Source organism: Pseudomonas trivialis (assembly GCF_001439805.1).
Taxonomy (GTDB): Bacteria; Pseudomonadota; Gammaproteobacteria; order Pseudomonadales; family Pseudomonadaceae; genus Aquipseudomonas; species Aquipseudomonas trivialis.
On the sequence record NZ_JYLK01000006.1, the window covers coordinates 108,714 to 222,379 of the forward strand.

A 113,666-nucleotide genomic window follows, 5' to 3' on the forward strand; every position below is an offset into this window, starting at 1 on the left:
CGCCGCGCGGCCGATGGTCTGGATCAGCGAACGTTCGGAGCGCAGGAAGCCTTCCTTGTCCGCATCCAGAATCGCCACCAGCGACACTTCCGGCATGTCCAGGCCTTCGCGCAGCAGGTTGATGCCCACCAGCACATCAAAGGTGCCCAGGCGCAGGTCGCGGATGATCTCCACCCGCTCCACCGTGTCGATGTCCGAGTGCAGGTATCGCACGCGCACGCCGTGGTCGGCCAGGTAGTCGGTGAGGTCTTCGGACATGCGCTTGGTCAGCGTGGTCACCAGCACCCGCTCTTCCAGCGCCACGCGCTTGTTGATCTCCGACAGCAGGTCATCGACCTGGGTCAGCGCCGGGCGGATTTCGATCTGCGGGTCGACCAGGCCGGTCGGTCGCACCACCTGCTCGATCACCCGGCCCGCATGCTCGGCCTCATAATTGCCCGGCGTGGCGGAGACGAAAATGGTCTGCGGGCTGATCGCCTCCCACTCGTCAAACCGCATCGGCCGGTTATCCAGTGCCGACGGCAGGCGAAAACCGTACTCCACCAGGGTCTCCTTGCGCGAGCGGTCGCCCTTATACATCGCGCCCACCTGCGGCACGCTGACGTGGGACTCGTCGATCACCAGCAAGGCGTCCGGCGGCAGGTAGTCGTACAGCGTCGGCGGCGGCGCGCCGGAGTCACGGCCCGACAGGTAGCGCGAGTAGTTTTCGATGCCGTTGCAGTAGCCCAGCTCCAGGATCATCTCCAGATCAAAGCGGGTGCGCTGCTCCAGGCGCTGGGCCTCCACCAGTTTGTTGTTGGCGCGCAGGTATTCGAGGCGCTCGGCCAGTTCGACCTTGATGCCCTCAATGGCGCCCATCAGGGTTTCACGGGGCGTTACATAGTGGCTCTTGGGGTAAAAGGTGAAGCGCGGCAGCTTGCGGATTACTTCGCCGGTCAACGGATCGAAGGCCGACAGGCTTTCGACTTCATCGTCGAACAGCTCGATGCGGATCGCCTCCAGGTCCGATTCGGCCGGGTAGATGTCGATCACATCGCCGCGCACGCGGAAGGTGGCGCGGGCGAAATCCATGTCGTTGCGGGTGTATTGCAGGCTCGCCAGGCGCCGCAGCAGTTCGCGCTGGTCGAGTTTGTCGCCACGGTCGACGTGCAGCACCATCTTCAGATAGGTTTCCGGACTGCCCAGGCCGTAGATGCACGACACGGTGGTGACGATGATCGCGTCCTTGCGCTCCAGCAACGCCTTGGTCGCCGACAGGCGCATCTGCTCGATATGGTCGTTGATCGACGCATCCTTCTCGATGAAGGTGTCGGACGACGGCACATAGGCTTCGGGCTGGTAGTAGTCATAGTAGGAGACAAAATACTCCACCGCATTGTTCGGGAAGAACGCCTTGAACTCGCCGTACAGCTGCGCGGCCAGGGTCTTGTTCGGCGCCAGCACCAGGGTCGGGCGGTTGATCTGCGCGATTACGTTGGCAATGCTGAAGGTCTTGCCCGAACCGGTCACCCCGAGCAGCGTCTGGTGCGCCAGGCCGGCCTCGATGCCTTCGACCATCTGGCGAATGGCTTCGGGCTGGTCGCCGGCCGGTTCAAAGCGGGTGACGAGCTGGAAATCCGACATAACGTACCTCTTTCAAGTCACCCCGGGCCTGTGGCCGCCAAGGACGAATAGCTCAGCAACCCGCGAATATGCTTCGCAGGTTGCAGGAAAAAATCATGATAGCTGTAGAAGTGGTGGCGAAGGCGACGGGTTTCAAGGCACTTATCCTACATAGCCGCCGTATAGGCCCTGCCTGTTGAATGCCAATAAGACTAACGGTCGGCGCCTCAACCGAAAAACTTGGCCGAAAAGCCGTTTCAACGGTCGCCCTCGGCCGTGCGGGCCTCTATACTAGCTCCCCGTTTGTGCACCGCTCTAGTGCCTCCGGCCGGAGCGCGACACGTCCCTCCCTTCCCCCATAGAGCTGCCGCAAAATGAGCCTGTTCTCCGCTGTCGAAATGGCACCACGCGATCCAATCCTGGGCCTCAACGAAGCATTCAACGCCGACACACGAACCACCAAGGTCAACCTTGGCGTGGGCGTTTACTGCAACGAGGAGGGGAAGATTCCACTCTTGCGTGCCGTTGCCGAAGCGGAAGCCATTCGCGTGGCGCAACACGCGGCCCGTGGCTACTTGCCGATTGACGGGATCGCGGCCTATGACAAGGCCGTGCAAACCCTGTTGTTCGGTGACACGTCGCCCCTGCTGAGCGCCGGCCGTGTGGTCACAGTGCAGGCCGTCGGCGGTACCGGCGCGCTGAAAATCGGCGCAGACTTCCTCAAGCAGTTGCTGCCCGACGCCGTCGTTGCCATCAGCGACCCGAGCTGGGAAAACCACCGCGCGCTGTTCGAAACCGCCGGTTTCCCGGTCCACAACTATCGCTATTACGACGCCGCCACCCACGACGTCAACCGCGCCGGCCTGCTCGAAGACCTCAACGCCCTGCCGCCACACTCCATCGTGGTGCTGCACGCCTGCTGCCACAACCCCACCGGCGTCGACCTCAGCCCGGCCGACTGGCAAAACGTGCTGGACGTGATCAAGGCCAAGAACCTCGTGCCGTTCCTCGACATGGCGTACCAGGGTTTCGGCGACGGCATCCACGAAGACGCGGCTGCCGTGCGCCTGTTCGCCGAGTCGGGGCTGACCTTCTTTGTGTCCAGCTCGTTCTCCAAGTCGTTCTCCCTGTACGGCGAACGCGTGGGCGCGCTGTCGATCGTCAGCGAATCCGCGGAAGAAAGCGCGCGCATCCTGTCCCAGATCAAGCGCGTGATCCGCACCAACTACTCCAACCCGCCGACCCACGGCGCAGCCATCGTCGCCGCCGTGCTGAACAACCCTGAGCTGCGCGCCCAGTGGGAAGCGGAACTGGCTGAAATGCGCCTGCGCATCCGTGGCATGCGCGAGCAGATGGTCGCCGAACTGGCCAAGGCTGCACCGGGCCACGACTTCAGCTTCGTCGGCCGCCAGCGCGGGATGTTCTCCTACTCCGGCCTGAGCGTGGCGCAAGTCACGCGCCTGCGCAGCGAATTTGGCATCTACGCGCTGGACACCGGGCGCATCTGCGTGGCGGCGTTGAACCAATCGAACATTGGCGCCGTCACAAAAGCGATCGTTCAGGTGCTGTAAGCCGGCGTTCGTGATGAAGAAGGGGAAACCGATGGTTTCCCCTTTTTCGTGTGCAGCCCCTAGACTGAACCCCGACTGCCCCTTTGCTGTGAGAGCCCTATGAGAAACGACGACCTGGACCTTGACCTGCGCGCCGACCGCGACGAACTGCACGACTTCACCCCGCGCGCGCCGCACACCAAGCGCCAGAAAAGCCTGGTGCTGCAAGTGGCGCTCGGCGTGTTCCTCGGTGGCCTGGCGCTGTGGCTGGTGCAACTGGGCGCAACGGCGATCATGGCCAAACTGGCCATGGGCACCTTTCAATTCGGCGGCTGATCACCCGCCCAGGCGAACTGGAACCTGTGTGGCGAGCAGGCTTGTCCTGCGTTGGGCTGCGCAGCAGCCCTCAAACCAGGCGCTGAGCCGTATCAGGCACACCGCGTTTTGCTTGATTGGGGGCGCTTCGCACCCCAACGCGGGGCAAGCCCGCTCGCCACAGGGATCGGATTGCCTGATATAGCTCAGGCTGCGCGTTCCTCCAGTAACCGCACGAAGCTGTTCAGGCTTTGGGACACGGTGCCGCGCCGCCAGATCAGCCAAGTGTTGAGCACGCGAAATCCGTCCTCCAGCGGCCACACGCTCACCGCCGCAAACCCCGGCATGCTTTCGAGCATGCTGCGCGGCATCAGCGCCAGGCCCGCGCCGGCGCTGACGCAGGCCAGCATGCCGTGGTACGACTCCATCTCGAAAATTTTGCCTGGCACCGCGCCATCGTGTGAGAACCAGCGCTCAAAGTGGTGCCGGTAGGAACAGTTCGAACGAAACGTATAGATATTCTCGCCATTCACGTCCCGCCCCCGGCTGATCGGCGCGTGGTGCAGGGGCGCGATCACCACCATTTCCTCCTCGAACACCGCCACGCCTTCGAGGGTCGCGTGCAGCACCGGGCCATCGACGAACGCCGCCGCCAGCCGGCCCGACAGCACCCCTTCGATCATCGTGCCCGATGGCCCAGTGCTCAGGTCCAGCTCGACCTTGGCATGCCTCTGGTTGTAGGCCGCGAGCAACGCCGGGATGCGCACCGCCGCCGTGCTTTCCAGCGAGCCCAGCGCAAATGCACCCTGCGGCTCCTCCCCCGCCACCGTCGCTCGGGCTTCCTGCACCAGGTCGAGGATGCGCCGCGCGTAGCCGAGGAAATTCCAGCCAGCGGGCGACAGGCGCAGGCGGCTTTTCTCGCGGATAAACAACGCCACGCCCAGGTCCTGCTCCAGTTGCTTGATGCGCGTGGTCAGGTTCGACGGCACGCGATGAATCAGCTGCGCGGCCGCGCTGATACTGCCCTGCTCGGCTACCGCCTTGAAAATTTCCAGTTGCACCAGATCCACATCATTCTCCAATCGTGAATGTATTGCTCAATATTATTCACTTTCCAGAAAACATGCAGCCCCGTAGGCTGGCCTCATTCACTCATTCAGCCGGACGGTGCCATGAACGCGATTTCCTCCCACACTCACGCCCTGTCGATCAATCCCGCCACTGGCGAAACCATCGGCAGCTACCCGTACGAAACCCAGGCGCAACTGGATGCCGCGCTCGACCGTGCTAGCGCTGCCTTCCGCACCTGGCGCCGCCAGCCTGTGAGCCAGCGCGCCGAATTGCTGCTGGCCCTGGCCCGAGCCCTGCGCGAGCAAGCCGAAACCATGGCGCAGATGATCACCCGGGAAATGGGCAAACCCATCGCCCAGGCCCGCGCCGAAATCGAAAAATGTGCGCTGATGACCGAGTGGTACGCCGCCCACGGCCCGGCCATGCTCGCCTCGGAACCGACCCTGGTGGACAACGGCAGCGCGCGCATCGAATACCGCCCACTGGGCCCGATCCTTGCGGTGATGCCGTGGAACTTCCCGGTGTGGCAAGTGCTGCGCGGCGCCGTGCCGAGCCTGCTGGCCGGCAACACCTACGTGCTCAAACATGCGCCGAACGTGATGGGCAGCGCTTACCTGATCCAGCAGGCATTGCGCACAGCCGGTTTCGCCGACGGCTTGTTCGAAGTGATTAACGTGACCCAGGACGGCGTGTCCAACGCCATCGCCGACCCGCGCATCGCCGCTGTCACCCTCACCGGCAGCGTGCGCGCCGGCATGGCCATCGGCTCCCAGGCCGGTGCCGCACTGAAAAAGTGCGTGCTGGAACTGGGCGGCTCCGACCCTTTCATTGTGCTCAACGACGCCGACCTCGACGCCGCCGTGCAGGCCGCCCTCATCGGCCGCTTCCAGAACAGCGGCCAGGTCTGCGCCGCCGCCAAGCGCCTGATCATCGAAGAGGGCGTGGTCGAAACCTTCACCCAAAAATTCCTCGACGCCAGCCGCGCCCTGGTGATGGGCGACCCGACATCCGCCGCCACCTACATCGGCCCCATGGCGCGCTTCGACCTGCGCGACGAGCTGCACGGCCAGGTTCAGGCCACGCTGGCCGAGGGCGCGACCCTGCTGCTGGGCGGCGACAAAATCGACGGCGCCGGCAACTACTACGCGCCGACCGTCCTGGCCGACGTCACCGACCAGATGACCTCATTCAAACAGGAACTGTTCGGCCCGGTGGCCTCAATCATCACCGCCCGCGACGCCGAGCATGCCGTGGCGCTGGCCAACGACAGCGAGTTCGGCCTCACGGCAAGCATCTTCACCCGCGACGCGGCCAAGGCACGGGCGATCACCGATGAGCTGGAAACCGGCGGTGTGTTCGTCAACGCGTTCAGCGTCTCCGACCCCCGCGTGGCATTTGGCGGGGTGAAGAAAAGCGGGTTCGGCCGCGAGCTGTCGCACTTTGGCGTGCGCGAGTTCTGCAACGCACGGACCGTGTGGCTGGATCGCAAGTAACCGCACATCACCTCAAGACCGGCAATGGCGCCTCACACACTGCACCAGCCCATCCAGCGCCTGGGACTTGACCGGCGCGAGCACACACACCGTGTGCTCGCGGTCTTCCTCCGTGACGGTCAGGGTGTAATGCACCTGGCCCGGCTTACCGGACTCCGGAACCTTGCTTTGCGGCAACTTGAAGAAGTCCGCCGCCTGGATCAGTTGGCGCAGCTCCTGCTGATCCGGCTCGGGCAGCGTAGCCAGCTCGACGCTGCGAGGTTTGGCCAGGCCCGGAAAAAATGCCAGGCCGCCGTTTTCCTTGATCGAAATTCGCATGGCTGTTCCTCACCGCCCAGGCGGTTTGTCAGACGTTGATACCCACCGCGTTCCAGCCTGCCTTGACGGCCTTCTGCTCGTCCTTGTTGGCGCCGTACAGGCGGCCGGCCACATCATAGGTGATGCGCGCAAAACGCAGAAACCCCGAGTTCGGCCGCAGCCGTGCGTCGCGCAAGGCGTCGTACCAGATGCGGCCGGCACGCTCCCAGGCAAACCCGCCGATCTTCGTCGCGACCTGATAGAACGCATGGTTGGGAATACCCGAATTGATGTGCACGCCGCCATTGTCGTCGTAGGTATGCACAAAGTCATCCATATGCCCGGGCTGCGGGTCCTTGCCCAACAGGGCGTCATCAAACGCGGTGCCCGGTGCTTTCATCGAGCGCAGCGCCGTGCCCTTGATCTTTTTGGTGAACAGCCCCTTGCCGATCAACCAGTCGGCGTCCTCGGCCTTCTGCTTCAACGCATACTGCTTGATCAGCGAGCCGAACACGTCCGACAGCGACTCGTTCAACGCACCGGACTGGTTGAAGTACATCAGCTTGGCTTCGTCCTCGGTGACGCCGTGGGCCAACTCATGGCCGATCACGTCGAGCGCAATAGTGAAGCGGTTGAACAACTGCTGATCGCCATCGCCGAACACCATCTGGGTCGAGTTCCAGAACGCATTGTTATAGGCCTGGCCAAAGTGAACGGTGGCGTCCAGCGCCATGCCGGCATCGTCGATGGAGTTGCGGTCGAACACCTCGTCGAAAAAATCGAAGGTCGCGCCCAGACCGTCGTAGGCCTCGTCCACCGCTTCGTCGCCGCTGGCGGGCTGCCCTTCACTGCGGATCAGCTTGCCCGGCAGGGTGTCGGTGCCTGCGGCGCTGTAGATGGAGCGGCGTTTTTCAGCAGCCATGGCCAGGGCCATGTGTGCGGTGCCCTTGGCGGGCACGGCCAGCATGCGCAGCGAGCGGAACGTGCTGTCCTTGGCGCGCGTGCGCAGCGCGATTTCACGCTGGGTTTTATCACCGTGACGGGCGATCTGATCGAGCATGTACGGCGGGATCAGGCAAAAGATCGGATTGCGGGGATGGCGAATACACATAAGCGGGTCCCTTTTGACGTGTGGTGAACTCCAAATAACCGTTTCAGCATAGTCCTGCCGACGAAACCTGGCCTAAATTGTCATGAACCTGTGTTGCAGTCGTATTTATTCCCAGGCCCGCAAGGAGCAGTCCATGCCACCCCGCACCCGCAAAATCGACCTGTCACACCGTCCCCGCCTTGGCGATCTGCGCCCGCTGGTCACGGCCAGCCCTTCCCTGCTGCAGGCGCGGGCGGCAATCCCACGCATCACTGCCGCCAGGGACCTGAAAAACCGCACCGGCTATGCCGAGGATTTTCTTGGCGGCTTCGAAGTGCCCTGGCCCACGGTTGACCAGGCCCTGGCCGATGATGTGCAGCCAAAGCGGCTGGACTACACGCATTTTTCCATCACGATGTCGCGCTCCAGGCGCCTGGCGTTCTGCGTCGGGGTCAATATCGACGGCGCGCACCACGTGGACATCGTGCGCAGCAACGACACCTGGGCCTACGACGGCCGCTTGCCCGTCGAGGCCCAGGTCGGTGAGGAACTCTACGCCGGCAATGGCCTGGACCGTGGCCACCTGGTGCGACGCCAGGACCCCAACTGGGGCGCCGAGGCCGGCACCGCCAACGTCGACACCTTCCATTTCACCAACTGCTCGCCGCAGATGAGCGGTTTCAACCAGAAGACCTGGCTGGAACTCGAAGACTATATCCTCGACAACACCCAGCGCTGGAAAGCCCGGGCCACGGTGTTTACCGGCCCGGTGTTCGGCGAAGACGACCGCCTTTACCGGGGCATCCGGATTCCCAAGGCTTTCTGGAAAGTCGTCGCCTACCTCAGCGACGATGGCAAGCCCTCAGCCAGCGCATACATGATCGACCAGAGCCGCGAACTGGGCCAGCTCGACCTGGTGTTCGGCCAACTGCGGACCTACCAGCGCAGCGTGCTTCAGATAGAACATTTGACCGGCGTTCGCTTCGGCAACCTGGCCGATTACGACGGTTTCAGCAACGAAGAACGCGCCACAGGCACACGCATTGAAGCGCTGATTCGCGGCCCGGAAGATATTCGTCTGTGATGCACCGCCGATAGCGCACCTGCCCTGTGGCCAGCAGGCTTGCCACAGGGCAAACCCGCTCGCCACAATGGAAGCGGTCTGCTGTTGAGAGCAGCCGCCCATCTTCCCGCCCACCCCGCCATGCACTACCATACCGCGCCGTTTCCCGGACGGGACTCATTGGGGTTTCGCCAACGGTTCAAACGGAGATTGCCCCCATGCTGCCACGCGTTACCGCCTTGATGATCGGCCTCGGGCTGTCCGCCGCAGAGGCGCACGCCGCGCCGACCCACTATCCGTTGACCCTGGAAAACTGCGGCAGCCACATCAGCTTCGCCCAGGCTCCCGCACGCAGCGTGACCATCGGCCAGGCTGCCACCGAAATGCTCTATGCCCTGGGCGTGGGTAACAACGTGGTCGGCACCTCGCTGTGGTTCAACAACGTGCTGGCGCAGTACAAAACCCTCAACGATGGCATCGAGCGCCTGGCCAACAACGAGCCGAGCTTCGAATCCGTCATCGCCAAGCGCCCGCAGCTGGTGGCCGCCGAGCTGGAATGGGTGGTCGGCGCGCAAGGCGTGGTAGGCACCCGCGAGCAGTTTCATGAACTGAACATCCCCACCTACCTGCTGCCGTCGGACTGCGAAGGCAAAGATAATCGGGTGGGCGCCGACGGCACGCGGCTGGAGCCGTTTCGCATCGACACGATCTACAAGAGCATCAGCCAGTTGGCCGAGATCTTCGATGTGCAGGCGCGCGGTCAACAGCTCAACGACGAACTCAAGGCACGCCTGGCCAAATCCGTCGCCACCGCGCAAGGCAAAGGCTTGAAGCAGGCCAGCGCGCTGGTGTGGTTCTCCAGCGCCGAGATGGCCAGCGATCCCTACGTGGCCGGCCACAAGGGCATTCCCGAATTCATGCTGCACACCCTGGGCCTGTCCAACGTGGTGCAGTCCGATGAAGAGTGGCCCGCCGTCGGCTGGGAAACCATCGCCAAGGCCAACCCGACCTTTCTGGTGATCGCGCGCATGGACCGGCGCCGCTACCCCGCCGACGACCACCAACAGAAACTTGCCTTCCTGCGCAGCGACCCGGTGACCCGCAACATGGACGCCGTCAAACACAACCGCATCATCGTCCTCGACGCCCTGGCGCTGCAGGCCAGCATCCGCATGTTCGACGGCCTGGAACAACTGGCCGGCGCCATCGACGGCTACGACCTGCCCCAATGATGCGCACGCTGCTCGCCCTCACGTTGCTGCTGATCGCCCTGCTCGCCGGGGTGGCCATCGGCGAAACCGCCATCGCGCCGCAAGTGGTGCTCAAGGTGCTGGCCAATAAACTGTGGGCGGCTGGCTACGTGCTCGACCCCATCGACGAGGGCGTGGTGTGGAATTACCGCCTCACCCGCGCGCTGGTGGCCGCCGCCTGCGGGGCCGGGCTGGCGACCTGCGGGGTGATCCTGCAGTCGTTGCTGCGCAACCCGTTGGCCGACCCGTACCTGCTGGGCATCAGCGCCGGCGCCTCCACCGGCGCGGTGCTGGTCGCCCTGATCGGCGTGGGCGGCGGGCTGATCTCGTTGTCGGCGGGAGCATTCGTCGGCGCCATGGCCGCCTTCGCGCTGGTGACCTTGCTGGCGCGGGCCAGTGGCTCGGCGCGCGGCACCGGGCAGATCATCCTCGCGGGCATCGCCGGCTCCCAGCTGTTCAACGCGCTCACCGCGTTCCTGATCACCAAATCGGCCAGCTCCGAACAGGCGCGCGGCATCATGTTCTGGCTGCTCGGCAACCTCAGCGGCGTGCGCTGGCCATCGGTGTGGCTGGCCGTGCCGGTGGCGGTCGCTGGCCTGATCGTGTGCCTGTGGCACCGTCGCGCACTGGATGCGTTTACCTTCGGCAGCGACTCGGCGGCGTCCCTCGGCATTCCGGTGCGCCGCGTGCAATGCGTGCTGGTGGGCTGCGCCGCGCTGGTGACGGCGGTGATGGTGTCGATTGTCGGCGCCATCGGCTTTGTCGGCCTGGTGATTCCCCACGCCGTGCGCCTGCTGCTCGGCACCGCGCATTCGCGGCTGCTGCCGGCCAGCGCTCTGGGCGGCGCGCTGTTTCTGATCGCGGCGGACGTGCTCTCGCGCAGCCTGATCAAGGGTCAGGTGATTCCGGTCGGAGTCGTCACCGCGCTGGTTGGCGCACCGGTGTTCGCGTTGATCCTGATCGGCCGGAGAAACGCGCGATGAGCGTATTGAGCTGCAGCGGCCTGAGCTTCAAGGTGCGTGATGCGCAGTTGCTGCACGATATTCACCTGGAGGTGCAGGCGGGGGAAACCCTGGGCATCGTCGGGCCGAACGGCTCCGGCAAATCCACCCTGCTCAAGCTGCTGGCCGGCTTGCGCACGCCCGCCAGCGGCGACGTGCGCCTGGGCGGCAAGCGTCTGGGCAGCTTGTCGCGCCGCGTCATTGCGCAGCAACTGGCGGTGGTGGAACAACAGGCCGACACCGACGATGCCATCGGCGTGTTCGACGCCGTGGCCCTGGGCCGCACGCCCTGGCTGTCGGCGCTGAGCCCCTGGTCCCGCGAGGACGAGGCCATCGTGCACCAGGCTTTGCACGACGTGGACGCCACCCACCTCAGCCAGCGTGCCTGGCGCAGCCTCTCCGGCGGCGAGCGCCAGCGCGTGCATATCGCCCGTGCGCTGGCGCAACGGCCACAGATTCTGCTGCTGGATGAGCCGACCAATCACCTCGACATCCAGCACCAACTGACGATCCTCAAAGGCGTGCAGGCGTTACCGGTGACCACCCTGATTGCCTTGCACGACCTCAACCAGGCGCTGACCTGCGACCGCCTCGCCGTGCTGGATCGCGGACGGCTGGTGGCGCTGGGCAAACCGCTGGAGGTGCTCACGCCACAGCGGTTGCAGGACACCTTCGGCGTGCAGGGCCATTACCTGACCGACCCGTTCGACGGCGCGCAGATCCTGCGCCTGCGCTCAAGCTGAACCCTGCTTCACACAGGCCTTGCGCAAAATCTGCAGCAACTGGTGAATGGAATACGGCTTGTGCAGCAAGTCGAAGCCGTGGGTGCCTTGCTGCGCCAGCACATGGCTGTAGCCACTGGTGAGCACAATCGGCAACGCCGGCCACAACTGCTGGATCTCCTTGGCCAGTTCCAGGCCATTCATGCCCGGCATCATCACGTCCGAAAACACCACGTCGAAATCCTCCGCGGCGTCGGTCAGACACTTGAGCGCCTGCTCGGCATTCACCGCCCAGGTCGCCTGGTAGCCCAGCTCTTCCAGCGCCTGGGTGGCGAAGGTGCCGACCTCGATATTGTCTTCCACTACCAGCACGCGGCCGCCCTGGCCGTCGGTGAGGAGCGCCGGCTCCAGCGGAACCTCGGGCTCCAGTGGTTGCGCGGTGACACGGGGCAGGTACAGGGTAAAGGTCGAGCCCTGGCCCATCTCGGTACTCACCCGTACTTCGCCGCCCGATTGCTTGGCAAAGCCGAACACCTGGCTGAGGCCAAGCCCGGTGCCCTGCCCCACATTCTTGGTGGTAAAGAACGGCTCGAAAATCCGCTCCAGATGCTCAGGTCGGATGCCGCTGCCGGTGTCGCGCAGGGCGATGGCGACAAAGTCGCCTTGCACCTGCGCCTGGCCGCGCAGCGCAGGAAGGGTGTCGACCGCCGCCACGGCGATGGTCAAACGGCCAACGCCCTTCATCGCATCCCGCGCGTTGACCGCCACATTCACCAGTGCCGAGTCGAACTGGCTGGAGTCGGCGTACACACAGCAGTCCTGGGGCGCCAGGTCGGTGCTGATCTGGATATGGGCGCCGCACAGCGACTCCATCATTTCCACCAGCGAGGTCACGCTCTGGCTGACATCGAAGGCCTGCGGCTTCAACGCCTGGCGACGTGCGAACGCAAGCAGCTGCCCGGTAAGACGCGCCGCGCGATTGACCGTGTCGGAGATGGCCGCCAGGTAACGGCTGCGCCTCACCTCCGGCAGTTCCGGACGTTCCAGCAAGTCAAGGGATGAGCGAATCACCGTCAGCAGGTTGTTGAAGTCGTGCGCCACGCCGCCAGTGAGCTGGCCCAGGGCCTCGAGCTTCTGCGCCTGGCGCAGTTGTTCTTCGGCCTTGCTGCGCTCTTCCATGGCCTCGGTGATGCGCTGTTCCAGGGTTTCGTTGAGCGCCTGCATGCCCAGCTCGACGCGCTTTTGATCGGTGATGTCCTGCACCAGGCCGAACAGTTTCTGGGTGCGGCCCTGAGCGTCGAGTTGCGGCGTACTGCGCGCCAGAATCCAGCGCACCTGCTGGTCCTCGGCGCGGCGGATACGGCACTGGAAATCCCAGCCGGTGCCCTGCTCGGCCGCCCGTTTGAACGACGCTTCCACATCGGGCCGGTCTTCGGGCAACACGTGGGACATGAAGGTGTCGATGCCCCAGTGCTCGACCCGCTCGCTGTGGCCGAAAATCTGGTCATGGCGGGCAGCGCGCACCGAGCTGTCGGCGCCAATGTCCAGCTCCCATTCACCGATCTGCCCGGCGTCGATGGCCAGGCGCAGCCGCGCTTCACTTTCGCGCAACGCGGCCTCGCGCCGATTGCGCGCACGGGCCAACTGCGAGGTAACGCGCGAGATCAGGTCGCGCGCTGAAAACGGTTTGATCAGGTAGTCATCGGCGCCCGCCGCCAGGCCTTCGGCGCGAGCCTCTTCACCGGCACGGGCCGACAGCAGAATCACCGGGGTCGCCTGCAGGCGCGCGTCCTCACGCACCGCGCGCAACAGGCCAAAGCCATCGAGCACCGGCATCATCACGTCGGTAAGAATCAACTGCGGCAGGCACTCGCGCGCAACCTCCAGCGCCGCCTGCCCATCGGTCGCCGTCTCCACGCGCAGGCCTTCGGCTTGCAGCAGGCGCGCGACATAGGCACGCATGTCGGCGTTGTCATCGGCCAGCAGCACGCATTCTTCAAACGGTTCGGCGGCAGGCTCATCCTGCACCTGCGGCGCCGGCGCGTCGGGCAACCAGCCCATCGCTTCTTCGACAAAGGCGCTGACGTTGGTGGTGGAACCGTGCAGCAGCGCCGGGCTGTGCAGCGGTTTTGGCACATGGCGGCTGCCCAGCGGCAAGGTGATGGTGAAGGTGCTGCCCACTCCGACTTCACTGCTCACCGAAAGCCTGCCGCCCTGCAGGCGCACCAGCTCATCCACCAGCGCCAGGCCGATGCCCGAGCCTTCAAACGAGCGGCCGGCGGGGTTGTCGATCTGGTGGAAACGTTCGAACAGGCGCGGCAGTTCATCGGCCGCAATGCCGGTGCCGGTGTCAGTGACACTGACCTGCGCACTCGCGCCATCGGCGCCGGGTTCGACGCTGACGCGGATCTGCCCGGCCAGGGTGAACTTGAAGGCGTTGGAGATGAGGTTCAGCACCACCTTTTCCCACATGTCCCGGTCGACGTAGGCCGTGTCTGGCAATGGCGTGGTGTCGATGATCAGCGCCAGGCCCGCACGCTCGCAGGCCGAGCGAAAATTCGAGGCGAGGTCGGCGGTCAATTCGGGCAGGTCCACCGGTTCGTAGGACGCCTGGGCGCGACCGGCCTCGATGCGCGAAAACTCCAGCAGCGAATTGACCAGCTTGAGCAGGCGCTGGCCGTTGCGATAGGCCAGGGTCACGCGCTCGCGCTCATCGGCAGGCAGCGCGTCGCCCAGGGCCAGCGATTGCTCCAGCGGCCCGAGCATCAGGGTCAGCGGCGTGCGGAATTCATGACTGATATTGGTAAAGAAGGTGGTCTTGGCCTGGTCGATGGCAGCCAGAGCATCGGCGCGCTGACGCTCGTAGGCCCGCGCCCGTACGGTGGCCAGCGCCGCCGAGAGCGCGGCGCCCAACAGCTCGAAAAAGCCGCGGTAAATATCATTCATCGGCAGGCGCGGCGAGGCACCGGCCACCAGGATCAACGGTGTCTGCGTATCGTCGGGCACCACCAGCGGCAACACGAACGCCGTGAGCGGCGATTCCGGGTACGGCCCGCAGTCAATGCCGGCGAACAATGCCTCGATATCGTCCACCTGCAGCGTGCGCTTTTGCGCGCACGCCGTGCCCAACGGCCATGGCGCGGAGTCCTCCTGGCTGATCCAGGCCGGCGATGCGGCGGTATCTGCGCCAATGCCGTCGTGCTGCACCAGGCGATAGCCGTCGGCCTCCCGCGCATAAAACAGCAGGAAGGGAATATCGAAGTTGAACGTCGCCAGTGTGTCGACCGTCAGCGCGATCAAGCCGGGCAAGTCCTCGGCAACCGCCAGCCGGCCAGTCAGGTCACGCAGCGCGCGGGTGCGGCGCTCGGCGAGGATGGTCACGGTGGTTTCGGTCACCGGGTGAAACAGCCCGCCAATGCCGCCGGTTTCATCGCGGATGGGCGAGGTGGAAAAGGTGAAGAAGGTTTCTTCGAGGTATCCGTTGCGCGTGAGGAACATGCGCTGGTTTTCGAGAAAACGGGTCTCCCCTGCGAGCGCCCGCGTAAACGGCTCGCCGATGGCCGGCCAGGCGCTGGCCCAGGTCTCGTGGTAGCCCTCGCCCAACGCGCGCGGGTGCGACTCGCCACACAACACCTTGTAGCCGTCGTTGTAGATCTGCGTGTTCTGCGGCCCCCAGATGATATTGATCGGGAAGTTCGACGCCAGGCACAGGCTGACGGTGGTGCGCAGGCTCTGCGGCCAGTGCTCGATCGGACCCAGCGGCGTTGCTGACCAATCCCTGGACTGGATCAGGGAGGCCAGCTCGCCACCGCCCGACAAGAAGGAATGCGTAATCACGGGATTGAACCACCAGCAGATTTAAGGGCGCGTAGTAGTCAGTCTGACCGCCGCCGACAGAAATCCTCCCATGGGGGGTCAAGCATTTATTGGCCGCAGAATATGCGTGGTTTGCCACACGGGATCAAAGCCCTGGCGCAGCCAGAAATCACGTGACGGCGTGGATGCGCGGGCTCATGCCACCTGGATCCGGGTGATGCCGATGATTGCGGCTTGCTCAAGGATCTGTTCTGGCGTGGCATCGGCGGGCGGCATGATCAGACCGTTTTCGGCATCGCCCAGGTGCAGCGCCAGCAGGTGCAGCGCGGCGTCGTGATCGGGGAGTCCGGGTTGGTTGAGTTCGAAGGTGTGGGTGCGGGACTGGTTGTTGAAGAGGTAGGTGACAGTGTATTCGCGCATCGCAGTGTCCTCTGCCAGGTGGAAGGCGGGTGTTACACGGTATGAATGTGGGAGGGGGCTTGCTCCCGATGGCGGTCTTTGAGTGTGTGCGCTGTTCAACAGATCGGCCTCAATATCAGCGCAACGATACGAAGATTCTCGTTGAAATTAAATGTCATGCATCAGAGAAGGCCAGCCATTGGCGTTAATACTGTTTTTTTGTACAGTTCTCGCTCATGCACATGGATACCCGAGCGGCATGTGTACGTGAGAGCACGCCAATTCAAAACAACCGCAAAGGCGCTCTCGAAACAAAGCGGCCAAAGAGCAAGCGGCTCTAAAGCAGTATCCCGCTTCGCCTCCCGATGTTTCGCTCGACGAAAACCTGATGGAGGCCAAGCGGCGGTGACTTTGATTACAAGCAGCGTGGCCGTACTTTTGCGGGCCGCTGGAGTGGCCCAAACAGCGGCAGGCACGTCCAGGGAAGAGTTTGACACGTGGTGGTCAGAGGCACCGTACGGTGACGATCCCGTTGACCAGGTTTGGATCAAGGCAGGTATAGAGTATGCAAAATCGAAAGGGTATTAAGTGGTACGTCTGGCTGCTGCTTGCCATTTGTTCAGGGCAAGCGTTTTACATTTACGTAAGCGGGCCCAGCAGGCCGGACCCGGCGAAGGTGGTTACCGTTACTCCTGTGAGCGATGGCGGCGCAATCTACGAAGTTCTTTACGATTCAGGAGGTGCAACGGTGCCGTTTATTTATCGGTACTTCCTGATGGATCTGCAGCCCAGTGACGCCGAAGCGCTCAAGAAAAGCGGATCAGCAACCCCCTTCCTTGTGACCAAAGGCACACAGGCCGTTGGCGAGGTTTCGGGCAACCACGTCAAACTAAAAACAAGCGAGACCATCTACGACTTTCACAACACCGCCTACTTTAAAATCGATGGAGAACTCAACATCGTTAAGTTCAATCTGGAAGCGACCCTTCCCTAGCAGGGGATTTGAAAACACCGGCATTGCGCCGGTGCTTTCGTTTGGACTCAACGTGAAGCTTCAAGCGTTGTACTTAACGCAGCGATCCTTCCTGTTATCCAGCGCCGGCTATAAACCAACACACCCTCCGCCATCGCCACCGGAAAATGGATAAACCCATGGGCAGATTCCGGCAGAAGATGGGGCTCGGCCCCCGGCCAACGTTCCGCCATCTGTAGCGTGTCATCCTTCAGCGGATCCAGCTCCCCGACGAACATCAACACCGGCGGCATCCCCTCAAAGTCACCATACAGCGGCGACAATGGCGCCTGTCGGCGTTCTTCATCATTCAACCCCGGCGTCAGCAGGCGCAGCGCGTCGACCATTCCCGGGCCGTCCAGCAGCAAGGTGTCCGGCCCGGCGGTGCGCACGCTTGGCGTGCCGGTCAAATCGTAAACGCCGTAATACAACACCGCCCCGCTCACGCGCTTGAGCAGATCCGGCCATTGCTTGAGCGTCAGCAAGGTCGCGGCCGCCAGATGCCCACCGGCCGACTCACCCACGACAAACACCGGCAAGCCTGCAAACTCATCGGCCGTCAGCAGCCACCGCGCGGCGGCGAGGCAGTCGTCCATCAGCCCCTCAACCGGCGTGTCGACCGCCAACCGATAATCCACCGACACCACCGTCACCTCGCACGCCCGCACCATGCCCAGGTTCAGCGCGTCGTCCATCTGTGCATTGCCGATCACCCAGCCGCCGCCGTGGATATCCAGCACCACCCCCTTGGGCGTGCCGGCTGGCCGCAAAATGCGCACCGGCACGCCATTCACAACCCTGCTCTCAGCCGGCGTTGCGCGCTTGATCTTCTGACTGACGCGCAACAGCGCCTGAATCAGACGCGGGGTGACGCGGTTGCGGATCTTGAAGCGCGGCATCCACGCGAGCTTTTGGTTGAAGCGGCGCATCTGGGCGAGTTCGGCCTCGGAGGCGGGCCAGTGTTTATGGGCCATTAACGGTTATTCCGCAAAATCGAAAAATTCAGCGCCGCCGCCACACACAGCCACGCCAGGTAAGGGAACAGCATCAAGCCGGTGATCAGGTCCAGACGCACCGCGAACACCACCATCGCCGCCACGGTGAGCCACAGCAGCACGATAATCACCATGCCGGCAAACAGCCGATGGGCGCCGAAGAACACGGGCGTCCACAGCGTATTCAACGCAATCTGCGCCGCCCACAGCGCCAGCACCAGCTCACTGCCCGGGATCAGGCTGAGGCGATAACCGGCCCAGGCGAGCAATAGATAGATAATCGTCCAGGCGACCGGAAACAGCCAATTGGGCGGGGTAAAACTGGGTTTGACGAGGGATTCGTACCAGGCACCCGGCTTGAAAATCACACCGGTACTGGCCGCAGCGGCGCAGGCGAGCAGGAAAATAAAAAAGGTCATGGACGATCCTTGATCTGGAAGGGTTCCCACCTTGGACGGGCAATACGGGGTTAAAAGTTCATCGACGAGACAAGGATCATTCCTACGCGTCCGGGAATGAAGCGCGAAAACAAATCACCATAGAGGAGGGGTTCACTTGAGCCTACCTTATATCGTCAATTGCAGGATGGCTCACGTCTCCTGTCGAACGCCCAATGCCCGCGAGAAAATTCCTGGTGTCTCGATTAGAACGCAGATGAACCACGCGGCAAGCTGATGGCGCAGTTGCCACGAGTTGCTGCATCTTTGCTCGCGCTGATTTGTTCGTGCGCCACATGAATCTGAAAAACTCCGGCAGGTTCGCCAGCAGTTCGGGGCAGTTCTCCGGCAAGTCAGGCCGAGACTTACCGTGTTGGAGCAGCGTTCTGAGCAGTACGCGCAAGAAGCGAAGCGGCGCCGAACGATCAATCCATATTAAAAGATCTGCACGGGCCATCCGGTTATCCCAAGTGGCTGAATGGCCACCTTCGAATATCCAGCAATCACGGGCCTCGACGTCGAGACACAGCCGCGTCTTCTCGTCCCGACTTCGCTCGATCCACCCTGACTGCCAGTGGATAGTGTCGATATGAACAACCGGCAACCCCGTACGCTGGCCAAGCTTACGCGCCAAAGTGCTTTTTCCAGACCCAGGTTGACCAACAATCATCACCCTTTGCATCCGAGCTCCTTCTGACTATGCAAGCTGATTTTTGGGGTGGCGATTTTACGTCAATGCCTATCTCCGTCAACAAAAGCGATCAGCACGACAGGCAACTTTCGCCCGGAAGACTTCAGTCGATTGGAGGGCATGGGTTGGATGAACGGTGCCAGTGTGCGGCGGAGTCGAGATGAACGTGTTTCTGCTTTAGAGGTGAGAAAGCCTCAGAACTCATTTTGCGACTTTCCCATCTTCACTGATCGGCAGTTTTTGGCCGATTTCTGTCAGTCTTGGCTGACAAAAATCGAGTTGCGGTTTTATCTGGATAATCACATTATTACGGCGAATAAACGCTCCGCCCACCTTTGGCTACGCGGGGCTTATGGCGTGCTTAGACTTTTTCATGGCGCTGATAGTCATCATGGCAGCGCAGGCTGGATGGGCTCATCGGGCAAGCCAAAACATGGAAAGCAGGCAATCTCTTACAGGTCAGAAATTTAATGTCTCATTTGAGCTTGATTTTTTAATTTTAGTTATTTTTATTTTGGGCTAGCCTTTCAACGTCACTTAGAAAAGTGACACCCATTCATTGTTAACCGGTCGATCAAGACGCTCATTCATGAAGAGTTGGAAGTTGAGTTTCCACAAACGATGAAACTTACGGCCTTACAGCTTTACACTGACGAGGGTTATCACGCCCTTTTCTCCTTTAAACTCTCGGAACAGGTTGCGCATTTTTATGACATGCCAACCTGGGGAAGCCCCACCTAAACGTATCACTCTGCTACTCGAACTGATGGACGCAACTAGGAACGCACATCGTCCACTCACTTGGTTTTTTTCGGTTTTGTGTCTGAGACTATCACCGCCAAGGACTTATTGAGCATCACCGGCGACACGCTGATCTCTACGGTGTATCAAATCTTTCGAGAGCATCTGGAGGATGAAGCCCGACACAGTCGCTATTTTTCCGAAGTGTTCCGTTACCTATGGCCGAAGTTGTCACTTGCCCAGCAAGAACACTTCGCGAGTCTATTGATTAAAATTATTTTTATCTTTGCTGAAGTGGACGAGCCTTGGTTGAGCGCCAGCCTGGCAGGCGTCGACATCCCCTACTCGAAGTCACTAGGATAGTCCAAGCACTACAGGCGCTGGATGCACGCACACAGCGAGCACGCTCTAGTGCCATGGGAACGCTTCAGGCGATGACGCGCGCCGGTTTCTTTGAGTTGCACACTCACCGGAAATTATTCAGTCAATCAGGGCTCATTGATGCTTGAAATAAAGGACCATTCCGTTGTCAAGACCAGGAAAGTCGGTGCCACGGTACTACTTATGGCGATGGTCATGCTGGGCGTGTTTCCGGTGGACGTACTTCTGCCTTCGTTTCCTTCGCTATCGCAGCACTTCAGCACCACAACGTCCGAGATCGCTTTGTCGATCAGCTTCTTTGCCATCGGTATCTCCTTATCTCAGTTACTGATCGGCCCTTTGTCGGACATGCTCGGCCGAAAAACGTTGTTGCTGGCTGGCATGGCAGTATCCATAGGAGGCGCCTTGGGTTGCATCTGGGCCACGAACCATGAGTATTTTTTGCTATTCCGTGTGATCCAGGCAGTAGGCTGTGGCTGCTTCGTACTGTCTCAGGCATTGGTTCAGGACTTATTTGTCGGTAAAGAGCGGGATCGTTTAAGAATTCTGATGGTAACGGCCAGTGGCATCTTCATTTCGGTCTCCCCCCTGGCCGGAAGCGTGTTGCAGGATCTGATGGATTGGCAAGGTAGCTTCTATGTCTTCGCAGTGATTGCCGCTTTGGTATTCTTCAAGGCCTTGGTATCGCTGGAAAACCCACCTATCAATAATACAGGGCCGCGTATTGGTATCTTGCGAACCTACCGGCGAATCTGCAGTGACTTCAATTTCGTGGCCTACTGGCTAATCGCTGCAATTGTTTTTGCTTGCCACTTCTCATTCATCGTCATATCGCCCCTAATATTCATGGAGCAGTTGCAACTAAGCAGCTATGAGTTTTCTCAGACCCTGCTAGTGTACGGAGCAGCCTATGTAACTGGCGGTATTCTTGCAGGCGTAATGAATAAGCATATGGCGGCGGGCACACAAATTGTTATAGGGCTATCACTGATTTTCGTTGCGGGGTTAGTGATGCTTATATTACGGAACCAATTTGGCCTGTCCGTCTTCACCATGCTGGTCCCAATGATTATTTGTACCGCTGGCACTACCATAACGCGGCCAGCAGCCACGTCCAAAGCCATGGAGCTATTCCCGGATAATGCCGGTGCTTCAGCCTCGGCAGGCAACACTCTAATTTTTATCTCAGGCGGATTGATCAGTGCCCTGATCAACCTCAGCACCAACAACCTGCAAATTATCCTGGCACTGAGTTTCATCGTCTTAAGCAGCATAGGTCTGCTGTTAAACCAACACATAAATCGTCACGCTAAGCCGCCAAGTTTGGCGTAAAGCTCATTTGCGGCGACCCAGGGCTAACATACCTGTCAACGTGCGCCCAAGCTTCGCAGTGCCGCGAGAGTACAGAATTTTAACGATGATCTTCGCAGTTCCTTGCGCCACTGATTGCATAGGCACCAGGATAAATGCAGGTTGAAGCGCCATGCTGTTCTGCGTTTGTTCCCGAATCCACTTGTGGACGAGGCTCGCGTTGAGGCTATGGCTGAAAGCAACACTAGCAATGGAGGCTCCGGGCTGGGCGCACTTTTGAATGACCTGGGTTTTGAAGGGTTTGGAATACGAACGGCATGTCGGCGGCATGAAATATCGCTTAACTGGCGCCCACCTAAATTCAAGTGCACACCACGCCCTGAATTTTCGGGGTTGGGTTAGACGACTTGGCTGCCGTAGAGGGTATTGGGTCTCCAGCCTCTGTCAGCACTTCTGTGGATTTAGTATTCCCTGGTTGTACTCAAGGTGCATTTTCCGTGGGTGATTGTTACTTCGTTGAGTCAGCGCTGAGCGGAGACCCAGTGACTTCCATACACCTGACTCTCAGATATGGCAGCGCCGGGTCTGAATCAGCCAACAGTGAGTTCTTAGCGTTACTTTCCAGGCCATGCCAACGGCTCCAGTCACAAGCCTATCAGTGTCTGACAATTCACGGATCGCCTCCTTTCTATAAGAATGGTCGCTCATGCCGATTCCTGTCGTACTTTGTAAGCGTCCAGTCAAGTCATATACCGATCCAGCTATCAGCACGAGGATGACTGCTTGCCGCCCATGCCGTAAGGTTCGCTACCAAAATCACCACAGCCTTCCAGTGGTGGCAATACAGCAAGGAGAGCGAACAATGAACACCTTCAAATCATCAATCCAAAACGTAGCTGCGGCCATCGGCCTCATCGCAGCAGTGACAGTCGGGGGATGCGTGATGATCCCTTACGATACGCCGGAATCAAAAGCTCAAATCCAGCGCGATCTGAAAATTGAACCAGCGGATATTCAAGCCGTGTCGGAAACGAACTGGTGCTTGTTCCCATATGGAAGCGAAGGCAGCTGCAGAGCCACTCAAGGCCTGGGAGTGTTGACCAGCAAAGGCTTGATCCTCAGCCTCTACAAAAACCACACCTATACTGAAACCGCACGCATCCTCCCAGAACAAGTGCAGTGCGTGAAGACAGTAGGTGGTCGCACTGGAGTCGAACCTTTCGTTGTATTCACCAAAGACCGAGCGATCATGCTCGCCGTCATTACACCAGGTGGACAAATGAATGAGCCTGTGAAAGTCAGTTTCTTTGATTATTTGACGAAGCCAGGGCAGCACGTCTTCACTGGAACGGATGGTGGATATGTGCGCAAGTCGGGTCGAAAGCAAACCATAGGCGGAATGGTGTCAGGCACTGCCATCCCGTGGCATACAACAATCGACGTAACCGAGGTTTTTAACCCTTGCCCGCAGGTTACAGATTAACGAGTAGTGGTGCGTTCCCTCGCAAGCGGTGCGCGCAGCGCATCGACTAGGGGTTGGAGCTGCACACCGGTTTGCCCAACCCATTGCGCCAGTGGCGAGCGGGCTTGCCCCGCGTTGGGGTGCGAAGCGCCCCCAATTAAGCAGACTCCGGTATACCTGACCCTGCGCAGAACATGTTTTTGGGGCTGCTGCGCAGCCCAACGCGGGGCAAGCCCGCTCGCCACAACATAATAGAGACCTACATCAAACAATCTTCAGCCAGGGCCACCGCGCCTGATAACTCTGCGCCTTGACCTCAAACAATGCCCGCTCCGGATGCAGCGGGTTAATCCGCAAAATCCCCTGCTCCACATCCGCCAACCCATACGGCGCATACACCTCGCCCGTCGCCACCTCCAGCGCCACGCACGTGCCCGCCACCAGATACCGATCAACCCCCTGCCGCGCCGAGTGCAGTTGCGAATAGGGCCGGCCAAACCGCTGGCCATACCAGAGATGAACCCGCGCCTGATTGCGCACCTCGACACTTACCCCCAAGTCCGCGAACAGCGCGTTCGCCTTCTGGATGACCACATCCTCAGCCTCGTAGGACACGTCCGTATCAAAGTAAAAAACGTCGTAGTCCTTCACCCCGTGATCCGCCGGCAGATTCGCCTGATGATTCCACACTGCCTGAAACAGGCACCCCGCCGTCAGCAGGCACTGATCCACCCCAAGCGCCGGCAGGCGCGCGGTGATTTCAGCGTTGATCGGGTTGGCCATGGCCAGTGTGATAAATGCGTCAGCACTCAACGTCACGGTTAACGCTCCTGAAGGCAAAATCCGAATCCCCCGCGACGCCTTGCTCCCTTGCCTACACGTGCGTCAGAATCCGCCGGCTTGTGCGCTGGGATGGCCGTCTCTAAGGTGGCTCGGTCGCTGAATCTCTCGGTGATCGGGTTTAGTAGCCCACGGTTTTAACCTAACAAGTGCACAAGCTCAATCCATCAGACGTTCCCGTCTGTGCTCAATGGTGGCTGTGCGCAGGGCGTCTCCGGACGCGCCGGTTTTGTTAGGTTCCACCGGTCTACTAACCTGCGTACAGCCGCCGCCTTTTCGTTTAGTAGCGACGAGGTGGTAGCCCAAGCAAGGAACTTAACAATGCTTACTGATTCAAGCACTCTCTTCACCGTCGCCCCCGGCGATCCACCAACTGAGCGAACTGGGCGTACTCCTCACCGCCAAATGGCTCGACCGTGAAGCGCCCTGCCCTGGCTGAAGCCTAACCTTTCAACTCACCGGCCCGATTACTCGCCGCGTCGTCGTAAGCCACATACAACGACTCGGCGATCTGGCTTTTGATCGCTTTGGTCGATTCCAGCCCCAACACAAACCCCTCAGCCTTGCCGCCCGCGCGGTTGAGCTCTTCGTGAGTAGAGGCACCAGTGATGGCGTCGAGCAGCTTGGCCGCATGAGGGCCTACGCCTTTGGGGAGGGAGATTTGGTCGATGGTCATCGCGATGCCTTTATAGAAAATGAACGGAAGCGCTGTGAACCACTGCCGGGCCGCCATGGTAGACCGGTTTGCACCGTTGAGGGCTGCTTTCGCCCCCTATCGCCCGCAGCGCCACAGCGACTATTGATGAGTGTCCGCCTCCTCGGCCGGGTAAAACTCGCCCTCCTTGCCCATTTTCTCCAGCCGCTCGCGCACGATCACCTCAACGTGGGCCACTGCGGCCTGGTCGTCAGGATCGACCAACTGCAGGCACAGACGTCGAACATTCTGATCGTGAGTACCCTCGCTGAGCATTTCGTGGGTGAAAACCGCCTCGCCACGCCAGAGGCACAACTCGGTATGCGTGCCGCCAAGCCATATTTCGTTGATTGATCGGAGGTCAGTGGTCGCCAGTTGATCCACGGTGATTGTCTTGTCCATTGCGCAGTACCTTACCGATGATGGGGTGTCGGTAGACTTGCGGGGGTAGCGGGTCGTTCCCGGGGCTGGGGATTTGAGTGTGGTCGTGGTTCGGCTCAGCGGTGCCTCACCGACAGCGAACGTGGGCGCCTGCGCGAACTGCATCCACTTGTCTGGATTTGACCTCGGGTTGCTGTCGATCTTTGCCGTTGCACTGGGGGTGGGGTTGTTCCTAAAGCGGCGGCGGTGACTGCCAAAGAACTGGAGAAGCTCGCCTCGGATTAGCGGTAGAAATTGATAGGTTCTGCTGAGTCGTTGCCGCGATGGCATGGACTCGATTTTCCGACTTGCCCCCAATCTTCTTGGCGTTGGCTGGCCCTGCCCACCTTTTTTAGCTTGCTGAAACGTTTCATCGCGTTTATAAAAATGGCACAACTCCAAGAAAGGCCACCGCCATGACCCCGCTCAAACTCTTCGTTGCGCTCAGCGCACTGTCCGCTGCCTCCCACGCCATGGCCTGGGATTACGTTCTGCTCGACACCGACAAAGCCGCCCAGAACTGGCAGATCACCAGTCAGCAACTCGGCATAAAAACCGACAAACCCTTCAGCGTGACCCTGCGCACCTTGCACGGCGGTCGGCAGGAGGGCGTCAGTATCGTCGACATCGATAACGGCACGATGAAACTCTCGGTAGTGCCGACTCGCGGAATGAACGTCTTGCAGGCCTCGGTTGGCAATGTACGCATGGGCTGGGATTCGCCGGTCAAGGAAGTGGTCAATCCGTCCTTCATCGAACTCAATGGCCGCGGTGGCCTGGGCTGGCTGGAAGGTTTCAATGAACTGGTCACCCGCTGCGGATACGAATGGGTCGGCCATCCCGGCGTCGACAACGGCGAACTGCTGACCCTGCACGGTCGAGCCGCCAACATTCCTGCGAATAAAGTCACGCTGCATATCGATGAAAAACCACCGTACGCCATCACCCTGCGCGGCGAACTGAAAGAACAGGCGTTCAAGAAGGTCGACTTCTCAGTCGCGACCGAACTGGTCACCGAACCCGGCAGCGTCGTGTTTGCCCTCAACGACACCCTGACCAACAACGGCGACTATCCGAAGGAATACCAGGCGCTGTATCACAGCAACTTCAGCACCCCGTTCCTGGAGCAGGGCGCTCGTTTCGCCGCGCCGGTGAAACAGGTGTCGCCTTTCAACGACAAGGCCAAGGGCGAGCTGCCCGACTGGCAAACCTACCGCGCACCGACCAGGGACTACGACGAAACGGTTTACAACGTGGTGCCGTATGCCGACGCCAAGGGCGATACGTTGACCGTGTTGCACAACAAGGCCGGCAGCCTGGGCGTTTCGGTCGGCTTCAATACCCAGACACTGCCCGTGTTTTCCCTGTGGAAAAACACCGATACCCAAGGCCAGGGCTATGTCACGGGGCTGGAGCCGGGGACGAGTTTTTCCTACAACCGCCGTTATCAGCGGCCACTGAACCTGGTACCAACCATTGGGCCCAAGGAACACAAGCAGTTCCGCATCAGCTACAGCTTGCTGGCGGACAAGGCGGCGGTGGATAAGGCCTTGAAGCAGGTGAGCGAGATTCAGGATGGGCGGGAGACTGAGGTGCGGCAGACGCCGTTGGTTGATTTGACCAAGGAGTGAGCATTGTCGGCTGATATAGCAGCCCCTCGGCCGTCTGACACCGTCGGCTTGTTCAAGGCCCGCCAGCGCGCGCGACCTTGAGCAGCCGGTGGGCTGCTCGAAACGATTCGGTCACGGTCCGATCTTGACTCACGTCGGCCGTTAGCTGCCCATTCATGATCGGCAATATTCGGCCAGAAGCGGACGTATTGGCGTTTGTGTAGTATCTGCCTCTCTTCCCACCTGTATGAGGTGCCCGATGTCTAGCCGACACTCCCCATCCCCTACAAGAGCTGCCCTAGACCTGCAAAACGCACGTTCGCTTTTGGGAAAGCGGCTGAGTGTGCTGCTGCACGATCAGTACTATTTCAACGACGAGAAAGATCTGGGAGACATAGGTTCTCTAGAGTGGCGTTTTGGCGAGCGAGAAGTTGTATCCATGTATCTCTTGAGTGATGGCGAGAGAGTAGGCGCGGACTTGTTGCCTTCTTATACGCCGGCTGCCTTCGAGATAGAGCCGAACGTGACCTGCTCCTGGAAGAGGGAAAACCTACTTGCAGGTCTATCAGCAACCCACCTCGAGAACACAAAAATTTGCGCAGTTGAGGGGATTCTTGACTCTTTCAACGGGCAAGAGCCTTGGCTGGCCGGATTCAGAGTTACGTTCGAGACCGGTGACTCATTGATCTACCTTAACCAGGGCGACGACGCCGTCGTATTGATTAATGCGCTACCGCCAGTAAGTGTAGGTCTCGAAACCCGCTTCGTTACCTCAATTTAATGACAGCTATGGGTCGACTCCCGCCCATAATGAACGGCAGAGTTCGGTCAAGGTGGACCCGCGAGCTATGCCAGCATATGAAGCATGTCTATGAACATCGGACCTGAGAGATCACGTATCTCTCCGTCGTCAGCAACCAAGCAACCTACAGCGCCAGCGAATGACTCTTGGTCATACGCTGGGATGTCCAAGCTGCAAATGATCCTATAACGGAACAGCCAGCCGCAGGCGACCCGACCGCACAGTTCTACCGTTTGATGATAGCCATCAACGGACAGGGGACGGGCACCGTGGGTCTGCGCAAGGTTATATGCTGCACTGTCGGTAGATTCGCGTTGGGAAGATTCGTTGCTCATACGCACTCGAAATAGCTGGTATAGCAGTCGATTATCTACTCATTTGGTTTGAATGTCTGGGCTCCCGCTCTGGGTCGACTACGGTCCTCGCTACAGGCAGAGATCGGCCAAAAGCAGACGGTCGGTGACCTGCAAGTACGGCAACGATCCTGTGCCCTTTCACGGCAACTCATCACTCTAGCAACTCCGTCGCCGTTCACTGGTTCAGGAACCTGATGACAGCACTGGCGAACAGTTCTGGCTGATCAAGCATGATGAAGTGAAAACTGCCGTCAATGCGCCTGAAGCTGATGTTTGGGGTAGAGGCGTAGGCGTTACGGAACATTGCATCGACTTGGGCCGCTTCTACGCCGAAAAGCAGATCGTAAGCATAGACGACCTCAACGGGCACCTTGATGCGTCCAAGCTCAGGCCGGAGGTCTGAGACCAACAATTCATACATGGCATCGGCCATAGTCTTTCGGTCCGAGTTTATCCCCGCCGCGACCAGGCCTGGTCTGACCGCTTCAGTTTTGGCGAGACGGGCGATGGAGGCATGCTGCATGGCTTCCGCCTGCTCAGGCGTTGCCGCCAACATTGCATCACGCATCGCAGCAGCATGCGGGGCCGCCGTTTCACTGGTCGCGAAGGGATCAAACAGCAAAGTATAAAAGGGCATCGCATCGACAATCATCAGGCGTCCCACTTGATCTGGATGACGAGCACCTAGCATTAGTGCCACCTCGCCACCCAACGAATGACCGATGATGACCGGCGACTCGATGCGCTGGCTGCGGATGTATTCAGCGATCGCCTCGGCCGTCGGCGCGACCACTCTCCCGTCTGGATCGGATACAGCAGGCGAGCCTGCAAACCCAGCTACCTGTACGAGATGGAGACGATGGCTCTGCCGTAATCTGGAGGCCAAATCTGCCCATACTTCGTAGGACGACGCAAATCCTGGAATTAAGATGATATCTGTTCCCGAGCCTTGTACCAGCACCGATATACCACCCTGGTTCACAGTTCCTGACGGCAGAGGCGCAGGCTGGGCTGGCGATGCAGAAAACAGCGCCAACGTGGTGCCGATCCCGGCAAGAATCATTCTTGCACGCATGGAGTTACCCTTTTCGCGCAATGCGAAGTGACATTGATGATGTCACGGTCGCCAATTACACCGACGGGTAGGCCGCTTGACGGGTTCATAGCCATTCCTTTGACCGAAAAAGTACTGCCACTATACGGCGCACAAAGGCACCAGGAAACTACCCCCGCTGGCAATCCTTGGCGTCTGCTATGGGTCGATTCTGTTGAAAAAGTCGATCATGGTTTCCACGGCAGAGAAGTACGCGTCCGAGATTGAAATCTTTACTTTTGTTAGAGGTTTCCAGACGCAGATTTCACGCAGCATCGTGCAAAAATGGCGTTCTCACTAAGCAATGGCCAGGCAGTTTTGGATAACCGACTTTTTCAACAGAATCGGCCAAAAGCAGCCAGTCAGCATCCACGAATAGGCCGATTCACAGTGTGTAGTGCCAGGTTAAGGGACAGCTTTATTTACCCAATTACCACCACCAAACTTAATCTGTGGCAAGGGAGCTAATGCCCTGGCCACAGGGAAATCCGGCTATCACTCACGGGGGACGTTATGCCGTCGCGACTTCTTTTGGTGTAAATGTATCGCGCGCTACGTTACCGATGGTGTTGGTTGTGTAGGCATCGAAACTTCCACCAATCAAGCCACCCAGCAGGGGCACGGCTTTACCGAGATTGATCACGCCTTTTTCACCAAATTTGGTGAACAGCTTGAAGCCCACCTTTTTGTTTATCTCTATCAGCGTCTTACCGGAAATCGACTTCACGGCGTTCATCGCCAGCTTGCTGCCAACGGCAATGCCGATGTCTTTCAACACCTCCTTGGCGGAGTTGGCTGTGAGGCAGGCGAAAACCAGGGTCTTTACCTTGTCATCCTTGACGTCGTAGCCCCCCAAGTGGGCGATGGCGGCGATCATGCGAATTTGTACGAAAAGCACACTCGTGATGTTGGCGGGCAACGCGACGGGCAGTGTGATCAATCCACCTAGGCCGGTAATGAAGCCTGAGGTGGCCGATTTGGTGTTCTGCCAGCGAATCAGGGAATTAGCCTGATCGTAGGCAGGGCTTTCTTCCTTGGCGTAGCTGGCTGCGAGCTCCTCGGCGGAATCAAGACCGGAGAATCCATTCACAGATCTCTCGTAGGCCCAGTCGAGGACTTGCATTATCTTTTCTTGACTTATCAGTTCCATCTTTAGTCTCGGCGCGTGATTGATGGCTTTATGATGCCACACATGTTCCGTTATCCGCATTACCTTGCTTTGAACAATTTTCCTTCGTCACATCCATCCGCCACTGCACCGACGGCAACACCCCATTTACTAAATAATTGCCCGCAATCCGCGACTGTATACCTGCGGATGGTGGGTCGCCAATGTGCGGTGATACTTGAGGTTCTGACCCCAATTAAGCTGGATATTAACGCTGCTATGGATGGTAAGCAGGCTAATCCGCTTCTAGCCGTCGGCCTCCAGTCATGAACGGAAGCAATCGGCCAGAAGCGATCATTCCGGAAGAAAAATAAATCTGTCACCTTTTCACCGTTACGCTTGACCCTATTCCCTCCTTGCGGCCACATACGCGTACTGATCCAAAAACAAGGAAGACTCTCACATGCCCCGCCTGGTTTGGCTGCGTGACCATATGCAACACAGCGACACCCTGGCGCAGTGGCTGCATCAGCAGTTCGCATACGAGTTTGTTGAGCAGCCATTGGACGATTGGCAACGCGAATTCGCGGAAGGCCAGGGCAACGGTGATTGGCAATGTCTGATCGCCCTAGAGAATGACCAGCTACTTGGCGGCGCTGCACTTGCCGCCAGCGACTTGCCCGAACGCCCGGAGTTGGGGCCCTGGCTAGCCTGCGTCTTTATCGCCCCACAGGCAAGGAAGCGAGGGTTGGCGGAACAATTGATAGAAGGCATCTGCGACGCCGCAAAGGCCAACGGCACCACCCGGTTGTACTTGCACACCTATGATCGCAGCGACTACTACGCCAAGCGTGGATGGCAGGTGCAGGAGTTTTTTCGGGCGTGGGGTAAGGAGCAGCGATTGATGCTGCGGGATCTTTGAACTCGCTCAGGTTTGCAGCATAAGAGGGAGAGCAAACGCCTGGGAGCGCGAATGTTCGCAGTAGGGACGAAAGGCTAGAAGCTGCTAATTCAGGAATGTCCGCCGCCAAAAGCAGTCATTGATAGATCCTATATGGCGGTAATTTAAGATTTGCGCCTTTACGCGTTAGTGATCTGCGCGCTAGCGCACTAACAGGGCTTTAGCTTTTCGATCTGCGCAGTGAAGTGCCAGAAAGAAAGTCCAAATTTTATGTGGCCGGCGAAGTGTATGATTACGCCAGCTGTATACGTGAAGGTGATGATCTTTATGTTTGCCATGAGACGTCATGCGCGACTTAATTAATTGCTTTAGGGCAATAAGCTTAACAGCCTTCGACAGGAAGCTACTCATTAGCCTGCATCAGTTCCAGAGTGATATGATCTGGCCCGGTCACATATACAACTAGAGTTCCCTTGCGTGGGCCTGCGGGAATCGCTTGAGGCTTGCCTCTTGCTTTCCAGCCTGCTTGCTCAATGCGTTCGAGTACGGCGTATATGTCTTGCACTCTCAATGCCAAATGCGCTGAACCAATCGCTGATGCCGTAGGTGGAGTGATACCGTGGCGGTCACCCTGCGAATATTCCAGCAACTCTACTCGGCTGCCATCCGGGCCTTTGACTATCGCCGTTCGCACGCTCGGATCGGCGGTGCCGGTTACTTGCAAAATGAATGATCCGCCCATTTCCGACTGACGCTCAAGAGTGAACCCAAGTCCAATTGTCCAGAAGCGAATGGCTTCTTCCAATGAACTGACAGCGAAGCCAATATGATCGACGGCATGCACCATGTGGTTAGAATTCATCAAATGATCCTTTAAAGGTTCACGGCCCAAATAGGGAGGTGAGCTTGCGCATCCAGCTGTGACGGCCAAAACACAGAAAATAAATGTGTGAGGGGTACGCATAATCAGGCCAATCCAAGAGAAGCAACATTTGCGATTTTTAGACATTGAGTATTCCTCTGACCGGTCTTATTCTGCATTAGGCATTCAGGATATGGCTACCTCGGATATGACATTGGATAACGTAAACCAGCCATGAACCGCGCGCTTATGCCACTCTTGGCGATAGAGCAACGCGACCGGGCGATCCGCGAGACGGCGCCCCACACTCATACGACAGGCCAACTAATCGCAAGCCTTGCCGGCCTGCTTTCCGTCAGTACTGACGGCGGCTCATGGGTAGTGCCGGCTACCCATGCCATTTGGATACCTCCCCGTGTCGCACACGCGATGATGTCACATGGCGCTTTTGCAGGAGCGATGGTCTATATCGCGGAGCAAGAGTGCGGGATCCTGCATCAAATGCCATGCACATTTAGGGTCAGCAGTTTGCTGCGCGAAGCGGTAAGCCGCGCTGCGTCGTGGGGACAACCACCCCGCAACGAAATGGAGTCGCGGGTTGCAGCAGTCATCTTGGATGAAATTGCTACCTCACCCGCTGAACCCATCGGTCTGGCGCACCCCAATGACCCGCGCTTGAGGCGTATCACCGATGCGATACTTGCTCAGCTTGATGACAATAGATCACTTGAGGATTGGGCTGCTTGGTCAGGTATGGCACCTAGAACACTGGCCCGGCGTCTGGTCGCTGAAACCGGTTTTAGTTTTTCTGAATGGCGACAACGTGCACGCACGTTGCGCGCTATTCAACTATTGGTCGAGGGGATGTCAGTGACGACAACGGCGATTGAGCTTGGCTACGAAAATATTAGTGCTTTCATTGCCATGTTCCGTCGGATAATGGGTGTTACGCCAGGACAATATGTGCGAGCGCAGACACTGATTAGCAAAGAGGCAATTTCTAGATCAAGTTGATGGGTGTAAGAACCGCTGTACCATCCAACCCGATCCTGCACGCTACAGGCTAGACCTTCAACCATATGCCGGAACAGATGAAGAAAGAAATGCCAGCCACTTCAGGAGTCGCCAGAGCATCAGTTTTCTTTTAACTGGTGGGGCACTCACGCTGCACTCAGCTGGCGCTTGTAACTTCAACCGTGCTAGTCGCGTATTCCCTCCCCCCCCAATACCACCACACGCACTCTACGAGCTGTTCGTTAGTGCATTGGCTCAGGCATAAAGTTAGTGTACGCGAAGTCCATGCTTCGCCTAATTGTGCGGCGCCAAGTGCTAAGGTGCTTTTGTAGAGAGCGCTGCGCGCACCACGCGATAGACTTGCGTACGACGCAATGATGTCCATTGGGAAAAAAGAACAGATTTATTTCTCTGTTCTAAACGTCCGCTTCTGGCCGATTGTGTTGAAAAAGTCGGTTTGCCCAAAACGCTCGAATGCTGATGGGTGAAAAGCCCCCTTTTGCACGCTGCTACGTGAAATCCGAGTCCTGAACCTACTGCCAAAAATTCAGATTTCAATCTCAGGCGCGTACTTTTCTGCCGTGGAATTCGAAGTCGACTTTTTCAACAGAATCGGCCGAAAGCTGCCCTTCGCAGAGAACAGATAGCTGCCACCCAGCCCTTCGCTTGCTTAGGTATCAGCGAGAACCTCACATCGTCGCTGAAGGATCGAATAGCGCACACTGGCGCGCTTCCTCATGCGTATACGCGGTTGATGATTAATATATGTGTGCTTACGATAAGCTCACTTAAAAAATGGAGTTGACATGTCCAGTCCCATGCAAGCCACTGCTTCATACAGTCACGAAACCAGCGCACCTGCGGCGACAGTCTGGGCTTTTTTTGAAGCCGTTCAGCTATGGAAGGACTGGAACGCGGGCGTCTATTCATGCGTGCTTGATGGCCCGTTCATGGAAGGTGTATGGATGACCATGGTGTTGCCTGACCAGCAGGTTATCAAGTCGCAACTGGTCGAGGTCAATGCGCCGATTGGGTTTACGGATGAAACCGTGCTGGGCGATGTAACCGTTCGCGTCAGGCACGAAATCATCGCGCTCCCGAATGGAAATCACTCAATCGTCTATTCGATTGATGTCACGGGAGAGGACGCCGAGGATATCTGTGCGCAAGTGTCTTCCGACTTTCCTGACGTCCTGCATGCACTTGTGGTCCTCGCAGAAAGTACGCTGAGCGTGTGAGCCAAGCGTAGCTGATTTATGAATCGCCCCTAGTTTTATAGACACACCCGAGCGGCTGCTCCTGGCCGATTGCTGCCTTTACCAACGGTAACTCTCCCTCAGAACACGCTATTCTTCGGTCCCACAGGCTATGCTCCCTACCTCACCACCACCAGCACATCAACGGAACGCAACACTTTCAGGATTGAAGATGCAGACCGAACTCAGTTTCACCGATGTAGTACGCGAGATTCTTCGCCAGCATCCTGAAGGCCTCACACCCCAGCAAATCCGAGAGATCGTTAAGGTTGAGTACCCCCTGTACGTCGGCACCCCAAGCCATTTAAAAAACGTTGCTGCCGGCAATTACAAGGACGTTGACCACGCTGTTCTGGCCCGAATCTATCTAGCCTGCCGAGGCGCCTCAGACATCGCCGCAGATAAACGCCGAAAGCCTCACCTGATGACTCTCCTGCCGGATGTGGGATCAGTCGAGATCAAGGATGATGAGTTCATCGAGGGTGAGGATCTCGCCAAGCTGGAGGCTGATATCGGCACGTTGTACGTACTCTCCACCGGGCTCTATACCGCTGATCAAGTCGAAATAGTCAAGATTGGGATTACCACTGGCCCGGTCGAAAAGCGCATTACCCAGCTTTATACGACGGGTGTGCCATTTCGGTTCAAAATCGTAAGTCAGCTTGAAACCACAAACTATTCAAAGCTTGAGCAGGCCTTGCATTGCCTTTTCGATAAGTATCGGATCAATAAGTCCCGAGAGTTTTTCACAGCGCATTGCCTGAAGTTTTTGCCAGACCTAATCGCCGTCCACCGGAGTATTGAGACGAGCTAAGGAGGCAAGTTTTTCTGGCCAGGAGAGGCCGTTTATTTACCCGGTTCCAAACGTTCGCTTCTGGCCGCCGTTGAAGAAATTGTTCAGATTAACCCTGCGCCGCATACAACGCCCGCGCCTCCACCCACAGCCCATACAAATCATCCGCCATCCGCTCCACCGCCTGCGCCCTTTTCACCGGCTCATTCAACACCATCAAATCCTCATCACTCGGATTCTTCATATTAAGCTCAGTGGTATACCGCCAAAGCAAACCACCGCTGCCAACGCCGTTATTCACCACGTTCTGCGTCAACGTCGTCAGCCAGGCATGCGCAGTCGGGTGGGATTGCGCATCGCAGTAATAGCCGCAATAAAACCGGTGATCGAGTTCGATATACACCGAGCCCTGTACAAACCCCAAATCGTAATAAAGACCGTACCAGCGATTATCCCGAGTGGCGCTGTAATAGCGATCAACCACCTCCGCCGTCGGCGCTTCAGAGGGTTTGGGCAGCTCGGGGTATTTGTCCGTGATGCATTGGGCAAGTGCTTGCCAGAATTCCAGTTGCAGGTCTTTCAGGGTTTCGACGAACGCTTTTTGCAAGTCGCGTACCACCAGCAGGTTGTTGTTTTGGCGCAGTGTCTGTTTGAGCGCGTCCATGTAGGCGTATCCCTGGTTCTGGAAGGTCAGTGTTGCGACGAGGTCGATGTATTGCAGCAGGCTTTCGCGCACGCCGGCTTCGCGGATAACCCATTGCTGGCATTGCTCCAGCCACGGCAGGATGTCGTTGGCGTAGCTGATGCGCTGGTAGTCAATGCCCAGGCAACTGCGCCGGTCGGCGTCGCGGCCGTCCAGGGTGAGGTAGAGCGGTGGGTAGGCCTAGCAGCCTTCGCTTTGAAGGGTTTGCAGGTAACGGTGCAACTGCGCGTCCTGGTCTGCGGCGTAAAGCTTGTTTTCGATGATGACTGCCTGACGCTTGCTGTTGCGGATCAGGATGTCGACATTGCGGTACTCGACCTCGACCGTCACCTCGGTGCAGTCGAAACCTTCGATGTTCAACGCGGCCAACAACAATTGCAGCAGCTTGGTCCCAGCACCGTGGGCGCCTTGAGGATTGAGCAAAAAGGCCAGGTAGCGAGAGTGCAGGCGCACTTCATCGGAGCTGCTGCGCAGCAGGGTGAACAGGTTGAACGCCGGAGGACGGTGCAGTTCGGCGCGCAGTAATGCGGCGCGGTGGATCAAGGGTTGCAAGGTTCATTTCCTTATGGGGGCAAGTCAGGCAATGATTGTATTGCGCCAGTACTTACCGTGCACGCGTGCATTTTTCGTTGCCAAGAGAATCAACTCATAATCCTGCCCCGCCTTTGGGGTGAAACGAAAGGTTTACTGGCAGTTATAGGAATAGCCGGCAGAAACGTGGCTTTCACTCTGGAAGTTCATGGTTAAAGGCTTGTCGGCTCAGCACTTTCAGCTCGGTGTGCGCCAACTCCTGCGATTGCACCTGGCGGTTATGCCGTTCAGTTAAGGAACGTTTGCGGGCTTATTGTGGCGAGCGGGCTTGCCCCGCGTTGGGGTGCGAAGCGCCCCCAATCGAGCAAAACGCGGTGTACCTGATACGGCTCAGCGCCTGGTTTTGGGGCTGCTGCGCAGCCCAGCGCAGGACAAGCCTGCTCGCCACAGGGAATCTGCGATTAACTGAACGGCATCGGGTCAAGCGCGCTTGGGCAACTTCCAGCCCGCCCGCACAAAGTGACACGTGTACCCGTCAGGAATCCGCTCCAGGTAATCCTGATGTTCGGGCTCCGCCTCCCAAAACTCACCGGCCGGTTCAATCTCGGTCACCACCGGCCCCGGCCATAGCTTCGATGCATCAACATCAGCCACGGTGTCTTCGGCCACCTCACGCTGCGCTTCGCTCAGGTAATAAATCGCCGAACGGTAGCTTGGCCCCAGGTCGTTGCCCTGGCGGTTGGGCGTGCTGGGGTCGTGGATCTGGAAGAAGAACTCCAGAATCTGCCGATACGTGATCACCGCCGGGTCAAACACGATCTCGATCGCTTCCGCATGGTCGCCATGGTTGCGATAGGTGGCATTGGGCACGTCGCCGCCGGTGTAACCGACGCGTGTGTGCAGCACGCCGGGGTAGCGTCGCAGCAGGTCCTGCATGCCCCAGAAGCACCCGCCGGCGAGGATGGCGGTTTCGGTGTGGTTGGTCATGGTCTGCCCTCACGCTTGATGGATATGCAGGTAGTTATGGGGCTGTGCCCGCCAATAGCAAGTCAACGCGTCAAACACCGATACAAAACCAAAATAAATGTACAGTTTCCCAATAACCTGTCGACATAGATGGCAAGGTGCCATGGATGAGGCCCGCATCACTTATTGAGCCTTTACGCTATGTCCATCTTTGCCTTTCTACACCGTGACCGTCGCGCCCTGCACCAACTGACAGCGGCGATCAAAAACGGCCAGCCGCACTCTATCGATCGCCACAGAACCGCACCGGCCGTGCTTGATGCGCTGGCTGTACTCGAATCCTCCAACCGTGAAACACAATCGCGCATTTCCCAGCTCGAAGATGAACTCGAGTCTGCCCGTGAATTGCTGCGCGAGTCTGCCGCCTCCGCCCAGGCTTCGGAAATCCGCTTTGACCTGGTCAACCGCGCCTCCAGCGAGGGCCTCTGGGACATGGAGGTGGTGGCGGGCGACCCGATCAATCCGCAGAACCGTTTCTGGTGGTCGCCGCAATTTCGCAGCCTGCTCGGATTCTCCGACGAGCGTGATTTTCCGAACGTGCTGGCCAGTTGGGCTGATCGTCTGCATCCACAGGACAAGCAGGCGACGCTGGACGCTTTTGCACGGCATCTCAACGACAAGTCGGGAAACACGCCTTACAACGTGAACAATCGGCTGGCGATGAAAAACGGTTCCTACCGCTGGTTTCACGCCCAGGGTGAAACGCTGCGCGATGAACGCGGCACGCCGATTCGCGTGGCCGGTGCGTTGCGCGATATTCATGATCAGTTGCAACGCGATCAGGAACACGACGTGATCATCACCCGCTTCGAACTGGCCCGGGAGATGCTTTCCGACGGTTTGTGGGATATGGAGGTGATTGCCGGCGACCCCGTGAACCCGAAAAACCCCTTCTGGTGGTCGCCTCAGTTTCGACGCCTGCTGGGTTTTGAAACGGTGCAAGAGTTTCCCGATGTGCTGGACAGCTGGGCCTCCCGGCTGCACCCGAATGACAAGGAGCGCAGCCTGAACGCCTTTGGTGCGCACCTCAATGACAAGTCAGGGCAGACGCCGTTTGATATCGAATACCGGTTGAAGATGAAAAGTGGCGAATACCGCTGGTTCCGCGCCCGCGGTCAAACCCGCCGCGATCCGCAGGGTGCGCCACTGCGGGTGGTGGGCGCGCTGGTGGACGTGCACTTGCAGCATGAGCAGCAAGCGTTGCGCGCCGCGGAGGGCGAGCACCAGCGTACGCTGGAAACCAACATTGCGCAGTTGTCGCAGATTGTCGGGACGATCCAGAGCATCGCCAGCCAGACCAATCTGCTGGCGCTGAATGCCGCGATTGAAGCGGCGCGTGCCGGCGAGGCCGGACGTGGTTTCGCAGTGGTGGCCGACGAGGTGCGCAAGCTGGCAACGCGTACCACCGAAGCCACCGAACAGGCGGCCGGGATGATTGCTCGGTAAGTCGCCCGTTTCAGCCGCCTCTCCAATACGCAGAGAGGCGGTTTGTCAAGTCAATAAACACGACGTAAAAAGCAAAAAAGTAGTGAACTATCACTCCCTCTACAGGCCACTTCTAAAGTTAACAACAACACGGCCGATAGTTAATTACGGAGCCCTTAATCCCTGCCCGAAACACACAAAAAACCCAATATACATGCCACGGATAGGCACGTTTCAGGACCGAACATCATGTTCAGCAAACTAAGCATTTCGCAAAAACTCTATGCAAGTTTTACCGCAGTCGTTGTACTGATTGGTTTATTGGTGGGGAGCGCCTATAGAGGCTTCGAAACGGTAGAAGATGCTACAACTAGTAACGTGCATACTTATGAAGTATTAAGCGCCGCACAATTGGCGCTGGAACAGTTGATCAACATCGAAACCGGCATGCGCGGTTTCGTTATCGCGTCCAAAGACACCTTTCTGGAACCTCTGGTCGCCGGCGAAAAACGCTTTTTAGAGAAGTTGGAGTTGCTCAAACGCCTGACGGCGGATAACCCGGCGCAGCAGCAACGCCTGACCAGCCTGGGCGAGACGCAAAAGCGCTGGCTTGCCGAAGACATCGATCCAATCATCGCCCTGCGTAGAAGCCTGACGGCCAGCAAACTGCCCGATGACGAACTGGATACGCGCATCACCGCCGGCGCCGACAAGGCCAAGATGGACAGCATGCGCGCGACCCTGGCGGAAATCACCGCCACCGAAACCGCCCTGCTGGCGCAAAGAAACCAGGAGATGATCGATGCCAAACATATGGCGCTGACGATTCTGATCGTGGGCGGCATCTTGTCGGCTGTGTTGTCGTTGATCCTCGCCACCTCCCTGGGCCGCAGCACCACTCGGCGCCTGCAACTGGCGATTGATGCCGCTACCGCAATTGCCAACGGCAAACTGGATACGGTGATCGACACCAGCAGCCATGACGAGTTGCCTAAAGCCTTCGACCGCATGCAGAAACGCCTGCGGGAAATGATTCAACAGATCAGCGAAGCGGCCAACCAGTTGGTACTGTCGGTGCAGCAGATCTCCGGCGCGTCGGAGCAGTTGTCCGGTGCGATTCAGGAGCAGTCGACGTCGGCCTCGATGATGGCCGCCACCATTGAAGAACTGACCGTGAGCATCCATCACGTCTCGGAAAATGCCGACGAGGCACACCAGCTCGCCAGCCGCTCAGGCGAGCAATCCAAGGACGGCGCACGCGTCATCGAAAATACCCTGGCGAGCATGAACGGCATTGCCAAAACCGTGCAGCACTCCTCCACCCAGGTGGCGGGGTTGGGCCAGCACTCCGAACAGATTTCCTCGATCATCAGCGTGATTCAGGGCATCGCCGACCAGACCAACCTGCTGGCGCTTAACGCCGCCATTGAAGCAGCCCGGGCCGGCGAGCAAGGGCGCGGGTTTGCCGTGGTAGCCGATGAGGTGCGCCTGCTCGCGCAGAACACCGGCAAGTCGACCAAGGAAATCGCGATCATGATCGAGAAAATCCAGGCCGGCGTGCGCGAAACCGTTGAAAGCATGCGCGGTGGTGTGCTCGAAGTGAGCCAGGGCGTGGAAACGGCGGGAACCGCAGGCGCGGCCATCGTCGAAATTCGCGACAGCTCGGAGAAAGTGCTCCAGGTGGTCGATCAGATCTCCTTCGCCTTGCGTGAGCAGACCATGGCCAGCCAGGACGTTGCCCGCAACGTTGAGCGCTCGGCGCAGATGGCGGAAATGAACAACGTGTCGGTGCAGGAGTTGCTCAAGACCAGTGGCGGCCTGAAGAACCTCGCCACCAGCCTTCAGCACGAAGTGAGCAAGTTCCAGTTGTAATCCACAGGCTGCGGGGCTGAGCTCGGCGCACGCTGAACGAAGCCCGCCCGGTTGCAGTCGGAGAAATACCCTCTCCGGCAAAGAACCCGGCTCATGCCTCTGAAAACCGCAGCCCTCGCCTCCCTCCTCTCCCTGGCGGCCAGCACGGCCGCCGCCGCCCAGGAACCGTTGCGCCTGCAAAACCTGCAGCGCTGCGGCGACCTGCTGGAAAACCGTCAGCAAGCCTGGTGCCTGACCGCACGTGGCCTGGGTGACGCCACGCCAACACTCAAACTGGGCGTCACCGCCCTGCCGGCGAACGCGGTGCAGCGTGACGGCAATACCCTTCGTGTGCATCTGGACAGCAGCCACTATCAAAGCGGCCCCATGTGGCTGGAGGACGGCACCCGCGTCAGCAACGCTGCCTGGCTGAGCCTGCGCAATAGCCACGTGGTGGCGGCAAAGCCCAACGAAGTGGCGAAGAACATGGACGGCCTGACCACCTACATCGACCTGGTCAGCGTGCTGATCGAAGAAGACCACGATGGCCGTCAGGAAGCCGAGCGCCTGGCCCGCAAGTATGGGGCGACGGTGGTCGGCAGCATTGCGCCGCTGAACCTGTTCCAGCTGCGCCTGCCCGCCAGGGATTTGGTGCAGCGCGATGCGCTGGTGCTGCGTCTGGGCAGCGAGACCAGCGTCGATGCGGTGGTGGTCGAGGAGTCGGCCGCCGAAGAGGCCGAGGCCGCCGCGCCGCGCGAGAAACCCGACAAACCGGCGCCGGACTCCGACGAGTGGGCGGCCAATCGCTTTCTGGATGCGGTGACTTATTACCAGAGTCGCCTGCCGGGCCGGCATTCGCCGATCCTGCCGCAACCGGTGCGCGTGGGGGTGATCGAGCGCGGGGTGGATTTCGACACCGCCGACTTTGCCGATTATCTCGGCGCCTGTGCCGCCAGGCGCACGTGCGTGTATGCGCGCGACACGAACGCGCCGGACGGCCATGGCACCACGGTTGCGGGCATCCTCGCGGCGCGCTGGGATGACGGCGGCAACAGTGGTTTCCTGCGCGGGCTGGACAAGGCCAGCGGCGGCTTCGAGGTGATCGTCGACCGGGATTCCGATGCCGGCATCACAGCCAATATCGCCGCGTCGGTCAATCTGGTGGAGGACGGTGTACGCGTGCTCAACTGGAGCTGGGGCATTCATCGCGTCGGCGCCAAGGACGTCAACGGGGACGACGTCGATTCGCTGCTGCGCAGCGGCATCGCCATGAGCGGCTATGAAGAATTGCTCGAGGAGTTTTTTCTCTGGCTGCGCAAGGAGCATCCCGATGTGATCGTGGTGAACTCCGCTGGCAATGGCTCGGCGTTCTCCGGCACGGATGACTATCGCCTGCCCTCCTCGTTTATCACCGAACAATTGCTGGTGGTGGGCGGGCATCAGCGCGGCGAGCGCAGCGGGTTGGCGGTTGATGATCCAGCGTATGCGGTGACGCGCAGTTCCTCGAATGTGGACATGCGCGTGGACATCACCGCCGCCGCCTGCACCCACGCCTCCACCCGCGATGCCGGCCAGGAAGGCGCGGTGCACTGCGGCACCTCCTATGCCACGCCAATGGTTGCAGGGTTGCTGGCGGCCATGCTGTCGATCAACCCGCAGTTGCAACCCGAGCAGTTGCGCATGCTGCTGCGCCGCAGCTCAATGGCCATCGGCGAAAAAAACGACTTTGAACGCAGCGACGCCCAGGACCTCACCGCGCCCATCCTGCCGTCGGAGCGCAACTACCAGCGCACCGACAAGGACGTGGGACGCTCGGCGCGGCTGGACATGCAGAAAGCACTGGATCTGGCGGTGCAGAGCAGGACACGTGTACGGTGATGGCTTTTTCAGAAACCCGAGACATGTCATGTTCGTTGCCGAAACCAGTGATCCCATCGCAGCCTCGCCGGGGCTCGACAGCTCCCACCTTTGAGTGGGAGGGCGACGTGTTGTGGCGAGCGGGCTTGCCCCGCGTTGGGCTGCGCAGCAGCCCCAAAACCAGGCGCCTCGCAGTGTCAGGTGCACCGCGTTTTGATTGATTCAGGAGCAGCGCCGTTGAATGCGCACGCTGGCGAAGGTCGGTTCGTCTCGTGCCTGTTCCAGAGTGCTTCTGGGGGTTGCCGGCGCGGGGGCGTGCAGCGGGGGCGGTGAGGCGAGTGGCGGGTGCAGGCGCATGTCGGCGCGTTCGTCGCTGGGGGCGACACCGAAAAAATCGCGGTAGCACTTGGAAAAATGCGGCGTCGACACGAAGCCGCAGATCACGCCCAGTTCGACAATCGACAGCGACGTCTGCATCAGCAGTTGCCGCGCGCGGGTCAGGCGCAGTTTGAGGTAGTACCGCGACGGCGTGCAAAACAGGTAGCGCTGGAACATGCGCTCCAACTGACGCCGCGAGACCTGCACGTAGGCCGCCAGGTCATCCAGTTCGATGGGTTCTTCGAGGTTGGCCTCCATCAGCGCGACCACCTCCTGCAGCTTCGGCTGCTGCGTGCCGAGCAGGTGTTTGAGGGGCACGCGCTGCTGGTCGCGCTCATTACGAATACGCTCATATACAAACATCTGCGAGATCGCCGCCGAGAGTTCATGGCCATGATCGCGGCTGATCAGGTGCAGCATCATGTCCAGCGGCGCGGTGCCGCCGGAGCTGGTGAAACGATTGCCGTCGAGGGTAAACACGCTCGCGCTCACGGTGACACGGGCAAAGGCTTCCTGCATTGAGGCCATCAGCTCCCAATGCACGCTGCACTGGAAGCCGTCGAGCAAACCCGCCAGGGCCAGCGCCCAACTGCCGGTGCACACCGCCCCCAACCGCCGGCAATGCAGACGCGCCTGGTTGCGCAGCCAGGCAATATGCTCGGCGGTCACTGCCTGTTGAATGCCAATGCCACCGCACACCACCACGGCGTCGAGGTTGAGCGGGTCGAGGGTGGACGCATCCGGCGTGACCGCCACGCCATCGCTGGCCCACACCGGCTGGCCGTTGAGGCTCAGGGTCTGCCAGCGATACAGCTCCTCACCGGCCAGTTGATTGGCCATGCGCAACGGCTCGACCGCACACGACAGGGAAATCAAGGTGAACTGGTCCAGCAGCAAAAAGCCGATGGTCTGGCAGGCCGGCGCATCAGGTGCCATGGCAGTTACTCCCCAGCGGCTGATCAGGGCTGCTCCAGCGCTACGGGCTTGACCGCCGGCCCGTGCTGGCGCGCGGTGATCAGGCCGATAAACGAAATCACCAGCGCCAGGCCAATCGTCGACGACACTTCCAGGCGGTGGTCCGGCGTCACCATCATCACCCCCAGCGCCAGGCAGATGAACACAATCACCAGGTAGGTCAGCCAGGGAAACAGCCACATGCGAAAGGTCAGCTCAACGTTCTGCCGCAGCAGCAAACGGCGCATGCGCAATTGCGAAACCGCGATCACCAGGTACACCAGCAGCGCGATGGCGCCGGAGCTGGCCAGCAGAAACTGGAACAGCCCGGCCGGCATGAAATAGCTCAGCAGCGTGATGCCCGCACCGATGATGGTGCTCGCGATCACCGCCGCCCGGGGCACGCCCGCCGCCGAGGTGGCTTTGAGCGCACGCGGCGCATCGCCGCGTTTGCCCAGGGAAAACAGCATGCGAGAAGAGATGTAGATCGAGGAGTTCATGCAACTGGCCACGGCGATCAGCACCACCAGGTCGACCATGAATTTGGCGTTGGGGATATTCATCAGTTCCAGCGCACGCTGATAAGAGCCCACGGAGGCCAGCAGCGGATCGTTCCACGGCACCACCGAAATCACGATGGAGATCGACAGCAGATAGAACACGCCAATGCGCCAGATCACCGAGCGCGTCGCCTTGGCGATGTTCTGCGCGGGGTTGCTCGATTCGGCGGCGGCGATGGTCACCGCCTCCGTGCCGATAAAGCTGAACATGATGGTGATAAACGCACCCACCACCGCCGACAGGCCATTAGGTGCAAAACCGCCGTGTTCCTGCATCAGGCGGCTCAGGCCGCTGGCTTCGCGGTCCGGAATCCAGCCCATCAGCACACTGAAGCCCAAGCCGATAAAGCCGACGATGGCGATCACCTTGGCCATGGCGAACCAGAATTCGAACTCGCCGTACTTGGCCACACTGAACAGGTTGGTGATCACCAGCAGGATGATCGACAGCAGCGCGAACAGCCAGGCGTCCACCTGCGGGAACCACTGGTTGAGCACATGCCCGGCGGCCAGCGCTTCAATCGGGATCACCAGCACCCAGAACCACCAGTACAACCAGCCGATGGTGAACCCGGCCCAGGGGCCGATGGCCTGGTCGGCATAGGTGGAGAACGAGCCGGTGTCAGGCCGCGCCACCGCCATTTCGCCGAGCATGCGCATCACCAGCACCACCAGCAGCCCGGAGGCCAGGTACGCCAGCAACACCGCTGGCCCGGCGGCCGCGATGGCATGCCCGGAACCGACAAACAGCCCGGCGCCAATAATGCCGGCAATCGACAGCATGGTCACATGGCGTGGCTTGAAGCCCTGCGCCAACTGACCGCTGGAATCCTTGGAGTTGAGGTTAATCATTGTTTTTGTTGTGCTCTGCGACCCAATTGCGCACCACCATACGGGCGCAGAGCCCGGCGAAAAGGCCTGAGTACGTCACGATCGTGCCTGATGTCGACATGCACAAAAGCGCGGGCAGCCCGTGACGCCGGCGGCGTTACTCCTGAACGCTGTGGATCAACGCACCGAACAGGTCGCCACGGGGCATTTTGTCCAGGGGGATATCGGAGTTTTCGAACCACTCGCGCCCGGCTTCCGGGTGCGGGCCACTGAGGACCACCACGCCCTTTTTATAGGTGTAGCGCGCGGCCGCGACGTCGCCATTGTGGTAGGTCGCGAGGGTCTGATAAGGCGTGGCTGCGGTGGATGTGGGGAAGTACGGGCCGTCCTGATAGAACACATAGTCCGGCTTGCCGGCCCAGGTGACGCGCACCGCTGCGTCGTCGATGCCACTCACTTCAAAGCCCGGACGACCGGCTTCGGTGTCGATGGCGTGGGGGATCAGGCCGAGGTTGTTGTCGTCCGCCAGATAGGCGCCCATGCACAGGCCCAGGTAGCGGCCGCCCTTGGCCACATAGTTGCGGATAGCCTCGGCGCGCTCGTCGCCCAGACTGTCGAGCGCGCCGGGAATGTCCTGGCCGCCGCCTGGCTGCACGTAGAGGTCGTAATGCGCGAGGGTTTGCGTGGTGATGTCGATGTCCTCGTCCGCGCCGACGAAGTCGACCTGGTAGCCGGGGTTGAGGCGCAACAGGGCGGTTTTCACGTTTTCCGAGCAGTCATCGCACCCTGCCGGGCCCCGGTACACGGCGACATGGGTGATCGGCGCGGCGGCGCATGCCTGGAAGGCGGCGAAGGCAAGGACGGTGGCAGCGATGGCGTGCAATTTCATGGTGGAAGATTCTTCACAGGTCGGGGGCACGCACATAGCCTAAAGCGAATGGCCGCTTAAAAAAGTTAACAGTTGTAAACGCCCTGGGGGATCCCGGGGCACTCTGCGGCCCTGTGACAGTCCATTCCTGCACACCCCCCTACTCTGGAGCCGTCCATGATCACCGTCCATCACCTCAACAATTCACGTTCCCAGCGCATCCTCTGGCTGCTGGAAGAGCTTGGTCTGCCGTACGAGATCAAGCGTTACCAGCGTGACCCGAAAACCAACCTGGCGCCGCCGGAACTCAAGGCGATCAATGCGCTGGGCAAATCGCCGGTCATCGAGGACGGTGGCAAGGTGGTGATTGAGTCCGGCGCCATTGTCGACTACCTCATCCGCCACCACGGCGCCGGCCGCCTGCAACCGGATGCCGCCAGTGCCAGCTACGATGAGTACGTGCAATGGCTGCACTTTGCCGAAGGCTCGGCCATGCTCCCGCTGATGCTCAACCTCTACGTGGGCCGCCTGGGTGAAGCCGGTGCGCCGTTGCATCCGCGTATCGAGTCGGAAGTGGCCAATTACCTGGGGTATCTGGATAACGCCCTGGCAAACTCGCCTTACCTGATGGGCGAGGCGTTGAGCGGCGCGGATATCCAGATGAGTTTCATCGGCGAAATCGCCAAGGCCCAGGGCAAGTTGCAGGCCTACCCTAACCTGGCGGCGTGGGTGCAGCGTTTCCAGGCGCGGCCGGCGTATCGCAAGGCGGTGGAGCAAGGTGGCGAGTATGCGTTTGCCAAGTGAGGCGTAGAGCCAGTCCGTTGTAGCAAGCGGACTTGTTGTGACTAGCGGGCTTGTTGTGGCGAGCAGGCTTGTTGTGGCGAGCGGGCTTGCCCCGCGTTGGGGTGCGAAGCACCCCCATCAAGGAAACCGCGGTATACCTGACACCGCGCAAAGCCTGGTTTTGGGGCTGCTGCGCAGCCCAACGCAGGACAAGCCTGCTCGCCACAGGGAATCTGCGCTTAACTGAACGGCATTAGGGCAAGCCCGCTCGCCACAGGAATGGGATTGGCTGAAATATCTCACGCCCACATCGGATCTGCCGGTTTACCGAAACATCTGCCACAACGACGCCCCCACGCCGGTGATGCTCTCACCGGCAATCAAACCCGCCGCTGCCGTGATCGCAAAGCGCTGCGTCACGCTCGGCCAGCGCAGGCTGACCAGCCAGGTGAGCACCGCGCCCAACGCCATCATCAGCGACACCGAGGCCGGCAGCACAAACGCCAGGCCCAGGGCGGCCGCACTCGGCAGGTAGCGTGCGCGATGGGCCGGCAAGGTGCTCTCGAGCACGCCCAGCAGTACGCCAATCAGGCCCGCGATGCCGATGGCCCAGCGAATGCTCGGCGACAGTGACTCCAGGCCATGGGTGAGGGTTTGCGCCACAGCTTTCCAGGTGGCGACGGCCGGCGCCGGCCACTCCTCGGTGAGCAGCATGCCCTGCGGATCAGGGATCAGCGCCAGGTACGCAAACACGCCGACGATGCTGCCAACGAAGATCCCCAGGATCTGCGCAATCATTTGCTTGCGTGGCGTCGCCCCAATCGCCTTGCCCACCTTGAAGTCGTTCATCAGGTCGGTGCACTGCCCGGCCGAACCACCGGCGGTGTTGGCGCTCATCAGGTTGATCGGCACCTGCCCCGGCGCGACGATGCCGAAACTCAACTGGGACAATTGCCCGATCGCCCCGATCGGCGGAATGCCGGTGGCGCCCACCACACGCGCCGCCACGGCCGCCAGGCAAATCGCCAGGGGGATGGTCAGCAGGGCCATGCCCAGGTTGATGCCGAACAGCAGCGCCTGCAGGCTCACCACCAGAATGATCGACAGCACGAAACCTGCCGCCGGCCCGGGCTTGGGCAGGGCCCAGGGCGTACCGCCGCCGGCTTTGGTCGAGGCATGCAATGCCCACAGGCGGATCGCCAGCGAGGCCAGGGTCGAGCACACCATCAGGCTCACCCCCGGCCACAGCAGCCATTCCACCAGCGCGGCGAACTGCGGGCCACTGCTGCCTTCGGGCAGGTTCACCAGGTGCTGTGCCAGCAGCCACGGCCCCAGCCCGCCCCAGGCGAGCAGCGCACCGAGCAACAGGGTCAGGCCCACGCGCAGGCCGATGATGCCGCCAAATCCGAGCAGCAACAGCGAAGGGTCGGCGGTAAACGTGAGGCGTTCGAGCTGCACGCTCGGCGACCCGCGCGGGAACGCCCACATGAAGGTGTCCACCCACTTGACCAGCCCGGACAGCAACGCGGCGCCGAGCAGCACCTTCAAGCGCGTCGCGGCTTCGCGGCCGTGGTTGTAAATGTGCAGCAAGGTCTCCAGGGTGGCCATGCCTTCGGGAAACTTCAGCGCCTTGTCATTGAGCAACGAGGGCCGCAGATACCAGGCGATCCAGATGCCCAGAAAGCTCACCGAAAACACCCAGGCAATCATCGGGAGCGGGTCCAACTGGTGGCCGGTCAGCAAGGTGTAGGCCGGAATCGGCGCCACCAGCCCGCCGGAAATGATCGACGCCGCCGCCGAGGCGACCGTCTGGTTGATGTTGCTCTCGTGCAGTGTCCACGGCAGTTGTGTGCTGGAACGCCTGGCCAGGCCTTGCCAGATCGCGTAACCGACCAGCAAGGCGATGATCGACATGTTGAATGACCAGCCGATCTTCAGGCCGGCATAGACATTGGAGGGGGTCAACAGGATGCCGAGCACGACTCCGGTAATGACCGCGCGCGGGCTGAGTTCACGTTCGACGGGGCCGTGCAAAGGGGAGGTTGGCGGGGTTGAAGGCATGCGGATTCCTTTCGGCAAGGGCACAGGGCGACTTAACAAGTGAGCCCCGTAACCCCCGAAGGTTCATCCGCAGCCTCAGCCCAGGCGGAACCGCGCAGTGTTGTCGCTCAAGGCGCGGCTGCCTTTGCTCAGGGTGTCCGCCGCCTGGTTGACCGCCCGCGCGCCGTCGAGCAAGCGCCCGGCCGCCTGGTCCACCTGCTGGATATTGCCGCTCACTTCATCCGCTGTGGTCGCTTGTTCTTCCACCGCGGCCGCGATCTGCGCCAGGGTGTCGGTGACGTTCTGCACGGCGCCGGCGATCTCGCCCAGGCGCGTGCCCAGCCCGGTCACCGATTCCGCGTCGGTGAGGGCCTGCTCGCAGGCGGCACCCATCAGGCTGACGGCCTGGCTGACCGTGGCGCGCAGGCTGTCCACCGTGCTGGCGATCTGCGCCGTGGAGGCCTGGGTGCGTTGCGACAGGCTGCGCACTTCGTCGGCCACCACGGCAAAGCCCCTGCCCTGTTCCCCCGCGCGCGCGGCTTCGATGGCGGCGTTGAGCGCCAGCAGGTTGGTCTGTTCGGCGATGCCGCGAATGGTGTCGACCACCGACTGAATCTGCTGGCCCTGCTGGCTCACCTGCTCCAGCGCGTTGGCGGTGTCGGTAAGGCGGTGGTTGAGCTGCTGGATGCTGGCCGTGGTGCGCTGGCTGTCGCGGCTGCTGTCTTCGGCGATGCGCCGGGTCTGCTGGGCGCTGCCGGACGCCTGTTCGCAGCTTCTGGCCACGCCCATCGAGGTGGCCGCCAACTGAGTGGCGGCGGCAGCGATCTGGCTGATCTGGTGCTGCTGGTCTTCAACTTCGTTGAGGGTGCTGCCCGACTGGGCATTGAGGGTCAGCACCGCCGAACCGAGCTGTTCGGTCTCGTGGTTGACGCCGAGCAGGCTGGTGCGCAATTGCGCCACGGCAACGTTGAGCGCGGCGCTGATGGCGGCCAGCTCGTCACGGCCTTGCACCGCCACTTCCACGCAGAGGTTGCCGTCGCGCAACGACTCGGCCAGCGTGGTGATGCCGCTGGCACTGCGTTGTATCGCAGCCTGCAGGCACATGAACAGGTACAGGGCCGCCAGGGCCAACAAGCTGAATGTAGCCGCCACTGGCACGAATTGCTCCAGAGAGCGGGCGTGGTAATAGCTGAGGCGCGCATCCAGCGAGTTGAGCGACTGGTTGCGCAGCGCCGCCAGGCTGCCGAGCATGGCGTCGACGCTGCGGTCGAAGGCGGCGCTATCGAGCTTGATGGTACCGCCGAACACGCCGTCGTCGAGAACCTTGAGTTCGCCGTCGAGCAGTTGCAGGCTGCTGTCGTACTGCGTGCTCCAGGGCTCCAGGCCGGCGTAAGGCTTGGCCTTGAGCGAGGCGGCGGCCTTGATCAACTGATCCCGCGCGTCGCCGATGCGGCTACGCAGGTCGCGCATCTGCAAGCGGCTTTGCAGGGTGAACTGCCCGGACGCGATGGACGACTGCCCCACGCTGGCCATGCGCCCGACCCGCTCGATAAGGTCCGGCGTCTGCTGAGTGGAGATTTGCATCAGCAGGTAGGTTTCCAGCCACGGGTCGAGGATCAGGCCGGTGTCCAGCGCGATTTGCTCGCGCAGGCCTTGCATCGCGGTCAGCGCCGAAGTGAAACGGTCATAGCCGTCCGGCCACCAGCCGACGGTGCGCAGCGATTGCGTGTCCATGCCCTTGATCGTCGCTTGCAACGCCGTAAAACGGGCCAGGGTTTCGGCGCTGGCCTGCTGGGCGCCGAGCGTGTCGCCCAAGGCTTGCAGGCTTTGCTGGATCATGGGGTTCAAGGCATCGACCTGGTCCATCGCAGCTTTAGCCGCCGGCGTCGGTTCGCGCAGCAGGTCCACCGCCTTCCAGCGCGCGGCGAGGTTACGCTGGGCGGTGAGTTGGCTGTCGAGGGCGTCCATGGCCAACAGTTGTTGAACGCCGGATTTTTCGCTGGAGATGACCGCACTTTTTTCGCGATAGTCCGCCGCAATCATCCACAGGCTGCCGACCAGGGGCAGCATGAACAGGAGGAACAGAATCTGGAACTTGCGCGCAAAACCGAAGCGCCCGAGCAGGCGCATACCGGGTGATAACAGACTGTGCATTGCCGACAACTCCTGGAACAACCCACACCGTGCACGGCGAGGCGAAGCCTTGAAACGACTAACGGCAAAATGCCATGTCATTGATTAGTCTGGCACAAGCAAGATATGGGCCGTTGGCCACAGGCCCGGAAATGGCGGCGTGGCAAGGACTCGCCCGTGTGCGCTGCGCGAAAATGGGGCGAAACCACTCAGTGTGTGACAGGCACTGTAACCGGGCACCGGATTGGTGCATTGCCGTGTAGCGATTCGCGCATTATGGCCAGGTTTTATTTCAGTAAGGCGCTGATCCAGCCAACCTGCAATTCAAGTGCTCGCAGTCGATCTTCCGGCCCCCCTCGCAACGCTCGCTCGAAGCCTGCCAGGGTGCGCTGCTTCAGGCGCAACAGACGCTGCCACTTGGCCAAAAACACCGGGCTGCGCGCCTGCAGGTTCAGCGGTCCGAAGTACAGTTGTTCAGGCGTATAGGCGACCGGCGTGGAGCGTTCGGCAACGATGATTTCGTAGTAGAAACGGTTCTCGTGCAGCAGCTCCTCATGAAAAATTCGGTAGCCGTTGTCCATCAGCCACTGGCGCAGCGGTTGCTCGCCGCCATTGGGCTGCAGGATCAGGCGTTCCAGGCCGGTGAGACGCGCCTTGCCAGCGTCGAGAATGTCGCGAATCGTCTCCCCGCCCATGCCGCACAGACTGATGGCGGTGATCCCGTCATTCGGCTCGATAGCCGCCAGCCCACTGGCCAGGCGCACCTTGATCAGGCGCTCGAGACCATTCTCACGGACACTGCGCTCGGCCGCCCGAAAGGGCGTCTCGGCCACCTCCCCCGCCACCGCCGCCGTGAGGACTCCGCGACGCACCAACGCGACCGGCAGGTAACCGTGATCGGAACCGATATCCGCCAGGCGCGCCCCCGCTGGAACCTGCGCCGCCACGCGCTCAAGGCGCCGGGATAATGTGTGTTCGTTCAACTGTGGATCCTTTGGATCATGGCTCGCCGGCGACGGCACGTTTGGCCCGTACCGTTTTTTGACTGGCAGGCGCAGCCATTGGCCGCTCCGTCAGCTCGACGCCCAGCGCCGCCATCAATTTCTGGACAGTCTCATAGCGCGTTTTGCTACCGCCCTTCAGGGTTTTATACAGACTCTCCCGGTTCACCCCGGCTGCCTCTGCCACTTGAGCCCGAACAGCCAGCGGTCACGCCAACTCAAACTGCTATCATCCGCGCCTGCACACATCCGGGCTGGAAACCATGAACCGTCAAAAGAAACTGCAGCAACTCTTCAAAGCCAAGGCGAAGAAGGCCAACGCCAAATTGGCGCCTAAAAGCAAAGACAAATACATCAGCAAGGCCGAGCGGGAAAGGCTGGCGAACGAAGCGGATCAAACCCCGGAACTTTCCCCGCAGAGCTGATTCAGCAACCGTTCAACGCCACCTGCGGCCTTTCACCGGCAAAGAAAAACGGCCGCAGGCGCACACCCACGCCGTTGCCGATAAACGCCGCCACCAGCCACACCCAGCCATGCAGGCTGCCCGAGGCGATGCCGCTGAAGTACGCGCCGATGTTGCAGCCGTAGGCCAGGCGCGAGCCGTAGCCGAGCAGCAGCCCGCCGATGACCGCCGCCACCAGTGAACGCATGGGGATTTTCAGGCTGGGGGCGAAGCGTCCGGCCAGGCCTGCGGCCAGCAGCGCGCCGAGGACGATGCCGATGTCCATCACGCTGGTGATGTCTTCCCACACCGGCGCGGCCAGGGCCTTGGCATTGCCGGGCATCTGCCAGAACGCCCAGCTGGACATGTCCACCCCCAACCCGCTCGCCACCTTGGCGCCCCACAGCGCGAACGCCGAGGTGATGCCCCACGGCCGACCGGCCAGGGCCAGGGTGGCGTAGTTGAGCAGCGCCAGGCCAATCGCGCCCCACACCAGCGGCCACGGCCCGCGCAGAAAGCGACGCAACCCCTGGTGCTCGCTTGTCACGCCTTCTTCAAGCTGGCCGTGCCGGGCTTTTTCCAGGCGCACGGTCAGCAGCGCAATCGCCGCAAACACCACCAGGCTCAGGACCAATGCCGGCACCACGCCGAAAAGCTTGACGATGGACATCGCCGGCAACGCCGGCAGCGCAAACCACCAATCCACATGGTGCGTGGCAATCAGCGAACCGCAGATAAAGAACAACAGCGTCACCAGCATGCGCGCATTGCCGCCGCCCACGGTGAACAAGGTGCCCGACGCACAGCCGCCCCCCAGTTGCATGCCGATGCCGAAGATAAAGGCACCAAACACCACCGACACTCCGGCCGGCGCCACCAGCCCCACCACTGGCTGGCCGAACAGCGTGCCCGCGCCCAGCGCCGGGAAAAACAGCAGCACCGCCACCGCCAGCATCACCATCTGCGCGCGCAGCCCGGCCCCACGCCGGTCCTTGATGAACACGCGCCACGCCGAGGTGAAACCGAAGGCGGCGTGGTAGAGGGTCAGGCCCAGGGCAGCGCCGACCACCAGCAACAGCACCTGGCGCGCACCGACCGTGCTTTGCAGGAACAGCGCGCCGGCGATCAGCAGAATAAAGGCCAGCAGCGGCGCGGCTGGCTTGCGCGTGGGCGCCAGGGAAAGGGAGGTACTCATGGGGATCTCGTTTGGCATTGATTGCAGGACGGCCAGTATGCCGTTTTTCGTGGCAGCCGGCTCACCCGCTCCTACAGTGGGACGCTCGATCAGCCACGGCCTATCGAACCGCTCACCGGCAGATTGCCCAACAACTTCAGCCCGGTGGTCTTCACGAAGCTGTCGTAATCCATCGGCCGTTGAATGCGGGTTTCCGAATTCGGCAGCACATAGGCCCAGGCACGTTTGGAAGAGGCGTCGTACACCAGTTTGAACAGGCGCGTCGGCACCCACACCTTATTGCGGCCAATGGTGCCGTAGCCCGCGTCGAACAACGGCCCGGTGAACACGAACACATCGCCGCCCGCGCGCGCGGCGAACTTGCGCACGTCGGCCTCGACCTTGCTCCAGATTTTGCGGTTGTTGGTGGGGTCTTGCGGCACCATGTTCGACAGTGCGAACGACTGCGCCATGGCATGCGCGTTCGGCGCGTCGGCGGCCGGGGACTGGTGGCCACGGTCCACCGCCGGGTGCTGGGCGTGGTAGTCACTCAGTTGCGCGCTACCGCCTTTGGGGATGCGGGGATCGGCGTAGAACTGGTTGGTACGCTCCTCGCCCTTGGCATCTTTCAACACGGCAGCGTTGAGGCGTTCGACCACCACCAGCGGCGTCTTGCTGGTTTGCGAGTAGAGCACAGCAAAGTTGTCGGAACACAACGCCAGCGGTTTCAGGCTGGCAGGCACGGTGGCGGTGTTGATCGGTGCGGCGGGGAACAGGTCGGCGCAGCTGTCAAAGGACAGGCGCTTTTCGTCGCTCGAGTAGAGGGCCGACAGGTTGCGGGCCTGAGCAACGGGCGCGAGGCAAACCAGGGCGGACAAGGCGACGGCAATAATACGTAAGTGCATGTTTCATATCTTGAAAGTGGGGGCCTGTTGACCGCCCTTTTTCACTTTAGTGCCTGTCCGGTCTGGTCTGTTGCCTTCGGCAAATCCCAGGCAAAAAAGGTTCTTCACGGAATCCCGGGAAACACAGAAACAAGAACGCCGATTTGATTGATGATGTTCGTGCGAGCAAACACATCTAACAAACCGGCGTTCTTATGCGCGATATTAATACTTTCCTTCCCTTTTGGGAGGGTTTTTCTGTCGTCAACATCAAGCCTGATGGTGACGGTCTCCAGATCGATCTCACACCCCACACCACCCGCTTCCCTTCCTGCGGAGGGTGCCAAAAAACCTGTTCAACCACTCATGAGTATTGCGAGCGAGTGATTCGTGATCTACCCATTCTCGGTCGTGCGGTGCGCCTCAGCGTTTTGCTCAGGCGTGTTGGTTGCCGCGACTGTGGCAAACGGATGGAGGCCGTCAGTTGGCTGGATCGCTATGCCCGCATGACGCGTCGCTTGGCCGATGCGGTCATTCAAGCCTGCGAGCGACTTCCCACCCTGCACGTGGCCCAGATGTTTGGGCTGCATTGGGACACCGTTCGGTTGCTGGAGCGTCGAGCCTTACAGGCGGCGTTGGCCACGCTGCCGAAGGCGCAACCACGACGCCTGGTGATGGATGAATTCGCGCTGTTCAAAGGGCATCGCTACGCCAGTGTGGTGTTGGATGCCGATACACGACGAGTGCTATGGATCGGCGGGGCATTGATGACAGTCTATCTAATGAAGGCTGAACTCAAAACGCTTTGGGCACCTAGCAGCGCCTGGGGCTGGCGATCAGCCTGGCAGCAATGGCTGCATCATGCTCATGAAAGCGAGATACCACCTCTGATCCAGTTTGCCAAACGGCTAAAGGGTTACTGGCGGGGCATCGTCAGCCGGGTTCGCTGGCCGATGCATACGGGTCAGTTGGAAGGAATAAACAATCGAATAAAGGTCATCAAGCGGATGGCGTACGGTTACCGGGATAGCGAATTCTTTTTCATGAAGATCAAGAACGTCTTTCCCGGTAATCCGTGAAGAACCAAAAAAAGCCTGCATCGCTGCAGGTTTTTCCTATCTGGCTCCACGACCTGGACTCGAACCAGGGACCCAATGATTAACAGTCATTTGCTCTACCAACTGAGCTATCGCGGAATGCGCCGTATGTTACTGATTAAAAAGAAGAAGTCAACCCTGCCCTGCTGACTGCCAGGTTTAAAGCGGATGGCCTGCAGAAAGCTGCTGTTGCGCGGCCAGATCCAGCCAGGCCCGCGCCGCCGGCGGCAAGTGTGCGCTGCTGCGCCAAGCCAGGGCGATGTGCCAGTCCGTTTGCGGTTCGTCGAGGTGGACCAGAGCAATGCCAGCGTGCTGGTGCTTGTGCGCAAGCATGCGCGGAAGAAAGGCGACACCGAGACCGGCGGCGACCAGGTCGACGATGAAGTCGATCTGGCCGCTGCGCGCGGTGACCTTGGGCGTCACACCTTTGCGCTCACAGGCAGCGAGGATCTTGGCGTTCAGGGCGAAGCCGGCTTCAAAGAGAATGAACGGTGAGTCCGCCAGATCCGTGAAGTCGATGCGCTTGCGCAGCGCCAGAGGATGGCTGACCGGCAGGACGGCGATCAAGGGTTCGTTGCGTACGGGCTGATAGTCGAAGCCTTCATCCACGGGCAACAGCAGTGCCGCGAGGTCGACCTCACCGGCTTGCAGGCATTCGCGCAGTTTCTTGCTGCCGTATTCGGTCAGCTCGATCTCGATGTCCGGGTAGCGGCTGCGATAAATCGCAAACATGTTCGCAAACAGCAGGCCGCAGCCCACCGGCGGCAACCCGATGCGCAATACGCCGCGCTTGAGACCGCGCAAATCGTGGATCTCGGCCACAAGGTTGGCGTGTTCGGCGAGCAGCGCCAGCGCGTGGCGGTAGGTCATTTCGCCAGCGGCGGTGAGCTCGTTGCGGTGACCGAGACGATTGAGCAGCGGCATGCCCAATTCCTCTTCCAGGGTCTTGACCGCCTTGCTTACGGTGGACTGGGTAAGGGACACCACCTCGGCCGCCTGGGAGAACCCTCCCTGACGCACCACTTCAACAAAGGCCCGCAATGTACGCAGGTTCATCGGCATTCCTTTTGCGACTGGGGTGTAGTGATAAAAGTTGTTTTTATCATGCCAGATCTTTGCCTATGGTTAACGCATCCTGCCGGAGACACCGCCCATGATCATCTCGTCTGCTTCCGATTACCGCGCCGCCGCCAAGCGAAAGTTGCCGCGCTTTCTGTTCGACTACATCGACGGCGGCGCCTACGCCGAGCACACGCTGCGCGCCAACTGCTCGGACCTGACCGACATCGGCCTGCGCCAGCGGGTACTGCGCAATGTCGAAAACCTGAGCCTCACCACCTCGTTGTTCGGCCAGGAACATGCCTTGCCGGTGATCCTGAGCCCGGTGGGGCTGACCGGCATGTTTGCGCGGCGCGGTGAAGTGCAGGCGGCCAGGGCGGCGGCCAACAAGGGCATTCCCTTCTGCCTGTCGACGGTGTCGGTGTGTTCGATTGAGGAAGTGGCGTCGCACAGTTCGCAACCCCTCTGGTTTCAGCTCTATGTGCTCAAGGACCGCGGCTTCATGCGCAACGCCCTGGAGCGCGCGCAGGCTGCCGGCGTGACCACCCTGGTGTTTACCGTCGACATGCCCACACCCGGTGCCCGTTACCGTGACGCGCACTCGGGCATGTCCGGGCCGTACGCCGCTCAGCGCAGGCTGTTGCAGGCCATCACCAAGCCGCAGTGGGCGTTCGATGTGGGGTTGATGGGCCGCCCCCACGACTTGGGCAACATCTCCAAGTACCTTGGCAAACCCACGCACCTGGAAGATTACATGGGCTGGCTGGCCAACAATTTCGACCCGTCTATCAGTTGGAAAGACCTGGAGTGGATACGCGACGCCTGGAAAGGCCCGATGATCATCAAGGGCATCCTCGACCCGCAGGATGCCAGGGACGCGGTGATCTTTGGCGCGGACGGCATCGTGGTGTCCAACCATGGCGGGCGGCAGCTCGATGGCGTGCTGTCCACCGCCAGGGCGCTGCCGCCGATTGCCGACGCGGTGGGCGACGAGCTGACGGTGCTGGTGGACTCGGGCATTCGCTCCGGTCTTGACGTGGTGCGCATGCTGGCCCTGGGTGCCAAGGCCTGCCTGCTGGGGCGCGCCACTGCCTATGCGCTGGCTGCCGATGGCCAGCATGGCGTGGAAAATCTGCTGGACATCTTCGCCAGGGAAATGCGCGTGGCCATGACGCTGACCGGCGTGACGTCGATTGAGCAGATTGATCACACCCTCCTGGTGCATCAGCCAAATAACCGGCGTGACACTTAGGCGACTGTTTTCGCCTGTAGCAGCCGCCGTTGATTTGTAAGGCGTTTTTTTTAATTAAACGAATTGGCATGAATCTCGCTCTAACACTCCCCAAGCAAGTCAAGTAATGGCACTCGCCACGCTGGCTTAGCCCGTAAGATGTTCCAGTGCTGAGAGGCCGATTGCTGATGAAAACACCTGCCCAGACCCACGCAATCGACTTCGACAGCGCCAAGCTGCAACGCCTGGGCTTCGGTCAGCCTTCGCCGCTGCCGCATCGTCCCGTCACTCTGGCTCAACTGCGCCAGCAACTGGGGCAGCATCTGCAAACCAGTCTGGAACCGGAACGCATTCTGGGTCTGTTCTTTCGCGAGATACAGCGTCTGGTGCCCCTCGATGCGATGGTCTATCGCCACCCGGCCAGCGACCTGCGCCTGGAGTTCGGCCAGCGCGGCCATCACTCGGTGAGTTACATCCTCAGCCACGAGGGTGAGGCTCTGGGCGAACTGGTGTTGCGCCGTCATCAGCGCCTGACCGAGGAAGAGTTGGGGCAGCTCGAATCCCTGCTGTCCACCCTGCTCTACCCAATGCGCAACGCCCTGCTCTACCGCGCCGCCACACGCAGTGCGCTGCGCGACCCGCTGACCCAGACGGGCAACCGCATCGCCATGGACCAGACCCTGCAGCGCGAAATCGGCATGGCGCGTCGGCATCAGCATCCACTGTCGCTGCTGATGCTGGACATCGACCACTTCAAGCACATCAACGACACCCACGGCCACAGCGCTGGCGACAAGGTGCTGCGCGCAGTGGCGGCCTCGATCAAGGGGCAGTTGCGTAATGTGGACATGGTGTTCAGGTATGGCGGGGAAGAGTTTCTGATCCTGCTCTCCAACACCCGCCGGGAGGCGGCTGCGATGGTCGGCGAGCGGCTGCGCCAGGCGGCACAGGCCGAGGATTATCGGGCGGACGGTACCCGGATCGATCTGACGGTGAGCCTGGGTTGTTCAACGTTGTTGGCGGCCGAATCCGCCGAGAGCCTGCTGCGCCGCGCCGACAACGCCTTGTATGTTGCCAAGCGAGAAGGTCGCAACCGTCTGGCAATGGCGGGGTAAGGCCCCGCCACTGGGTTTACATCACGCTTCGCTGGCCACCCGTACCGGACGTTCGCGGGCTGCCACGGGCGCTGTTTCTCTCTCCAGACGCATGCAGCTTTCCAGGAACAGGTACATGTAGTCGTAGCTCTTGCATACGGCCTGGCGCAGCTCTTCCTGCAGGGCTCTGGTCGGGTTCATCCCGGCCAGGGTGCAGATGATCTCAAGCGCTTCCCATGGGTGAGCATCGTCGTACTGGGCATGCATCTTCAACCACTTCATCGCCCGTTTGCGGTCTTCCTCGGGAAAGGCCGCCGCATAGACGCCGGTTGAACACACCACGGCCGACCACTCCCCGGTCGCCCCCTCGATCGCATAGTTGGTGGCGGCAATCGCAACGATCAACGCGTCGGAGGAACTGGTGTGCCAGCACCAATGGCTCAGCGCGTGCAACTCCGGCGACACGTTCTGCGCCTGCAGCTCTTCGAGGCTGACGCCATGGGCGCGCGCCCAATGGACCCAATAGTCGGCGTGGTTGAGCTCCACACGAATATTGCGCATCAGCCAACGTCGCGCCATGTCCTCCCCAGGATGGCGCGCGAACTTGGTTTTGGTGAGGTTTTGTGCCATGTACAAGGCAAACTGTTCCACCACCGGCCAGCCACCGATCAGGTAGTGACGCATGGTTTTGGCGCTGAGCGTATTGTCGCGCATGCGCTGGTACAGTTCGTGTTCGACAACCCGGCGCTTGCTCTCGCTACAGTCCTGGATCAGCTGTTGCGCCCAGGTGGGGTAACTTGAGGCTTCCATAAGCGGGCCGGTTCGGTTGAATGTGTCGATCACTGTAGGGCTCCTTTTTAAGTGTGATTGTACAGACCAGCAAATGTTTCAGCGGAATGTGCCGGGCGCCTTGAATAACAGTGGCTGCGGCCGCGCGGGTCGGCACTGCAAGCTATCGAAGGTAAACAATTGCGGGCGTTCAATCAGGTAGCCCTGAGCGTAATCCACACCAATCTCCAGTAACGCCTGTTCGATCTGGGGTGTCTCCACAAACTCGGCAATTGTGCGCTTACCCATGACATGGCCGATGTGATTGATCACTTCGACCATGGCACGGTTAATCGGGTCGTCCAGCATATCCTTTACGAAACTTCCATCGATCTTCAGGAAGTCTACAGGTAAATGTTTCAGATAAGCGAATGAGGACATTCCGGCGCAAAAGTCGTCGAGGGAGAAGTGGCAACCTAAGGCTTTGAGTTCATTAATAAAGCGAATTGCACTGCCCAAATTGGCAATAGCACTTGTCTCGGTTATTTCAAAACAAATCATTTCCGGCGGAATACTGTAAGTGTTGAATTTCTCACGTAAAAAACCGAGAAAATCATCATCGCCAATGGTGATGCCTGACAGATTGATCGCACACATCGCCATGGGCCGGCCTGGCCGCTCATGCAGGCAACGGGCAATGATCTTGAACACGTTTTCCACCACCCAGCGATCCAGAGACGTCATCAGCCCGTAACGTTCGGCCGCCGGAATGAAACTGTCCGGCAGGATGATGCGGCCGGTTTCATCGTGCAGGCGCAGCAGGATCTCAATGTGGCCACTGCCACCCTCCGTTTGACCCAGCGGCGCAATTTCCTGGGCGTACAGGCAAAAGCGATCTTCTTCCAGAGCCATGTGCAGGCGCTGTACCCAGGCCATTTCGCCAAAACGCATGGACAGCTCGGAATCGTCGGCGTGGTAGACCTGCACACGGTTGCGGCCTTTTTCCTTGGCCATGTAGCACGCCATGTCGGCGGTGCGCAGCGAGGTTTCCAGGGTGGTCGGCGTGCTGGTGATATGCACCAGGCCGATGCTCACGGTGGTCATGAACGGCCGGCCCTTCCACACAAAATGCAGGCTTTGCACGGTATGGCGCAGGCTTTCGGCGATCTTTTCCGCCACCGGTGCCGGACAATTCTCCAGCAGGATGCCGAACTCGTCTCCCCCCAGCCGCGCCAGGGTGTCTTCCCCGCGCAGGTCCGATTGCAGCAGCGCGCAGATGTGCCGCAGCAGCTCGTCGCCGGCCGCATGCCCGCAGGTGTCATTGACCAGCTTGAACTGGTCCAGATCAAGGAACATCAAGGCGTGCCGTGCGTTGGGTTGGCGCCCCGCCTGCTGCAACACCTGCTCCAGGCGGTACTCGAATTCGCGCCGGTTGGCCAGCCCGGTCAAGGCGTCGTGGGTCGCCTGCCAGGACAGGTTGGCGATGTATTGGCGCTCCTGGGTCATGTCGTGCAGCACCAGCACGGCGCCGCTGACCTTGCCCGCGCTGAGGATCGGTGCCCCCACCAGGGTCACCGAGACGGTGCTGCCGTCCAGGCGCTGGATCAGCGTGGAATGATCACTGCCACCACTGAGCTGGCCCTTGACGATGTGCTCGATCAGGGTCAAACCGTCGGGCTCGGGGTTTTCGTCCAGCAATTTGAACAACGCTGCCAGCGGCAAACCCTGGGCCTTGGCCGAGGTCCAGTGGGTGAGCGCTTCGGCAGCCGGGTTCAGATAAGTGATCGCACCGTCGACATCGGTGGTGATGACGCCGTCGCCGATCGATTCCAGGGTGATCTGCGCGCGCTCCCTTTCCAGTTGCAGCGCATCGGCGAACGCATGGCGCTGGGTCAGCAGCTTGTGCGTGCGCAGCAGCGCCAGCGCGATCAACACCAGGGCCGTGGCCAGGTTGGTGATCACCAGCAGCCGCAGGATCATCCGCGATCCCTCACCCAAGGCATCGCTGAAGGCCATGGCCGCCGGCGTCACTCCGTCGTTGACCGCAAAAATATGCGCCTTCCAGCGCCGCACGTCCTCATCGCTGACCTGGCCGCTGTTGATTGCGCGGTGCATCGAGCGCGCCAGGTCATCCAGTTGCAGCAGGTAGCCATCGCCCACCGTCCACAGCTCGATGGCTTTTTCCAGGTAGCTGAAATGACGAAAGTTAAGGTACAGCCAGATCAGGCTGGAGGCATCGTCCGGGTGATTGCCACCCTTGAGGATGCCCTGGCGCGCAGCCTCGACATCCGGCACGGGCTGGTCGAGCGCGATGCGCAGTTCATGCCCGCCCTGGGGTACGGCAATAGCCTGCTGATATTTGAGGTAAGTGGCCGCATCGCGGTTGTCGGCATAGAGCGTCAGGTAATAGATAGCGTCCTTCTGGCCTTTGGACCACAAGCTTTCACCCGCCACATAACCACGCACCGCCGACAGCACATACAGGCTGAGACAGCCCAACAGTGCCTGAAACAGTACGACGGCAATGAAGGGCCAGACGATGCCCAGCAGCCGTGGCGTTCCTAGAGTCCGCTTTTGCTTCATGAAGTCCCTTGCACATGCACGGCTGGGTAAGCACGCGAAAATCCGCTTCCGATAGCTCAGCCTAGGCCAATTCAACGCACTTGTTGCAGGTGCCCGTAAAGTTTGGCGTAAAGCCCGCCATCCGCGATCAACTGCTGATGGTCGCCGTCTTCGGCAATGTGACCGTCATCAAAGACCAATACTCGATCAGCTTGCTTCACCGCCGACAGACGGTGGGCGATGATCAGTGTAGTACGCCCGCTGAGAAATCGCGCCAGCGCCTGATGCAGGTTGTACTCGGTGGCCGCGTCCAGCGCCGAGGTGGCCTCGTCGAGTATCACCACCTTGGGTTCGGCCAGCACCATGCGCGCGATTGCCAGCCGCTGGCGCTGCCCGCCGGAGAAGCGCACACCGGAGCGCCCCACCACACTGTCCAGCCCCAGGGGCAGGGCCTTGACGGTCAGATCCAGTTGAGCAATTTCCAGGGCCTGCCAGCAGGCCTCGTCACTACGCTCGCGGCCCATGGTGAGATTGGCGCGCACCGTGTCGTTGAACAGCGCCGGATGCTGCAGCACCACCGCCACGTTTTCGCGGATGGTTTCAAGGCCAATGGCCTGCTGGGTTGCACCGCCGAACCGGATGCTGCCGGCCTGCGCCGTGTACAGCCCGAGCAGCAGTTGCACCAGGGTACTTTTGCCGCCGCCGCTGGCGCCGACAATCGCGACCTTTTCACCGGGCGCGATGGTCAGGTTCAACTGGTTCAGCACCAGGTCTTCGCCGTAGCCAAAATCAACGCCGCGCACGTCGATACCGACCGTCTCATGCCCGCTGAACGGGTCTTCGCCGCCGGCGTACTGCGGCTCGTCGGCACGCGCGAGCAGCTCGTTGATCCGCGTGAGCGCACCGCCCGCTGCATAGTAGGCGTATTGCAGGTTCAGCAACTGTTCCACCGGACCGATCATGAACCACAGGTAGCTGAACACAGCGAGCATCTGGCCGATGGACAGATCGGAAAACAGCACCGTGAGCATCGCCGCCGCGCGGAAAATATCGATACCGAACTGGAACAACAGGCCACTGGCGCGGCTGGAGGCGTCGGTTTTCCATTGCGAGTGGATCGCGTAGTCACGCACTTCCATGGCGCGCTGGCCCAGGCGTCCAAGAAAGAAGCCCTGGCGATTGCCGGCGCGCACTTCCTGAATGGCGTCGAGGGTTTCGGTGAGCGCCTGGGTGAAGCGCGAGGTGCTGTCGTTCTCCAGCTTCTTGAGGTGCTTGACGCGCTTGCCCAACTGCACCGTGAAGTAGATCACCAGCGGGTTGAACAGCAGAATCAACAGCGCCAGCTGCCAATGCATCCACACCAGAATCGCCGAGGTGCCCACCAGCGTCAGCATTGCCACCAGAAAACGGCTGAGGGTTTCGCCGACGAATTTGTCCAGAGTATCCAGGTCGGTGACCAGGTGCGTGGTCACGGTGCCGCTGCCCAGGCTTTCGTATTCGCCGAGGGAGATGCGCTTGAGCCGTTCGATCAGGCGCACGCGGATGCGGTACACGATGTCCTTGGCCAACCGCGCAAACAGCCGCGCCTGCACCACGTTGAACACCAGCGCGCCACAGCGCAGGGTCAGGGTCACCAGCAGCATCAGGCCGATGTAGCCGGCAGCTTTTTGCCACCCCAGAGGCAATGCGTGGTTCATCACCTTGAGCGCGGCATCGCCGCTGCCCAGCAGCACTTCGTCGACCAGCAGCGGCAGCAGCAGGGGAATCGGCACGCTGCACAGGGTCGCCAGCACGGCAACGCCATTGGCGATCCACAGGGATTTCTTGTGACGCAGGGCCAGGCGGCGAATTTCCGCCCAGGTCAGGCGGTCAGTGCGAGGAGGCAGCTCAGGCACTGGTGGCTCGCTCCAGCCATCGACTCAACAATGGCGAAAGCTCGGACAACGGCTGGTAGCCGTTGGTCAGCAAGGCCAACTGGCCATCGCGCTCGGCCAGCAACGTCGGGAAACCGGCGATGCCCAGGTCCTGCACCCAGCTGAAATCCGCCGCCGTCGCCGCATGCTGCTCGGCACGGTCGAAAGCACCGGCAAACTCGATGCGCGGGATGCCCGCCTGTTCGGCCAACGCCACCAGCACGCTGGCCAGGGTCACATCGCGGCCCTCGACATAAAACGCCCGCTGGATCAGCCCCAGCAGGATCCACGCGCAATCCGGCGCCAGGCTGCGCGCGGTGACGATGGCGCGGCAGGCAGGTTCGGTGTCGTAGACAAAGCCGTCGGGCAAGGCCCCTTCGCGTTTGAACGGCTGGCCGGTGGCGTCGGTGACGGCCTGCCAGTGTTCAAGGATGTAGCGCCGAGTGGTCGGCTCCAGCGCCGCGCCGCTGCCGGTACGCAGGCCGCCCACCACCAGGTGCACGTCCACGCCGGCCGCCTGGGCCTGCTCAACCAGTGCCTGCGCCACCGGGGCAAAGCCCCAGCACCAGGAACACATCGGGTCCATCACATAGAGCAGGCGCGCGGACATGGGTCAGGCCTCGGAGGGGGTTTGCTTGTAGTTGAAGCCAATCGGATGCGGCAGGTTGCGAGCCTTGGCCAGCTCGATCTGCTTCTGCCGGTCGATGGCGCTGCGACGGGTTTTCTCCGGCAGCTTATCCCAGCAATGCGGGCAACTGATGCCGGCCACATAGTGCTCGGACGCACGGTCCTCGACGCTGACCGGTGTGCGGCAGGCGTGACACTGATCGTAGTCGCCTTCGCTGAGGTCGTGGCGCACGGTCACCCGGTTGTCGAACACAAAGCAGTCGCCTTGCCATTTGGTTTCTGCCTGCGGCACTTCTTCGAGGTACTTGAGGATGCCGCCCTTGAGGTGGTAGACCTCATCGAAACCCTCGCCGAGCATGAAGCTGGAAGCCTTCTCGCAGCGAATGCCGCCGGTGCAGAACATCGCGACTTTCTTGTGTATGGCCGGGTCGAAGTGGGCTTTGATGTAGTCGGGAAACTCGCGAAAGCTGGTGGTCTTCGGGTCAATCGCGCCTTCGAAGGTGCCGATGGACACTTCGTAGTCGTTGCGGGTGTCGATCAACAGCACCTCGGGGTCGCTGATCAGCGCATTCCAGTCCTGCGGTTCAACGTAGGTGCCGACCTTTTTGTTCGGGTCGACGCCTTCGACGCCCAGGGTCACGATCTCTTTCTTGAGCTTGACCTTGGTGCGGTAGAACGGCTGGTCGTCGCAGTAGGACTCTTTGTGGTCGATGTCGACCATGCGCGGGTCTTGCTTCAACCAGGCCATCAGGCCGTCAATGCCTTCGCGGCTGCCGGATACGGTGCCGTTGATGCCCTCTTCGGCAATCAGCAGGGTGCCCTTGATGCCGTTGTCGACCATTGCCTGCAGCAGTGGCTCGCGCAGGGCGACGTAATCTTCGAGAGTGACGAACTTGTACAGTGCCGCCACGACGATGGGGTGGGTCATGGGTGTTCTCTCCAGGTGGCTACCCTCGTAAGGGGTGAACCGGATGCCAAAAAAAACGCGCCGACTGAGCGGCGCGTTGCGGATTCTATCAGGGAAAACCCGTCAATGTCCGCCGGCGCAGGTCGGCGAGGCCGGGGCTGCGTCGATTTTCGCCCATTCTTCAGGCGTGTAGGTATGCAGCGCCAGCGCATGAAACTCGCTCATCAGGTCACCCAGGGTGGCGTAGACCGTCTGGTGGCGCTTGACGCGGTTGAGCCCCTCGAACTGCTGGCTGACCAGCACGGCCTTGAAGTGGGTCTGCAACCCACGGCTGTGCATGTGGCTTTCATCCAGCACGCTCAGGTGTTGCGGGCTCAGGACGGCGAGCGCGGTTTCGATACGCTGTTGCATGGTCATGCCTGCTTACTTCTTCTTGGCCGGTGCGGCGGCTTTGGGCGTCAGCTCGTTGGTCATGTCTTCCAACAGCTTGTTCACCACCGGCACGGCGCTTTCCAGTTTGGCCTGGGTCATCTGGGCCGATTGCTGAGTCAGCTGCGGCATTTTTTCCAGCACCTTCTTGCCCAGCGGCGACTGGTAGAACGCAACCAGGTCCTTGAGCTCGGACTCGCTGAAGTTGGTGGTGTAGAGCTTGACCATGTCGGGTTTCAGCTTCGGCCAGCCGATGGCCTGGTCGAGCGCGGCGTTGGCCTTGGCCTGGTAGCTGTCCAGCACGGACTGCTTGGCGGCAGGCGCCTTGGTCTGTTCGAAACGCTGGGCGAACATTTGCTGCACTTGCATGTACACCGGGGTGCCCAGCTTGTCGGCATGGGCCAGGGTAAGGAAGGCTTCGGCACTGGCGTTGTGGCTGGCGGTATCGGCAAAAACCTGGCCGCTGGCGCAAACCAGAGCAACCGCGGTACAGATGGCACGAAGACGAGTCATCGAGTTTCCTTTTCTACAGGCGAGGTAAAACCCCAAGGGCGACCATTCTGCGCCTAAAAAACCTCGCGGCTCAACCCCAGGCCCTGTCGGACAAGGATCAGCGCCGCTTAATCCGATGAAAAGTCTTTTATGGAACCCCCCAGGCCCATCACGGCCTAAACTGCGCTGACTGACTTCAAGGAGAGTGCCCGAATGAGCCGTATCGAAACCGACAGCCTGGGAGACGTTAACGTCCCGGATGATGCTTACTGGGGCGCCCAGACCCAACGTTCGCTGGTGAATTTCGCCATCGGCGAGCAACGCATGCCGCTGGCGGTGTTGCACGCCCTGGCCCTGATCAAGAAAGCCGCCGCGCGGGTCAACGACCGCAACGGCGACCTGCCCGCCGACATCGCCCGCCTGATCGAGCAGGCCGCCGACGAGGTGCTCGCCGGCAACCACGACGACCAGTTCCCGCTGGTGGTATGGCAGACCGGCAGCGGCACTCAGAGCAACATGAACGCCAACGAAGTGATCGCCGGGCGCGCCAACGAACTGGCCGGCAACAACCGTGGCGGCAAGAGCCCGGTGCATCCCAACGATCATGTGAACCGCTCCCAGAGCTCCAACGACTGCTTCCCCACCGCCATGAGCATCGCCACCGTAAAAGCGGTACACGAACAATTGCTGCCGGCAATCACCGTATTGTCCGGCGGCCTGGCGGAACTGGCGGCGCGACACATGAAGCTGGTCAAGACCGGCCGCACCCACATGATGGACGCCACGCCGATCACCTTCGGCCAGGAGCTCTCGGCCTTCATCGCCCAGCTCGACTACGCCGAACGCGCCATCCGCAGCGCGCTGCCCGCCGTGTGCGAGCTGGCCCAGGGCGGCACTGCCGTCGGCACCGGGCTCAACTCGCCCCATGGTTTTGGCGAAGCGATCGCCGCCGAGCTGGCTGCCCTTTCCGGCTTGCCGTTCGTGACCGCGCCGAACAAATTCGCCGCCCTCTCCGGCCACGAGCCCTTGGTGACCCTGCACGGCGCGCTGAAAACCCTGGCCGTGGCCCTGATGAAAATCGCCAACGACCTGCGCCTGCTCGGCTCCGGCCCCCGCGCCGGCCTGGCCGAAGTCAAACTGCCGGCCAACGAACCCGGCAGCTCGATCATGCCCGGCAAGGTCAACCCCACCCAGTGCGAAGCCCTGTCGATGCTGGCCTGCCAGGTGCTGGGCAACGACGTCACCATCGGCATCGCCGCTAGCCAGGGCCACCTGCAGCTCAACGTGTACAAGCCGGTGATCATCCACAACCTGCTCGAATCTATCCGCCTGCTGGCCGACGGCTGCAACAACTTCCAGGAACACTGCATCGCCGGCCTGGAACCGGACGCCGAACAAATGGCCGAACACCTGGAACGCGGCCTGATGCTCGTCACCGCGCTGAACCCGCACATCGGCTACGACAAGTCCGCACAGATCGCCAAAAAAGCCTATGCCGAAGGCCTGACCCTACGCCAGGCCGCACTGGACCTGGGCTACCTCACCGACGAAGAATTCGACAAATGGGTACGCCCTGAAAACATGCTGGAAGCCGGCCATTAAAAAGCCCTTGATCCGCTCTTGATCTTGATCTCAGGCGCCCCGTCAACCACGCTGGCCGAACGCAGGCTTGAATCCGTGGGTAACCCGGCAGGACGCCGGGTTAGCCGCACTGGGCCAGGGATGGCCCATTGCGGCGGCCCACGGATTCAAGCCTGTGTTCGGGCACACCGAGCCTGAGCGAGGTGCCGAGTGGTGGGGCGAAGCGTTTTCGGTTACTTTTTGCGCTCTTCAAAAAGTGACCCGCCGTAAGGGCGGAACCACTAGCCGCCATAACCGCAGCAACGGATATGTACACAATAAAGCCGCCATAGGGAGCAAGCCCCCTCCCACATTAGGAAGCCAGTCTTAACCGACGAGCCCTGAGCCCCGCAATCAAAGAAGGCGCCAAAGCAACCATCGCCGACCCCATCACCACCACCAACGCCCCAAAATACCCCACCGCATTAATCTCCTCAGCCTGCACAAACCCAGGCCACCACCACGCCGCCAACGCCACCGCCACAAACGTCACCAACGGCGTCAACGCCAAGGTCGCACTCACCCGGGAAGCCTCCCAGTGCGCCAGCGCCTCCGCAAACGCCCCATACGCCACCAACGTGTTCATGCAGCACGCCAGCAACAACCCCCCCTGCAACGGACTCAACGCCAACGCCTCCAGCGGCTGCGCCCACGGCGTCAACAACGCCGCGCAAAACAGATAAATCACCATCATCACCTGCAGCGAATTCCACACCGTCAGCAACTGCTTCTGCCCCAGCGCGTAAAACACCCAGATCGTGGTCGCCAGCAGCACCGTCAACACCCCGGCCGTATAAGTGCCCATGGACGTGAGCAACTCCGCCAGGCGCTGATTGAAGAACAACCCGAAACCCACAATCAACACGACCAACCCCAAGCCTTGCCCCAGGCTGAAGCGCTCCTTGAACACAAACACACTGGCGACCATCAGAAAGATTGGCCCCATCTGTACCACCAGTTGCGCGGTGCCGGGGCTGAGCATCTTCAGGCCCACCAGGTACAGCACGTAGTTGCCCACCAGTCCGCACACGGCCATTGCTACCAAGACGCCGCCCCTGGGGCCCAGCACCTTCAAACTGGGCAAACGCCGGGTCGCCGCCAGGTAGATGAAGAGGCAACCGCCGGCCACCATCAGGCGAAACCAGGTGACGGTGATCGGGTCCATCACCTGCAAGACCTGTTTGAGCTTGATCGGGAGAATGCCCCAGAGCAATGCAGTCAGCAGGGTCAGGAGAAAACCGTAGACCCAGCGACCGGAAGAGATGTGCATGAGTTGCCCCAAATGCCTGAGGTAGAAGAGCCTGCATTCTAGGGCCAAGCAAACAGATCGGGCTATGCCCTAATGCCGTTCAGTCAAGCGCAGATCCCCTGTGGCGAGCAGGCTTGTCCTGCGTTGGACTGCGCAGCAGCCCCAAAACCAGGCGCTGCCGTATCAGGTACACCGCGTTTTGCTGAATTGGGGGCGCTTCGCACCCCAACGCGGGGCAAGCCCGCTCGCCACAGAGGCTCCAGTTTGCTGCGCGACAGCGCTAAGTCGAAGACTTGGCGGAGCCTCCCGCATGGCTTCAGCGCACGGCTTCAAAGAGTCCGCTCGCGCCCATGCCGCCGCCCACGCACATGGTGACGATGCCATAGCGCAGATCACGCCGCTGCAGCTCACGCACCAGGTGCCCCACCTGTCTCGAACCGGTCATGCCGAACGGGTGGCCGATAGCGATAGCGCCGCCATTGACGTTGTACCTGGCATTGTCGATTTCCAGCCGGTCACGCGCATACAGGCACTGGGATGCGAAGGCTTCGTTGAGCTCCCACAGGTCGATATCCGCCACCTGCAAGCCTTTCGCCTTGAGCAGTTTGGGCACCGAGAACACCGGCCCGATGCCCATCTCGTCGGGCTCGCAGCCGGCCACGGTAAAGCCACGGAAAAACGCCTTGGGGTTGAGCCCCAGAGCCAGCGCTTTCTCCAGGCTCATCACCAGGGTCATCGATGCACCATCGGACAACTGCGACGCATTGCCCGCCGTCACCGAGCCGTCTTCGGCAAACACCGGCTTCAAGCCACTGAGGCTGGTCAGGGTGGTGTCGGGGCGGTTGCAATCGTCGCGGTCGACCACACCGTCGAGGATCTGCACCGCGCCCGTGTCCTTATCCTCGACCCGGTACTTGACCGCCATCGGCACGATTTCATCATCGAACAGGCCATCCGCTTGCGCCTGCGCGGTGCGCTGCTGGCTTTGCAGCGCATACGCGTCCTGCGCTTGGCGGCTGACGTGGTAGCGGCGCGCGACGATTTCGGCGGTCTGGCCCATGGGAAAATAGATGCCCGGCACCTGTTCCTTGAGCAACGGGTTGATCAGGTTGTCAGTGTTGATGCTCTTCAGGGTCAGGCTGATGGACTCGACGCCGCCGGCGACAATGATCTCGCTGCAGCCCGAGGCAATCTGGTTGGCCGCCATGGCAATCGCCTGCAGACCGGATGAACAGAAGCGGTTGAGCGTCATCCCCGCCGTACCGGTGCCCAACCGCGACAGCACCGCCACGTTGCGCCCGATGTTTTGGCCCTGGGCGCCTTCGTTGGAGGCCGCGCCGACGATGCAGTCTTCCACCGTCGCCGGGTCAATGCCGTTGCGGGTGAGCAGCGCGTTGACGCAATGGGCCGCCATGTCATCCGGGCGAGTCTGGTTGAACTTGCCGCGAAAGGACTTGGCCAGGCCGGTTCGCACGCTGTCGACGATCACTACTTCACGCATGGGCTACCTCGATCTTGTGGTTGTTGGCAGATCAATCGAGGATAGATCCAGACCTGCCCCACCGCGATGATCATTCACCCGGCCTATACAAACGCATGGTGATCAGGCTGCCTGTGGCAAGCGGCCGACAGTTATTTCTTTTTCTTCTTCCCGCGCTTGCCAGCGTGCTCGAACGCCTCTTCCAGCGCCCGGTTGATCGTGCGCAACACCTTGACCCGCGCCCAGCGCTTGTCGTTGGCCTCCACCAGCGTCCAGGGCGCGACCTCGGTGCTGGTGCGGTCGACCATATCGCCGACGGCGGTGCGGTAGGCGTCCCACTTGTCGCGGTTGCGCCAGTCGTCCTCGGTGATCTTGAAGCGCTTGAACGGAATCTCCTCGCGCGCCTGGAAGCGTTCGAGCTGGGTCTGCTTGTCGATGGCCAGCCAAAACTTGACCACGATCACCCCGGCGTCGCGCAGTTGCTCTTCGAAGTCGTTGATCTCGCCATAGGCGCGCATCCAGTCGGCCGGGGTGCAGAAGCCCTCGACCCGCTCCACCAGCACACGGCCGTACCACGAGCGGTCGAACACGGTGAACATGCCGCGCGCCGGAATTTTCTGCCAGAAGCGCCACAGGTAGGGTTGGGCGCGCTCGTCCTCGCTGGGCGCGGCAATCGGCACGATGTGGTACTGGCGCGGGTCCAGCGCGGCGGCGACGCGGCGGATGGCGCCGCCCTTGCCTGCCGCGTCGTTGCCCTCGAACACGGTGACCAGCGCGTGGCTGCGCATGCGCTTGTCACGCATCAGGCCGGAGAAGCGCGCCTGCTCGGTGATCAGTTGTTCTTCGTAATCGTCCTTGTCCAGGCTCAATGTCATGTCGAGGCTGTCGAGCAGGCTTTTCTGGTCGACCGAGGCCAGCAACGGTGCGGGGTTCATGCCGCTGGTTCTGGCCATGGGCAACTTCAATGCACTGTGCAGGCCCTCGAGGAGAATTTTGCCCACGGTGAGGCTGCGGTAGTGCGCGTCGACGCCCTCGATCACGTGCCAAGGCGCATAGTCACGGCTGGTGCGGCGCAGGATGCGTTCGCCAAAATGGACAAACTTGTCGTAAGTCTTCGATTGCTGCCAGTCCAGCGGGCTGATGCGCCAGCTGTGCAGCGGGTCGTCGGCCAACGACTTGAGCCGCGCCTTCATTTGCTTTTTGGACAGGTGGAACCAGAACTTGAAGATCAGCGCGCCTTCGTCACACAGCATTTTCTCCAGCCGCTCGGCACCGGCAATGGCCTGGTCCAGCCGGGCATCCTTGATCTGCCCGTGCACCCGGCCCTGCAGCATCTGGCTGTACCAGTTGCCGAAGAAAATGCCCATGCGCCCCTTGGCCGGGAGCTGGCGCCAGTAGCGCCAGGCCGGCGGGCGCGCCAGTTCTTCGTCGGTCTGCTGGTCGAAGGTGCGCACCTCGATCAGGCGCGGGTCCATCCATTCGTTGAGCAGTTTGACGGTTTCGCCCTTGCCGGCGCCTTCGATGCCGTTGATGAGGATGATCACCGGGAAGCGTTTCTGCTGGTGCAGCTCGTACTGCACGTCCAGCAGCGCTTCACGCAGCGCGGGAACCTCTGCCTCGTAGGTGTCTTTGTCGATGGCGTGACCGATTTCGGCGGATTCGAACATGGGCAGCTCCGTTTCAAGATGGCTCAAGACTAGCGGATTGGGCAACGACGCGCGGGAGGAAATTCCACCAGCGTCTGTGATGGGGCAAATCATTGCCGGTCGATCGGCTAGAATGGCCGCCTTGCCTTTGCCGAGCCGCCCATGAACCCCGTAACCCACGCCCAGCTCGACTGGGACGACCAAGGTCGCCCGCACTCGCGGGTCTTCGACGACGTGTACTTTTCCGACAAATCGGGCCTTGAAGAAACCCGCTATGTGTTTCTGGAACAGAACCGTTTGCAGGAGCGCTTTGCCGCCTTGCCTGCGGGCGGGCGGCTGGTGATCGGCGAGACAGGCTTTGGCACCGGGCTGAATTTTCTATGCGCCTGGCAGTTGTTCGAAGAGTACGCTGTGGCTGGCGCGCGCCTGCATTTTGTCAGTGTCGAAAAATACCCGCTGAGCCATGCCGACCTGCAACGCGCCCTCGCTCTCTGGCCGGAACTTGCGCCGTTCGCCGAACAGCTGCTGGCCCACTACATTGCCATCCACCAGGGCTTCCAGCGCCTGATACTGGACAACGGCCGCGTGACCCTGACCCTGTTGATCGGCGACGCCCTGGAGCAATTGCCGCAACTGGACGCCCAGATCGATGCGTGGTTTCTCGACGGGTTTGCCCCGGCGAAAAACCCGGACATGTGGACCGCCGAGCTGTTCGCCGAACTGGCACGCCTGGCCGCGCCGGGGTCGACCATCAGCACCTTCACCAGCACCGGCTGGGTACGCCGGCTGATCAATGCCGCCGGGTTCAAGATGAAACGCACGCCGGGCATCGGGCATAAATGGGAAATTTTGCGCGGTGAGTTTCTTGGCTGGCCGTTGGAAACCCCGGCGGCGCCCGGCATCAAGCCCTGGTTCGCCCGCCCTGCCCCCGTGCTCGGTGAGCGCAAGGCCCTGGTGATCGGCGCCGGCCTGGCCGGCTGCGCCACCGCCGCCAGCCTTGCCGCCCGAGGTTGGCAGGTGAGCCTGCTGGAGCGGCATGATGCCGTGGCCCAGGAAGCCTCGGGCAACCCGCAAGGCGTGCTGTACCTCAAGCTCTCGGCCCATGGCACGGCGCTGTCGCAGATGATTCTGGCCGGGTTCGGCTACACCCGTCGCGTGCTTGAGCACCTGCAGCGCGGCGTGGCATGGGACGGCTGCGGCGTGCTGCAATTGGCCTTCGATGCCAAGGAAACCGAGCGCCAGGCACAACTGGCCGAGGCCTTCGCGCCAGGCTTGCTGCACCAGCTCGACCGAGAACAGGCCCAGGCTCGCGCCGGGGTCGCACTGGCGCACGGCGGGCTGTTTTTCCCGGAGGGCGGCTGGGTCCACCCGCCCGCCTTGTGCGCATGGCAAGCGCAGCGCGGCGGTATCACCGTGCTGACGCATCACGAGGTGCTGGACCTGCGCAACATCAACGGACGCTGGCAAGCCTGGGAAGGCGAGCGGCTGCTCGGCGATGCACCGGTGGTGGTCCTGGCTGGCGCTGCCGAGGTGCAACGTTTCGCCAACCTGCCGCTCAAGCGCATCCGCGGGCAGATCACCTCGCTGGCGCAAACCGCCGAAAGCCAGGCCCTCGCCACGGTGGTGTGCGCCGAAGGCTATGTGGCCCCGCCACGCCTGGGTGAGCACACCCTTGGCGCCAGCTTTGACTTCAAGAGCGATGACCTCACGCCCACCGCCGCCGAACACGCCGGCAATCTGGAACTGCTCAGGGATATTTCCGTGGACCTGGCCCAACGCCTGCGCGTCGACAGCCTCGACCCGGCCACGGTGCAAGGCCGTGCGGCCTTTCGCTGCACCAGCCCGGACTACCTGCCGATTGTCGGGCCACTGGCCGACGCGGCCGCCTTTGACCAGGCCTATGCCGGCTTGCGCAAGGATGCGCGCCAAGTGCCCGCCATCGTCTGCCCGTGGCTTGACGGCCTGTATGTCAACAGCGGCCATGGCTCGCGCGGCCTGATTACCGCGCCCTTGTCGGCCGAGCTGCTCGCCGCCTGGCTGGACAACGAGCCCTTGCCGCTGCCACGCAGCGTCGCCGAAGCCTGCCACCCCAATCGCTTTGCCGTGCGCAGCCTGATCCGTAGCAATGCGCCCGTTCCACGCTGACGGCGTTTTGCCTTATAACTTATTGTTCTAAAACTCCACGTATAGCACCGGGTCAGTTTCTGGGTACGCGCCCTCTCGGGCGTATTGAGTATTGACCCTCCCCAACGGAAAAACCGGTAAGGAATTTATGTGCGGATTAGCTGGAGAATTACGTTTCGATGCCCAACCTGCCGACCTGGCAGCGATTGAGCGCATCACCCATCACCTGGCCCCGCGTGGCCCCGATGCCTGGGGCTTTCATGCCCAGGGGCCGGTTGCCCTGGGCCATCGGCGCCTGAAGATCATGGACCTGTCGGACGGCTCGGCGCAGCCGATGATCGACGCCCAATTGGGGCTGTCCCTGGCGTTCAATGGTGCGATCTACAACTTTCCGGAATTGCGTCAAGAGCTGGAAGCCCTGGGCTATGCCTTCTATTCCGGCGGCGACACCGAGGTGCTGCTCAAGGGCTACCACGCCTGGGGCGAAGCGCTGCTGCCCAAGCTCAACGGCATGTTCGCCTTCGCCATCTGGGAGCGTGATGCCCAGCGCCTGTTCATCGCCCGTGACCGCCTTGGCGTCAAGCCGTTGTACCTGTCGCGCACCGGCCAGCGCCTGCGCTTTGCTTCGGCGTTGCCGGCGTTGCTCAAGGGCGGCGACATCAACCCGATCCTCGATCCGGTGGCGCTGAACCATTACCTGAATTTCCACGCCGTGGTGCCTGCGCCGCGCACCTTGCTGGCGGGCATTGAAAAACTGCCCCCGGCGACCTGGATGCGCATCGACGCCAACGGCACCACCGAACAGAAAACCTGGTGGACCCTGCCCTACGGCCCCCATGAGGATGAGAAAAACCTGAGCCTGCAGGATTGGACCGACCGTGTGCTCGACAGCACCCGCGAAGCCGTGGCCATTCGTCAACGGGCGGCAGTGGACGTGGGCGTGCTGCTCTCCGGCGGGGTCGATTCGAGCATGCTCGTCGGCTTGCTGCGTGAAGTGGGCGTGCAGGACCTGTCGACCTTCTCCATCGGCTTTGAAGATGCCGGCGGCGAGCGCGGCGACGAATTCCAGTATTCGGACCTGATCGCCAAGCATTACGGCACGCGCCATCACCAATTGCGCATTGCCGAAAGCGAGATCATCGAACAACTGCCGGCGGCGTTCCGCGCCATGAGCGAGCCGATGGTCAGCCACGACTGCATTGCCTTCTACCTGCTGTCGCGGGAAGTGGCCAAGCATTGCAAGGTGGTGCAGAGCGGCCAGGGCGCCGACGAACTGTTTGCCGGCTACCACTGGTACCCACAGGTGGACGGCGCCAGCGATCCATACGCGGCCTATCGCGAGGCGTTCTTCGACCGCAGCTATGACGATTACGCCGCCACCGTCGCGCCACAATGGCTGACCGCCAACGACGCCGCCGGGGATTTTGTGCGTGAACACTTTGCGATGCCCGGTGCCGATGCCGCCGTGGACAAGGCCCTGCGCCTGGACAGCACGGTGATGCTGGTGGACGACCCGGTCAAACGCGTCGACAACATGACCATGGCCTGGGGCCTGGAAGCGCGCACGCCGTTTCTGGACTATCGCCTGGTGGAACTGTCGGCGCGGGTGCCGGGTAAATTCAAGCTGCCCGACGGCGGCAAGCAGGTGTTGAAAGAGGCGGCGCGCCGGGTGATCCCGAGCGAAGTCATCGACCGCAAGAAAGGCTATTTCCCGGTGCCGGGCCTCAAGCATTTGCAGGGCGATACCCTGAACTGGGTGCGCGAGCTGCTGCTGGACCCGAGCCAGGATCGCGGCCTGTTCAACCCGGCCATGCTCGACCGCCTGCTGACCGACCCGCAAGGCCAACTGACCCCGCTGCGCGGCTCCAAGCTGTGGCAGCTGGCGGCGCTGAACCTGTGGCTCAGCGAACAAGGAATCTGATTGATGAAACAGAATGCCGCGGCTTACAGCCAACGCTTGCTCAAGGGCCAGGCACCCACCTACGAGCGCCTGCAAGCCCGCCTGGCCGAGGATGGCAATTCGCAGAGCCCCGGCCGTATCGCGGTGCATTGCGGCTGGGGGCGGTTGTTGATCGGCCATACCTTCCCGGACCCGGCGAGCCTGGCCGAGGAACTGCTCAACGAACAAGCCGGCGAGCGCGACATTGCGCTGTATGTGGCCGCGCCCCAGCAGATCCTCGGGATTGATCCGCAGCAGTTGTTCCTCGACCCGTCCGACACCTTGCGCCTGTGGTTCAGCGACTACCGCCCGGCCACTCGGGTGTTTCGCGGCTTTCGCATTCGCCGGGTGCAGAGTGAGACCGACTGGCAGGCAGTCAACCGCCTGTACCAGGGACGCGGCATGTTACCGGTCGATGCCGAACGCCTCACGCCACGCCATCAGGGCGGTCCGGTGTACTGGCTGGCCGAGGACGAAGACAGCGGCGCCGTGATCGGCAGCGTCATGGGCCTCAATCATCAGAAAGCCTTCAACGATCCGGAGAACGGTTGCAGCCTGTGGTGCCTGGCGGTGGACCCGCAGTGCACGCGCCCAGGCGTTGGCGAGGTGCTGGTGCGCCACCTGGTGGAGCACTTCATGAGCCGTGGCCTGAGCTACCTCGACCTGTCGGTGCTGCACGATAACCGCCAGGCCAAGAGCCTTTACGCCAAGCTGGGCTTTCGCGCGCTGACCACTTTTGCGATCAAGCACAAGAACGGCATCAATCAGCCGCTGTTCCTCGGCCCTGGCCCGCAGGCGGGGTTCAATCCCTATGCGCGGATCATTGTCGAAGAGGCGCATCGGCGCGGCATCGATGTGCAGGTGGACGACGCCGACGCCGGCCTGTTCACCCTCAGCCATGGCGGGCGTCGTGTGCGTTGCCGCGAATCGCTGAGCGACCTGACCAGCGCCATCAGCATGACGTTGTGTCAGGACAAGAGCCTGACCCACAAGGTGCTCAAGGCTGCCGGCTTGAACGTGCCCTCGCAACAACGGGCGGGCAGTGCCGATGACAACCTGGAGTTTCTCGACGAACACCAGCGCATCGTGGTCAAACCACTGGATGGCGAACAGGGCCACGGTGTGGCGGTGGACCTGCGCACCATCGAAGACGTGCAGCAGGCCATCGAAGCGGCGCGTGCGTTCGACAGCCGCGTGCTGCTCGAAAGCTTTCACGAAGGCCTGGACCTGCGCATTCTGGTGATCGGTTTTGAAGTGGTGGCCGCAGCGATCCGCCGCCCTGCCGAAGTCACCGGCGATGGTCAGCATTCCATCGGTGCGCTGATTGAAGCGCAGAGCCGGCGGCGTCAGGCGGCTACCGATGGCGAAAGCAAGATCCCCGTGGATGCGGAAACCGAACGCACCCTGCACGCCGCCGGCTACGACTACGCCAGCATCCTGCCCCGGGGCCAGACCCTGGCCGTGCGCCGCACCGCCAACCTGCACACCGGCGGTTGCCTGGAAGACGTCACCGCGATCCTGCACCCGACGCTGGTGGACGCTGCCGTGCGAGCCGCTCGCGCCCTGGACATTCCCATGGTGGGCCTGGACCTGATGGTGCCCGCCGCCGATCAACCCGAGTATGTATTTATCGAGGCCAACGAACGGGCCGGCCTGGCCAATCATGAGCCGCAGCCGACTGCCGAGAAATTTGTGGATCTGTTGTTTCCACACAGCCAGTCAACGGTTTGAGAGAGGCGCTGCCTGATCGGCCGCCTCGCGGGCAAGCCCGCTCCCACAGGTTGACCGCATGCCACTGTGGAAACCGGCTTGCCCGCGAAGGCGCCGATACCGGCGCCACCCTCCCTCAGGCCTGCCACTTCACCAGGAGTCCTTATGACCCGAACCATCCCCGAACCGGACCTGAATTACCTGCAGAAAGTGCTGCTGGAAATGCTCGCCATTCCCAGCCCCACCGGCTTTACCGACACCATCGTGCGCTATGTCGCCGAGCGTCTGGAAGAACTCGGCATTCCATTTGAAATGACCCGGCGCGGCACCATTCGTGCCACCCTCAAGGGCCAGAAAAACAGCCCAGACCGCGCCGTGTCGGCGCACCTGGACACCATCGGCGCCGCCGTGCGCGCGATCAAGGACAACGGCCGCCTGACCCTGGCCCCGGTGGGTTGCTGGTCGAGCCGATTCGCCGAAGGCAGCCGCGTCAGCCTGTTCACCGATAACGGCGTGATCCGTGGCAGCGTGTTGCCGCTGATGGCTTCCGGGCACGCGTTCAACACCGCCGTCGACGAAATGCCGGTGAGCTGGGACCACGTGGAACTGCGCCTGGACGCCTATTGCGCGACTCGTGCCGACTGCGATTCGCTGGGCATCAGCGTGGGCGACTACGTAGCCTTCGACCCGCTGCCCGAGTTCACCGAGAGCGGGCACATCAGCGCACGACACCTGGACGACAAGGCCGGCGTGGCTGCCCTGCTCGCAGCACTCAAGGCGATCATCGACAGCGGCGAGCCGTTGCTGATCGACTGCCACCCGCTGTTCACCATCACCGAGGAAACCGGCAGCGGTGCCGCGGCCGCCCTGCCGTGGGACGTGAGTGAATTCGTCGGCATCGATATCGCCCCGGTCGCGCCCGGGCAGCACTCCAGCGAACATGCGGTGAGTGTGGCGATGCAGGATTCCGGTGGGCCGTATGATTATCACCTGTCGCGTCATCTGCTGCGCCTGGCGGCGGACAACGACCTGCCGGTGCGCCGCGACCTGTTCCGCTATTACTTCAGCGATGCGCACTCGGCGGTAACCGCCGGCCACGACATTCGCACCGCCCTGCTGGCGTTTGGTTGCGACGCGACCCACGGTTATGAGCGCACCCACATCGACAGCCTGGCCGCGTTGAGCCGTCTGCTGGGTGCTTACATTCTCAGCCCGCCGGTGTTCGCCAGCGATGCGCAACCGGCCCAGGGTTCACTGGACAGGTTCAGTCATCAGATCGAGCATGAAACGCAAATGGAGAGCGACACGCGCGTGCCGTCGGTGGACAGTCTGGTCGGGAACAAGACCTGATACTGGCAACCAGGGTCCCGGCGCAGTAGCATCGCCGGGACCCGCTACCTGAGGCTTGTATGCTGATTCCCTACGATGCACTTGAAGTCGACACCCTGACCCGCCTCATCGAAGATTTCGTGACCCGCGACGGCACCGATAACGGTGACGACACGCCCCTGGAAACCCGTGTATTGCGCGTGCGCCAGGCGCTGACCAAGGGCCAGGCGCTGATCGTGTTCGACCCCGACAGCGAGCAATGCCAGTTGATGCTCAAGCACGATGTGCCCAAGCATCTGTTTGACTGACACCTTGCAATCAGGGGTTGGGCACCGGCACCGGATGGGTGTTGGCGTCCTGGCTACGCCGGATTTTCTGGTAGACCTCGGCACGATGGACGTTGACGCCCACCGGCGCCGCGACGCCAAACTTCACCTGGCCTCCATTGAGTTCAAGAATGTGCAGAGCAATGTCATCGCCGATGGCAATGATTTCGCCCACAGCGCGGCTTAATACCAGCATGTCGGTTGTCCTTTTCGAATGACAGGACGTTGACCATGCGCGCTTGGGGCGTGTCGCGACAATGGCGCGCGATCAAATCAGGCCTTGCCTACATTAGCGGGTAATTTGCCTGACAGACCGCGCTCAAATCAGCCTTTAACGGACTGCGCCTTGGCGCGCATCTTGTCGGCCATGGTGGTCATTTCGTCATACAGCACCTGTGGATTTTTTTGCTTCAACGCCCAGGCCATGCGGCCCTGCTCATGGGGCAGAATCATGAACTCGCCTGCCGCCACGCGCTGGTAGATGTAATCGGCGATGTCCGCCGCCGAAATCGGTGAGCTTTCGAGCAGCTTGCCTACCTGCGCTTTCATCGCCGGGGTGGGCCCGCGAAACGAATCCAGCAGGTTGGTCTGAAAAAACGACGGGCACACTACGTGCACCCCCACTTCCTGCTGCTTGAGCTCCACCAGCAGGCTTTCCGACAGCGCCACCACACCGGCCTTGGCCACGTTGTAATTGCTCATGGCCGGGCCCTGCATCAAGGCGGCCATCGACGCGATATTGATGATGCGGCCCTTGCTCTTTTCCAGCAGCGGCAGGAACGCCTTGCAGCCCTTGACCACGCCCATCAGATTGATCGCGATCTGCCAGTCCCAGTCTTCCAGCGATAATTCGGCGAAAAAGCCACCGGAGGCCACGCCGGCATTGTTGACGATCACGTCGATACCCTCCAGCTTGACCTCGCACGCTTGGGCGAAAGCTGTGAGCTGACTGTAGTCGCGCACGTCGCAGCGCTGGGTGAAGCCGTCACCGCCCGCCTCGCGCACCCTTTTCAAGGTTTCCTGCAGGCCCGGCTCGCTGACGTCCGACAAGGCCAGCTGCCACCCCTCACGGGCCCAGCGCAGAGCGATTTCACGACCCAGGCCGGACCCGGCGCCAGTGATCATCATGCGATTTTGCATAGGAGAGCTGCCTTGTGGTTCACGGAAGAAGTGAGCGGCAGTGTAGCGAAGGATTTTGCGCCAACCACGCACCATCAGGGTGATGAATGCCGCAGGCAAACCTTCGGCCCGGTCGGGTACCCGGCCAACGTTCAAAGGTCATTTTCTTCAACTAACGGGAAGGTTTTTGTGCAGTGAAAAAGAAATAAGCAACTAATCGAAATACTTTAAAAAATTACTGAATTTTTTATCGCAGCCTCCAGTCCGAGTTGTTAAGGCGTACGCAAGTAATGGTAGGAGCCTATTGTTAAATAACCGGTCTCGCTGAAGGCCTATAAGGAAATAAAACCATGAGCCTCATTCTGATCATTATCCTGATTCTGCTGCTGGTCGGCGGCCTGCCAGTGTTCCCGCACTCGCGTAACTGGGGTTACGGCCCGTCGGGTATCCTGGGCGTTGTCCTGGTAGTACTGGTGGTGTTGTTGTTGCTCGGCCGCATCTAAAAGCCGGACAAAAAAAGAGGCCTTTTAAAGGCCTCTTTTTTATTGCCCGTGAATCAGTCGGGCTTGCCGTCCACTACGCCGGCGGTGTTATCCAACAGGCTCTTGGTGGCCGTCTGCAGGAACGATTCAAGTTTCTGCTTCAGTGCGGCTTCGTCCGGCGATTCAGCAATTACTTTGCCGGTCGGGTTCGCGCCCAGTTCGTATTGCCACAACTTCGGCGGCATTTCCTTGGGCAATACCAGCACGCGGTCGCCGGTGAGCAAGGCCACGGTCTGGTCGCTGCCCGAAGGTTTGATCACGCCGAAGCCCTTGTCGCCTTCCGGCAGGTTCAGCAGGTCGCGGCCCCAGCACTGGTGCAGGGTGTCGCCACCGAGGCGGCCCATGATGGTCGGCACGATGTCGATCTGGGTGCCCACGGTGTGGTCACGCTCGCCGAATTTTTCCTGCATGCCCGGTGCAATCATCAGCATCGGCACGTTGAAACGGCCCAGGTCCATTTCGGTGATCTGCTGCTCGTTGCCAAACCCGTGGTCACCCACGATCACGAACAGGGTTTCCTTGAAGTACGGCTCCTTGCGCGCCTTTTCAAAGAACTGGCCCAGGGCCCAGTCGGAGTAGCGCATCGCCGTCAAATGCTCGTCGAGGCTGCCACGGCCGGTCACCTTGTCCACCGGCAAGGGGTTGGGCAACGCGTACGGCGTGTGGTTGGACAGGGTTTGCAGCAGCGCGTAGAACGGCTTGCCGCCTTCACGGGCTTTGAGCTCTTCGAGGCCACGGTTGAACATGTCCTGGTCGGACACGCCCCACGTCGGGTCGGAGAACACCGGGTCGACGAAGTCGTTGCGCCCGATGAAGTTGGTCATGCCCTGGTTGCTGAAGAAGCCCGACTGGTTGTCCCAGGCGAAATCGCCGTTGTAGACATACACATCGTTGAAGTCACGCGCGCTGAGCAACTGGGGCAGGCCCGACAGCTTGTGGCTGCCTTCCGGGGTCTGCATCAGGTACTCGAAGCCCGGCAGGTTCGGGAAGCAGGCCATGGTGGCGAACATACCCTGGTGGGTGTGGGTGCCGTTGGAGAAGAAGCGGTCGAACAGCAAGCCTTCCTTTGACAGTTTGTCGAAGTAAGGCGTGATGTTGCCCGGACGGCCCAATGCTCCCACCGAGTGACCGGCGAAGCTTTCCATCAGGATCACCACGACGTTCTTGATCGGCAGGGTCTTCTCGGCCGGTGGCGTGTAGTCGCGGCGCACGGCGGCGGTGTCGGTATCCACCAGTTTTTCGCTCGGCAGTACCAGCATGTCGCGCACGGTTTGGGTGGCCAGCGGCTGTTCCAGGGTGGCTTTCCAGACGTTGTCGCGGTGCTCGGAGAAACGTGCCTTGGCGGCGCCGATCAACGACAGCGTACCGTTGAGGCCCAGCTGGTTGGCGAAGTTGGAATCGGTGGTGTACACGTCACCCCAGCGCAGCGGCGGGCCCTGGCGCAGGGTGCCACGGGCGGCAACCACGGCGATCAGCAGGCACACCACAAACACGGCGATGCGGCTGTACCAGGGCGCCACCTGGCGGGTGCCAATACTGCCGCCGCTGAACGGGCCGCGCGGGCGGGTGGCGCGGTCGGCGCCCTTGAACGCCATGCTCAGGATCAGCGTGCCCACGGCCCAGGCCAGCAGGTAGCGCACCACCGGAAAACCGTACCAGAGCATGCTCACGACGGTCTTGGGGTCTTCCTTTACGTACTGAAACACCAGGCCGTTGAGGCGCTGGTGGAACTCGCGGTAGAAGTCCATCTCCATCAGGCCCAGGAACAGCGCGATGCTCGAGGCAACGGTGAGCCACAAACGGAAGAACCCGCGCGCCGCCATGGCTCGCACGCTGAACAGCGCCAGCAACAGTGGGATCAGCAGGTACACCACCAGGCGCAGATCCAGGCGCAGGCCATTGGCGAACGCTTCGAAGAAGGTCGCGGCGGGTGTGTCGAGGATCATCTCGCGGTTGTAGACCAGCAGCGCCAGGCGCAGCAGGGAGAACATCACCATCATGACCAGTGCGCAGAGCAGCGTATAAGCCAGATGGGATTTGACGGTCGGTTGCAGCAGGCGATTCGAAGCTCGCTGCTGACTCAGGGCGTCCGGGTTTGCCATGTCGTTTTCAGGACCCATTGGAAGTTAAGTGACGAAGCATTGCAGTGGCGCGAATGGTGCCCGATCAGTGCCGGCAAGGCTATTAATTACTGAACGAGTGCCGCTGCCACGCCTTTAAAGGCGCCCAAGGCAGACCCTTGGCCGGAAGATACGGCCGGCGAATTCTCTTAAATAAAATGTGAAAATTCTGTGCAGCGAATATTTCGACACACAAATCTCCCCCGGCACCGTAATGCACATGTGGGAGGGGGCTTGCTCCCGAGAGCGGTGTTTCAGTACCAGATTGACTGGCTGATACACCGCTCTCGGGAGCAAGCCCCCTCCCACACTTACCGTGCCCGCTCCAGCTATGGAGGGGTGTCAGATCCGCACGTTGCCCCGTGGCCCGGCGATTGCCCAGATGATCAGGCCAAGCACGGGCAGCAGCAGGATCAACAGGATCCACAACACTTTGGCGCCGGTACTTGCGCCGCTTTTGAACACGTTGATGATCGCCCAGATATCCAACGCCAGGATGATCAGGCCAATCAGGCCATTAAAGGTAGAACCCATGGTGTCGCTCCTTAAGTGAGGTCATGCCAGCTTAGGATAGGCGTGACCGGCCATCGTTCCGTTTTAATTCAGACGTGCACGGCCACACGCAGTGCTTCCAGAGCCGGTTCAGCCTGGATGCCGACCTCGGCGCAGCGTTGCAATACGCGCGGCAGGTGATTGCCATGCACCAGCACCACCTGAATGGCGTCATCCAGCAACTGACTGAAATTTACCAGCACATAGCCACCGTCTTCGGCACTCAACGCGCTCATCTGGATCTGGATGCGATTGAGCGCCGTGAGGTCATCGGCCTTGGCCAGTTGCTTGGGCTTGAGGTTGAACGCCACGCCCGGGCCGAACGAGGCAACAATCTGCGCGAACAGGTCGGCATAACTGTCGGCCTGGAACAGTACCGTGTCCGGCAGGCTGCCAACCACCACCCACTCGCCCAAGGGGATTGGGAAGCTGTCGTCGTAGTTGATGTCCGGGTTCGCCGCCAAGAACGCCGCCGGGTCGGCATAGGCCTGGGCGGCTTCATCGGCGATGCGCGCCACCTCGTCCTCGCCCATGACGCCGGCGCTGATGTGGCTGATGAGTTCGACGAGGGCGGTTTTCATGGGGCAATCCTGTGGCGGGCGGGTTTTGGAGGGCGCAAAGCCTACACCAGTTTCTGCAACTTCGCCGCCGCGTCCACCGCGCCCATGGTCTGCGCCGCCGCCAGCGCCGTCGCGCCCTGTGCATCGGTCGCCCTGGGATTGGCGCCCTGCTCCAGCAGGTAGTCGAGCATTTCGATACGGTTGAACATCGCGGCCATCATCAATGCGGTACGCCCATCAGAGGATGCGGCCTCCAGCGGCGTGCCACCTTCGATGAGCGCCTTGACCACGGCCATATGGCCCTTGAACGCCGCGCCGGCAATCGGCAGTTGGTTCTTGTCGTTGGCAATCAGCGGGTCGGCCTTGAATTCGAGCAGCACTTTTACCGCGTCGGCGTGGCCGTGGTAGGCCGCGAGCATCAGCAAGGTGTCGCCATTGTGATTGCGGAAATTGGCGGGCAGTCCCTTGGCCAGCAGCGCGGCGAGCATGGCGGCGTCGCCTTTGCGGGCAACATCGAAAACCTGCTCGGCAAATTCGGCAGCTTCGTCGTCGGTCATCTGTTTGGGTTGGTCTGACATATGGGGCTCCTTGATCAGTACTGAATAGGCGCCAGTGTTGCGAGGGAGTTCCCGCCTGTCATGGCTTTTTTGTCAAAAGGCGCCATAGCCATAATCAATAGCCTGTCGGGCCGACAGCGTGCACGAAAGGGAATTTAACCGCATGTTTCGAGTCTTTTAGCTTAAGAGCATCGCAGCAGCCGCTGACCAGACAACGCAAAATGCAGGGGTGCACGACGGCCATTCATGCAATCTGCACGAAACCGAAAACACCCTTAAATCACAACTCCTTGATTTATAAAGATATTTTAAATAGCCGTCAGCTGGCACAATCACTGCACCTATCACTCCATGCTTGCCCACTTGAGCCAACGGAGCTGATAGACATGAGCCTGATCCAAGATAAATTCGCTTCAGTATTTTCCCAATACGACGTCACCACCCAGCCTCGTCCGGACGGCGGCATCCTGTTGACCCTGCGCAACGGCGAAGGCAAACAGGTCAAGCGCTCGATTTCCTATCAGCAGTTGCACACTGCCGACCAATTGACCTGGGTGATCAGTGCCATCCGCCGCGACCTGGCTGAACAAGCCAGTGATCTGCCGCAAATTTCGATGCTGCAAAGCCAGAACCGCTTTGCCCTGCCGACCTACCACTCGGCGTAAGCAACGACTTTTACAAGAAGGGCCGCGACGTCGTTGAACGTCGCGGCCCTTTTTCGTGCGTTTAATAGAGGCATTGGCGTACCGCCTCATTAAGTGCCTGCACGCGATTGCTCACCTGAAGCTTGCCGTAGATATTGCGCAGATGAAATTTGACCGCTGCCTGGGAAGTCGCGCGAATCTTGCTGATTTCCCACACAGTCTTGCCCTCCGAGGCCCAGCGCAGGATTTCCAGCTCCGTTGGAGTCAAGGGTTTGCCGGACTGGCTCAAGCGACGTCGCACCACCCGGGGTGGGTCGCAAGGTGCTTGATACAACTCCTCTGGGTCACTCATGCCGCTCTCCTTCTTGCTAAGCGCTTGGCAGATGCCTTTACCGACCTTCGGATTCCTCCTATTGACAGCCGGTATAAGCACCGAAGCTTGAGAGCGTTACATAACCCAGGCAGCCGTACGCTTGGTCGCGGTATAAATAGCCATGACCTACATGTAAATACGGTTCTTCCCACAAAAAAATCCAACTCTGCGGGGTTGAACATTTACCGCGCTATTGCACCACCCCGCCCCGACATCGTTCGAGTCATCAGTCATCCAGTCCTGGCAATCCTGCGGTCACCGCGCCGACCGTGAACTCGAGCATCAGCCCCTGCGCACTGTTGGACAGGCACAACGTCACGCAGTAAGGGTTCTCGCCGATGTCGAACCCGTGTGACAAGCCTGCCGGGATCACCAACAGGTCGTTTTTTTCACAGCGCACGGCATACAGGTAGTCACCCACTTGCAGGGTGTACAACCCCTGACCTGCGATGAACAAACGCGCGTGGTCCTCGCTGTAGCGTCGCGCCTTCAGGTGGCTGACGCGCAACTCATCCTTGTGCGGCTGATCGCTGCCGACGCTGAATACCTCGACCGCGCGATAGCCCAGCGCGTCGATCTGCGTCTGGCTTGCGGCAATCATCTGCGCCTCGCTGGCGCCTTTCTCCAATGGGCCAGGCTGCCAGCGTTCGAACCGTACGCCGTGCTCGGCCAGGGTCGACGCAATGTCTTCGGCGTGGGTGAGAACTTTGTTCGGGGTATCCAGTGTGGCAAGGGCGTAGACGGCGACATGGCTCATGGGACGGTTCCTTGATTCTGCTCGTGCAAGCGAAGGCCGATGATAACGGCGGCGGCCAGAGCGGCGGCGCTGGCGATGCCGAACGTGAGGGTCGGGCCCAGCAGGTTCCAGCTGTAGCCCGAATACAGGGCGCCGAGGGCGCCACCGGTGCCGGCCAGTGCGGCGTACAGCGCCTGCCCCTGGCCTTGTTGTTTATCGCCGAAGCTGCGTTGCACAAAAGCAATCGCTGCGGCGTGAAAGCTGCCGAAGGTCGCGGCGTGCATCACTTGCGACAACAGCAGCACCCAGAAGAATTCGGCAAAGGTGCCCAGCAGCAGCCAGCGCAGCCCCGCCAACAGGAAACTGGCCAGCAGCACCCGGCGCAGGGAAAAGCGCATGAGGATGCGGCTCATCGCCAAAAACATCAGCACTTCGGCTACCACGCCCAGGGCCCACAGCAGGCCGATCACGCCACGGCTGTAACCCAGGTGTTCGAGGTGCAGGGTGAGAAAGGTGTAATACGGGCCGTGGCTCAACTGCATCAGCGCCACACAACCATAAAAAGCCAGCACGCCGGGGCGGCGCAGCTGTATGAGGAAACCGTCGCCAGCCAGGCGATTGCCGTGGCCGGCGGGTTGCGCATTCGGCACCCACAGACTGGCAGCGATGATCCCGGCCATGATCACCACAACCACCACCGGGTAGATGTCCAGGCTCAGCCAGTCAAACAGGCGGCCCATAAGCACCACGGTGAGGATAAAACCGATGGAGCCCCACAGTCGCAGCTGGCTGTAGCGTGCGGTCTGCTCGCGCAGGTGCGCCAGGGTGATGACCTCGAACTGCGGCAAGACCGCGTGCCAGAAGAACGCATGCAGGGCCATGACCAGCGCCAGCCAGGCGTAGGTTTTGCTCACGAAAATCAGGGCAAAACTGGCCAGGGTGCATACCGCGCCAACGCGCACGATGGTCAGGCGCCGGCCGGTGTGATCGCCGAGCCAGCCCCACAGATTGGGCGCCACGCAGCGCATCAGCATGGGGATGGCCACCAGTTCGCCGATGCGCGCGCTGGAGAAGCCCAGGTGATCGAAGTACAGCGCCAGAAACGGCGCGGTGGCCCCCAACAGGGCGAAGTAGAACAGGTAGAAGCTGGAGAGGCGCCAGTAAGGGAGCGTTGAAGTCATAGGTTACAGGGGCCGCTTCGTGGCCCGGCGCGAGCAAGCTCGCCCGCCACAACAGAGCGTCACAGCTGGCCCAGCACCGGCGTGTTCACGTGCACATCGGCGTTCTGTCCACGGTGGCGCAGCAGATGGTCCATCAGCACGATGGCCATCATCGCTTCGGCAATCGGTGTGGCGCGAATGCCCACGCAGGGGTCATGGCGACCCTTGGTGATGATGTCCACCGGATTGCCGTGCACGTCGATCGAGCGGCCTGGCGTGGTGATGCTGGACGTGGCCTTCAGCGCCAGATGCGCCACGATCGGCTGGCCCGAAGAGATGCCGCCGAGGATGCCGCCTGCGTTGTTGCTGAGGAAACCCTGCGGGGTCATTTCGTCACGATGCTCGGTGCCGCGCTGGGACACACAAGCGAAACCTGCACCGATCTCCACGCCCTTCACCGCGTTGATGCTCATCAGCGCATGGGCCAGTTCGGCGTCGAGGCGGTCGAAGATCGGCTCGCCCAGCCCCGGCTTGACCCCTTCGGCCACCACGGTGATGCGCGCGCCGACCGAGTCCTGGTCGCGGCGCAACTGGTCCATGTAGGCTTCCAGTTCCGGCACCTTGTCCGGATCGGGGCAGAAAAAAGCGTTGTCTTCGACGCTGTCCCAGGTTTTGAACGGGATTTCGATGGGCCCCAGCTGGCTCATGTAGCCACGGATCACGATGCCCTGGCTCGCCAGGTATTTCTTGGCGATGGCGCCGGCCGCCACGCGCATCGCAGTCTCGCGGGCCGAGCTGCGGCCACCGCCACGGTAGTCGCGTTCGCCGTATTTGTGATGGTAGGTATAGTCGGCATGGGCCGGGCGGAACAGGTCCTTGATCGCCGAATAGTCCTTGGACTTCTGGTCGGTGTTGCGGATCAACAGGCCGATGGCGCAACCGGTGGTGCGGCCTTCGAAGACGCCGGAGAGGATCTCGACTTCGTCGGGCTCCTGACGCTGGGTGGTGTGGCGGCTGGTGCCGGGCTTGCGGCGGTCGAGGTCACGCTGCAGGTCGTCCAGGGACAACTCAAGCCCGGGCGGGCAGCCGTCGACAATGGCGACCAACGCCGGGCCATGGCTTTCGCCCGCGGTGGTGACAGTGAACAACTTGCCGAAGGTATTGCCGGACATGCAGGGCGCTCCGTGAAATCAGTTGAATCAAGTCAACCGTAATAACTTAAGGCGGCCAGTATACGCAGGCTAACCGACTAGTTCATCCTCGAAACCTTAGCGGTGGACACGGGTCCAACCGGCACCTCCCCATGATGGCGCGATGATGCTTCGAGTTCTGCTGTTAGCCCTTACCCTCTTTACAAGTCTGGCCCAGGGTGCCTCCCCGGTGGTGCTGCAACGCCCCATCAGCCTGGACACCGGCAGCGGCGAGCTGTTTGGCTCGCTGTTGTTGCCACAATCGGACAAACCGGTGCCGGTGGTGCTGATCATCGCCGGCTCAGGCCCTACCGACCGCAATGGCAACAGTGCCGACGGCGCGCGCAACGACAGCCTCAAGCGACTGGCCTGGGTGCTTGCGCGGCATAACATCGCCAGCGTGCGCTACGACAAGCGCGGCGTGGCCGCAAGCCTTGCGGCCACGCCCGACGAACGCAATCTCACCCTCGACGCCTACGTGGCCGATGCCGTGGCCTGGGGCAAACTGCTCAAGGCGGATAAACGCATGGGCCCGTTGATCGTGCTGGGGCACAGTGAAGGCGCACTGGTCGCCGCCCTCGCCGCGCCGCAACTGGATCCGGCCGGTGTCGTATCGCTCTCCGGCAGCGCCCGCCCGGTCGACCAGGTGATCCGTCAGCAACTGGCCGACCATCTGCCCCCTGCTCTGCTGCTGCGCAGCAATGAAATCCTCGACCACCTCAAGGCCGGTCAGTTGGATGCCGACGTGCCAACTCCCCTGGAAGGGATTTTCCGGCCCAGCGTGCAGCCGTACCTGATCAGCCTGTTTCGCGCCGATCCATCGGCCGCGTTCGCCAGGCTGCGCATGCCGGCACTGATCATCCAGGGCACCAACGATATCCAGGTGGGAGTGGCCGATGCACGGCAACTGCAACAGGCCAAGCCCGATGCGCAGTTGACCCTCATCGAAGGCATGAACCACGTGATGCGCATCGTGCCCAATAACGTCAAGCAGCAACTGGCCTCCTACAACGACCCGAAACTGCCGCTGGCGGCCGAGTTGGGCGAGCGCCTGGTGCGCTTTATCGACGGGCTGCGCTCGCGTTAAGCAAGTATTGGCCTCCAGTCCTGGCAAAAACGGCCGATAAGCCCAGGGTCGACAGTAAAAGACTGTCGGCTCGCACGGCTTGGACAGGATCGCGCCGCATGACAATCACCGAAGCAATACCGGAACCGACCACCGACACCCCGGCCGACGCGCCCGAGGCTGTCGCGGCAGCCGCCCTGCCGTGGGCGGACGTGCAGGCCGAACATTTCAGGATGCTGCGCCTGGCGCCACTGGCCATCGACCGTGCCACCGGAGCACGACCCCTGCGCTTTGTACAGTTTGGCTACGCCGAGCGGCATGACCCGCACCGCAGCCTGTTGCGCATGGTCATCGAGTTGCCCAGCCAGCGCGTGCGGAGTGAGCAGAACAAGCTCGACGTCTGGGTGGACCACGATACGCACCGCGTGCACTTCGGTCCGGGCAACAGCCTGGAAATCGAACCGGTCAACCGTGGCCTCGGCCGCTTCCTGGTGGCCCAGGCCGCCGCGTGGGCGAAAAGGAAGTGGTCACACTATCGCGTCGACGGCGTGGGCCTGGCCAACAAGGATGCGCTCAACGAAGCCACGCGCCTGCGCCGCGATCACTTCCTGCGCATTCAGGGCTTTGATGTGGCCTACGCCGATGTGCAGCACTTGAAAGGCAATGTGCAGCCGGGCAAGGTCAGCGACGTGCTGGACAGCTGGAACACCGAGAAGGTGCAGTTTGTGCAGATTCTGGAAGCGGCGCAGATGCTGCAACAGGCCGAGCAGAACCTGCTGGAGCAGGAAGTGAAACTGCGCAAGGAGGAGGAAAAGGTCACCAAATTCAAGCGCGAGGACAGCGGCTTGCGCTTCACCATTACCTGCCTGGTGGCGTTTACGGTGTTTCAGGCGGGGTTGTTGATCTGGATTGCCACGCATCGCTGATAAATTGCAATGCAATCAAAATGTGGGAGGGGCTTGCCCCTCCCACATTGACCTCATTTATTCAGCTGGACCCGGGCGGCAAATACCGCCTGATGCTCGCGGCACTGTTCAGCCGTGAGCATGAACACGCCATGCCCACCTCGCTGAAAGTCCAGCCAGGCGAAATCCACTTCCGGGTACAGTGCCTCGACGTGCACCTGGCTGTTGCCCACCTCAATGATCAGCAAGCCCTTCTCGGTCAAGTGATCCGCCGCCTCGGCCAGCATGCGCCGTACCAGGTTCAAGCCGTCGTCACCACAGGCCAGACCCAACTCCGGCTCGTGCTGATACTCATCTGGCATGTCGGCAAAGTCTTCGGCATCCACGTAGGGCGGGTTGGACACAATCAAGTCAAAACGCTGGCCCGGCAGGCCATCGAAGCCATCGCCCTGCACGGTGTAAACACGCTGGTCCACACCGTGGCGCTCGATGTTCTGGTTGGCCACTTCCAACGCTTCGAAGGACAGGTCACCCAGCACCACTTCAGCCTCCTGAAACTCGTAGGCGCAGGCAATGCCGATGCAACCGGAGCCCGTGCACAGGTCGAGGATGCGCGCGGGCGGTTGGGCCAACCAGGGTTCGAAGCGGTTTTCGATCAGTTCGCCAATCGGTGAGCGCGGAATCAGCACGCGTTCGTCGACGATAAACGACAAACCGCAGAACCAGGCTTCCTTCAACAGGTATGCGGTGGGCACACGCTCATGGATGCGGCGATGCAGCAAACGCTGTACGTGGGAGATTTCCTCTTCTTCGAGGTTGCAGTCAAGGTAGCTGTCGGCAATTTCCCAAGGCAGATGCAGGGCGCCGAGCACCAGTTGCCGGGCTTCGTCCCAGGCATTGTCGGTGCCGTGGCCGAAAAACAGGTCTTCCCCGTGAAAACGGCTGACAGCCCAACGGATATGGTCGCGCAAAGTGCGCAGGCGGGAAGTGATCACGGGGCAAGCTCCTGGAAAAAACGACTGGCGATTCTAACAGCCTTCGCCGGGACCGACGATGAGTGCAGTGCTCGCGCCATCTGTCGGATTTCATCCAAATGGCCGCCCCGAGGTTAAACAAGGCAGCCCCTTGACAGGGCTGTACGCCAGCAACGGCGCAGCTTGCGATGGTAGCGATTCACAGAACCGCTCTGCCAGTGGACAATGTCGCAAATGCCCCCCTGACAGGAGCCCCAGAATGTCCGTTCCAAAGACGATGTTTCAACTCAGCGGTCGTGGTTACGCAGCAGCGAACCTTGCCCATGCGACCCTCGTGATCATCGACGCCCAGAAGGAATACCTCAGCGGTCCGCTCGCCCTTTCGGGCATGGACGCGGCCGTCGCCAACATCAGGCAACTGGTGACCTCGGCGCGCAATGCCGGGCGCCCGATTGTGCATGTGCGCCACCTCGGCACCGTCGGCGGTCTGTTTGATCCCCAGGGCGAGCGCGGCGAATTCATCCCGGGCCTTGAGCCTGAGGGTGACGAAACCATCATCGGCAAGCTGCTGCCAAGCGCCTTCCATGGCACGGGCCTGGAAAAACACCTGCAGGACCTGGGCTCGCTGGACCTGATCGTCTGCGGTTTCATGAGCCACTCCAGCGTCAGCACCACCGTGCGCGCCGCCAAGAACCTGGGCTTTCGCTGCACGTTGGTGGAAGACGCCTGCGCCACCCGCGACCTGCCTTGCAAAGACGGTGTCCTGAGTGCCGAGCACGTGCAGCAGACCGAAATGGCCATCATGGCCGACAACTTCGCGACCCTCGCGCTGACCAGGGATCTGATCTGATCGACCAGGAGGTGAGCGGCGTGTTTAAACCCCACTCATCCGCAAAGCCCTTTCATTTGGCGCATTTACCCCTCCTGCCGGAACAACCTGTGTATCTTCCGGTCGAAGGGCCGATACCCTGGAGGAAAGGTCGGAATGAAGATATCCGATGGTTTTGATGCTCGTCGCTTGCGCCCCAAGGGCCCGAGCAACTGGCGTCTGCGTCTGGTGGCGTGCTTTGCCGCGCTGCTGACGATGTGTGGTCTGTTGTTGGCCGGCGCTGGTGGCGCCGGCTTGTTTGGTCACTCGCCGGCCCTTGGCGAGCTGAATGCCAGCCCCGGTGGCTCGGCGATTCTGTTGGTGATGGGCCTGTTGGTGCTGTGGTTCGGCGTATGGTTGTGGCGCCGCAGCCGTCGGAAAATGCGCCAGACCTCGTCATTGAATATCGCCTCGCACCTGATGAAAAAGCACGATTGATGGCGCCTGGATAGCGTTTCCTGCGCCCTGGCCGCCGCGATTAGGTAAACTGCCCGCCCCTCGCGGAGGCTGACATGCAAGACGACGACTTTTCCCTGTTCAAAAACGAGCTGCGCGGCGTCAAGCCGATCAAGCACGACCGCGCCGACACTGGCAAACCCAAGGCAGACCGGGCGCAGATCGCGAAACTGCGCCAGGCTGCCACCGTGCGCACCGATGCCACGACCGTGGATGGCTTGTCGGACCAGTTCGTGATCGACGTCGGCCCCGAGGACGAGCTGCTGTGGGCGCGCGACGGCGTGCAGGAAAGCCAGATGCGCAAGCTCAAGCTCGGCCAGATTCCCTTCGAAGGCAGCCTCGACCTGCATGGCATGACCGTGGAAAAAGCCCGGGAAACCCTGTGGGCCTTTCTTGCCGAAGCCACGAAATTCGAAATCCGCTGCGTGCGCGTCACCCACGGCAAGGCTGTGCGCCTGGACGGCAAGCGGCCAATGATCAAGAGCCACGTCAATACCTGGCTGCGCCAGCACACCCAGGTGCTCGGCTTTACCTCCTGCCAGGCCCGCCACGGCGGCGCCGGTGCGGTGTATGTGATGCTCAAGCGCACCATGATGGAAGGCCGCGACGAGTAACAAGTGCCATCGTCAGGCTTGCAGCGATGTGTCCGCCCCCGTAACCTTGCGCTTTGCGAAAATCCAACAGGTAGTTTCATGTCCCTGGAACAGAATTACACCGCGATCCTCGGCCAGCTCGGCGAGGACGTCTCCCGTGAGGGACTGCTCGACACGCCAAAGCGTGCCGCCAAGGCGATGCAGTACCTTTGCCGCGGTTATGAACAGACACTCGAAGAAGTCACCAACGGCGCCTTGTTCAGCTCCGACAACAGCGAAATGGTGCTGGTCAAGGACATCGAGCTGTACTCGTTGTGCGAACACCACCTGCTTCCCTTTATCGGCAAGGCACATGTCGCCTATATCCCCCGTGGCAAGGTGCTGGGCCTGTCGAAGGTCGCGCGGATTGTCGACATGTACGCGCGCCGCCTGCAGATCCAGGAAAACCTCAGTCGTCAGATCGCCGACGCGGTGCTGGAAGTGACCGGCGCCCTGGGCGTCGCGGTTGTGATTGAAGCCAAGCACATGTGCATGATGATGCGCGGCGTGGAGAAACAGAATTCGTCGATGATCACTTCGGTGATGCTCGGTGAGTTCCGCGAAAATGCGGCCACCCGCAGCGAGTTTCTCAGCCTGATCAAGTAACGGGCCGCTTCGATAAAAACCGGCGTTCATCGCCGGTTTTTTTTCGCCTGCAGAATTCAGGTAAGCTGCCACCCCTCAAGTTTAGGGCCAGAGGTTTCAGCCATGTTCGTCAAAGCACTTCGAGTAGGCCTGGGCCAACTCATCATCGCGGGCGACTTTCTTACCCGCCCCCGCAAGAAACAGCGCCCCGCCGAGCAGCAGGCCCAGGTGAATGCGGCGGCCAGGGATCTGACCCTGTACCAGTTTCACGCCTGCCCGTTCTGCGTGAAGACCCGTCGCACCCTGCACCGCCTGAATGTGCCGGTAGCCTTGAAGGACGCGAAAAACAACGAACATGATCGCCAGACCCTGCTGGAGCAAGGCGGCCGGATCAAGGTGCCGTGCCTGCGCATCGAAGAAAATGGCCAGACCACCTGGATGTATGACTCCAAGGTGATCATCGATTACCTCGACAAGCGCTTCGCTGCGATCTGACCGCCCTGCGAATAACCCTGTGGCGAGCGGGCTTGCGCCGCGTTGGGCTGCACAGCAGCCCCAAAACAATGTGCTGCGCAGTGTCAGGTACACCGCGTCTTCCTTGACTGGGGGCGCTTCGCCCCCCAACGCGGGGCAAGCCCGCTCGCCACAACATGCCCGCTTGCCACTGTTCGAAGATTTGGTCACCTTCAGTCAAATACTGTCAGCTCCAACAACGCCGAACCCAGGCACTTGCCATGGGCATCCAGCGCCAGCGAGCGGGTCACGCCGCCGCGCAGGATCCCCGGCAGCACAAAATTCAGCGCCTGCACGTTGGGCAGTTCATAGCGCCGCACTGGCGCAGCCCCCGGTTCACGCAAGCCTTGGAAAAACTCCGTAACGCGTTCGGCGGTCAGTTGTTCGCATAGCAACGGGTAATCCTCCGCGCGGTAGGCAATGATCGAGATGTTCGACGTGTCGCCCTTGTCCCCGGTACGGGAGTGGGCCAGGGTATGCAATTTCATGCTTCGATCCTCGCGTTGACCCTGTCACGGGGCAGCATCAACGATGCCACCGCCACCACCTGGCGTACGCTTTTGCTCGCGCCACCGCCGCCGGCCGGGCCGTTGGTGTAAAGGGTTTCCACTTCATTGCCGATGCGAACCGCGTCGCTGCGCTCATCACAGCGCGCCGCCACACGCAGGCGCACTTCCCACGGCTCGACGCTGCTGCGCGGGCCGTGCAGCGCGTCCATGCCGATCAGCTCGGCGCGCACCTCCTGCATCTCTACGCCCGTCAACGCCAGGCGCTTGAGTACGATATCGCGCGCCAATTGCGCCCGCGCGACCGCTCCCGGCCCGCCATAGGATATTTGCCCCTCGCCGATCCAGCCATCGAGATAACCGACGCTGACTTTCACTTGCTCTGGCCGCACCCTCCCCGTCGCACCCTTGGCACGCACCCGGTCAGTGCTCTCCTGGGTAAATGTCACTCGGGAAAAGTCCGCTGTCACGTCCGGGGTCAGATACGCCGCCGGGTCATGCACTTCATAGATCAACTGTTCGGTGCAGGTGGCGGGGCTGACGAGACCACCGGAGCCTGCCACCTTGGTGATCACTGCGGCGCCGTCCGCATCAATCTCGGCCAGCGGAAAACCCAGCCGCGCCAGGTCATCCACGTTCTTCAAACCGGGCTCGGCGAAGTAGCCTCCGCTCACCTGCCCGGCACATTCAAGCAGATGCCCGACCAGCGTGCCGCGCCCCAGCAGCTCCCAATCGCTCGCGGCCCAGCCGAATTCAAACATCTGCGGCGCCAAAAACAACGAAGGATCGGCCACCCGCCCGGTGATCACCACATCGGCATCCTCGCGCAGGGCGTCCAGAATGCCATCGACGCCCAGGTAGGCATTCGCCGAGATCAACCGCTCGCCCAGCGAGCCGAGCGTCTGGCCGTTATCCAGCACCTGCTCGGGGCGCAACTCCGCCAGCACATCATCCCCCACCACGGCCAGGACCTTGCAGCTCAGGCCCAACTCACGGGCGATGCGCCGCACCTCAACGGCCGCCGACACCGGGTTGGCCGCGCCCATGTTGGTGATCACGCGCAGGCGGCGCTTGCCGGCGTGGCGGCCCACAAATGGCAATACCCGGCGCATGCGTTCGGCCAGCAACGGGTCGTAACCACCAGCCGGGTCGCCGATGCGCGCCTGCTGGGCCAGGGCGATGGTGCGTTCGGCCAGGCATTCGAACACCAGGTAATCCAGATCGCCCTGTTCGGCCAGTTCCACGGCAGGTTCGATACGGTCGCCGGAGTAACCGGCGCCGGAGCCAATGCGCAAGGTTTTCATCTCAGATAACTCCCAGGAGCAACGCGGTGAGGGTCATCAACACCGACGCGGCAAACAGAAAAGGAAGGGTGAAACGCTGGTGAGCGGCCTTGGTGGCCGGTTATTGTTTTTCCCGGAGTATCAAAAGCACGCCAGCCTTTGTAAATTGGAATATTCAGCCCTGTGTGTTCGGAAAAACAAAATGAAGAACTCAGTCCAGCATATCCAGGCCTTCCTCGCCGTGGCGCGCCTGGGCAGCTTCGTCAAGGCCGCCAACGAACTGAACCTGTCGCCCTCGGCCCTTACCGTACAGGTGCAACAACTGGAGGAATGGCTGGGCGTCGCCCTGCTCGACCGCAGCCCGCGCCACCTGAGCCTCACCGCTGCCGGCCGGGACGCGCGCGCGCCCATGGAAAAATGGCTGCTGGACCTGGACAACATCGTGACCGGCTCGCGCGATCTCGCGGCGCTGCGTCGAGGCGTGGTCACGCTCGCCGCCCTGCCTTCGGTGTGCGCCGACACCCTGCCCCCGGCCCTGCGCTTGTTTCGCGAGCGTTTTGCCGGAATCGAAATACGCCTGCATGACTTGGTGGCCCAGCGCATTCACGCCGAGGTCCGCGCCGGCGTGGTGGACTTCGGTATCGGCGTGCCCGCCAGGCTCAGCCATGGCCTGGACTTCATGCCGGTGTTCAATGACCGGCTGTGCGCGTTCATGCCGCTGGAGCACCGCCTCAGTCGCCATCGTCGGGTGACACTGGCACAACTGGCGGAGCACCCGATCATCCTCACCGGGCGCGACAGCAGCGTGCGCGAGCAAGTGGACAGGCTGTTCGATGAGGCGCGATTGACGATGAGCGCGGGGATTGAGGCCAACTACATGTCGACGGTGCTGGCAATGGTGCGCCAGGGGTTGGGGGTCAGCATCTTGCCGGAGTCGGCAGCGGACAGCCTGGAGGGATTGCAGCGCGTGGACATCGCTCATCCCGGCGTTAACCGGGAGATCGGGCTGATCAGCCGCACAGGGATCGCATTAAGCCCGGCGGCACAGCGCTGCTTCGAGCTGCTGCGTGAGCAATTATCTGACTCACGCTCGAACTGAAAGTGGAAAGCAGCGCATCGATCAACCGAGCATTGCCACATGCCCGGGGTGGTCAGCCACCCGCGCCAGCCACGCCTGCACGCCCGGATAGGCGTCCAGGTCAAACCCACCTTCATGGGCCACGTGGGTGTAGGCATACAGCGCCACATCCGCAATCGAGAACTGCTCCCCCACCAGGTATGGGGTCAGTTGCAGTTGGCGCTCCATCACCTTGAGCGCCTTGTAGCCGCCTTTGTGCAACTTCTTGTATTCCTCTTGACGCGCCTGCGGCAGCCCCAGGTAAAACTGGATGAACCGCGCCACCGCAATGTACGGCTCGTGGCTGTACTGCTCGAAGAATTGCCATTGAAGTACTTGGGTGCGCAGACGCGGCTCGCTGGGCAGGAACTCGCTGCCGTCGGCGAGGAAGTTGAGGATCGCATTGGATTCCCACAGGCAGGTGCCGTCCTCGAGTTCCAGCACGGGGATCTTGCCGTTGGGGTTCTTCGCCAGAAACTCGGCGGTCTCGGTATCGCCGTTGAGAATATCCACATCGATCCATTGATACGGGATGCCCAGCAGGCCCAGCATCAGCTTGACCTTGTAACAGTTGCCCGACCGGTGATCGCCATAAACCTTGTACATGGAACTCCCCTTATACCGACTGCGCGTGCTGAGCCAATGCTGGCGCCAATAAGGTGCGGGTGTCGAGCGGTTGTTTCAAGGCGGTCAAACGAATAATCCCCCCGCGCACGACCTCGATCGCAAAATAGAAAACACTGTTTGCTTTATTTGTATACAAAAGCATAATTCGCTTCGTGCAAGTTTCTGACCATATAGTCAACAAACTTCCCACTCCCTCACAGCGCTGCTGCCCACTCAGGTGCGTGGCGCTGGACATAACAATAAAATGCTTGAGGAGTACTCGCTGTGGATAGCCACAAACCCGAAGCTTCTGCGCTCGACCTCGCCGCGCCACGCAGCGGCTTGCTCGACCGCCTGTTCAAACTGCGCGTGCATGGCACCACGGTGAAGACCGAATTGCTCGCCGGCCTTACCACCTTCATCACCATGGCCTACATCATCTTCGTCAACCCCAACATCATGGCGGACGCCGGCATCGATCACGGCGCGGCCTTCGTCGCCACCTGCATCGCCGCCGCGCTGGGCTGCCTGCTGATGGGCCTGTACGCCAACTGGCCGGTGGGCCTGGCGCCCGGCATGGGGCTCAATGCGTTCTTCACCTACACCGTCGTCGGCACCATGGGCTATAGCTGGGAAACTGCACTCGGCGCGGTATTCATCTCCGGCGTGCTGTTCATGCTGCTCACCTTGTCGCGCATCCGGGAATGGCTGCTCAACAGCATTCCGGTGAGCCTGCGCCACGCGATGGGTGCCGGAGTTGGCCTGTTCCTCGGGGTCATCGGCCTGAAAACCGCCGGGATCGTCGTCGACAGCCCGGCCACCCTGATACGGCTCGGCTCGCTGCATGAGCCTGCGCCGCTGTTGGCGGCGGTGTGCTTTCTGCTGATCGCCATCCTGAGCTATCACCGGGTGTTCGGCGCGATTCTGATCAGCATCATCGCCGTGACCCTGGCCGGCTGGGGTCTGGGCCTGGTGCACTACAACGGCATTCTCGCCACCCCACCGAGCCTGGCGCCGACCTGGATGGCAATGGACGTGATGGGTGTGTTCAATGTGAGCATGATCAGCGTGGTATTTGCCTTTCTGTTTGTACACATGTTCGACACTGCCGGTACACTGATGGGCGTTGCACAACGGGCAGGCCTCGTGAATGCCGACGGCAGGATCGACAACCTGTCCCGCGCCTTGAAGGCCGACAGCGCGTCCAGCGTGTTCGGCGCCATGGTGGGTGTGCCGCCGGTAACCAGCTACGTGGAAAGTGCCGCGGGCGTCGCGGCGGGTGGGCGCACCGGGCTGACGGCGGTGACCGTGGGCATCCTGTTCGTGGCGGCGATGTTTTTCGCGCCGTTGGCGGGCATGATCCCGGCGTATGCGACCGCAGGCGCGCTGATCTATGTGGCGATGCTGATGATGGGGAGCATGGCCCATATCAACTGGGACGAGGCCACCGACAGCATTCCGGCAATCGTCACCGCGATCATGATGCCGCTGACGTTTTCGGTTGCCGACGGGATTGCCCTGGGTTTTATTACGTACGTGGCGCTCAAGGCCGGTACCGGCAAGTACCGTGAGATTTCCGTCAGCCTGTGGGTGCTGTGTGCGATCTTTATCGCCAAGTTTGTGTGGTTATGAAAAACCTGCAGTTGCCAAACCCTGGAGCAATGAAATGACGCTTGAAACCTGGCTGCTGTTCAGCGGCGCCGCCTTGATCGTGATCCTGATTCCCGGCCCGCTGTCGCTGCTGATGATCAGCAACAGCCTCAACTACGGCCTGCGTCGCTCGTACCCGGCGTTTCTCGGCGGGGTGTTTGCTTCGATCTGCCTGTTAAGCGCTTCGGCGATGGGCCTGGGCGCGTTGTTGCTGGCTTCGGAACATGTGTTCAACGCGCTTAAAATCGTCGGTGCGCTGTACCTGTTCTACCTCGCCTGGCAAAGCTGGCGGCAATCGCGCCTGCCGGCCCAGGCAGCCAATATGCCGCAGGCGCCAGACGTGCCGCGCTTTCGTGCCCTGTTTGGGCGCGCCTTCGTGCTGGGCGCCAGCAACCCCAAGGACATTCTGTTTTTCGCCGCCTTCCTGCCACAGTTTCTGGGCAGCCAGCAGCCGTTCCTGCCGCAACTGCTGATCATGATCGCGACCTGGACGGTGCTCGACCTGCTGTGCAAGCTGGCCTACGGCCTGGGCGCCCATGGCGCGGCGCGCTACCTGCGCAGCGGCAAGAGCCAGAGCTGGTTCAATAAAATCAGTGCCGCGTTGTTTTCCTGCGCAGGCGCGGCCTCGCTGGTCAGTCGGTAACGTCGCCCCCTTGGGTTGCCGGCCACTGTCAGAGGTCGGCGGGCCTAAGAAAATATACAGTGGGTGGATGAATGCTTTGTATACCCGCAAACAGCTTGACCAGACGCCCTGTATTCAAGGCTGCCATCACCTGCCTGAACAAATAGGGATAGATGCCGCTCTTGTCCTTCAACCAGGCATTGGAAAGTAACCGCTCTCTACCCTGCTTCATGGTCAAGGTCCTGGTATCCATCCATTTGGGCGCGATGTAATAAAGGTTTCCCGATGAGGGGTGGGTGGCCAGAAGATGGGGCAAGTTAGGCGTATGCGTAAAATCCAGGGGCTCCACCTGAAACCCCATGCTTTGAAGGGTTCGTGTAACCGCGTTTGCGGAAGCCTCGGCGCGCCCGAACGTGACTGTATCGCGGCCCTTTGGCTTGCTGAAAAGGGCGGCATCAAGGGCATGGGGCAGGTAAAAATCCATACGTTCAAAACCGCCCACCTCACCGTCCACACCCATGTAGAGACTGGTTATGCGACGCGGATGCATCGGTCGAAGCATCTTCAATAAATCATCAGTCTGTGCCATGAGCCCCGCCGCTGCGGGCGTCCATCTGTCCAGCGCGGCGCGCATATTCAACAGGCGCGTAGTCGTCAGGGAGGTCTGTCCTGGATCGGCCAATTCAATCAATCTGTGTGCTGCCTGTTGAGCGCTTGAATGGGTCATGTCCGGGAATCTGATTTTCATGGACGTGGACAACGGCTCGTTGAACAACGGTACCCGGCTTGTCCACCGCAGGTCTTCGCCGAGGGTAAACAGCACAGGTTGCGCAACGGAACTATCACCCAAGCGCGTGCCAACGCCTTCAAGACGGTCAAAAAACGATCCCGGCGGTTTGAGGAACACCACATTGGGATGAGGCTGTGAGCCGGCTGGAAGGACTTCATAGAAAAGCTCGCCTATTTTCAGGCTTGGATTGGCAGCACCCTGGACGTTGTAGAGCTTACTCGCCGGGGACACGGGCATCGCCTGGCTGGCTTTGAGCACTTGACCCCATTCGCGCCAGGCACTTGTGAGGTTGTGGCTGCGTCGAGCCAGCTGTACGGCCGAAGCGGCAGGTGGCGCCCTCCAACTGACCGGCGCGGCCGAAGGGGTGGGCAGCGTTTGCCAGAATGGCGCACTCCGGGAGCTCGGACCCGGCGCGGGTTCCGGGGCATCGGCCTGCAACAACCATTCCCGGGGTTCTTCAATGAATAAAAACAGCTCGTTCTCCCCCGGCGTCTGCCTGTTTTTCAAACGTAGCTGCTGCTCCCCTTCACGCTGATACACACCGTAGCGCGCGCCTTTGGCGTCGGCCACGAACTGCTGGCCATTTTTGACCAATGAGCCCTTGTGGCCAGGCCTTTTCAGTTCGATCGCGTCAGTGACGCCCCCGGACATCTTATAAGGCTCCAACCCTTGAGTGGGCATTGCTGACGAGGTACGGCTCACACGCCATTCATCCTGGGTTCGACGGCGTCGCCTCAATTGCCTGAGGCCCTTGCCCAGCAGGCTGGCAGAGGCTTTTCCCGGTGGCACAGCCTTCACCGAAATGAACGTCATGGCCATTTCCAGAAGAATCTGATGCAGGGCAATCAGCAAGTCCAACGCATGTTCAGCCGTGGCATTTTGATAAAGACGCCGAGCCGCAAGTAGCGCTTCGTAAGACAACACGCCTATGGACACAACCGGTATCAGCGACAACAGCCCTCTGACCCTGCGACCTGCCTGCTCGTCCAGTCGCCACTCACGATAAGCGTCCAGGTAGTCCTTGGAATTGGATTCGGCGCGGCCCTGGCGCTGCACCCTCACGACCTGCGCATGCGCCAGCACGCCCACCATATTGCTGGCGTCGGTTTCAGTCAGTGCCAGCCATCCGGAGGGCTCAACCTTCTGCTGCTCAAGGATCTCCGCTTGAATCTCGGTCAAGGCCGTTGCCGGAAACACTCGGTGGGATTCAAGCCATCGGTAGAGACGCCTGGCCGATAAAACGGTGTGCGCCCCCTTGAACGAGTGCAATACAAAGAGGTTTAACTGCTCCAGCGTGCTGCGCCAGAGCACCTGCGGCTCAACCACAGGTTTGAGCGCTCCCGGATAACCGGCAAGTGCCTTGAACTCGGAGTCGGGCGCGATATATCTGGCGAGCTCGATGGCTTTTTCCCGTGGCTGCAGGTGCGTCATCAGCGCTGCAAGCAGCGCCTTGCGATTGGTATATTCGGACAACACCGGGTAATCGGACTGGCCCGGCCAGTAAAGAAGGCATTGCTCACCCTCGCGCTCCTGAATCGCCACAATACCGGCAATATGACGCGCCCACGGCACGGTCAGCGCCTCAAGCCTCAGGAAACACAAGCGCAGGCCCTTCCTCGCCTTCACTGCTCGCTTGAACAGCAGCAGGCCGTGTTCGCTCAGGTTCAGCTGTTCGGCACTGATCAGATCCAGCCTGGTTTGCCGCTGAACGGGCCTGCGCAGCAGTTCATGCAGAAGCGGCGCGGTTTGCGCAGTCGCATCGATATCACCCTCGCCGTAGCAAACGTCGAGAATTCTGCGATCGTACTGCCCCCCTATGTCCAGCGCTGAAATGGTCTCGATCAGGTAGTCCACGCTTAAACGTGTGCGCCATGCCGGATCGAGGCAGTTCATGTGGTTGAGCCGCCAGCGCGTCCAGGGTGCCTGCGGATCGAGGTTGCTCAATGCAAGCTGCATAAAGCTAAACGTGCTGCGCTCTTGACTGACCACGGTTTTCGGCCCCGACTCACCTGCCGCGCGCTCAGGATGACTGACCCAGACGCTGCTCACATCATCGGGAATATCGAACAGTGGCTTGTCGATATCCAACTGGGGATAAAAACCATCGGCGGTCAGTTGCCGGATCAGCAACGGACGAGCGAAGGTTTCCACGTCCCCCAGCTGTCTCGTCAGATAACGTTGCCAATGGCGTTCACTGCGTTGCTGATGACGCAGGTGCCGCTCGTATATCTTGCGTGTCGACGCCGGCAGACGGGTATGCCACGTCGGCAGTTTGGTCGCGAGCCCTGCGGCGACCATCACTGTCTGCACCTGGGTCAATGCCACCTCCCTCGCCTCACTGGCCGGCACCTGCAGGCTTTGGGCTAACTCCACCGACAACAAGGTCATCGCCAGGTTAGCGTCCGTGACCTCGGTAAACACCTTCGCGCCCTGCAGAATGTTTTGTCGCGCGTCAGTAAACCCCCTGATCTGTTCATTCAGGCCGGCCAGCAACACATCGCCTTCAATCTCTTCAAACGTCGTCACTATTGCCTCGTCCGCCCCACGCCCTCGGGACCAGGCTCGCGCAGCGTTGCGCTCGCTGCGCCCGATGCACTGCCACAGCGCGCCCGGGTCACGTGACTTGAAACTGGCCTGAACACAGCGTGTCAACAGCGCCATGGTCCTGAATCGCTGCAGTCCGCCTTCCACCCCCGGCACATAGAGCAACACCGCCTGACGGGATTTTGCAGTTGAGGATACCGCCTCACTGACCAGCACGAACGCTGCCTGCAAGCGGTATCCAGGTTGCCTTGCGGCGCCCACGGTTATCGACAGTGCTCTAAACCCGCAATGGCGCCATTGCAGGGGCTTATCAACCAGCAGGCGGAGCCCATCCAGCAGCGTTGCGTCGATGAACTTCAATCGATACTGCAGTTGAGCTTCCTTGATCAGGGCGGCGCCTCGGATCGCCAGCAGGCGTCGTTGAAGGCTCTCAGGGTCGTTGCCATCACGGCTCCAGAATGCGTGGTCGCCCATCCTGTCCTTGCTGCATTCAAGCAACGCCGATCCTTGGGCGCGCAAGTCCAGCCACTGCGTGTGCTCAGCACCGAAAGCGACGTAGTCAGCGCTGGGCACCTCAGGTTCCTGCGGGTCGAGCAAGGCGCCCATCGCCTTTTCATACGTGCGCTGCTTCATTTCACTGATGCGCAATGGCAGGTGCCTGGAGAGGCTGGCGAAGCTGATCTCCAGATGCCGCTGCTTTTCATCCAGCACCAGTAGCCGGGCAAGCGCCGACTTCATGCCTTGGGTTACACCGATCTGCCTGCGCCCTCGCTCTATCTCCAGTAACCGCTCCGAGGGGCTCATATAGGCGCCTTTGATCGCATCGCCGGGAAACAGAAACGCAATATTGATCTCCATCAAGGTCGCCAGTTCGTTATCCCATTGCACGTCCAAAAGCGCCGTGGCGCTGTGCTTGATGGCGTCTTCGACGATCAACGGACCCACCTGCCCCGCCACGAAGGGTAACAACGACGATGCCGTAACTTCGGGCAGCTCATGGCGCCTGCGCAGCGCCAGCAATGGCCACAATGCTTCTATGTGAGCACTGACCAGCTCGGGAAATCGCTGCTGCCACTGCGCCAACGTCTCAAACTCATAAAACACCGGGTTGAGGCCCGGCAGGAACAGCACCTGGCGCGGATCGCCCTGCGCCACGTCGTAGTAAAGATGCAGGGCCCCGCTGAAGGGAATCGAGCCCTGCGAGCGGCCCGGACAGATGACCTGCGCGACGCTCAAACGGCCCCATTCGCCGCCTGCGCTGAGGCGCTGCGCAGGTGTTGGCGCTTCAACCATCGCCATGATCATCGCCAACCCGGCATCGGACAACTGACCCAAGCCATGGACCAACACAGCCTGGTCAGCGATGTACGACCCATACAACTCGCACCAGCGGTCCTTGCGCGAAATAAAGCCACTGCTGGACAGTGCCTGCCAGGCGGTCGGCACCGAGGACTCGATCCGCTTGAGTAGATCCACATCCAGTACACGCCCCAGAACATCATCAGCCAGTTGCCTGGCCTGGCACGCCTGCTCGCTCAACGGGCCCTCCCTGACGCAAGCGCGTTCGGCCAGCAGCCTCATCACCGTATCGGTCAGACTACGGCCCCATGGCGGCGCATCGGGGGACAGCGGCACGTTGAGCTGCAAGGCGTCGGGGTCCATCTGGAAGGTGTGGCGCAAGCGCTGGCGTATCAGCCGACTGATCCTGGGGGACACCCTCTGCGCCTGTTGCAGCAAATGGATATGACGTTCGCAACGTGAGTTGGCCAGGTAGAGCTCATTGAGTTGCCCGCTGGATTTGGGAATGGCGGTGAGATGATCAAGCATCAGGCTGCTGTCTTGCTCACTGCGTCGCTGCCGTGGCGTGTTCTCATTGGCCGATGCCTGATGTCCGGATTCCATGTCTACATCCACTTTTTGCTTGAAAAAAGCAGGATAGAGAGGCGGCATCTGAGGCAGGCGTTAATTAAATAGCTGCTTTTGGACAGACAAAAAACCCGCCGTGTGGGCGGGCAAAAAACCAACGATGCGCCTGCAGGCATGAAGCGAGGCGATGCTCAGCTGCCGCGATAGGTGGAGTAGCTGTAAGGCGAGATCAACAATGGCACATGGTAGTGCTCCTGTTCGGCATTGATGCCGAAACGCAGCACCACCACATCCAGAAAAGCCGGCTCCGGCAACTGCACACCCCGCGCGCGATAGTAATCGCCGGCACTGAACTGCAACTGATACACACCGCTGCGGTAGTCTTCGCCCTGCAGCAGCGGCGCGTCGCAACGGCCATCGCTGTTGGTCAGCGCCGTGGCCACCCGCACCATCTGCGTCCCCTCGACGCGGTACAGCTCTACCTGGACATGGCTGCCGGGGCAGCCGTGCGCGGCGTCCAAAACGTGTGTGGTCAAACGTCCCATGGCGTTATGCGCCTCCCAAGGTCAATAAAAGAAGGGGCCGCACTTTTTCAGGGCAGCAAAAAGTCGGCGATGAACGATTAAGACACTTTTAAAAAAAACTGTACACAATAATTTCAACACCAACCCAGTCCCCTGGAATAGCGAGCTTGCTCGCAAAAAAGTCGCAGGCTTACAGGATGCAAGGGGTGCCCTTCAGGGCTTCGCGGGCAAGCTCGCTCCTGCAGTAGCTTTTCTGTGGATTAATTGACCACCTGGGCAAGTTTCTTGCAGTGATTGACTCAGGGAAAAATGCAGAAATGCAGGCTTACAAATCTCAATAAAAGTTGTATACAATCAAGCATTGCCGTGACGCTACCCCGTATTTTCAAGGCCCGGCCGCCACACACCTGCTACCACGCACAAGAAGGAACACAGCAGTGAGCGCTGACTACCCACGCGACCTGATCGGTTACGGCAGTAACCCTCCTCACCCCCGCTGGCCGGGCAAGGCACGCATCGCGCTGTCGTTCGTGCTCAACTACGAAGAAGGGGGCGAGCGCAATATCCTGCACGGTGACAAAGAGTCCGAAGCCTTCCTCTCGGAGATGGTCTCGGCCCAGCCGCTGCAGGGCGCGCGCAACATGAGCATGGAGTCGCTGTACGAATACGGCAGCCGTGCCGGCGTGTGGCGCATCCTCAAGTTGTTCAGGCAGTTTGATATTCCGCTGACCATCTTTGCCGTGGCCATGGCCGCCCAGCGCCACCCGGACGTGATCCGCGCAATGGTCGACGCCGGCCACGAAATCTGCAGCCACGGCTACCGCTGGATCGACTACCAGTACATGGACGAGGCCCAGGAGCGCGAGCACCTGCGCGAAGCGATCCGCATCCTTACCGAGCTGACCGGCGAACGCCCGCTGGGCTGGTACACCGGCCGCACCGGCCCCAACACCCGGCGGCTGGTGATGGAAGAAGGCGGTTTTCTGTACGACTGCGATACCTACGACGACGACCTGCCCTATTGGGAGCCGAACACCCCCACCGGCAAGCCGCACCTGGTGATCCCCTACACCCTCGACACCAACGACATGCGCTTTACCCAGGTGCAGGGTTTCAACAAGGGCGATGACTTTTTCGAGTACCTCAAGGACGCCTTCGACGTGCTGTATGCCGAAGGCGCCGAGGCCCCGAAAATGTTGTCCATCGGCCTGCACTGCCGCCTGATCGGCCGCCCGGCGCGCCTGGCCGCGCTGCAGCGGTTTATCGAATACGTCAAAGGCCATGAACAGGTGTGGTTCACCCGTCGCGTCGATATCGCGCGACACTGGCATGCCACCCACCCGTACACGGGAGCCGCAAAATGACCGCGTTCAGTACGCTGAAACCCTCGGCCCTGAGCCGCGAAGCCTTCGTCGCCGCCTTCGCCGATATCTATGAGCACTCGCCCTGGGTGGCCGAAAAGGCCTACGACCTGGGCCCGGATGCGTCCATCGACCAGATTGAAACCCTGCACCAGCGCATGAGCGCTATCCTGCTCAGCGCCGATCATGCCAGCCAGTTGGCCCTGATCAACGCACACCCGGACCTGGCCGGCAAAGCCGCCGTCCAGGGCCAGTTGACCGAAGCCAGCACGAATGAACAGGCCGGCGCCGGTATTCACCACTGCACGGCCGAAGAGTTTTCTCGCTTCACCGAGCTGAACGAGGCCTACAAGACCAAGTTCAGGTTTCCCTTCATCATGGCGGTAAAAGGCAGCAACCGGCACCAGATCCTCGCCGCGTTCGAAACGCGCATTCATCACTCGGCCGACACCGAATTCAAATGCGCACTGGACGAGATCAACAAGATCGCGCTGTTCCGTTTACTCACCCTCTGAAGACCCGCCCCAGCCACTCAATTCAAGGCAGACAAGAAGAATGAAAGCTCACGCCGTACCTTTCGAAAAATTCGTCAACCTCGCCGATGCCCGCCTGGGCACCCGAATTCTTTCGGTGACCGATGACTGGTTCGCCGACGCCAACCGCCTGTTCCAGCCGACCCCGGCCGTGTGGAAGGAGGGCGTGTTCGATGACAACGGCAAGTGGATGGACGGCTGGGAATCACGCCGCAAGCGCTTCGAGGGCTACGACAGCGCGGTGATTCAACTCGGCGTGCCCGGTTCGATCAAGGGCGTGGACATCGACACCTCATTCTTCACCGGCAACTACCCACCGTCGGCGTCCCTCGAAGCGTGCTTCCTCGCAAGCGGCGAGCCGGATGACAACACCCAGTGGGTTGAGATCCTGTCGGCCGTGGAGCTACAGGGCAACAGCCATCACTTCCATGAAATCAACAACGACCAGGCGTTCAGCCACCTGCGCTTCAATATTTACCCGGATGGCGGCGTGGCCCGTCTGCGGGTGTACGGCGTGCCGTTCCGCGACTGGTCGGCGGTGGGCGACAACGAACAGCTCGACCTGGCCGCAGCCTTGAATGGCGGTCGCGCGCTGGCCTGTTCCGATGAACATTTCGGGCGCATGAGCAACATCCTCAACCCGGGCCGTGGCGTCAACATGGGCGACGGCTGGGAAACCGCGCGTCGGCGCACGCCCGGCAATGACTGGGTGATCGTCGCTCTGGGCCATGCCGGCGTGATCGAAAAAATCATCGTCGACACCCTGCACTTCAAGGGCAACTACCCGGACACCTGCTCGATCCAGGGCGCTTTCGTCAAGGGCGGCACCGACAGCCAGATCGAAACCCAGTCACTGTTCTGGCGCGAACTGCTGCCGGCGCAGAAGCTGGAAATGCACGCCGAGCATGAGTTTGCCGAGCAGATCAAGGCATTGGGGCCGATTACCCACATTCGCTTGAATGTGTTCCCGGATGGTGGGGTGAGTCGCCTGCGGGTACTGGGCAAAGTCGCCAAGTAAGCGGTGAACCCAATCGCGCCAGACCAAACAACACAGCATTCGGATAAGAGACAGCCATGCGCACACTGATGATCGAACCCCTGACCAAAGAAGCCTTCGCCCCTTTCGGTGACGTTATCGAAACCGACGGCAGCGATCACTTCATGATCAACAACGGGTCGACCCTGCGCTTTCACAAGCTGGCAACGGTAGAAACCGCCCAGCCTGAAGACCACGCGATCATCAGCATCTTCCGCGCCGACGCGCAGGACATGCCCATGACCGTGTGCATGCTGGAGCGACACCCGCTGGGCAGCCAGGCCTTCATTCCGCTGCTCGGCAACCCCTTTCTGATCGTGGTCGCGCCAGTTGGCGATGCACCTGTATCGGGCTTGGTCCGCGCCTTCGTCACCAACGGCAGGCAGGGCATCAATTACCATCGCGGCGTCTGGCACCACCCGGTGCTGACGATCGAAAAGCGGGATGACTTCCTGGTGGTTGATCGCAGTGGCACAGGCAATAACTGCGATGAGCATTTTTTCCAAGAGGATGAGCGGTTGATCCTCGCCCCCCACCAATAAGAGAAGGCCGGATCACCCGACAACAAGGGTGACAGGCGAGAGGTAAAGACTGTGGAAGCACATCTGTTGGAATGGCTGAACCTCAGCGTGCGCTGGGTTCACATGATCACCGGCGTCGCCTGGATCGGCGCTTCTTTCTACTTTGTCTGGCTGGAAAACAACCTCAACCGCGTCAACCCCAGGGACGGCCTGGCCGGCGACCTGTGGGCGATCCACGGTGGCGGCATCTATCACCTGGAAAAATACAAACTGGCCCCGCCGACCATGCCGGACAACCTGCACTGGTTCAAGTGGGAAGCCTATTTCACCTGGATGTCGGGCGTTGCGCTGCTGTGCGTGGTGTTCTACTGGAACCCCACCTTGTACCTGCTGGCGCCAGGCAGCAGCCTCAGCGGCACCGAAGGCGTGTTGCTGGGCATCGGCTCGCTGTTTGCCGGCTGGTTCATCTACTCGTTTCTCTGCGACTCGGCCCTGGGCAAGCGCCCCGCCCTGCTCGGCCTGATCCTGTTCGTGCTGTTGATTGCAGCGGCCTACGGCTTCAGCAAGGTCTTCAGTGGCCGTGGCGCCTACCTGCACGTGGGTGCGGTGATCGGCACGATCATGGTGGGCAACGTGTTCCGCATCATCATGCCCGCCCAGCGCGCACTGGTGGCGGCCATCGCCGAACACCGCACACCCGACCCGGCGCTGCCGGCCAAGGGCTTGCTGCGCTCGCGCCACAACAACTACTTCACCTTGCCGGTGCTGTTCATCATGATCAGCAACCACTTCCCGAGCACCTACGGCAGCCAGTACAACTGGCTGATCCTGGCGGGGATTGCGGTGGCGGCCGTGCTGGTGCGGCATTACTTCAACACCCGACACAACAGCCAGAAGTACGCATGGACCTTACCGGTGGGTGCCCTGGCGATGATTTGCCTGGCGTACGTGACCGGGCCCAAGCCAGCGGTGGACGTAGCCAAGTCGCCGGCTGCCATCGAGTACCAGCCGTTGCCGGAAACCGCGCTGGGCGGTGGTTTGAAACCCGCCGCTCCCGCCGCACCGCCTGCCGAACCGACACCGGCCCAGGCCACCATCGATTTCGGCCAGGTGCACAGCGTGATCGAACAACGCTGCACCGTGTGCCATTCGGCCAGGCCCACCAGCCCCTTGTTCAGCACTGCGCCAGCCGGGGTGATGTTCGACACCCCGGCGCAGATCCAGCAGCAGGCCGCACGCATCCAGGCACAGGCCATCGCCAGCCCGATCATGCCGCTGGGCAACATCACCCAGATGACCCAGCAGGAGCGGGATTTGATCGGCACCTGGATCAGCCAGGGCGCGCGCATCAACTGACAGGCTGACGCCAATCCAATGGGAGGGGGCTTGCTCCCTCCCACAGGGAAAGTGTTGTGCGCTGATGAAGCGCAATGCGTGACGCGTGCGCCGCAACGGCGCACTTGAGCCCAGGTGCGCGAGTCAGTATTCTCCGCGCCCGCTCGAATTGATTGCCACTGCCTGCCTTGGCGCGGCTCTTGCTATCAGTATCAAAGCTGACCGATCAGACGATTTTTGCAGCGAACCCCAAGGCGCCACACCAGAGCGCCATTAGCAGAAACACACCACCTTAAACTCGGGAGCACCGAATGAAACCTATGTTCAAAGGCCTGATGCTGGCAGGATCCCTGCTGGCCGGCGGCCAGGCCATGGCCGATGATTTGCTGCAGTGGCAGAACAACAGCCTGACCTACCTGTGGGGCAAAAACTTTACGGTCAACCCGCAGATCCAGCAAACCGTGACCTTCGAACATGCCGACGCCTGGAAATACGGCGACAACTTCTTCTTCCTCGACCGCATCTTTTATAACGGCAAGGAAGACGGCAACGTCGGCCCGAACACCTACTACGGTGAGTTCAGCCCGCGCCTGTCATTCGGCAAGATTCTGCACAAGGACCTGTCGCTGGGCCCGATCAAGGACGTGTTGCTGGCCTTCACCTACGAGTTCGGCGAAGGCGATAACGAGTCCTACCTGCTCGGCCCGGCCTTTGATTTGAACATCCCGGGTTTCGACTATTTCCAGCTGAACGTCTACCAGCGCCAGACCGAAGGCAATCGCCCGGGTGACGGTGTCTGGCAGATCACACCGGTGTGGGCCTACACCCTGCCGGTGGGTAATTCGAACATCCTGATTGATGGTTTCATCGACTGGGTCGTGGACAACGACCGTAACGCCCGCGGCACCTACCACGCCAACCTGCACTTCAACCCGCAGGTTAAATACGACCTGGGCAAGGCGCTGCACTGGGGCGAAAAGCAGCTGTACGTCGGTTTCGAGTACGACTACTGGAAGAACAAATACGGCATCGAAGATTCCGGCGCGTTCAAGACCACCCAGGACACGGCAAGCTTTTTGGTCAAGTATCACTTCTAAACGTTGATGGGGGCAGGCCGAGGAATCGCGTGATTTCCTCGCGCTTGGCCAACGCATCGCGCCTGCCCAACTCAATCAACTCGCTGCAATACCCCGCCTCGAACAACAAGTAACTCAACACCCCCGCCCCACTTGTCTTCGTCGCTCCCGGCCCCTTCAGAAACACTCGCAGCGCCGCCGGCAACTCTTGCCGATGCCGTGCGGCAATTTCATCCAGCGGCTGGCTGGGCGCGATCACCAGCACCTCCACTGCCGCAACGCCAGGCGCGGCATGGCTGAACTGGTTCAAGCGTTCCAGCAGTTCGATATCACTCTCCAGGCTGTCGATGAACGTGCTGTTGAGCAGATGCCCGCCGATCTGCGCCAGGGTCGGTTGCTGACCGGTGAAGCTGCGCGGCATTGAGGGTTCATGGCTGCGAGGGTTGCCGCTGACACCCACCACCAGCACCCGACTGGCGCCCAGGTGCAGCGCCGGACTGATCGGGGCGGATTGACGCACCGCGCCGTCGCCGAAGAATTCCTCGTCGAGTTTTACCGGGGCGAACAGCAAGGGGATCGCGGAGCTTGCCAGCAGGTGTTCGACGGTCAGTTGCGTGGGGACGCCGATGCGCCGATGGCGCAGCCAGGACTCAATGGTGCCGCCACCCTGATAGAAGGTCACCGCTTGCCCGGATTCATAACCGAAAGCCGTCACCGCGACGGCATGCAGGTGCCTGTTGCGGATCGCCTCATTGATGCCCGGCAAGTGCAGTTTGTCCTGCAACAAATCGCGCAGGGGCGAGCTGTCGAGCAAGGCCACCGGAAATTGCCGGCCAATGCCGAGCAGGCTGTGGATGAAAAACCGACTGGCCTGGCGAACGACCCCGGGCCAGTCGCTGCGCACCACCTGATGGCTGCCAACACCCTGCCAGAACGCCGTAAGCCGTTGGATCGCCGCGCGAAAATCCATCGCGCCACTGGCCAGGCTCACCGCATTGATTGCCCCGGCCGAGGTGCCGACGATTACCGGAAACGGATTGGGCGCACCGGGCGGCAACAGCTCGGCAATCGCCGCCAGTACCCCCACCTGATAGGCCGCTCGCGCCCCGCCGCCGGAAAGAATCAAGCCTGTGACCGGTTCGGCTGGACGCATTGCATCACTCCATGGTGGGGAAAACGGCGGTTATCGACGACGTTTTTCGTACAGCTTGGGCTCGCCCGGTGGCCGGCTCTTGAAGCGGCGATGGGTCCA

At 61.0% G+C, this 113,666-nt stretch carries 105 protein-coding genes, 1 tRNA gene and 4 pseudogenes (2 of these 110 cut by a window edge); 52 read left to right on the forward strand and 58 right to left on the reverse strand.

What is annotated here, in order from left to right:
- Positions 1-1,623, reverse strand: the 5' portion of a protein-coding gene (uvrB, locus tag TU79_RS11260) for an excinuclease ABC subunit UvrB (protein ID WP_057008041.1). 393 nt of this gene lie to the left of the window's left edge; only the first 1,623 of its 2,016 coding nucleotides appear in the window; its start codon is at positions 1,621-1,623; the stop codon falls past the left edge of the window.
- Positions 1,624-1,976: 353 nt separating this feature from the next.
- Here uvrB and TU79_RS11265 point away from each other — a divergent pair, with 353 nt between their 5' ends.
- Together TU79_RS11265 and TU79_RS11270 are read left to right on the forward strand one after the other, a co-directional pair.
- Positions 1,977-3,173, forward strand: a complete 1,197-nt coding sequence (locus tag TU79_RS11265; RefSeq protein ID WP_057008042.1) for an amino acid aminotransferase — start codon at positions 1,977-1,979, stop codon at positions 3,171-3,173.
- A 99-nt stretch (positions 3,174-3,272) separates the two neighbouring features.
- Entirely contained in the window at positions 3,273-3,488 is a 216-nt protein-coding gene (locus tag TU79_RS11270; RefSeq protein ID WP_057008043.1) for a hypothetical protein, read from the forward strand.
- 185 nt (positions 3,489-3,673) lie between these two features.
- Here TU79_RS11270 and ptrR read toward each other — a convergent pair whose 3' ends face one another.
- Positions 3,674-4,537 (reverse strand): putrescine utilization regulator PtrR, encoded by an 864-nt coding sequence (ptrR, locus tag TU79_RS11275; protein ID WP_057008199.1) that lies wholly within the window; start codon positions 4,535-4,537, stop codon positions 3,674-3,676.
- A 102-nt stretch (positions 4,538-4,639) separates the two neighbouring features.
- On the opposite strand from ptrR, the gene TU79_RS11280 reads away from it, so the two are divergent.
- A complete protein-coding gene (locus TU79_RS11280) occupies positions 4,640-6,031 on the forward strand; it encodes an aldehyde dehydrogenase family protein (protein WP_057008044.1) in 1,392 nt (463 codons plus the stop codon).
- A 12-nt stretch (positions 6,032-6,043) separates the two neighbouring features.
- On the opposite strand, the gene TU79_RS11285 is transcribed toward TU79_RS11280, so the two are convergent.
- Entirely contained in the window at positions 6,044-6,349 is a 306-nt protein-coding gene (locus tag TU79_RS11285; protein WP_057008045.1) for a protealysin inhibitor emfourin, read from the reverse strand.
- 28 nt (positions 6,350-6,377) lie between these two features.
- A complete protein-coding gene (locus tag TU79_RS11290) occupies positions 6,378-7,439 on the reverse strand; it encodes a M4 family metallopeptidase (protein WP_057008046.1) in 1,062 nt (353 codons plus the stop codon).
- Positions 7,440-7,572: 133 nt separating this feature from the next.
- Here TU79_RS11290 and TU79_RS11295 point away from each other — a divergent pair, with 133 nt between their 5' ends.
- From TU79_RS11295 to TU79_RS11310, 4 genes are all read left to right on the forward strand, one after another.
- On the forward strand, positions 7,573-8,502 hold the full coding sequence (locus TU79_RS11295) for a DNA/RNA non-specific endonuclease (RefSeq protein WP_057008047.1): 930 nt from the start codon (positions 7,573-7,575) through the stop codon (positions 8,500-8,502).
- A gap of 197 nt (positions 8,503-8,699) precedes the next feature.
- Entirely contained in the window at positions 8,700-9,713 is a 1,014-nt protein-coding gene (locus TU79_RS11300; protein WP_057008048.1) for an ABC transporter substrate-binding protein, read from the forward strand.
- Positions 9,710-10,714, forward strand: a complete 1,005-nt coding sequence (locus TU79_RS11305; protein WP_057008049.1) for a FecCD family ABC transporter permease — start codon at positions 9,710-9,712, stop codon at positions 10,712-10,714. The genes TU79_RS11300 and TU79_RS11305 overlap by 4 nt, the downstream gene beginning before the upstream one ends.
- On the forward strand, positions 10,711-11,475 hold the full coding sequence (locus tag TU79_RS11310; RefSeq protein WP_057008050.1) for an ABC transporter ATP-binding protein: 765 nt from the start codon (positions 10,711-10,713) through the stop codon (positions 11,473-11,475). The genes TU79_RS11305 and TU79_RS11310 overlap by 4 nt, the downstream gene beginning before the upstream one ends.
- Here the strand turns inward: TU79_RS11310 and TU79_RS11315 are convergent.
- Entirely contained in the window at positions 11,467-15,291 is a 3,825-nt protein-coding gene (locus TU79_RS11315) for an ATP-binding protein (RefSeq protein WP_057008051.1), read from the reverse strand. The two genes, TU79_RS11310 and TU79_RS11315, sit on opposite strands and share 9 nt — an antisense overlap.
- A gap of 174 nt (positions 15,292-15,465) precedes the next feature.
- The gene (locus tag TU79_RS11320) at positions 15,466-15,690 is read right to left on the reverse strand and encodes a hypothetical protein (protein WP_057008052.1); all 225 of its coding nucleotides are present in this window, start codon (positions 15,688-15,690) and stop codon (positions 15,466-15,468) included.
- A gap of 544 nt (positions 15,691-16,234) precedes the next feature.
- On the opposite strand from TU79_RS11320, the gene TU79_RS26030 reads away from it, so the two are divergent.
- The gene (locus TU79_RS26030) at positions 16,235-16,663 is read left to right on the forward strand and encodes a hypothetical protein (RefSeq protein ID WP_057008053.1); all 429 of its coding nucleotides are present in this window, start codon (positions 16,235-16,237) and stop codon (positions 16,661-16,663) included.
- A gap of 47 nt (positions 16,664-16,710) precedes the next feature.
- Here TU79_RS26030 and TU79_RS11330 read toward each other — a convergent pair whose 3' ends face one another.
- The 3 genes from TU79_RS11330 to TU79_RS11340 form a co-directional block, all read right to left on the reverse strand.
- Positions 16,711-17,655: an alpha/beta hydrolase gene (locus TU79_RS11330; RefSeq protein ID WP_057008054.1), complete on the reverse strand. Its 945-nt coding sequence runs from the start codon at positions 17,653-17,655 to the stop codon at positions 16,711-16,713.
- The gene (gene tspO / locus TU79_RS11335) at positions 17,655-18,095 is read right to left on the reverse strand and encodes a tryptophan-rich sensory protein TspO (protein ID WP_003234380.1); all 441 of its coding nucleotides are present in this window, start codon (positions 18,093-18,095) and stop codon (positions 17,655-17,657) included. Before tspO ends, TU79_RS11330 begins: the two co-directional genes overlap by 1 nt.
- A 142-nt stretch (positions 18,096-18,237) precedes the next feature.
- Entirely contained in the window at positions 18,238-18,795 is a 558-nt protein-coding gene (locus tag TU79_RS11340; RefSeq protein ID WP_057008055.1) for an AAA family ATPase, read from the reverse strand.
- A gap of 36 nt (positions 18,796-18,831) precedes the next feature.
- Between TU79_RS11340 and TU79_RS26035 the strand changes: the two genes are divergently transcribed.
- The 3 genes from TU79_RS26035 (at position 18,832) to TU79_RS11350 (ending at position 21,258) form a co-directional block, all read left to right on the forward strand.
- Positions 18,832-19,275, forward strand: a complete 444-nt coding sequence (locus TU79_RS26035; RefSeq protein WP_139136777.1) for a hypothetical protein — start codon at positions 18,832-18,834, stop codon at positions 19,273-19,275.
- Positions 19,276-19,623: 348 nt separating this feature from the next.
- Positions 19,624-19,908 (forward strand): diiron oxygenase, encoded by a 285-nt coding sequence (locus TU79_RS26555; protein WP_231986857.1) that lies wholly within the window; start codon positions 19,624-19,626, stop codon positions 19,906-19,908.
- A gap of 138 nt (positions 19,909-20,046) precedes the next feature.
- Positions 20,047-21,258, forward strand: a complete 1,212-nt coding sequence (locus TU79_RS11350) for an MFS transporter (protein ID WP_057008057.1) — start codon at positions 20,047-20,049, stop codon at positions 21,256-21,258.
- Positions 21,259-21,261: 3 nt separating this feature from the next.
- On the opposite strand, the gene TU79_RS11355 is transcribed toward TU79_RS11350, so the two are convergent.
- A complete protein-coding gene (locus tag TU79_RS11355) occupies positions 21,262-21,567 on the reverse strand; it encodes a transposase (protein ID WP_057008058.1) in 306 nt (101 codons plus the stop codon).
- A gap of 532 nt (positions 21,568-22,099) precedes the next feature.
- Between TU79_RS11355 and TU79_RS11360 the strand changes: the two genes are divergently transcribed.
- Complete coding sequence (locus TU79_RS11360; RefSeq protein WP_057008059.1) at positions 22,100-22,720, forward strand: hypothetical protein; 621 nt, start codon at positions 22,100-22,102, stop codon at positions 22,718-22,720.
- Between the two features lie 243 nt (positions 22,721-22,963).
- Here the strand turns inward: TU79_RS11360 and TU79_RS11365 are convergent, their stop codons facing one another.
- Positions 22,964-23,482: a nucleotidyltransferase family protein gene (locus tag TU79_RS11365; RefSeq protein WP_414896204.1), complete on the reverse strand. Its 519-nt coding sequence runs from the start codon at positions 23,480-23,482 to the stop codon at positions 22,964-22,966.
- Positions 23,483-23,900: 418 nt separating this feature from the next.
- Here TU79_RS11365 and TU79_RS26900 point away from each other — a divergent pair.
- A pseudogene (locus tag TU79_RS26900) lies at positions 23,901-23,978 on the forward strand (DUF6124 family protein); the annotation flags it as partial.
- Positions 23,979-23,981: 3 nt separating this feature from the next.
- Here TU79_RS26900 and TU79_RS11370 read toward each other — a convergent pair.
- Both TU79_RS11370 and TU79_RS11375 read right to left on the reverse strand, forming a co-directional pair.
- Positions 23,982-24,215, reverse strand: coding sequence for a hypothetical protein (locus TU79_RS11370; RefSeq protein WP_057008200.1), 234 nt, complete (start codon positions 24,213-24,215; stop codon positions 23,982-23,984).
- A gap of 120 nt (positions 24,216-24,335) precedes the next feature.
- A complete protein-coding gene (locus tag TU79_RS11375; protein ID WP_057008061.1) occupies positions 24,336-24,635 on the reverse strand; it encodes a hypothetical protein in 300 nt (99 codons plus the stop codon).
- A gap of 434 nt (positions 24,636-25,069) precedes the next feature.
- Between TU79_RS11375 and TU79_RS11380 the strand changes: the two genes are divergently transcribed.
- Together TU79_RS11380 and TU79_RS11385 are read left to right on the forward strand one after the other, a co-directional pair.
- The gene (locus TU79_RS11380; RefSeq protein ID WP_057008062.1) at positions 25,070-26,284 is read left to right on the forward strand and encodes an aldose 1-epimerase family protein; all 1,215 of its coding nucleotides are present in this window, start codon (positions 25,070-25,072) and stop codon (positions 26,282-26,284) included.
- A 322-nt stretch (positions 26,285-26,606) separates the two neighbouring features.
- Positions 26,607-27,044: a hypothetical protein gene (locus TU79_RS11385; RefSeq protein WP_231986859.1), complete on the forward strand. Its 438-nt coding sequence runs from the start codon at positions 26,607-26,609 to the stop codon at positions 27,042-27,044.
- A 552-nt stretch (positions 27,045-27,596) separates the two neighbouring features.
- Here TU79_RS11385 and TU79_RS11390 read toward each other — a convergent pair.
- Positions 27,597-28,496, reverse strand: coding sequence for an alpha/beta fold hydrolase (locus TU79_RS11390; protein WP_057008064.1), 900 nt, complete (start codon positions 28,494-28,496; stop codon positions 27,597-27,599).
- A 529-nt stretch (positions 28,497-29,025) separates the two neighbouring features.
- Complete coding sequence (locus tag TU79_RS11395; protein WP_231986861.1) at positions 29,026-29,637, reverse strand: EcsC family protein; 612 nt, start codon at positions 29,635-29,637, stop codon at positions 29,026-29,028.
- A 448-nt stretch (positions 29,638-30,085) separates the two neighbouring features.
- On the opposite strand from TU79_RS11395, the gene TU79_RS11400 reads away from it, so the two are divergent.
- Complete coding sequence (locus TU79_RS11400; RefSeq protein ID WP_057008065.1) at positions 30,086-30,544, forward strand: GNAT family N-acetyltransferase; 459 nt, start codon at positions 30,086-30,088, stop codon at positions 30,542-30,544.
- A gap of 382 nt (positions 30,545-30,926) precedes the next feature.
- Here the strand turns inward: TU79_RS11400 and TU79_RS11405 are convergent, their stop codons facing one another.
- Positions 30,927-31,532, reverse strand: coding sequence for a VOC family protein (locus TU79_RS11405; RefSeq protein ID WP_231986862.1), 606 nt, complete (start codon positions 31,530-31,532; stop codon positions 30,927-30,929).
- A gap of 87 nt (positions 31,533-31,619) precedes the next feature.
- On the opposite strand from TU79_RS11405, the gene TU79_RS11410 reads away from it, so the two are divergent.
- The 3 genes from TU79_RS11410 (at position 31,620) to TU79_RS26570 (ending at position 34,469) form a co-directional block, all read left to right on the forward strand.
- Complete coding sequence (locus TU79_RS11410) at positions 31,620-32,399, forward strand: AraC family transcriptional regulator (RefSeq protein ID WP_057008066.1); 780 nt, start codon at positions 31,620-31,622, stop codon at positions 32,397-32,399.
- Positions 32,400-33,205: 806 nt separating this feature from the next.
- Positions 33,206-33,637 (forward strand): SRPBCC family protein, encoded by a 432-nt coding sequence (locus TU79_RS11415; protein ID WP_057008067.1) that lies wholly within the window; start codon positions 33,206-33,208, stop codon positions 33,635-33,637.
- Positions 33,638-33,827: 190 nt separating this feature from the next.
- Entirely contained in the window at positions 33,828-34,469 is a 642-nt protein-coding gene (locus TU79_RS26570) for a GIY-YIG nuclease family protein (RefSeq protein WP_057008068.1), read from the forward strand.
- Between the two features lie 88 nt (positions 34,470-34,557).
- Here TU79_RS26570 and TU79_RS26305 read toward each other — a convergent pair whose 3' ends face one another.
- From TU79_RS26305 to msrA, 3 genes are all read right to left on the reverse strand, one after another.
- Positions 34,558-35,184 (reverse strand): hypothetical protein, encoded by a 627-nt coding sequence (locus tag TU79_RS26305; protein ID WP_169793795.1) that lies wholly within the window; start codon positions 35,182-35,184, stop codon positions 34,558-34,560.
- A 147-nt stretch (positions 35,185-35,331) separates the two neighbouring features.
- Positions 35,332-35,703, reverse strand: a complete 372-nt coding sequence (locus TU79_RS26310; protein WP_169793796.1) for a PDDEXK-like family protein — start codon at positions 35,701-35,703, stop codon at positions 35,332-35,334.
- Between the two features lie 459 nt (positions 35,704-36,162).
- Entirely contained in the window at positions 36,163-36,669 is a 507-nt protein-coding gene (gene msrA, locus TU79_RS11430; protein WP_057008069.1) for a peptide-methionine (S)-S-oxide reductase MsrA, read from the reverse strand.
- A gap of 471 nt (positions 36,670-37,140) precedes the next feature.
- Between msrA and TU79_RS26905 the strand changes: the two are divergent.
- The 4 genes and pseudogenes from TU79_RS26905 to TU79_RS11445 all read left to right on the forward strand — a co-directional run.
- A pseudogene (locus TU79_RS26905) lies at positions 37,141-37,860 on the forward strand (PAS domain-containing protein); the annotation flags it as partial.
- Positions 37,861-37,938: 78 nt separating this feature from the next.
- Positions 37,939-38,145 (forward strand): annotated as a pseudogene (locus TU79_RS26910) (methyl-accepting chemotaxis protein); the annotation flags it as partial.
- A 237-nt stretch (positions 38,146-38,382) separates the two neighbouring features.
- The gene (locus TU79_RS11440; protein ID WP_057008071.1) at positions 38,383-40,005 is read left to right on the forward strand and encodes a methyl-accepting chemotaxis protein; all 1,623 of its coding nucleotides are present in this window, start codon (positions 38,383-38,385) and stop codon (positions 40,003-40,005) included.
- A 93-nt stretch (positions 40,006-40,098) separates the two neighbouring features.
- Positions 40,099-41,862: a S8/S53 family peptidase gene (locus tag TU79_RS11445; RefSeq protein WP_057008072.1), complete on the forward strand. Its 1,764-nt coding sequence runs from the start codon at positions 40,099-40,101 to the stop codon at positions 41,860-41,862.
- A gap of 201 nt (positions 41,863-42,063) precedes the next feature.
- On the opposite strand, the gene gbdR is transcribed toward TU79_RS11445, so the two are convergent.
- From gbdR to TU79_RS11460, 3 genes are all read right to left on the reverse strand, one after another.
- Positions 42,064-43,155 carry a choline metabolism transcriptional regulator GbdR gene (gene gbdR, locus TU79_RS11450; protein ID WP_057008073.1) on the reverse strand — a complete coding sequence of 364 codons (1,092 nt, stop codon included), beginning with the start codon at positions 43,153-43,155 and terminating at the stop codon, positions 42,064-42,066.
- 23 nt (positions 43,156-43,178) lie between these two features.
- A complete protein-coding gene (locus TU79_RS11455) occupies positions 43,179-44,585 on the reverse strand; it encodes an amino acid permease (protein ID WP_057008074.1) in 1,407 nt (468 codons plus the stop codon).
- Between the two features lie 136 nt (positions 44,586-44,721).
- A complete protein-coding gene (locus TU79_RS11460; RefSeq protein WP_057008075.1) occupies positions 44,722-45,453 on the reverse strand; it encodes a BPL-N domain-containing protein in 732 nt (243 codons plus the stop codon).
- Positions 45,454-45,609: 156 nt separating this feature from the next.
- Here TU79_RS11460 and TU79_RS11465 point away from each other — a divergent pair, with 156 nt between their 5' ends.
- Positions 45,610-46,236 (forward strand): glutathione S-transferase family protein, encoded by a 627-nt coding sequence (locus TU79_RS11465; protein WP_057008076.1) that lies wholly within the window; start codon positions 45,610-45,612, stop codon positions 46,234-46,236.
- A 303-nt stretch (positions 46,237-46,539) separates the two neighbouring features.
- On the opposite strand, the gene TU79_RS11470 is transcribed toward TU79_RS11465, so the two are convergent.
- The 4 genes and pseudogenes from TU79_RS11470 to TU79_RS11485 all read right to left on the reverse strand — a co-directional run.
- On the reverse strand, positions 46,540-48,276 hold the full coding sequence (locus tag TU79_RS11470) for an OPT family oligopeptide transporter (protein WP_057008077.1): 1,737 nt from the start codon (positions 48,274-48,276) through the stop codon (positions 46,540-46,542).
- 75 nt (positions 48,277-48,351) lie between these two features.
- On the reverse strand, positions 48,352-50,409 hold the full coding sequence (locus TU79_RS11475; protein ID WP_057008078.1) for a methyl-accepting chemotaxis protein: 2,058 nt from the start codon (positions 50,407-50,409) through the stop codon (positions 48,352-48,354).
- 266 nt (positions 50,410-50,675) lie between these two features.
- Complete coding sequence (locus tag TU79_RS11480) at positions 50,676-51,371, reverse strand: tRNA (adenine(22)-N(1))-methyltransferase (protein ID WP_057008079.1); 696 nt, start codon at positions 51,369-51,371, stop codon at positions 50,676-50,678.
- Between the two features lie 16 nt (positions 51,372-51,387).
- Positions 51,388-51,579 (reverse strand): annotated as a pseudogene (locus TU79_RS11485) (helix-turn-helix domain-containing transcriptional regulator); the annotation flags it as partial.
- A 73-nt stretch (positions 51,580-51,652) separates the two neighbouring features.
- On the opposite strand from TU79_RS11485, the gene TU79_RS25260 reads away from it, so the two are divergent.
- A complete protein-coding gene (locus TU79_RS25260; protein ID WP_069665338.1) occupies positions 51,653-51,814 on the forward strand; it encodes a DUF2986 domain-containing protein in 162 nt (53 codons plus the stop codon).
- Between the two features lies 1 nt (position 51,815).
- On the opposite strand, the gene TU79_RS11490 is transcribed toward TU79_RS25260, so the two are convergent.
- Entirely contained in the window at positions 51,816-53,027 is a 1,212-nt protein-coding gene (locus TU79_RS11490) for a YeeE/YedE family protein (RefSeq protein ID WP_057008080.1), read from the reverse strand.
- 89 nt (positions 53,028-53,116) lie between these two features.
- The gene (locus tag TU79_RS11495; RefSeq protein WP_057008081.1) at positions 53,117-53,911 is read right to left on the reverse strand and encodes a DNA/RNA non-specific endonuclease; all 795 of its coding nucleotides are present in this window, start codon (positions 53,909-53,911) and stop codon (positions 53,117-53,119) included.
- 194 nt (positions 53,912-54,105) lie between these two features.
- Here TU79_RS11495 and TU79_RS11500 point away from each other — a divergent pair, with 194 nt between their 5' ends.
- Positions 54,106-54,969: an ISL3 family transposase gene (locus tag TU79_RS11500; RefSeq protein WP_057008082.1), complete on the forward strand. Its 864-nt coding sequence runs from the start codon at positions 54,106-54,108 to the stop codon at positions 54,967-54,969.
- Between the two features lie 41 nt (positions 54,970-55,010).
- Here the strand turns inward: TU79_RS11500 and TU79_RS11505 are convergent.
- Positions 55,011-55,086: transfer RNA gene (locus TU79_RS11505), tRNA-Asn, on the reverse strand.
- Positions 55,087-55,146: 60 nt separating this feature from the next.
- Positions 55,147-56,043 carry a LysR family transcriptional regulator gene (locus TU79_RS11510; protein WP_057008083.1) on the reverse strand — a complete coding sequence of 299 codons (897 nt, stop codon included), beginning with the start codon at positions 56,041-56,043 and terminating at the stop codon, positions 55,147-55,149.
- Between the two features lie 97 nt (positions 56,044-56,140).
- On the opposite strand from TU79_RS11510, the gene lldD reads away from it, so the two are divergent.
- Both lldD and TU79_RS11520 read left to right on the forward strand, forming a co-directional pair.
- A complete protein-coding gene (gene lldD / locus TU79_RS11515; protein WP_057008084.1) occupies positions 56,141-57,298 on the forward strand; it encodes an FMN-dependent L-lactate dehydrogenase LldD in 1,158 nt (385 codons plus the stop codon).
- Positions 57,299-57,465: 167 nt separating this feature from the next.
- On the forward strand, positions 57,466-58,392 hold the full coding sequence (locus tag TU79_RS11520; RefSeq protein WP_057008202.1) for a GGDEF domain-containing protein: 927 nt from the start codon (positions 57,466-57,468) through the stop codon (positions 58,390-58,392).
- A 21-nt stretch (positions 58,393-58,413) separates the two neighbouring features.
- On the opposite strand, the gene TU79_RS11525 is transcribed toward TU79_RS11520, so the two are convergent.
- The 7 genes from TU79_RS11525 to TU79_RS11555 all read right to left on the reverse strand — a co-directional run bounded on the left by TU79_RS11525 (position 58,414) and on the right by TU79_RS11555 (position 66,090).
- Positions 58,414-59,181 carry an iron-containing redox enzyme family protein gene (locus TU79_RS11525; protein ID WP_414896205.1) on the reverse strand — a complete coding sequence of 256 codons (768 nt, stop codon included), beginning with the start codon at positions 59,179-59,181 and terminating at the stop codon, positions 58,414-58,416.
- 78 nt (positions 59,182-59,259) lie between these two features.
- Complete coding sequence (locus TU79_RS11530) at positions 59,260-61,722, reverse strand: EAL domain-containing protein (RefSeq protein ID WP_057008086.1); 2,463 nt, start codon at positions 61,720-61,722, stop codon at positions 59,260-59,262.
- A 71-nt stretch (positions 61,723-61,793) separates the two neighbouring features.
- Positions 61,794-63,587, reverse strand: a complete 1,794-nt coding sequence (locus tag TU79_RS11535) for an ABC transporter ATP-binding protein (protein WP_162276095.1) — start codon at positions 63,585-63,587, stop codon at positions 61,794-61,796.
- A 1-nt stretch (position 63,588) separates the two neighbouring features.
- The gene (locus tag TU79_RS11540) at positions 63,589-64,224 is read right to left on the reverse strand and encodes a DsbA family protein (RefSeq protein WP_057008088.1); all 636 of its coding nucleotides are present in this window, start codon (positions 64,222-64,224) and stop codon (positions 63,589-63,591) included.
- Positions 64,225-64,227: 3 nt separating this feature from the next.
- Positions 64,228-65,169: an oxygen-dependent tRNA uridine(34) hydroxylase TrhO gene (trhO, locus tag TU79_RS11545; RefSeq protein WP_057008089.1), complete on the reverse strand. Its 942-nt coding sequence runs from the start codon at positions 65,167-65,169 to the stop codon at positions 64,228-64,230.
- Between the two features lie 102 nt (positions 65,170-65,271).
- Positions 65,272-65,565, reverse strand: coding sequence for a BolA family protein (locus tag TU79_RS11550; protein ID WP_057008090.1), 294 nt, complete (start codon positions 65,563-65,565; stop codon positions 65,272-65,274).
- A gap of 6 nt (positions 65,566-65,571) precedes the next feature.
- Entirely contained in the window at positions 65,572-66,090 is a 519-nt protein-coding gene (locus TU79_RS11555) for a DUF2059 domain-containing protein (RefSeq protein ID WP_003236690.1), read from the reverse strand.
- Positions 66,091-66,282: 192 nt separating this feature from the next.
- On the opposite strand from TU79_RS11555, the gene TU79_RS11560 reads away from it, so the two are divergent.
- Positions 66,283-67,671 carry a class II fumarate hydratase gene (locus TU79_RS11560; protein ID WP_057008091.1) on the forward strand — a complete coding sequence of 463 codons (1,389 nt, stop codon included), beginning with the start codon at positions 66,283-66,285 and terminating at the stop codon, positions 67,669-67,671.
- Between the two features lie 331 nt (positions 67,672-68,002).
- Here TU79_RS11560 and TU79_RS11565 read toward each other — a convergent pair whose 3' ends face one another.
- The 3 genes from TU79_RS11565 to pap form a co-directional block, all read right to left on the reverse strand.
- On the reverse strand, positions 68,003-68,959 hold the full coding sequence (locus TU79_RS11565) for a DMT family transporter (protein ID WP_057008092.1): 957 nt from the start codon (positions 68,957-68,959) through the stop codon (positions 68,003-68,005).
- Between the two features lie 295 nt (positions 68,960-69,254).
- The gene (locus TU79_RS11570; RefSeq protein ID WP_057008093.1) at positions 69,255-70,439 is read right to left on the reverse strand and encodes a thiolase family protein; all 1,185 of its coding nucleotides are present in this window, start codon (positions 70,437-70,439) and stop codon (positions 69,255-69,257) included.
- A gap of 131 nt (positions 70,440-70,570) precedes the next feature.
- Positions 70,571-72,085, reverse strand: coding sequence for a polyphosphate:AMP phosphotransferase (gene pap, locus TU79_RS11575; protein ID WP_057008094.1), 1,515 nt, complete (start codon positions 72,083-72,085; stop codon positions 70,571-70,573).
- Between the two features lie 141 nt (positions 72,086-72,226).
- Between pap and mnmC the strand changes: the two genes are divergently transcribed.
- From mnmC to TU79_RS11600, 5 genes are all read left to right on the forward strand, one after another.
- A complete protein-coding gene (mnmC, locus tag TU79_RS11580) occupies positions 72,227-74,209 on the forward strand; it encodes a bifunctional tRNA (5-methylaminomethyl-2-thiouridine)(34)-methyltransferase MnmC2/FAD-dependent 5-carboxymethylaminomethyl-2-thiouridine(34) oxidoreductase MnmC1 (protein WP_057008095.1) in 1,983 nt (660 codons plus the stop codon).
- Between the two features lie 127 nt (positions 74,210-74,336).
- Positions 74,337-76,109 carry an N-acetylglutaminylglutamine amidotransferase gene (locus TU79_RS11585; RefSeq protein ID WP_057008096.1) on the forward strand — a complete coding sequence of 591 codons (1,773 nt, stop codon included), beginning with the start codon at positions 74,337-74,339 and terminating at the stop codon, positions 76,107-76,109.
- 3 nt (positions 76,110-76,112) lie between these two features.
- The gene (gene ngg / locus TU79_RS11590; RefSeq protein WP_057008097.1) at positions 76,113-77,858 is read left to right on the forward strand and encodes an N-acetylglutaminylglutamine synthetase; all 1,746 of its coding nucleotides are present in this window, start codon (positions 76,113-76,115) and stop codon (positions 77,856-77,858) included.
- Between the two features lie 144 nt (positions 77,859-78,002).
- Positions 78,003-79,187 carry an osmoprotectant NAGGN system M42 family peptidase gene (locus TU79_RS11595; RefSeq protein WP_057008098.1) on the forward strand — a complete coding sequence of 395 codons (1,185 nt, stop codon included), beginning with the start codon at positions 78,003-78,005 and terminating at the stop codon, positions 79,185-79,187.
- A gap of 59 nt (positions 79,188-79,246) precedes the next feature.
- A complete protein-coding gene (locus TU79_RS11600; protein WP_003236706.1) occupies positions 79,247-79,474 on the forward strand; it encodes a YheU family protein in 228 nt (75 codons plus the stop codon).
- 10 nt (positions 79,475-79,484) lie between these two features.
- On the opposite strand, the gene csrA is transcribed toward TU79_RS11600, so the two are convergent.
- Both csrA and TU79_RS11610 read right to left on the reverse strand, forming a co-directional pair.
- Positions 79,485-79,688, reverse strand: a complete 204-nt coding sequence (csrA, locus tag TU79_RS11605; RefSeq protein ID WP_057008099.1) for a carbon storage regulator CsrA — start codon at positions 79,686-79,688, stop codon at positions 79,485-79,487.
- Positions 79,689-79,816: 128 nt separating this feature from the next.
- Positions 79,817-80,632, reverse strand: a complete 816-nt coding sequence (locus TU79_RS11610) for an SDR family oxidoreductase (RefSeq protein ID WP_057008100.1) — start codon at positions 80,630-80,632, stop codon at positions 79,817-79,819.
- A 329-nt stretch (positions 80,633-80,961) separates the two neighbouring features.
- Between TU79_RS11610 and TU79_RS25270 the strand changes: the two genes are divergently transcribed.
- Positions 80,962-81,114 carry a DUF3309 family protein gene (locus TU79_RS25270; RefSeq protein ID WP_003236711.1) on the forward strand — a complete coding sequence of 51 codons (153 nt, stop codon included), beginning with the start codon at positions 80,962-80,964 and terminating at the stop codon, positions 81,112-81,114.
- A 53-nt stretch (positions 81,115-81,167) separates the two neighbouring features.
- Here TU79_RS25270 and TU79_RS11615 read toward each other — a convergent pair whose 3' ends face one another.
- The 4 genes from TU79_RS11615 to TU79_RS11630 all read right to left on the reverse strand — a co-directional run bounded on the left by TU79_RS11615 (position 81,168) and on the right by TU79_RS11630 (position 84,963).
- Positions 81,168-83,255 carry an LTA synthase family protein gene (locus TU79_RS11615; protein ID WP_057008101.1) on the reverse strand — a complete coding sequence of 696 codons (2,088 nt, stop codon included), beginning with the start codon at positions 83,253-83,255 and terminating at the stop codon, positions 81,168-81,170.
- Between the two features lie 360 nt (positions 83,256-83,615).
- Positions 83,616-83,807 carry a PLDc N-terminal domain-containing protein gene (locus tag TU79_RS11620; RefSeq protein ID WP_003172956.1) on the reverse strand — a complete coding sequence of 64 codons (192 nt, stop codon included), beginning with the start codon at positions 83,805-83,807 and terminating at the stop codon, positions 83,616-83,618.
- Positions 83,808-83,875: 68 nt separating this feature from the next.
- Positions 83,876-84,406: a hypothetical protein gene (locus TU79_RS11625; RefSeq protein ID WP_057008102.1), complete on the reverse strand. Its 531-nt coding sequence runs from the start codon at positions 84,404-84,406 to the stop codon at positions 83,876-83,878.
- A 41-nt stretch (positions 84,407-84,447) separates the two neighbouring features.
- Positions 84,448-84,963, reverse strand: coding sequence for an ankyrin repeat domain-containing protein (locus TU79_RS11630; RefSeq protein ID WP_057008103.1), 516 nt, complete (start codon positions 84,961-84,963; stop codon positions 84,448-84,450).
- Positions 84,964-85,328: 365 nt separating this feature from the next.
- Between TU79_RS11630 and TU79_RS11635 the strand changes: the two genes are divergently transcribed.
- Positions 85,329-85,607, forward strand: coding sequence for a DUF3509 domain-containing protein (locus TU79_RS11635; RefSeq protein ID WP_003236719.1), 279 nt, complete (start codon positions 85,329-85,331; stop codon positions 85,605-85,607).
- Between the two features lie 61 nt (positions 85,608-85,668).
- Here the strand turns inward: TU79_RS11635 and TU79_RS11640 are convergent, their stop codons facing one another.
- The 4 genes from TU79_RS11640 to aroC form a co-directional block, all read right to left on the reverse strand.
- The gene (locus TU79_RS11640; RefSeq protein WP_057008104.1) at positions 85,669-85,938 is read right to left on the reverse strand and encodes a helix-turn-helix domain-containing protein; all 270 of its coding nucleotides are present in this window, start codon (positions 85,936-85,938) and stop codon (positions 85,669-85,671) included.
- Positions 85,939-86,185: 247 nt separating this feature from the next.
- Complete coding sequence (locus tag TU79_RS11645) at positions 86,186-86,716, reverse strand: 1,2-dihydroxy-3-keto-5-methylthiopentene dioxygenase (RefSeq protein ID WP_057008105.1); 531 nt, start codon at positions 86,714-86,716, stop codon at positions 86,186-86,188.
- On the reverse strand, positions 86,713-87,876 hold the full coding sequence (locus TU79_RS11650; protein WP_057008106.1) for an MFS transporter: 1,164 nt from the start codon (positions 87,874-87,876) through the stop codon (positions 86,713-86,715). Before TU79_RS11650 ends, TU79_RS11645 begins: the two co-directional genes overlap by 4 nt.
- Positions 87,877-87,935: 59 nt before the next feature.
- Positions 87,936-89,027, reverse strand: coding sequence for a chorismate synthase (gene aroC, locus TU79_RS11655; protein ID WP_057008107.1), 1,092 nt, complete (start codon positions 89,025-89,027; stop codon positions 87,936-87,938).
- Between the two features lie 142 nt (positions 89,028-89,169).
- Here aroC and TU79_RS11660 point away from each other — a divergent pair, with 142 nt between their 5' ends.
- A complete protein-coding gene (locus tag TU79_RS11660; RefSeq protein ID WP_057008108.1) occupies positions 89,170-90,132 on the forward strand; it encodes an alpha/beta hydrolase in 963 nt (320 codons plus the stop codon).
- Between the two features lie 98 nt (positions 90,133-90,230).
- Positions 90,231-91,037 (forward strand): hypothetical protein, encoded by an 807-nt coding sequence (locus tag TU79_RS11665; RefSeq protein ID WP_057008109.1) that lies wholly within the window; start codon positions 90,231-90,233, stop codon positions 91,035-91,037.
- A gap of 53 nt (positions 91,038-91,090) precedes the next feature.
- Here the strand turns inward: TU79_RS11665 and prmB are convergent, their stop codons facing one another.
- Positions 91,091-92,011, reverse strand: coding sequence for a 50S ribosomal protein L3 N(5)-glutamine methyltransferase (prmB, locus tag TU79_RS11670; RefSeq protein WP_057008110.1), 921 nt, complete (start codon positions 92,009-92,011; stop codon positions 91,091-91,093).
- 238 nt (positions 92,012-92,249) lie between these two features.
- Here prmB and TU79_RS11675 point away from each other — a divergent pair, with 238 nt between their 5' ends.
- The 5 genes from TU79_RS11675 to TU79_RS11695 all read left to right on the forward strand — a co-directional run bounded on the left by TU79_RS11675 (position 92,250) and on the right by TU79_RS11695 (position 95,026).
- The gene (locus tag TU79_RS11675; protein ID WP_057008111.1) at positions 92,250-92,840 is read left to right on the forward strand and encodes a cysteine hydrolase family protein; all 591 of its coding nucleotides are present in this window, start codon (positions 92,250-92,252) and stop codon (positions 92,838-92,840) included.
- 135 nt (positions 92,841-92,975) lie between these two features.
- A complete protein-coding gene (locus TU79_RS11680) occupies positions 92,976-93,296 on the forward strand; it encodes a hypothetical protein (protein WP_057008112.1) in 321 nt (106 codons plus the stop codon).
- 74 nt (positions 93,297-93,370) lie between these two features.
- Positions 93,371-93,928, forward strand: coding sequence for a Smr/MutS family protein (locus tag TU79_RS11685; protein WP_057008113.1), 558 nt, complete (start codon positions 93,371-93,373; stop codon positions 93,926-93,928).
- 78 nt (positions 93,929-94,006) lie between these two features.
- Complete coding sequence (gene folE / locus TU79_RS11690) at positions 94,007-94,552, forward strand: GTP cyclohydrolase I FolE (protein ID WP_057008114.1); 546 nt, start codon at positions 94,007-94,009, stop codon at positions 94,550-94,552.
- Positions 94,553-94,654: 102 nt separating this feature from the next.
- Positions 94,655-95,026 (forward strand): glutaredoxin family protein, encoded by a 372-nt coding sequence (locus tag TU79_RS11695; RefSeq protein ID WP_057008115.1) that lies wholly within the window; start codon positions 94,655-94,657, stop codon positions 95,024-95,026.
- Between the two features lie 191 nt (positions 95,027-95,217).
- On the opposite strand, the gene TU79_RS11700 is transcribed toward TU79_RS11695, so the two are convergent.
- Positions 95,218-95,532, reverse strand: a complete 315-nt coding sequence (locus tag TU79_RS11700) for an AtuA-related protein (RefSeq protein WP_057008116.1) — start codon at positions 95,530-95,532, stop codon at positions 95,218-95,220.
- Positions 95,529-96,854, reverse strand: coding sequence for an acyclic terpene utilization AtuA family protein (locus tag TU79_RS11705; RefSeq protein ID WP_057008117.1), 1,326 nt, complete (start codon positions 96,852-96,854; stop codon positions 95,529-95,531). Before TU79_RS11705 ends, TU79_RS11700 begins: the two co-directional genes overlap by 4 nt.
- Before the next feature lie 181 nt (positions 96,855-97,035).
- Between TU79_RS11705 and TU79_RS11710 the strand changes: the two genes are divergently transcribed.
- Entirely contained in the window at positions 97,036-97,932 is an 897-nt protein-coding gene (locus tag TU79_RS11710) for a LysR family transcriptional regulator (protein WP_057008118.1), read from the forward strand.
- A 21-nt stretch (positions 97,933-97,953) separates the two neighbouring features.
- On the opposite strand, the gene TU79_RS11715 is transcribed toward TU79_RS11710, so the two are convergent.
- Entirely contained in the window at positions 97,954-98,556 is a 603-nt protein-coding gene (locus tag TU79_RS11715) for a glutathione S-transferase family protein (RefSeq protein WP_057008119.1), read from the reverse strand.
- 285 nt (positions 98,557-98,841) lie between these two features.
- Between TU79_RS11715 and TU79_RS11720 the strand changes: the two genes are divergently transcribed.
- Together TU79_RS11720 and TU79_RS11725 are read left to right on the forward strand one after the other, a co-directional pair.
- On the forward strand, positions 98,842-100,188 hold the full coding sequence (locus tag TU79_RS11720; protein ID WP_057008120.1) for an NCS2 family permease: 1,347 nt from the start codon (positions 98,842-98,844) through the stop codon (positions 100,186-100,188).
- 34 nt (positions 100,189-100,222) lie between these two features.
- Positions 100,223-100,849: a LysE family translocator gene (locus TU79_RS11725; protein WP_057008121.1), complete on the forward strand. Its 627-nt coding sequence runs from the start codon at positions 100,223-100,225 to the stop codon at positions 100,847-100,849.
- A 28-nt stretch (positions 100,850-100,877) separates the two neighbouring features.
- On the opposite strand, the gene TU79_RS11730 is transcribed toward TU79_RS11725, so the two are convergent.
- Positions 100,878-106,064, reverse strand: coding sequence for a dermonecrotic toxin domain-containing protein (locus TU79_RS11730; protein ID WP_231986863.1), 5,187 nt, complete (start codon positions 106,062-106,064; stop codon positions 100,878-100,880).
- 155 nt (positions 106,065-106,219) lie between these two features.
- Positions 106,220-106,573, reverse strand: a complete 354-nt coding sequence (gene uraH, locus TU79_RS11735) for a hydroxyisourate hydrolase (protein ID WP_057008122.1) — start codon at positions 106,571-106,573, stop codon at positions 106,220-106,222.
- A 416-nt stretch (positions 106,574-106,989) separates the two neighbouring features.
- Between uraH and puuE the strand changes: the two genes are divergently transcribed.
- The 6 genes from puuE (at position 106,990) to TU79_RS11765 (ending at position 112,435) form a co-directional block, all read left to right on the forward strand.
- Positions 106,990-107,916, forward strand: coding sequence for an allantoinase PuuE (gene puuE, locus TU79_RS11740; RefSeq protein ID WP_057008123.1), 927 nt, complete (start codon positions 106,990-106,992; stop codon positions 107,914-107,916).
- Positions 107,913-108,428: a 2-oxo-4-hydroxy-4-carboxy-5-ureidoimidazoline decarboxylase gene (gene uraD, locus TU79_RS11745; protein WP_057008124.1), complete on the forward strand. Its 516-nt coding sequence runs from the start codon at positions 107,913-107,915 to the stop codon at positions 108,426-108,428. The genes puuE and uraD overlap by 4 nt, the downstream gene beginning before the upstream one ends.
- A gap of 40 nt (positions 108,429-108,468) precedes the next feature.
- A complete protein-coding gene (gene alc, locus TU79_RS11750; protein WP_057008125.1) occupies positions 108,469-109,464 on the forward strand; it encodes an allantoicase in 996 nt (331 codons plus the stop codon).
- Positions 109,465-109,520: 56 nt separating this feature from the next.
- Complete coding sequence (locus TU79_RS11755) at positions 109,521-110,024, forward strand: ureidoglycolate lyase (protein ID WP_057008126.1); 504 nt, start codon at positions 109,521-109,523, stop codon at positions 110,022-110,024.
- A gap of 51 nt (positions 110,025-110,075) precedes the next feature.
- On the forward strand, positions 110,076-111,359 hold the full coding sequence (locus tag TU79_RS11760) for a urate hydroxylase PuuD (RefSeq protein ID WP_057008127.1): 1,284 nt from the start codon (positions 110,076-110,078) through the stop codon (positions 111,357-111,359).
- Between the two features lie 290 nt (positions 111,360-111,649).
- On the forward strand, positions 111,650-112,435 hold the full coding sequence (locus TU79_RS11765) for an outer membrane protein OmpK (RefSeq protein ID WP_057008128.1): 786 nt from the start codon (positions 111,650-111,652) through the stop codon (positions 112,433-112,435).
- On the opposite strand, the gene TU79_RS11770 is transcribed toward TU79_RS11765, so the two are convergent.
- Positions 112,419-113,567, reverse strand: coding sequence for a patatin-like phospholipase family protein (locus tag TU79_RS11770; RefSeq protein ID WP_057008129.1), 1,149 nt, complete (start codon positions 113,565-113,567; stop codon positions 112,419-112,421). The genes TU79_RS11765 and TU79_RS11770 overlap by 17 nt on opposite strands.
- Before the next feature lie 30 nt (positions 113,568-113,597).
- On the reverse strand, positions 113,598-113,666 hold the end of the coding sequence (locus TU79_RS11775; RefSeq protein WP_057008130.1) for a lipid A biosynthesis lauroyl acyltransferase. The gene runs 867 nt beyond the window's last position; only the last 69 of its 936 coding nucleotides appear in the window; its start codon lies beyond the right edge, outside the window; the stop codon is at positions 113,598-113,600.

Coding starts and splice junctions, on each gene's coding strand:
- TU79_RS11265 (WP_057008042.1), top strand. CDS start 1,977: ATGAGCCTGTTCTCCGCTGTCGAAATGGCACCACGCGATCCAATCCTG.
- TU79_RS11270 (WP_057008043.1), top strand. CDS start 3,273: ATGAGAAACGACGACCTGGACCTTGACCTGCGCGCCGACCGCGACGAA.
- TU79_RS11280 (WP_057008044.1), top strand. CDS start 4,640: ATGAACGCGATTTCCTCCCACACTCACGCCCTGTCGATCAATCCCGCC.
- TU79_RS11285 (WP_057008045.1), bottom strand. CDS start 6,349: ATGCGAATTTCGATCAAGGAAAACGGCGGCCTGGCATTTTTTCCGGGC.
- TU79_RS11290 (WP_057008046.1), bottom strand. CDS start 7,439: ATGTGTATTCGCCATCCCCGCAATCCGATCTTTTGCCTGATCCCGCCG.
- TU79_RS11295 (WP_057008047.1), top strand. CDS start 7,573: ATGCCACCCCGCACCCGCAAAATCGACCTGTCACACCGTCCCCGCCTT.
- TU79_RS11300 (WP_057008048.1), top strand. CDS start 8,700: ATGCTGCCACGCGTTACCGCCTTGATGATCGGCCTCGGGCTGTCCGCC.
- TU79_RS11305 (WP_057008049.1), top strand. CDS start 9,710: ATGATGCGCACGCTGCTCGCCCTCACGTTGCTGCTGATCGCCCTGCTC.
- TU79_RS11310 (WP_057008050.1), top strand. CDS start 10,711: ATGAGCGTATTGAGCTGCAGCGGCCTGAGCTTCAAGGTGCGTGATGCG.
- TU79_RS11320 (WP_057008052.1), bottom strand. CDS start 15,690: ATGCGCGAATACACTGTCACCTACCTCTTCAACAACCAGTCCCGCACC.
- TU79_RS26030 (WP_057008053.1), top strand. CDS start 16,235: ATGCAAAATCGAAAGGGTATTAAGTGGTACGTCTGGCTGCTGCTTGCC.
- TU79_RS11330 (WP_057008054.1), bottom strand. CDS start 17,655: ATGGCCCATAAACACTGGCCCGCCTCCGAGGCCGAACTCGCCCAGATG.
- tspO (WP_003234380.1), bottom strand. CDS start 18,095: ATGACCTTTTTTATTTTCCTGCTCGCCTGCGCCGCTGCGGCCAGTACC.
- TU79_RS11340 (WP_057008055.1), bottom strand. CDS start 18,795: ATGCAAAGGGTGATGATTGTTGGTCAACCTGGGTCTGGAAAAAGCACT.
- TU79_RS11350 (WP_057008057.1), top strand. CDS start 20,047: ATGCTTGAAATAAAGGACCATTCCGTTGTCAAGACCAGGAAAGTCGGT.
- TU79_RS11355 (WP_057008058.1), bottom strand. CDS start 21,567: ATGCCGCCGACATGCCGTTCGTATTCCAAACCCTTCAAAACCCAGGTC.
- TU79_RS11360 (WP_057008059.1), top strand. CDS start 22,100: ATGAACACCTTCAAATCATCAATCCAAAACGTAGCTGCGGCCATCGGC.
- TU79_RS11365 (WP_414896204.1), bottom strand. CDS start 23,482: ATGGCCAACCCGATCAACGCTGAAATCACCGCGCGCCTGCCGGCGCTT.
- TU79_RS11370 (WP_057008200.1), bottom strand. CDS start 24,215: ATGACCATCGACCAAATCTCCCTCCCCAAAGGCGTAGGCCCTCATGCG.
- TU79_RS11375 (WP_057008061.1), bottom strand. CDS start 24,635: ATGGACAAGACAATCACCGTGGATCAACTGGCGACCACTGACCTCCGA.
- TU79_RS11380 (WP_057008062.1), top strand. CDS start 25,070: ATGACCCCGCTCAAACTCTTCGTTGCGCTCAGCGCACTGTCCGCTGCC.
- TU79_RS11390 (WP_057008064.1), bottom strand. CDS start 28,496: ATGCGTGCAAGAATGATTCTTGCCGGGATCGGCACCACGTTGGCGCTG.
- TU79_RS11395 (WP_231986861.1), bottom strand. CDS start 29,637: ATGCAAGTCCTCGACTGGGCCTACGAGAGATCTGTGAATGGATTCTCC.
- TU79_RS11400 (WP_057008065.1), top strand. CDS start 30,086: ATGCCCCGCCTGGTTTGGCTGCGTGACCATATGCAACACAGCGACACC.
- TU79_RS11405 (WP_231986862.1), bottom strand. CDS start 31,532: ATGTCTAAAAATCGCAAATGTTGCTTCTCTTGGATTGGCCTGATTATG.
- TU79_RS11410 (WP_057008066.1), top strand. CDS start 31,620: ATGAACCGCGCGCTTATGCCACTCTTGGCGATAGAGCAACGCGACCGG.
- TU79_RS11415 (WP_057008067.1), top strand. CDS start 33,206: ATGTCCAGTCCCATGCAAGCCACTGCTTCATACAGTCACGAAACCAGC.
- TU79_RS26570 (WP_057008068.1), top strand. CDS start 33,828: ATGCAGACCGAACTCAGTTTCACCGATGTAGTACGCGAGATTCTTCGC.
- msrA (WP_057008069.1), bottom strand. CDS start 36,669: ATGACCAACCACACCGAAACCGCCATCCTCGCCGGCGGGTGCTTCTGG.
- TU79_RS11440 (WP_057008071.1), top strand. CDS start 38,383: ATGTTCAGCAAACTAAGCATTTCGCAAAAACTCTATGCAAGTTTTACC.
- TU79_RS11445 (WP_057008072.1), top strand. CDS start 40,099: ATGCCTCTGAAAACCGCAGCCCTCGCCTCCCTCCTCTCCCTGGCGGCC.
- gbdR (WP_057008073.1), bottom strand. CDS start 43,155: ATGGCACCTGATGCGCCGGCCTGCCAGACCATCGGCTTTTTGCTGCTG.
- TU79_RS11455 (WP_057008074.1), bottom strand. CDS start 44,585: ATGATTAACCTCAACTCCAAGGATTCCAGCGGTCAGTTGGCGCAGGGC.
- TU79_RS11460 (WP_057008075.1), bottom strand. CDS start 45,453: ATGAAATTGCACGCCATCGCTGCCACCGTCCTTGCCTTCGCCGCCTTC.
- TU79_RS11465 (WP_057008076.1), top strand. CDS start 45,610: ATGATCACCGTCCATCACCTCAACAATTCACGTTCCCAGCGCATCCTC.
- TU79_RS11470 (WP_057008077.1), bottom strand. CDS start 48,276: ATGCCTTCAACCCCGCCAACCTCCCCTTTGCACGGCCCCGTCGAACGT.
- TU79_RS11475 (WP_057008078.1), bottom strand. CDS start 50,409: ATGCACAGTCTGTTATCACCCGGTATGCGCCTGCTCGGGCGCTTCGGT.
- TU79_RS25260 (WP_069665338.1), top strand. CDS start 51,653: ATGAACCGTCAAAAGAAACTGCAGCAACTCTTCAAAGCCAAGGCGAAG.
- TU79_RS11490 (WP_057008080.1), bottom strand. CDS start 53,027: ATGAGTACCTCCCTTTCCCTGGCGCCCACGCGCAAGCCAGCCGCGCCG.
- TU79_RS11495 (WP_057008081.1), bottom strand. CDS start 53,911: ATGCACTTACGTATTATTGCCGTCGCCTTGTCCGCCCTGGTTTGCCTC.
- TU79_RS11500 (WP_057008082.1), top strand. CDS start 54,106: ATGCGCGATATTAATACTTTCCTTCCCTTTTGGGAGGGTTTTTCTGTC.
- TU79_RS11510 (WP_057008083.1), bottom strand. CDS start 56,043: ATGAACCTGCGTACATTGCGGGCCTTTGTTGAAGTGGTGCGTCAGGGA.
- lldD (WP_057008084.1), top strand. CDS start 56,141: ATGATCATCTCGTCTGCTTCCGATTACCGCGCCGCCGCCAAGCGAAAG.
- TU79_RS11520 (WP_057008202.1), top strand. CDS start 57,466: ATGAAAACACCTGCCCAGACCCACGCAATCGACTTCGACAGCGCCAAG.
- TU79_RS11525 (WP_414896205.1), bottom strand. CDS start 59,181: ATGGAAGCCTCAAGTTACCCCACCTGGGCGCAACAGCTGATCCAGGAC.
- TU79_RS11530 (WP_057008086.1), bottom strand. CDS start 61,722: ATGAAGCAAAAGCGGACTCTAGGAACGCCACGGCTGCTGGGCATCGTC.
- TU79_RS11540 (WP_057008088.1), bottom strand. CDS start 64,224: ATGTCCGCGCGCCTGCTCTATGTGATGGACCCGATGTGTTCCTGGTGC.
- trhO (WP_057008089.1), bottom strand. CDS start 65,169: ATGACCCACCCCATCGTCGTGGCGGCACTGTACAAGTTCGTCACTCTC.
- TU79_RS11550 (WP_057008090.1), bottom strand. CDS start 65,565: ATGACCATGCAACAGCGTATCGAAACCGCGCTCGCCGTCCTGAGCCCG.
- TU79_RS11555 (WP_003236690.1), bottom strand. CDS start 66,090: ATGACTCGTCTTCGTGCCATCTGTACCGCGGTTGCTCTGGTTTGCGCC.
- TU79_RS11560 (WP_057008091.1), top strand. CDS start 66,283: ATGAGCCGTATCGAAACCGACAGCCTGGGAGACGTTAACGTCCCGGAT.
- TU79_RS11565 (WP_057008092.1), bottom strand. CDS start 68,959: ATGCACATCTCTTCCGGTCGCTGGGTCTACGGTTTTCTCCTGACCCTG.
- TU79_RS11570 (WP_057008093.1), bottom strand. CDS start 70,439: ATGCGTGAAGTAGTGATCGTCGACAGCGTGCGAACCGGCCTGGCCAAG.
- pap (WP_057008094.1), bottom strand. CDS start 72,085: ATGTTCGAATCCGCCGAAATCGGTCACGCCATCGACAAAGACACCTAC.
- mnmC (WP_057008095.1), top strand. CDS start 72,227: ATGAACCCCGTAACCCACGCCCAGCTCGACTGGGACGACCAAGGTCGC.
- TU79_RS11585 (WP_057008096.1), top strand. CDS start 74,337: ATGTGCGGATTAGCTGGAGAATTACGTTTCGATGCCCAACCTGCCGAC.
- ngg (WP_057008097.1), top strand. CDS start 76,113: ATGAAACAGAATGCCGCGGCTTACAGCCAACGCTTGCTCAAGGGCCAG.
- TU79_RS11595 (WP_057008098.1), top strand. CDS start 78,003: ATGACCCGAACCATCCCCGAACCGGACCTGAATTACCTGCAGAAAGTG.
- TU79_RS11600 (WP_003236706.1), top strand. CDS start 79,247: ATGCTGATTCCCTACGATGCACTTGAAGTCGACACCCTGACCCGCCTC.
- csrA (WP_057008099.1), bottom strand. CDS start 79,688: ATGCTGGTATTAAGCCGCGCTGTGGGCGAAATCATTGCCATCGGCGAT.
- TU79_RS11610 (WP_057008100.1), bottom strand. CDS start 80,632: ATGCAAAATCGCATGATGATCACTGGCGCCGGGTCCGGCCTGGGTCGT.
- TU79_RS25270 (WP_003236711.1), top strand. CDS start 80,962: ATGAGCCTCATTCTGATCATTATCCTGATTCTGCTGCTGGTCGGCGGC.
- TU79_RS11615 (WP_057008101.1), bottom strand. CDS start 83,255: ATGGCAAACCCGGACGCCCTGAGTCAGCAGCGAGCTTCGAATCGCCTG.
- TU79_RS11620 (WP_003172956.1), bottom strand. CDS start 83,807: ATGGGTTCTACCTTTAATGGCCTGATTGGCCTGATCATCCTGGCGTTG.
- TU79_RS11625 (WP_057008102.1), bottom strand. CDS start 84,406: ATGAAAACCGCCCTCGTCGAACTCATCAGCCACATCAGCGCCGGCGTC.
- TU79_RS11630 (WP_057008103.1), bottom strand. CDS start 84,963: ATGTCAGACCAACCCAAACAGATGACCGACGACGAAGCTGCCGAATTT.
- TU79_RS11635 (WP_003236719.1), top strand. CDS start 85,329: ATGAGCCTGATCCAAGATAAATTCGCTTCAGTATTTTCCCAATACGAC.
- TU79_RS11640 (WP_057008104.1), bottom strand. CDS start 85,938: ATGAGTGACCCAGAGGAGTTGTATCAAGCACCTTGCGACCCACCCCGG.
- TU79_RS11645 (WP_057008105.1), bottom strand. CDS start 86,716: ATGAGCCATGTCGCCGTCTACGCCCTTGCCACACTGGATACCCCGAAC.
- TU79_RS11650 (WP_057008106.1), bottom strand. CDS start 87,876: ATGACTTCAACGCTCCCTTACTGGCGCCTCTCCAGCTTCTACCTGTTC.
- aroC (WP_057008107.1), bottom strand. CDS start 89,027: ATGTCCGGCAATACCTTCGGCAAGTTGTTCACTGTCACCACCGCGGGC.
- TU79_RS11660 (WP_057008108.1), top strand. CDS start 89,170: ATGATGCTTCGAGTTCTGCTGTTAGCCCTTACCCTCTTTACAAGTCTG.
- TU79_RS11665 (WP_057008109.1), top strand. CDS start 90,231: ATGACAATCACCGAAGCAATACCGGAACCGACCACCGACACCCCGGCC.
- TU79_RS11675 (WP_057008111.1), top strand. CDS start 92,250: ATGTCCGTTCCAAAGACGATGTTTCAACTCAGCGGTCGTGGTTACGCA.
- TU79_RS11680 (WP_057008112.1), top strand. CDS start 92,976: ATGAAGATATCCGATGGTTTTGATGCTCGTCGCTTGCGCCCCAAGGGC.
- TU79_RS11685 (WP_057008113.1), top strand. CDS start 93,371: ATGCAAGACGACGACTTTTCCCTGTTCAAAAACGAGCTGCGCGGCGTC.
- folE (WP_057008114.1), top strand. CDS start 94,007: ATGTCCCTGGAACAGAATTACACCGCGATCCTCGGCCAGCTCGGCGAG.
- TU79_RS11695 (WP_057008115.1), top strand. CDS start 94,655: ATGTTCGTCAAAGCACTTCGAGTAGGCCTGGGCCAACTCATCATCGCG.
- TU79_RS11700 (WP_057008116.1), bottom strand. CDS start 95,532: ATGAAATTGCATACCCTGGCCCACTCCCGTACCGGGGACAAGGGCGAC.
- TU79_RS11705 (WP_057008117.1), bottom strand. CDS start 96,854: ATGAAAACCTTGCGCATTGGCTCCGGCGCCGGTTACTCCGGCGACCGT.
- TU79_RS11710 (WP_057008118.1), top strand. CDS start 97,036: ATGAAGAACTCAGTCCAGCATATCCAGGCCTTCCTCGCCGTGGCGCGC.
- TU79_RS11715 (WP_057008119.1), bottom strand. CDS start 98,556: ATGTACAAGGTTTATGGCGATCACCGGTCGGGCAACTGTTACAAGGTC.
- TU79_RS11725 (WP_057008121.1), top strand. CDS start 100,223: ATGACGCTTGAAACCTGGCTGCTGTTCAGCGGCGCCGCCTTGATCGTG.
- TU79_RS11730 (WP_231986863.1), bottom strand. CDS start 106,064: ATGGAATCCGGACATCAGGCATCGGCCAATGAGAACACGCCACGGCAG.
- uraH (WP_057008122.1), bottom strand. CDS start 106,573: ATGGGACGTTTGACCACACACGTTTTGGACGCCGCGCACGGCTGCCCC.
- uraD (WP_057008124.1), top strand. CDS start 107,913: ATGACCGCGTTCAGTACGCTGAAACCCTCGGCCCTGAGCCGCGAAGCC.
- alc (WP_057008125.1), top strand. CDS start 108,469: ATGAAAGCTCACGCCGTACCTTTCGAAAAATTCGTCAACCTCGCCGAT.
- TU79_RS11755 (WP_057008126.1), top strand. CDS start 109,521: ATGCGCACACTGATGATCGAACCCCTGACCAAAGAAGCCTTCGCCCCT.
- TU79_RS11765 (WP_057008128.1), top strand. CDS start 111,650: ATGAAACCTATGTTCAAAGGCCTGATGCTGGCAGGATCCCTGCTGGCC.
- TU79_RS11770 (WP_057008129.1), bottom strand. CDS start 113,567: ATGCGTCCAGCCGAACCGGTCACAGGCTTGATTCTTTCCGGCGGCGGG.